The 114,672-nt window shown below is 73.0% G+C and carries 94 protein-coding genes, 1 pseudogene and 1 riboswitch (2 of these 96 running past the window's edge); of the genes and pseudogenes, 29 read left to right on the top strand and 66 right to left on the bottom strand.

Annotation, left to right across the window (positions count from 1 at the left end; all coding sequences use genetic code 11):
* Both AB0D01_RS00710 and AB0D01_RS00705 read right to left on the bottom strand, forming a co-directional pair.
* On the bottom strand, positions 1-124 hold the 5' end (the start) of the coding sequence (locus AB0D01_RS00710) for an FAD-binding oxidoreductase (protein ID WP_363052662.1). The gene continues 1,253 nt to the left of window position 1, outside the view; 124 of the gene's 1,377 nt are visible here — the first part of the coding sequence; the start codon lies at positions 122-124; its stop codon lies off the left edge, out of view.
* Positions 125-280: 156 nt separating this feature from the next.
* Complete coding sequence (locus AB0D01_RS00705; protein ID WP_363052660.1) at positions 281-1,270, bottom strand: DUF5937 family protein; 990 nt, start codon at positions 1,268-1,270, stop codon at positions 281-283.
* Positions 1,271-1,334: 64 nt separating this feature from the next.
* Between AB0D01_RS00705 and AB0D01_RS00700 the strand changes: the two genes are divergently transcribed.
* The 5 genes from AB0D01_RS00700 (at position 1,335) to AB0D01_RS00680 (ending at position 6,421) form a co-directional block, all read left to right on the top strand.
* Complete coding sequence (locus tag AB0D01_RS00700; protein ID WP_363052658.1) at positions 1,335-2,558, top strand: MFS transporter; 1,224 nt, start codon at positions 1,335-1,337, stop codon at positions 2,556-2,558.
* Positions 2,559-2,571: 13 nt separating this feature from the next.
* A complete protein-coding gene (locus AB0D01_RS00695) occupies positions 2,572-3,372 on the top strand; it encodes a siderophore-interacting protein (RefSeq protein ID WP_363052656.1) in 801 nt (266 codons plus the stop codon).
* Positions 3,373-3,516: 144 nt separating this feature from the next.
* Entirely contained in the window at positions 3,517-3,738 is a 222-nt protein-coding gene (locus AB0D01_RS00690) for a hypothetical protein (RefSeq protein WP_363052654.1), read from the top strand.
* Positions 3,735-4,904: a cytochrome P450 gene (locus tag AB0D01_RS00685; RefSeq protein ID WP_363052652.1), complete on the top strand. Its 1,170-nt coding sequence runs from the start codon at positions 3,735-3,737 to the stop codon at positions 4,902-4,904. Before AB0D01_RS00690 ends, AB0D01_RS00685 begins: the two co-directional genes overlap by 4 nt.
* A gap of 290 nt (positions 4,905-5,194) precedes the next feature.
* Positions 5,195-6,421, top strand: a complete 1,227-nt coding sequence (locus tag AB0D01_RS00680; RefSeq protein WP_363052650.1) for an amidohydrolase family protein — start codon at positions 5,195-5,197, stop codon at positions 6,419-6,421.
* Between the two features lie 9 nt (positions 6,422-6,430).
* On the opposite strand, the pseudogene AB0D01_RS00675 reads toward AB0D01_RS00680, so the two are convergent.
* Positions 6,431-6,601 (bottom strand): annotated as a pseudogene (locus AB0D01_RS00675) (transposase); the annotation flags it as partial.
* Positions 6,602-6,707: 106 nt separating this feature from the next.
* Here AB0D01_RS00675 and AB0D01_RS00670 point away from each other — a divergent pair.
* Positions 6,708-7,679 (top strand): DUF6615 family protein, encoded by a 972-nt coding sequence (locus tag AB0D01_RS00670; protein ID WP_363052648.1) that lies wholly within the window; start codon positions 6,708-6,710, stop codon positions 7,677-7,679.
* Between the two features lie 184 nt (positions 7,680-7,863).
* On the opposite strand, the gene AB0D01_RS00665 is transcribed toward AB0D01_RS00670, so the two are convergent.
* Entirely contained in the window at positions 7,864-9,195 is a 1,332-nt protein-coding gene (locus AB0D01_RS00665) for a TRAM domain-containing protein (RefSeq protein ID WP_363052646.1), read from the bottom strand.
* 110 nt (positions 9,196-9,305) lie between these two features.
* Positions 9,306-11,360, bottom strand: a complete 2,055-nt coding sequence (locus AB0D01_RS00660; protein ID WP_363052645.1) for an APC family permease — start codon at positions 11,358-11,360, stop codon at positions 9,306-9,308.
* Positions 11,361-11,570: 210 nt separating this feature from the next.
* Between AB0D01_RS00660 and AB0D01_RS00655 the strand changes: the two genes are divergently transcribed.
* A complete protein-coding gene (locus AB0D01_RS00655; RefSeq protein WP_363052643.1) occupies positions 11,571-12,239 on the top strand; it encodes a TrkA family potassium uptake protein in 669 nt (222 codons plus the stop codon).
* A complete protein-coding gene (locus AB0D01_RS00650; protein WP_363052641.1) occupies positions 12,236-12,898 on the top strand; it encodes a TrkA family potassium uptake protein in 663 nt (220 codons plus the stop codon). Before AB0D01_RS00655 ends, AB0D01_RS00650 begins: the two co-directional genes overlap by 4 nt.
* Positions 12,899-13,053: 155 nt before the next feature.
* Here AB0D01_RS00650 and AB0D01_RS00645 read toward each other — a convergent pair whose 3' ends face one another.
* The 7 genes from AB0D01_RS00645 to AB0D01_RS00615 form a co-directional block, all read right to left on the bottom strand.
* The gene (locus AB0D01_RS00645) at positions 13,054-13,890 is read right to left on the bottom strand and encodes a DUF3159 domain-containing protein (RefSeq protein WP_363052639.1); all 837 of its coding nucleotides are present in this window, start codon (positions 13,888-13,890) and stop codon (positions 13,054-13,056) included.
* A gap of 3 nt (positions 13,891-13,893) precedes the next feature.
* Positions 13,894-14,313 (bottom strand): OB-fold nucleic acid binding domain-containing protein, encoded by a 420-nt coding sequence (locus AB0D01_RS00640; RefSeq protein ID WP_125816976.1) that lies wholly within the window; start codon positions 14,311-14,313, stop codon positions 13,894-13,896.
* Positions 14,314-14,338: 25 nt separating this feature from the next.
* The gene (locus AB0D01_RS00635) at positions 14,339-15,025 is read right to left on the bottom strand and encodes a response regulator (protein ID WP_363052637.1); all 687 of its coding nucleotides are present in this window, start codon (positions 15,023-15,025) and stop codon (positions 14,339-14,341) included.
* Positions 15,022-17,664, bottom strand: coding sequence for a sensor histidine kinase KdpD (locus tag AB0D01_RS00630; RefSeq protein ID WP_363052635.1), 2,643 nt, complete (start codon positions 17,662-17,664; stop codon positions 15,022-15,024). The genes AB0D01_RS00635 and AB0D01_RS00630 overlap by 4 nt, the downstream gene beginning before the upstream one ends.
* A gap of 202 nt (positions 17,665-17,866) precedes the next feature.
* A complete protein-coding gene (locus AB0D01_RS00625; RefSeq protein WP_363052633.1) occupies positions 17,867-18,649 on the bottom strand; it encodes a DUF3710 domain-containing protein in 783 nt (260 codons plus the stop codon).
* 1 nt (position 18,650) lies between these two features.
* Complete coding sequence (dut, locus tag AB0D01_RS00620) at positions 18,651-19,187, bottom strand: dUTP diphosphatase (RefSeq protein WP_363052631.1); 537 nt, start codon at positions 19,185-19,187, stop codon at positions 18,651-18,653.
* Positions 19,187-19,771, bottom strand: coding sequence for a PaaI family thioesterase (locus AB0D01_RS00615; protein WP_363052629.1), 585 nt, complete (start codon positions 19,769-19,771; stop codon positions 19,187-19,189). Before AB0D01_RS00615 ends, dut begins: the two co-directional genes overlap by 1 nt.
* Positions 19,772-19,828: 57 nt before the next feature.
* On the opposite strand from AB0D01_RS00615, the gene AB0D01_RS00610 reads away from it, so the two are divergent.
* On the top strand, positions 19,829-20,299 hold the full coding sequence (locus AB0D01_RS00610; RefSeq protein ID WP_363052627.1) for a DUF3093 domain-containing protein: 471 nt from the start codon (positions 19,829-19,831) through the stop codon (positions 20,297-20,299).
* Positions 20,300-20,396: 97 nt separating this feature from the next.
* On the opposite strand, the gene AB0D01_RS00605 is transcribed toward AB0D01_RS00610, so the two are convergent.
* The 4 genes from AB0D01_RS00605 to AB0D01_RS00590 all read right to left on the bottom strand — a co-directional run bounded on the left by AB0D01_RS00605 (position 20,397) and on the right by AB0D01_RS00590 (position 23,944).
* A complete protein-coding gene (locus tag AB0D01_RS00605; protein WP_363052626.1) occupies positions 20,397-21,335 on the bottom strand; it encodes a hypothetical protein in 939 nt (312 codons plus the stop codon).
* A 10-nt stretch (positions 21,336-21,345) separates the two neighbouring features.
* A complete protein-coding gene (locus AB0D01_RS00600; RefSeq protein WP_363052624.1) occupies positions 21,346-21,642 on the bottom strand; it encodes a DUF4193 domain-containing protein in 297 nt (98 codons plus the stop codon).
* Positions 21,643-22,037: 395 nt separating this feature from the next.
* Positions 22,038-23,285 (bottom strand): HAMP domain-containing sensor histidine kinase, encoded by a 1,248-nt coding sequence (locus tag AB0D01_RS00595; RefSeq protein WP_363052622.1) that lies wholly within the window; start codon positions 23,283-23,285, stop codon positions 22,038-22,040.
* 5 nt (positions 23,286-23,290) lie between these two features.
* Entirely contained in the window at positions 23,291-23,944 is a 654-nt protein-coding gene (locus AB0D01_RS00590; RefSeq protein WP_030036265.1) for a response regulator transcription factor, read from the bottom strand.
* A 271-nt stretch (positions 23,945-24,215) separates the two neighbouring features.
* Here AB0D01_RS00590 and AB0D01_RS00585 point away from each other — a divergent pair, with 271 nt between their 5' ends.
* Positions 24,216-24,383 (top strand): hypothetical protein, encoded by a 168-nt coding sequence (locus tag AB0D01_RS00585; protein WP_363052620.1) that lies wholly within the window; start codon positions 24,216-24,218, stop codon positions 24,381-24,383.
* A gap of 192 nt (positions 24,384-24,575) precedes the next feature.
* On the opposite strand, the gene AB0D01_RS00580 is transcribed toward AB0D01_RS00585, so the two are convergent.
* Both AB0D01_RS00580 and AB0D01_RS00575 read right to left on the bottom strand, forming a co-directional pair.
* The gene (locus AB0D01_RS00580; protein WP_363053037.1) at positions 24,576-25,376 is read right to left on the bottom strand and encodes an inositol monophosphatase family protein; all 801 of its coding nucleotides are present in this window, start codon (positions 25,374-25,376) and stop codon (positions 24,576-24,578) included.
* Between the two features lie 29 nt (positions 25,377-25,405).
* A complete protein-coding gene (locus AB0D01_RS00575) occupies positions 25,406-26,566 on the bottom strand; it encodes a ferrochelatase (protein ID WP_363052618.1) in 1,161 nt (386 codons plus the stop codon).
* Positions 26,567-26,749: 183 nt separating this feature from the next.
* Here AB0D01_RS00575 and AB0D01_RS00570 point away from each other — a divergent pair, with 183 nt between their 5' ends.
* Together AB0D01_RS00570 and AB0D01_RS00565 are read left to right on the top strand one after the other, a co-directional pair.
* Positions 26,750-28,015 carry an MFS transporter gene (locus AB0D01_RS00570; protein ID WP_363052616.1) on the top strand — a complete coding sequence of 422 codons (1,266 nt, stop codon included), beginning with the start codon at positions 26,750-26,752 and terminating at the stop codon, positions 28,013-28,015.
* The gene (locus tag AB0D01_RS00565; RefSeq protein ID WP_363052614.1) at positions 27,957-29,294 is read left to right on the top strand and encodes a D-arabinono-1,4-lactone oxidase; all 1,338 of its coding nucleotides are present in this window, start codon (positions 27,957-27,959) and stop codon (positions 29,292-29,294) included. Before AB0D01_RS00570 ends, AB0D01_RS00565 begins: the two co-directional genes overlap by 59 nt.
* Before the next feature lie 7 nt (positions 29,295-29,301).
* Here AB0D01_RS00565 and AB0D01_RS00560 read toward each other — a convergent pair whose 3' ends face one another.
* Positions 29,302-30,204, bottom strand: coding sequence for a hypothetical protein (locus AB0D01_RS00560; protein WP_363052612.1), 903 nt, complete (start codon positions 30,202-30,204; stop codon positions 29,302-29,304).
* 532 nt (positions 30,205-30,736) lie between these two features.
* Between AB0D01_RS00560 and sepH the strand changes: the two genes are divergently transcribed.
* Positions 30,737-31,756 (top strand): septation protein SepH, encoded by a 1,020-nt coding sequence (gene sepH / locus AB0D01_RS00555; RefSeq protein WP_363052610.1) that lies wholly within the window; start codon positions 30,737-30,739, stop codon positions 31,754-31,756.
* A gap of 154 nt (positions 31,757-31,910) precedes the next feature.
* On the opposite strand, the gene AB0D01_RS00550 is transcribed toward sepH, so the two are convergent.
* On the bottom strand, positions 31,911-32,765 hold the full coding sequence (locus AB0D01_RS00550; RefSeq protein ID WP_363052608.1) for a sulfurtransferase: 855 nt from the start codon (positions 32,763-32,765) through the stop codon (positions 31,911-31,913).
* A 177-nt stretch (positions 32,766-32,942) separates the two neighbouring features.
* Here AB0D01_RS00550 and AB0D01_RS00545 point away from each other — a divergent pair, with 177 nt between their 5' ends.
* Positions 32,943-33,740, top strand: a complete 798-nt coding sequence (locus tag AB0D01_RS00545) for a VOC family protein (protein ID WP_363052606.1) — start codon at positions 32,943-32,945, stop codon at positions 33,738-33,740.
* On the opposite strand, the gene AB0D01_RS00540 is transcribed toward AB0D01_RS00545, so the two are convergent.
* Both AB0D01_RS00540 and AB0D01_RS00535 read right to left on the bottom strand, forming a co-directional pair.
* Positions 33,737-34,516: an SGNH/GDSL hydrolase family protein gene (locus tag AB0D01_RS00540; RefSeq protein ID WP_363052604.1), complete on the bottom strand. Its 780-nt coding sequence runs from the start codon at positions 34,514-34,516 to the stop codon at positions 33,737-33,739. The two genes, AB0D01_RS00545 and AB0D01_RS00540, sit on opposite strands and share 4 nt — an antisense overlap.
* Entirely contained in the window at positions 34,503-35,072 is a 570-nt protein-coding gene (locus tag AB0D01_RS00535; protein WP_363052602.1) for a PadR family transcriptional regulator, read from the bottom strand. The genes AB0D01_RS00540 and AB0D01_RS00535 overlap by 14 nt, the downstream gene beginning before the upstream one ends.
* Before the next feature lie 91 nt (positions 35,073-35,163).
* Between AB0D01_RS00535 and AB0D01_RS00530 the strand changes: the two genes are divergently transcribed.
* Positions 35,164-35,604: a nuclear transport factor 2 family protein gene (locus tag AB0D01_RS00530; protein WP_363052600.1), complete on the top strand. Its 441-nt coding sequence runs from the start codon at positions 35,164-35,166 to the stop codon at positions 35,602-35,604.
* 32 nt (positions 35,605-35,636) lie between these two features.
* Here AB0D01_RS00530 and AB0D01_RS00525 read toward each other — a convergent pair whose 3' ends face one another.
* Positions 35,637-36,320 carry a hypothetical protein gene (locus AB0D01_RS00525; RefSeq protein WP_363052598.1) on the bottom strand — a complete coding sequence of 228 codons (684 nt, stop codon included), beginning with the start codon at positions 36,318-36,320 and terminating at the stop codon, positions 35,637-35,639.
* 317 nt (positions 36,321-36,637) lie between these two features.
* Between AB0D01_RS00525 and AB0D01_RS00520 the strand changes: the two genes are divergently transcribed.
* Positions 36,638-37,852 carry a serine hydrolase domain-containing protein gene (locus tag AB0D01_RS00520; RefSeq protein WP_363052596.1) on the top strand — a complete coding sequence of 405 codons (1,215 nt, stop codon included), beginning with the start codon at positions 36,638-36,640 and terminating at the stop codon, positions 37,850-37,852.
* 28 nt (positions 37,853-37,880) lie between these two features.
* Here the strand turns inward: AB0D01_RS00520 and AB0D01_RS00515 are convergent, their stop codons facing one another.
* The 8 genes from AB0D01_RS00515 to AB0D01_RS00480 form a co-directional block, all read right to left on the bottom strand.
* Complete coding sequence (locus tag AB0D01_RS00515) at positions 37,881-38,129, bottom strand: DUF6406 domain-containing protein (protein WP_363052594.1); 249 nt, start codon at positions 38,127-38,129, stop codon at positions 37,881-37,883.
* Positions 38,130-38,133: 4 nt separating this feature from the next.
* Positions 38,134-39,633, bottom strand: coding sequence for a C2 family cysteine protease (locus AB0D01_RS00510; protein WP_363052592.1), 1,500 nt, complete (start codon positions 39,631-39,633; stop codon positions 38,134-38,136).
* Positions 39,634-40,136: 503 nt separating this feature from the next.
* Positions 40,137-42,944 (bottom strand): DUF87 domain-containing protein, encoded by a 2,808-nt coding sequence (locus tag AB0D01_RS00505; RefSeq protein WP_363052590.1) that lies wholly within the window; start codon positions 42,942-42,944, stop codon positions 40,137-40,139.
* A complete protein-coding gene (locus AB0D01_RS00500) occupies positions 42,941-44,074 on the bottom strand; it encodes a hypothetical protein (RefSeq protein WP_363052588.1) in 1,134 nt (377 codons plus the stop codon). Before AB0D01_RS00500 ends, AB0D01_RS00505 begins: the two co-directional genes overlap by 4 nt.
* A gap of 82 nt (positions 44,075-44,156) precedes the next feature.
* On the bottom strand, positions 44,157-44,807 hold the full coding sequence (locus tag AB0D01_RS00495; protein WP_363052586.1) for a thymidine kinase: 651 nt from the start codon (positions 44,805-44,807) through the stop codon (positions 44,157-44,159).
* A gap of 109 nt (positions 44,808-44,916) precedes the next feature.
* Positions 44,917-46,122, bottom strand: a complete 1,206-nt coding sequence (locus tag AB0D01_RS00490) for a nucleotide pyrophosphatase/phosphodiesterase family protein (RefSeq protein ID WP_363052584.1) — start codon at positions 46,120-46,122, stop codon at positions 44,917-44,919.
* Positions 46,122-46,727 (bottom strand): DUF5998 family protein, encoded by a 606-nt coding sequence (locus tag AB0D01_RS00485; RefSeq protein WP_363052582.1) that lies wholly within the window; start codon positions 46,725-46,727, stop codon positions 46,122-46,124. The genes AB0D01_RS00490 and AB0D01_RS00485 overlap by 1 nt, the downstream gene beginning before the upstream one ends.
* 38 nt (positions 46,728-46,765) lie before the next feature.
* Positions 46,766-49,576 carry a GNAT family N-acetyltransferase gene (locus AB0D01_RS00480; protein WP_363052580.1) on the bottom strand — a complete coding sequence of 937 codons (2,811 nt, stop codon included), beginning with the start codon at positions 49,574-49,576 and terminating at the stop codon, positions 46,766-46,768.
* Between the two features lie 210 nt (positions 49,577-49,786).
* Here AB0D01_RS00480 and AB0D01_RS00475 point away from each other — a divergent pair, with 210 nt between their 5' ends.
* Positions 49,787-50,068, top strand: a complete 282-nt coding sequence (locus AB0D01_RS00475; RefSeq protein ID WP_351815341.1) for an HPr family phosphocarrier protein — start codon at positions 49,787-49,789, stop codon at positions 50,066-50,068.
* Positions 50,069-50,388: 320 nt separating this feature from the next.
* Here AB0D01_RS00475 and AB0D01_RS00470 read toward each other — a convergent pair whose 3' ends face one another.
* The 4 genes from AB0D01_RS00470 to AB0D01_RS00455 form a co-directional block, all read right to left on the bottom strand.
* Positions 50,389-51,054, bottom strand: a complete 666-nt coding sequence (locus AB0D01_RS00470) for a GntR family transcriptional regulator (RefSeq protein ID WP_363052578.1) — start codon at positions 51,052-51,054, stop codon at positions 50,389-50,391.
* Positions 51,055-51,320: 266 nt separating this feature from the next.
* Positions 51,321-52,121: a M23 family metallopeptidase gene (locus AB0D01_RS00465; protein WP_363052576.1), complete on the bottom strand. Its 801-nt coding sequence runs from the start codon at positions 52,119-52,121 to the stop codon at positions 51,321-51,323.
* 13 nt (positions 52,122-52,134) lie between these two features.
* A riboswitch (cyclic di-AMP (ydaO/yuaA leader) is annotated at positions 52,135-52,291 on the bottom strand.
* A gap of 285 nt (positions 52,292-52,576) precedes the next feature.
* Positions 52,577-53,944 carry a pitrilysin family protein gene (locus tag AB0D01_RS00460; RefSeq protein WP_363053036.1) on the bottom strand — a complete coding sequence of 456 codons (1,368 nt, stop codon included), beginning with the start codon at positions 53,942-53,944 and terminating at the stop codon, positions 52,577-52,579.
* Between the two features lie 20 nt (positions 53,945-53,964).
* A complete protein-coding gene (locus AB0D01_RS00455; protein ID WP_363052574.1) occupies positions 53,965-55,320 on the bottom strand; it encodes a pitrilysin family protein in 1,356 nt (451 codons plus the stop codon).
* 249 nt (positions 55,321-55,569) lie between these two features.
* On the opposite strand from AB0D01_RS00455, the gene AB0D01_RS00450 reads away from it, so the two are divergent.
* Both AB0D01_RS00450 and AB0D01_RS00445 read left to right on the top strand, forming a co-directional pair.
* Positions 55,570-58,026 (top strand): DNA topoisomerase IV subunit A, encoded by a 2,457-nt coding sequence (locus AB0D01_RS00450; protein ID WP_363052572.1) that lies wholly within the window; start codon positions 55,570-55,572, stop codon positions 58,024-58,026.
* 115 nt (positions 58,027-58,141) lie between these two features.
* Complete coding sequence (locus AB0D01_RS00445; protein WP_363052570.1) at positions 58,142-60,331, top strand: restriction endonuclease; 2,190 nt, start codon at positions 58,142-58,144, stop codon at positions 60,329-60,331.
* Positions 60,332-60,360: 29 nt separating this feature from the next.
* Here the strand turns inward: AB0D01_RS00445 and AB0D01_RS00440 are convergent, their stop codons facing one another.
* Complete coding sequence (locus AB0D01_RS00440; RefSeq protein ID WP_363052568.1) at positions 60,361-61,515, bottom strand: GTP-binding protein; 1,155 nt, start codon at positions 61,513-61,515, stop codon at positions 60,361-60,363.
* Between the two features lie 14 nt (positions 61,516-61,529).
* Entirely contained in the window at positions 61,530-62,726 is a 1,197-nt protein-coding gene (locus AB0D01_RS00435) for a citrate synthase (RefSeq protein ID WP_363052566.1), read from the bottom strand.
* A 70-nt stretch (positions 62,727-62,796) separates the two neighbouring features.
* Here AB0D01_RS00435 and AB0D01_RS00430 point away from each other — a divergent pair, with 70 nt between their 5' ends.
* The 3 genes from AB0D01_RS00430 to AB0D01_RS00420 all read left to right on the top strand — a co-directional run bounded on the left by AB0D01_RS00430 (position 62,797) and on the right by AB0D01_RS00420 (position 66,531).
* Entirely contained in the window at positions 62,797-64,086 is a 1,290-nt protein-coding gene (locus AB0D01_RS00430) for a citrate synthase (protein ID WP_363052564.1), read from the top strand.
* Positions 64,087-64,219: 133 nt separating this feature from the next.
* On the top strand, positions 64,220-65,836 hold the full coding sequence (locus AB0D01_RS00425) for a sensor histidine kinase (RefSeq protein WP_363052562.1): 1,617 nt from the start codon (positions 64,220-64,222) through the stop codon (positions 65,834-65,836).
* Complete coding sequence (locus AB0D01_RS00420) at positions 65,833-66,531, top strand: response regulator (RefSeq protein ID WP_363052561.1); 699 nt, start codon at positions 65,833-65,835, stop codon at positions 66,529-66,531. Before AB0D01_RS00425 ends, AB0D01_RS00420 begins: the two co-directional genes overlap by 4 nt.
* A gap of 74 nt (positions 66,532-66,605) precedes the next feature.
* Here the strand turns inward: AB0D01_RS00420 and AB0D01_RS00415 are convergent, their stop codons facing one another.
* From AB0D01_RS00415 to AB0D01_RS00405, 3 genes are all read right to left on the bottom strand, one after another.
* The gene (locus tag AB0D01_RS00415) at positions 66,606-68,198 is read right to left on the bottom strand and encodes a cation acetate symporter (protein WP_363052559.1); all 1,593 of its coding nucleotides are present in this window, start codon (positions 68,196-68,198) and stop codon (positions 66,606-66,608) included.
* A complete protein-coding gene (locus AB0D01_RS00410) occupies positions 68,195-68,680 on the bottom strand; it encodes a DUF485 domain-containing protein (protein WP_363052557.1) in 486 nt (161 codons plus the stop codon). The genes AB0D01_RS00415 and AB0D01_RS00410 overlap by 4 nt, the downstream gene beginning before the upstream one ends.
* A 184-nt stretch (positions 68,681-68,864) precedes the next feature.
* Positions 68,865-70,985, bottom strand: coding sequence for a DNA topoisomerase IV subunit B (locus tag AB0D01_RS00405; protein WP_363052555.1), 2,121 nt, complete (start codon positions 70,983-70,985; stop codon positions 68,865-68,867).
* 447 nt (positions 70,986-71,432) lie between these two features.
* Here AB0D01_RS00405 and AB0D01_RS00400 point away from each other — a divergent pair, with 447 nt between their 5' ends.
* The gene (locus tag AB0D01_RS00400) at positions 71,433-71,666 is read left to right on the top strand and encodes a hypothetical protein (RefSeq protein WP_363052553.1); all 234 of its coding nucleotides are present in this window, start codon (positions 71,433-71,435) and stop codon (positions 71,664-71,666) included.
* Positions 71,667-71,861: 195 nt separating this feature from the next.
* Here AB0D01_RS00400 and AB0D01_RS00395 read toward each other — a convergent pair whose 3' ends face one another.
* The 7 genes from AB0D01_RS00395 to AB0D01_RS00365 form a co-directional block, all read right to left on the bottom strand.
* Entirely contained in the window at positions 71,862-72,716 is an 855-nt protein-coding gene (locus AB0D01_RS00395) for a serine protease (RefSeq protein ID WP_363052551.1), read from the bottom strand.
* A gap of 311 nt (positions 72,717-73,027) precedes the next feature.
* On the bottom strand, positions 73,028-74,605 hold the full coding sequence (locus tag AB0D01_RS00390; RefSeq protein ID WP_363052549.1) for an RNA polymerase sigma factor: 1,578 nt from the start codon (positions 74,603-74,605) through the stop codon (positions 73,028-73,030).
* A 359-nt stretch (positions 74,606-74,964) separates the two neighbouring features.
* Positions 74,965-75,906, bottom strand: a complete 942-nt coding sequence (locus tag AB0D01_RS00385; protein WP_363052547.1) for a FadR/GntR family transcriptional regulator — start codon at positions 75,904-75,906, stop codon at positions 74,965-74,967.
* A 147-nt stretch (positions 75,907-76,053) separates the two neighbouring features.
* Positions 76,054-78,066, bottom strand: a complete 2,013-nt coding sequence (locus tag AB0D01_RS00380) for an ATP-binding cassette domain-containing protein (protein WP_363052545.1) — start codon at positions 78,064-78,066, stop codon at positions 76,054-76,056.
* A gap of 161 nt (positions 78,067-78,227) precedes the next feature.
* Positions 78,228-78,974, bottom strand: coding sequence for an NUDIX domain-containing protein (locus AB0D01_RS00375; protein ID WP_363052543.1), 747 nt, complete (start codon positions 78,972-78,974; stop codon positions 78,228-78,230).
* Positions 78,975-79,145: 171 nt separating this feature from the next.
* A complete protein-coding gene (locus tag AB0D01_RS00370; protein WP_363052541.1) occupies positions 79,146-81,191 on the bottom strand; it encodes a glycogen debranching N-terminal domain-containing protein in 2,046 nt (681 codons plus the stop codon).
* A 440-nt stretch (positions 81,192-81,631) separates the two neighbouring features.
* A complete protein-coding gene (locus tag AB0D01_RS00365; protein ID WP_363052539.1) occupies positions 81,632-82,897 on the bottom strand; it encodes a DUF4192 domain-containing protein in 1,266 nt (421 codons plus the stop codon).
* Positions 82,898-83,047: 150 nt separating this feature from the next.
* On the opposite strand from AB0D01_RS00365, the gene AB0D01_RS00360 reads away from it, so the two are divergent.
* Positions 83,048-85,207: a RecQ family ATP-dependent DNA helicase gene (locus tag AB0D01_RS00360; protein WP_363052537.1), complete on the top strand. Its 2,160-nt coding sequence runs from the start codon at positions 83,048-83,050 to the stop codon at positions 85,205-85,207.
* A 215-nt stretch (positions 85,208-85,422) separates the two neighbouring features.
* The gene (locus AB0D01_RS00355) at positions 85,423-86,052 is read left to right on the top strand and encodes a hypothetical protein (RefSeq protein WP_363052536.1); all 630 of its coding nucleotides are present in this window, start codon (positions 85,423-85,425) and stop codon (positions 86,050-86,052) included.
* A gap of 287 nt (positions 86,053-86,339) precedes the next feature.
* Here AB0D01_RS00355 and AB0D01_RS00350 read toward each other — a convergent pair whose 3' ends face one another.
* From AB0D01_RS00350 to nrdR, 8 genes are all read right to left on the bottom strand, one after another.
* Positions 86,340-86,972, bottom strand: a complete 633-nt coding sequence (locus AB0D01_RS00350) for a hypothetical protein (RefSeq protein WP_363052534.1) — start codon at positions 86,970-86,972, stop codon at positions 86,340-86,342.
* Between the two features lie 59 nt (positions 86,973-87,031).
* Positions 87,032-87,742 carry a ribonuclease HII gene (locus AB0D01_RS00345; RefSeq protein ID WP_363052532.1) on the bottom strand — a complete coding sequence of 237 codons (711 nt, stop codon included), beginning with the start codon at positions 87,740-87,742 and terminating at the stop codon, positions 87,032-87,034.
* Positions 87,743-88,397: 655 nt separating this feature from the next.
* Complete coding sequence (locus AB0D01_RS00340) at positions 88,398-89,312, bottom strand: ADP-ribosylglycohydrolase family protein (protein ID WP_363052530.1); 915 nt, start codon at positions 89,310-89,312, stop codon at positions 88,398-88,400.
* An 11-nt stretch (positions 89,313-89,323) separates the two neighbouring features.
* Entirely contained in the window at positions 89,324-89,983 is a 660-nt protein-coding gene (locus tag AB0D01_RS00335) for a histidine phosphatase family protein (RefSeq protein WP_363052529.1), read from the bottom strand.
* 72 nt (positions 89,984-90,055) lie between these two features.
* Positions 90,056-90,661, bottom strand: a complete 606-nt coding sequence (locus AB0D01_RS00330) for a YdbC family protein (protein ID WP_363052527.1) — start codon at positions 90,659-90,661, stop codon at positions 90,056-90,058.
* A gap of 32 nt (positions 90,662-90,693) precedes the next feature.
* Positions 90,694-91,554, bottom strand: coding sequence for an arylamine N-acetyltransferase (locus AB0D01_RS00325; protein ID WP_363052525.1), 861 nt, complete (start codon positions 91,552-91,554; stop codon positions 90,694-90,696).
* A 236-nt stretch (positions 91,555-91,790) separates the two neighbouring features.
* On the bottom strand, positions 91,791-94,676 hold the full coding sequence (locus tag AB0D01_RS00320; protein ID WP_363052523.1) for a vitamin B12-dependent ribonucleotide reductase: 2,886 nt from the start codon (positions 94,674-94,676) through the stop codon (positions 91,791-91,793).
* Positions 94,677-94,807: 131 nt separating this feature from the next.
* Positions 94,808-95,323 (bottom strand): transcriptional regulator NrdR, encoded by a 516-nt coding sequence (gene nrdR / locus AB0D01_RS00315; RefSeq protein ID WP_363052522.1) that lies wholly within the window; start codon positions 95,321-95,323, stop codon positions 94,808-94,810.
* Between the two features lie 471 nt (positions 95,324-95,794).
* Between nrdR and lexA the strand changes: the two genes are divergently transcribed.
* Positions 95,795-96,586: a transcriptional repressor LexA gene (gene lexA, locus AB0D01_RS00310; RefSeq protein ID WP_363052520.1), complete on the top strand. Its 792-nt coding sequence runs from the start codon at positions 95,795-95,797 to the stop codon at positions 96,584-96,586.
* A 115-nt stretch (positions 96,587-96,701) separates the two neighbouring features.
* Here the strand turns inward: lexA and AB0D01_RS00305 are convergent, their stop codons facing one another.
* From AB0D01_RS00305 to AB0D01_RS00290, 4 genes are all read right to left on the bottom strand, one after another.
* A complete protein-coding gene (locus AB0D01_RS00305) occupies positions 96,702-98,672 on the bottom strand; it encodes an ATP-dependent DNA helicase (protein ID WP_363052518.1) in 1,971 nt (656 codons plus the stop codon).
* A gap of 144 nt (positions 98,673-98,816) precedes the next feature.
* The gene (locus tag AB0D01_RS00300; RefSeq protein WP_363052516.1) at positions 98,817-99,491 is read right to left on the bottom strand and encodes a GNAT family N-acetyltransferase; all 675 of its coding nucleotides are present in this window, start codon (positions 99,489-99,491) and stop codon (positions 98,817-98,819) included.
* Positions 99,492-99,521: 30 nt separating this feature from the next.
* On the bottom strand, positions 99,522-101,888 hold the full coding sequence (locus AB0D01_RS00295; RefSeq protein ID WP_363052514.1) for an IucA/IucC family protein: 2,367 nt from the start codon (positions 101,886-101,888) through the stop codon (positions 99,522-99,524).
* Between the two features lie 16 nt (positions 101,889-101,904).
* The gene (locus tag AB0D01_RS00290) at positions 101,905-103,230 is read right to left on the bottom strand and encodes a diaminobutyrate--2-oxoglutarate transaminase family protein (RefSeq protein WP_363052512.1); all 1,326 of its coding nucleotides are present in this window, start codon (positions 103,228-103,230) and stop codon (positions 101,905-101,907) included.
* A 576-nt stretch (positions 103,231-103,806) separates the two neighbouring features.
* Here AB0D01_RS00290 and AB0D01_RS00285 point away from each other — a divergent pair.
* Positions 103,807-104,991, top strand: a complete 1,185-nt coding sequence (locus AB0D01_RS00285; RefSeq protein ID WP_363052510.1) for a hypothetical protein — start codon at positions 103,807-103,809, stop codon at positions 104,989-104,991.
* 154 nt (positions 104,992-105,145) lie between these two features.
* On the opposite strand, the gene hflX is transcribed toward AB0D01_RS00285, so the two are convergent.
* The 6 genes from hflX to miaA all read right to left on the bottom strand — a co-directional run bounded on the left by hflX (position 105,146) and on the right by miaA (position 113,449).
* Entirely contained in the window at positions 105,146-106,651 is a 1,506-nt protein-coding gene (gene hflX / locus AB0D01_RS00280; protein WP_363052508.1) for a GTPase HflX, read from the bottom strand.
* A gap of 172 nt (positions 106,652-106,823) precedes the next feature.
* Positions 106,824-108,326, bottom strand: coding sequence for a M1 family metallopeptidase (locus tag AB0D01_RS00275; RefSeq protein WP_363052506.1), 1,503 nt, complete (start codon positions 108,324-108,326; stop codon positions 106,824-106,826).
* A 197-nt stretch (positions 108,327-108,523) separates the two neighbouring features.
* Positions 108,524-110,608: an HD domain-containing protein gene (locus tag AB0D01_RS00270; protein ID WP_363052504.1), complete on the bottom strand. Its 2,085-nt coding sequence runs from the start codon at positions 110,606-110,608 to the stop codon at positions 108,524-108,526.
* A 140-nt stretch (positions 110,609-110,748) separates the two neighbouring features.
* Complete coding sequence (gene dapF, locus AB0D01_RS00265) at positions 110,749-111,624, bottom strand: diaminopimelate epimerase (RefSeq protein ID WP_363052502.1); 876 nt, start codon at positions 111,622-111,624, stop codon at positions 110,749-110,751.
* A gap of 154 nt (positions 111,625-111,778) precedes the next feature.
* On the bottom strand, positions 111,779-112,339 hold the full coding sequence (locus AB0D01_RS00260) for a hypothetical protein (protein WP_363052500.1): 561 nt from the start codon (positions 112,337-112,339) through the stop codon (positions 111,779-111,781).
* Between the two features lie 171 nt (positions 112,340-112,510).
* Positions 112,511-113,449, bottom strand: a complete 939-nt coding sequence (gene miaA, locus AB0D01_RS00255) for a tRNA (adenosine(37)-N6)-dimethylallyltransferase MiaA (protein ID WP_363052499.1) — start codon at positions 113,447-113,449, stop codon at positions 112,511-112,513.
* Between the two features lie 175 nt (positions 113,450-113,624).
* On the opposite strand from miaA, the gene AB0D01_RS00250 reads away from it, so the two are divergent.
* Both AB0D01_RS00250 and AB0D01_RS00245 read left to right on the top strand, forming a co-directional pair.
* Positions 113,625-113,858, top strand: a complete 234-nt coding sequence (locus tag AB0D01_RS00250; RefSeq protein WP_363052497.1) for a hypothetical protein — start codon at positions 113,625-113,627, stop codon at positions 113,856-113,858.
* 23 nt (positions 113,859-113,881) lie between these two features.
* Positions 113,882-114,127, top strand: a complete 246-nt coding sequence (locus tag AB0D01_RS00245) for an antitoxin (protein WP_363052496.1) — start codon at positions 113,882-113,884, stop codon at positions 114,125-114,127.
* Positions 114,128-114,305: 178 nt separating this feature from the next.
* Here the strand turns inward: AB0D01_RS00245 and AB0D01_RS00240 are convergent, their stop codons facing one another.
* Positions 114,306-114,672, bottom strand: the 3' portion of a protein-coding gene (locus tag AB0D01_RS00240) for a class III extradiol dioxygenase subunit B-like domain-containing protein (RefSeq protein ID WP_363052494.1). It continues 353 nt past the right edge of the window; 367 of the gene's 720 nt are visible here — the last part of the coding sequence; its start codon lies off the right edge, out of view; it ends in the stop codon at positions 114,306-114,308.

Here is a 114,672-nt window from a genome sequence, read left to right as displayed (position 1 = left end):
GGGCGCGGCCGGTGTGGCGACCGGTGAAGTCGCTCTCGTAGGAGGCCTTCAGGGCGGGGTCCGTCAGCACGTGGGCGGCCCCGACCGCGGCGCTGAGGTGTCGTACGAGTCGTTCGCGATCCACGGTGTGCCGGCCTGTCTTCTCGGGACATCGGGTGACGGTGGTGCGGCGCGGGGCCAGGGTCTGTCGTCAAACTCCCGCCTGCCCCGCGGGCGACGACAGGAGTTCGACGACAGACCCTAGTCGAGCGTCGGCCCGCGCGGAGGGAACGGCCGCATCCTACGGGGCGGCGGCCAGGATGGACTCGGCGACGGAGGTGCGGGCGTAGAGCACGGAGCGGCCGGCGCGGTGGGCGCTGACCAGACCCGCCGCCCGCAGCGCGGTGAGGTACTGGGACACGCCGGCGGGGGAGATCCCCGTGCGGTGGGCCAGTTCGGTGGTGGAGGCGGGGGCCTCCAGTTCGGTGAGCAGCAGGGTCCGCGAGCGGCCGAGCACGGCGGCGATGGCCTCGGTCCGGGGGACGGGCCGGGCCTCCCACAGGGCGCCGACCCCCCGTGCGGGATAGGCGAGTTGGGGCGGATCGGGGATCCGTACGCGGGTCAGCAGGCGGGGCCCGGCGAACACGGTCGGCACCAGGAGCAGGCCCTCGCCGGCCGTCGTACGGGTCAGGGTGCGCTGCCGACGGACCAGCCGCAGCGCGTTGTCGTCCCAACTGACCGAGGCGTGCAGCTCGTTGAAGAGTCGGGCGGCGCCGTGTTCGGCGACCTGGCGGGCCCGGTGGAAGACGTCGGCGTCCAGGACGGTCCGCATCCGCGCCCAGTACGGGGCGATGGCCAGCTCCCAGTACGTCTCCACCTCCTGCGCCAGTCGCGGCAGTTGGGCACGCGGTTCGGCGTACAGCTGGCGCAGCCGGGGGCCGCGGGGCCGACCGTGCTTGGCCAGGTGGTCGAGGTCGTGGCGGATCTGCTCGGGGGGCCCGTCGGTGATGGCGGCCAACTCCACGGCCAGGGTGGGCGCGGGTCCGGCGGGGGCCGGGTTGAGGAAGTCGGGCAGGTAGCCGGAGGGCGGGATCAGCTCGGCGAGCCACCCCCGGTCCAGGCCGGCGGCCTCGATGCGCGGCCGCACCTGTTCGACCCAGGGTCGGTGTACGGGGTGCGCGGGATTTCCCAGCAGCCGGAAGCTGGTCACGACCTCCCACATCGGGGAGACGGCGAACCGCGTCTGTGCCAGGTCACGCGCCGAGAACGCCAGCTCCGCCAGGACGACCACCCCATGGATTCAAGCATTTCTTAATCAATGGCCATCAGCGTACTGCGACACGAGGATCCGGGACATGCTCTCCTCCTTCAGTGGGCTGTCCCGCACGGCCTGGATCATCTTCGCGGGCACGATCGTCAACCGCCTCGGCTTCATGGTCACCCCCTTCCTCGTGTACTACCTGGGCTCGCGCGGGATCAGCACCTCGCAAGTGCCGTACGTTCTGGGCGCGTTGGGCGCGGGCAATCTGATCGGCCCGCTGCTCGGCGGCTTCCTCGCCGACCGACGGGGGCGCCGTTCGACCATCGTGATCGGGCTGCTCGGGGTCGCCGTCTCGCACGGTCTGCTGTTCGTCGCCCCGAACCTGGTGACCCTCGTCCTGGCCGCCGCGCTCCTGAGCATCACCGGCAGCACGGTCGGCCCCGCCGCGTCCGCCCTCCTCGCCGACTCCGTCGAGCCGGAGCGGCGCCGGTCCGCGTTCTCGCTGATCCACTGGGCGGTGAACATCGGCACCGCCGGCGCGGGCATGCTCGGCGGCTTCCTCGCCACCCAGGGCTACTGGCTGCTGTTCACGGTGGACGCCGTCACCTCCCTCGCCTACGCCGTGATCGCCGCGATCATGCTGCCCGCCGGCGCCCCGGCCCCCGGCGCCGGCCCCTCGCGCGGCAAGGGCGGCTACGGCGTGGTCTTCCGGGACCCGCTGATGCGCGCCCTGCTCCCGCTGTTCGGGATCTCCGTGGCGATCTACTGCCTCATCGAGGCCGGCCTGCCCCTCGCGATCCGCGACGACGGGCTGCCGCCGACCACCCTCGGCCTGATGTTCGCCCTCAACGCGGCGCTGGTCGTCATCCTGCAACCCGTGGCCACCTCCGTCCTGAACGGCATCCCGCCGCTGCCCGTCTACGTGGCGGCGAGCATCCTGGTCGCCCTCGGCGTGGCCCTGACCGGCGTCGCCGACAGCGCCTGGGCCTACGCGGGCACCGTGGTCCTGTGGTCCGTCGGTGAGGCCTCCATCGGCGGCATCCACTCCGCGATCATCCAGAGCATCGCCCCCGAGGACGCCCGGGGCCGCTACCAGGGCGCCTTCCAGTGGTCGTGCGGCATCGCCCGCTTCACCGCCCTCACCGCGGGCACCGCCCTGTACGCCCACGCCGGCCCGCCGGTCCTGTGGTGGACCACCGCCGTCCTCGGCGTCACCGCCGCCCTCGCGGCCGGTTCCCTGGGCCCCGGCATCAGCCGTCGGCACGCGGCGATGGAGGCGGCCGCCGCCAAGGAACGCTCCGCCCCCACCGCGCACTGAGAGGACCGTCCCGATGCCGGAGACCGAGACCCGACCCCGCAGGTCGACCGTCCACACCGGACGCGTCCTGCGCACCGAGCGCGTCACCCCGCACATGATCCGCGTCGAACTGGGCGGCGACGGCCTGCACGCCTTCGAGGCCGGCCGCTACACCGACCACTACGTCAAGCTCCTCTTCCCGCCCGCGCACGTCCACTACGTCGACCCCACGGACCTCGCCGCCATCCGCCGCGACCTCCCGCGCGCGCAGTGGCCCCGGATGCGCACGTACACCGTGCGCGACTGGGACCCCGAGGCCGGCCGCCTGACGATCGACTTCGTGGTCCACGGCCCCACCGGGCTCGCCGGCCCCTGGGCCGCCGCCGCCCGCCCCGGCGACACCCTCCACTTCCTCGGCCCCGGCGGCGGCTACGCCCCCTCCCCCGAAGCCGACTGGCACCTCCTGGCCGGCGACGAGAGCGCCCTGCCCGCCATCGCCGCGGCCCTGGCCCACATGCCCGCCGACGCCACGGTCCGCACCTTCGTCGAGGTCGCCGGCCCGGGCGAGGAACAACCCCTGCCCACCACGACCCCCGTCACCTGGCTCCACCGCGGCCCGCGCCCCGTGGGCGACGCCCTGACCGAGGCCGTCACCACCGCCGCCTTCCCCCCGGGCACCCCGCAGGTCTTCCTCCACGGCGAGGCCCACTTCGTCCGCACCCTGCGCCGGCACCTGGCCACCACCCACCCCGAAGCGCCGACCCCCTCCATCTCCGGCTACTGGCGCCGCGGCGCGGACGAGGACACCTGGCAGGCCACGAAGTCCGCCTGGTAGCGCCCCCACCCGGGCGGGCGCACTTCGGTGTCCGCGGAGCATTGGTAGCGTGCACCGGAGTGTCGGTGGGCGAGGGACGGCCGGCGGCGCCGAGAGCCGGGACGCGCCGTCCACCACGCCCCACGGGAAGAAACGCCAGCGGAAATGATCGACACCCCCCTCACGGGCACGACCGTCCTGCCCCTGCGCCGCGCCGCCCACCGGATGGCACCGGGCCGCGGGGGACAACGCCCTTCGGGCACCCGGGCGATGGCGGCGCCACCGACCTCGTTCGCCCTCGGGGGCGCCGAGGGGCAAGCCGCCCTCATCGTCGCGAACGCCCGCGCACAGCGCCCTGCCCCCGCGACCGCGGGCGCGGCCTCGTGAGCGCCCCGCACCGGGACCCCCTGCGCGACCCCGCCTTCCTCGCCGACCCCTACCCCACGTACGACCGACTGCGCGCGGGTTGCCCGGTCCAACGGATCCCCACCGGCTCGGGCGGGCACCACGCGTACCTGATCACCGGTCACCCGGAGGCCCGCGAGGCCTTCACCGACCCCGCGCTGTCGAAGGACACGGCCCGCTTCTTCGCCGACCGGCCCTCCGACCGTGACCTGCATCCGGCGATCTCCCGCAACATGCTGGCGAGCGACCCGCCCGACCACACCCGCCACCGGCGCGTGGCCACCCGGCTGTTCACCACCGGCCGCGTCCGCGCGCTGCGCCCGCGGATCACCCGTATCGTCGACGCCCTCACGGCCGACTGGCGACCCGGTACGGACATCGACCTGGTGGCGGACCTCGCGGTTCCCCTCCCCGTCACCGTCGTCTGCGAACTCCTGGGCGTGCCCGAGGCCGACCGCGCCACCCTCGCCGCCCGGTCCCACGAGCTCTTCGACGCGACCGACACCGCCCTCGTCGACGCCGCCTCCCACCACATCGGAGACCACCTGACCCGGCTGGTCGCCGACTCTCCCGACCTCGCGTTCGTCCGCGACTGCGCCGCCGGCGGCCTCGACCGGGACGAGACCGTCTCCCTGGCGGCCCTGCTCCTGGTGGCCGGCCACGAGACCACGACCCACTTCATCGGCAACGCCGTCCTGGCCCTCCTCCGCCACCCGGAGGCCCTTGCCCGCCTGTCCCGTTCCCCGGACCTGATCCCCGCGGCCCTCGACGAACTCCTGCGCCACGACTCCCCGGTGAGCGTGGCCACCTTCCGCCACAGCACGCGGGACCTGCGGATCGGCGGCGTCGACATCCCGGCGGGCCACCCGGTCCTGATCGCCCCCGGCGCCGCGAACCGCGACCCCGCGACCTTCCCGGACCCCCACCGCCTGGACCTCGACCGCGACGCCTCCGCCCACCTCTCCTTCGGCCACGGCATCCACCGCTGCCCGGGCGCCCCCCTGGCCCGCGCCGAAGCGGAGATCGCCCTGCGCACCCTCCTGACCCGCTTCCCGAACACCCGCCTGACCGTCCCCCCGACCACCCTGCCCCGCCGCCCCACCCGCCTCACCCGAGGCCTGACCACCCTCCCCCTCACCCTGGCCTGAACCCGCCCCCGACCCGCCACCGCGTACCCACAGAACGGCCGCGGCGGCCCGAAGCGTATTCCAGTCATTTTCCGACCGAAACACCCAATTGCCGCTCTTATTGCTGTTTGCACTGTGGCGGTCGCCCCTCCCCCCGGAGACGATGCCCCTCTGTGTCGGCCCCTGATCTTCCACGCGGTCGACACGAGGAGAAACGGGGGTGGGACCTTGTCATACACAAAACGGACCGTTGCGCACCGGGGTGCGGCAGGAGGCCGACGCGACGCGCTGCGGAACCACCGGGAAGGCTCATGATGCACACCGTTGTCTCGGCGGAGCGTATGGTCGCGGGCCCCGGTGGGCGGGTGATCCTCAACGGGGCCGTGCACGTCCGGCAGGGCCTGATCGTGGCCGCCGGCCCGCGCGCGGAGGTCGACGCCCAGGTCGAACCCGCGGTTCCTCGCCTCCACTTCCCCGGTGGCACGTTGCTGCCGGGGCTCATCGACGCCCACGTCCACCTCGCGTTCGACGCCGGGTCGGATCCCGTGGGGACCCTGCGCACCGCCTCCGACGCCGATCTCTACGCGGCAATGGCGACGCGCGCGGAGCGCCTCCTCGCCACAGGGGTGACGACCGTACGGGACCTCGGCGACCGGGGCGGGCTGGCGGTCCGACTGAGGGACGAGATCGCGTCCGGCCGGCTGCCCGGCCCGCGCATCCTGTCCGCCGGAACGCCGCTGACCCCGCCCGGCGGGCACTGCTGGTTCCTCGGCGGAGAGGTCGAAGGCGAAGCCGCGATCCGCGACGCCGTCCGCCGCAACGCGGCGAACGGCGTCGACCTCATCAAGGTGATGGCCACCGGAGGCGGCCTCACCAAGGGCGGACCACCCGTCTGGCAGGCGCAGTTCACCCCGCGCGAGTTGAACATCGTCGTCGAGGAGGCACGCAGGGCCGGGCTGCCGGTGGCCGCCCACGCCCACGGCACGGAGGGCATAGCCGCCGCCGTGGCCGCCGGGGTCGACAGCATCGAGCACTGCACGTGGATGGCGAAGGACGGGTTCGACGTACGCGAGGACCTGGTGGCCGCCATCGCCGGCCAGGGCATCTCCGTCTGCCCCACGGCCAGCCCCGACTGGCGCGGCTTCGCGGAACGCTTCGGCTGGGAACGGGCCGAGGAGATGTTCGGGCGGATCCGGTGGATGGCGGAGAACGGCGTACGGCTCCTGCCCGGGACCGACGCCGGCGTCACCCGCGCCGTCTTCGACGGCTTCGTCTCCAGCCTGGAGTTCTTCGAACACATCGGAATGACACCGACCGAGATCATCGACCTGGCCACGGCGGGAGCGGCCGAAGCCCTGGGCATCGCCCACGACACCGGCCGACTCACCCCCGGCCACCGCGCCGACCTCCTCGTCGTCGACGGCGACCCCCTGACCGACCTGAACGCCCTGCGCAAGCCCCGCCTGACCCTGTCCGAAGGCCGCCCCTCCACCCCCGCGCCCGCACTCCCCGCCCCACCCGAAGCCCGGGACCGCTGAGAGCGTGTCCTATGTGGTGAGGCAGAGGAGACGGTTGTAGCAGCGGATGGCCACGGCGAGACCGAGAAGGGCCAGGTAGCTGCGGGGATGACGCTCGTAGCGGTGGTTGAGCCGGCGGTATCCAGTGAGCCCGGACATGGTCCGCTCGATCACCCACCGACGGCGCCCGAGCCGTTCTGATTTCGCGGACGCTGGCGTTGGGGTCCCGGCACGGGCGAGGGCCGTTCGCACCGGCCACCTCACACAACGCGCCACACTGATCACTCCACCATGAAAGAGTGCGGCCATGGCGATAGAGAGTCTCCGCGAGCTGTGCACAGCCATGGACACTGCAGCGAAAGCAACCTGGCAACGCATCGAGTTCGGGCGATTGCCGGGGCGTCGGTTCGACGAAGCGTCCGTCACAGACAACCTGCTCTTCACCCTCCAGAGTCAGGTTCCTGGGCTTCTGACCTACCAGAGCAACCAGGTGAAGGAGCGGGATTCCGGAGCCGACTGGGAGTGGTGGATCGGAGACGACCAGGCGGGGTGGATTTGCCTTCGCATCCAGGCCAAGCGCGTCTACGAGGACAACACCTACCGGATGCTGAAGCACCCTGGCGCAGGCGAAGACGCCTTCCAGTACGACACCTTGATCAAGGGCTGTGACCCCGATCAGGCCCGCTACGCGTTTCACGTCTTTTACAACGGCTGGCCCGAGGGCACCTTCGAGGAAGGTACGTACTGGGCGCCGCCGGCCCGGTGGAACGCATGCCCGGGGCTCAGTTCGTATAGGGACTGCAGACACGCCGAGCCTCGCCACTACGGCTGCTCCATCATCTCTTCCTTCTCCGTCAAGGAGCTCAGCGACAGCGACATCGCTGGACCCGCCGCGGCCAGGTTCCGCGTCCAGAAGTACCTTTCGGCGGCGGTTCCCTGGTCGTACGCCTTCGGCTTCCCACCCTGGGACCCCAAGCGAGAGGAGGAGCGCTGGCATCCCAGGCTGGACCGCGGTGACTGGGTCGACCGCGTTCACGGCACGCTCGAGGTACTCAGCCGGCGTGGTGGCGCCAGCGGAGCACGGGACGCCTCGGGACACCTCGGGAGCATCCCGATCGATCGAGACCAACGGACCTTCGAGCTTCCGCCGTATATCGAGGCGATGCGTAGCAGCACGCCAGGACGCTTTGAGCCGACCTCGGAGGATGAGGCGCCCGTCGCGCCTCAGACGGTGATCGTTGAGCGGAAGCCGAAGAAGCGGGCACGGAAGCGGAATTAAGGGGCGGCGGCTCACCGCAGAGGAAGCCCCAGCGCCCTGCCTCACGCACATGGTCAGCGCAACCCGACCAGCAAGGCAGAACGCCCGGCACCCCATCAGACGAGCATCACGGGCGTCATTTCAGCGTCAAAATATTGCCGGTAACGCCCACAGTGCACCTATCGCGCACCAGCAAACCCGCAGGTCAGGCGTCCTCGCGGATCGGTTCCAGGATCGCGACACACTCCACGTGGTGCGTCATCGGGAAGAGGTCGAAGACGCGGAGCGTGCGGGGCTTGTAGCCGGCTTCGGCGAAGTAGGCCAGGTCGCGGGCCAGGGCGGCCGGGTCGCAGGCGACGTAGGCGATGCGGCGGGCCGAGAGGCCGGCGATGTGGCGGACCGTCTGCTTGCCGGCGCCGGCGCGGGGCGGGTCGAGGACGACCAGGTCGCATTCGGTGATGCCGGTCTTGGGCAGGATCTGCTCGACCTTGCCCTGCTCGATGCGGACCCGGGGGAAGTCCGCCAGGTTGTGCCGGGCGTCCTCCACGGCGCGCTTCGTCGTCTCGATGCCGAGGACCGCGCCCGTCTCTCCGAGGCGTTCGGCCAGGGCGCCCGCGAAGATGCCGACGCCGCAGTAGAGGTCGAGGGCCATCTCGCCCTTGCGCGGCATCAGGCCCTGCATGACGGCCTTGATCAGGGTGTCGGCCGCCTGGGGGTGGACCTGCCAGAAGCCGCCCATGCCGACGCGGTACGTACGGCCGTCGGCACGCTCGCGCACGAAGGGGCGGCCGTGTACGCGGTGGACGCCGCCGTCCTTCTCCTCGACGCGCAGGACGGATACGGGCTTGTCCAGCTCCACCAGGGGCAGCCGGCCGCCGGGGCGCGGGGTGAGGACGACCTGGCGGTCGTTCGAGCCGGAGGCGGCGATGGCCTCCACGGTGGCCATCTGGGGCCAGTCCTGCTGCTCGATTCCGAGCTCCGAGACGCCGGGGGCGGCGATCATGCAGTGGTCGACGTGCTCGATGTCGTGCGAGCGGTGCTTGCGCAGGCCCGCGCGGCCGTCCTCGTCGATGGCGAACTGGACGCGGGTGCGCCACTGCGGGACCTGGCCCGCGGGGAGCTTGTCGCCCTCGGCCGGGATGACGGTGCCGTCCCAGCCGGCTTCCTCCGGGGTGAGGCCGGCGAGCCGCTTGAGCTGCTCGGCGACGACCTCGCCCTTGAGCCGGCGCTGCGCGCCCGGCTTGGCGTGCTGCCAGTCGCAGCCGCCGCACTTGCCGGGGCCGGCGTACGGGCAGGGGGCCTCGACGCGGTCCTTGGAGGCGTCCAGCACGGTGATCGCGTCGGCGCGCAGGAAGCGGGAGTCGCTCTCGCCCTCGGTGACCCTGGCGACGACCTTCTCGCCGGGCAGGGTGTGGCGGACGAACAGAACGCGGCCGTCCGACGTACGGGCGATGCAGTGGCCGCCGTGCGCGACGGGACCGACCTCGACCTCGTACTCCTCCCCGACCAGTGACTGCTTCTCGTTCTGCTCGGTCATGGTGGGGTGGCTCCAGGGATCAAGGGAGAAAAGGAAAACGGCCGGACGACCGACCCACCAGTTTACGTGGATCTCGTCCGGCCGTTCACCACCGACCTTCGAGCGGGCGCCTACTTCGCCGCCGGGTCCTTCGGTCGCGACCGCGGGGTGTCGACGGGGCCGCGGCGCACGGCGCCCGGGGCGTTCCAGTCCTGGCGCTTCTTGGCCCGCCGCTTGGCGAGCTCCGAGGACTCCAGCTGGTAGGGCACGGAGGTGACCATCACGCCGGGCGTGAACAGCAGGCGGCCCTTCAGGCGCAGCGCGCTCTGGTTGTGGAGCAGGTGCTCGTACCAGCGGCCGACGACGTACTCGGGGATGTAGACGCTGACGGCGTCGCGCGGGTTCTCGCTGCGCAGGCCCTTGACGTACTCCACCACCGGGCGGGTGATCTCGCGGTAGGGCGAGTCGAGGATCTTCAGCGGGACGTTGATCCCGCGCCGGTCCCACTCGGTGCGCAGGGCCTTGGTCTCGACCGGGTCGACGCTGATGCTGAGCGCTTCCAGGGTGTCCGAGCGGGTCAGCTTGGCGAAGGCCAGGGCGCGCAGGGTGGGCTTGTGGACCTTGGAGACCAGGACGATGGAGTGGACCCGGGAGGGGCGCACGCTGTCGTCGCTGGGGCCCTCGGCCGCCGCGATCTCGTCGGCCACCCGGTCGTAGTGCTTGCGGATCGCGGACATGGTGCCGTAGAAGATCAGCATGCCGAGGAGGGCGACCCAGGCGCCGTGCGTGAACTTGGTGGCCAGGACGACGACCAGGACCATGCCGGTGAAGAAGGCGCCGAAGGTGTTGATCGCCCGCGAGCGGTGCATGCGGCGGCGCGCGGCCGGGTCCCGCTCGGTGCGCAGGTGGCGGTTCCAGTGACGGACCATGCCGATCTGGCTGAGGGTGAAGGACACGAACACGCCGACGATGTAGAGCTGGATCAGCTTGGTGGAGTCGGCGTCGTAGATCCACACCAGCAGCATGGCGGCGCCCGCGAGGAGCACGATGCCGTTGGAGAAGGCGAGGCGGTCGCCGCGGGTGTGCAGCTGGCGCGGCAGGTAGCGGTCCTGGGCGAGGATCGAGCCCAGGAGCGGGAAGCCGTTGTAGGCGGTGTTGGCGGCCAGGAAGAGCACGAGCGCGGTGGCGATCGCGAGCACGATGAACAGGAAGCTGCCGTTGCCGAAGACGGCCTCGGCGACCTGGGAGATCACCGGGTGCTGGACGAAGCCGTCGCCGACGGGGACGCCGTTCTCCAGCAGGTTGGTCGAGGGGGCCTCGGCCATCTTGACGTCGGTGGCCATGGCCAGGCCGATGATCCCGCAGAACATCGTCACGGCGAGCCCGCCCATGAGGGCGAGGGTGGTGGCGGCGTTCTTGCTCTTGGGCTTGCGGAAGGCCGGTACGCCGTTGCTGATGGCCTCGACGCCGGTCAGGGCGGCGCAGCCGGAGGAGAAGGCGCGCAGCAGCAGGAAGACGAGGGCGAATCCGGCGAGCCCCTGGTGTTCGGCCTTGATCTCCAGACCGGCGGTGGGGGCCTCCATGGTGTCGCCCATGACCAGACCGCGCCAGGCGCCCCACGCGATCATGATGAAGACGGCGGCGACGAACACGTAGGTCGGGATGGCGAAGAGTTTCCCGGATTCCTTGACCCCGCGCAGATTCATGAGCGTGAGCAGCAGAATCATGACGATCGCCGAGAGCACCTTGTGCTCGATGACGAAATCGACGGCGGAGCCGAGATTCTCGACGCCGGAGGAGATGGACACGGCGACGGTGAGGACGTAGTCGACGAGCAGGGCGCTCGCGACGGTCAGTCCGGCCTTGGGGCCGAGGTTGGTGTTGGCCACCTCGTAGTCGCCGCCACCGCTGGGGTAGGCGTGGACGTTCTGCCGGTATGAGGCGACCACGGTGAACATCAGCACGACGACCGCGAGCGCGATCCAGGGGCTGAAGTGGTACGCCGACACACCCGCGATCGACAGGACCAGCAACACCTCGCCGGGGGCATATGCCACTGAGGAGAGGGGGTCGGATGCGAACACAGGAAGGGCGATCCGCTTGGGGAGCAGGGTTTCCCCGAGGCGGTCGCTGCGTAGCGCCCGGCCGATCAGGATCCGTTTGGGCACGTCGGTCAGTTTGGACACGCAGAGGATCGTAAGCGTTCGAAATCCGACTGACGAACCCCCCGCCCCTTGTCCGGGGCAATGAGCCTCCAATGAGGGCCCGCCGGAGCCCCAAAGGGGCACACTGGTGACCGCCCGTGTGTAGCTTGGGCCATGGTCTGAGACCCTGTTTAGCCAGAGCATGCAATGAGGCTGGAAACCAGCGAGCCGCTGACAGCCGGAAGGACGGCCGTGCACATCGTCATTATGGGCTGCGGAAGAGTGGGTTCCGCCCTCGCCCAGACCCTGGAGCAGCAGGGGCATACGGTCGCCGTGGTCGACCAGGACCCCACCGCATTCCGCCGGCTGGGGGCGGCGTTCGGCGGCCGCCGCGTCACCGGCGTCGGCTTCGACCAGGACACCCTGCGCGAGGCCGGCATCGAGGAGGCGGGAGCCTTCGCAGCCGTCAGCAGTGGTGACAATTCCAACATCATCGCCGCCCGCGTGGCGCGCGAGATGTTCGGTGTCGAGAACGTCGCCGCCCGCATCTACGACCCCAAGCGCGCCGAGGTCTACCAGCGCCTGGGCATCCCCACCGTCGCGACCGTACGGTGGACCGCCGACCAGATGCTGCGCCGGCTGCTGCCTTCCGGGGCCGAGCCCCTGTGGCGCGACCCGAGCGGTGGCGTCCAGCTCGCCGAGGTGCACACCTCCCCCGCCTGGATCGGCCACAAGGTCAGCCGGCTCCAGGAGGAGACGGGCGTGCGCGTGGCGTTCCTCACCCGTCTGGGCGAAGCCATGCTGCCGACGTCGGCGACCGTCCTCCAGGAGGGCGACCTCGTCCACGTGATGATGCGCACGGACGAGATCGACAAGGTCGAGGCGGCCTTCGCCGAGGGCCCCGAGGAGGCACACGCATGAGGGTCGCGATCGCCGGAGCCGGAGCCGTCGGCCGTTCCATCGCGGGCGAGCTGCTGGAGAACGGCCACGAGGTGCTCCTCGTGGACAAGGCGCCCACCGCCATCTCGGTGGAGCGCGTGCCGCAGGCGGAGTGGCTGCTGGCCGACGCCTGCGAGATCACCTCGCTCGACGAGGCGGCGCTCCAGCGCTGCAACGTGGTCATCGCCGCCACCGGTGACGACAAGGTCAACCTCGTCGTCTCCCTGCTCGCCAAGACCGAGTACGGGGTCCCCCGGGTCGTGGCGCGCGTCAACAACCCGAAGAACGAGTGGCTCTTCAACGAGTCCTGGGGCGTCGACGTCGCGGTCTCCACGCCGCGCCTGATGTCGGCCCTCGTCGAGGAGGCCGTCAGCGTCGGCGACCTGGTGCGCCTGCTGCGCTTCAGCCACGGCGACGCCAACCTCGTCGAGCTGACCCTGCCGGCCGACTCCTCGGTCGCGGGGACGCAGATCGGCGAGATCGCCTGGCCCGAGGACACCTCGCTCGTCACGATCATCCGCGGCAACCGGGTCCTGACCCCGCACGGTGAGGAGACCCTGGAGCCGGGCGACGAGCTGCTGTTCGTGGCCGCGCAGGCCCGTGAGGAGCAGCTGGAGGAACTCCTCCAGGCCCGTCACTGAGTCCGGACGGACGACGACGACGACGGATACGGACGGACGACGAAGGGGCGGGGCGGCCGATGAGCCGCCCCGCCCCTTCGTCTTCGCCCGCGGCGAGCGCGTCGGGCCCCGCGCGTCACGCCCGTGCGTCAGGCCCCCGCGTCACGCCCCGCGCGTCAGACCTTGCGGTGCCGGGCCTCGCCCTTGGGCGTTCCCTCGGGCCGCGCCGCCTGAGCCTTCTCCTTCGCCGCCTTCTCGGCGGCCTCCTCGGCCTCGTACTCCGCGATGACGTCGATCGGCGGCGGCGCCTTCGCGAGGAAGACCCAGGTGAAGTACACGGCGATCACCATCGGCGGCAGCTTCAGCGCGATCAGGACCCAGCCGAGCTGCGTCTCGTCGCCCCACCAGTACAGCGGGAAGAGGATCGCGTACTTCGCCAGGAAGACGAGCCCCCACGCGAGGCTGGCCTTGGTGTACGCCTTCTTGCGCCCGGGGTTGCGGGTGCGCCAGGAGAGGTTCTCCTTGAAGACCGGCCCCAGGATCACCCCCAGCAGCGGGAAGCCGACCAGCGCGGAGACGGTGAAGGCCACGCCGAGGCCCACGCCGTAGATCATCCCCGGCAGGTAGAAGCCCTTGGCGTTGCCCGTGAACAGGGCGAAGGCCACGCCCACGCCCACGCCGAACACCCCGCTGAAGGCGTGCTTGACGGTGTCCTTGCGCAGCAGGCGCACGAGCACCAGCAGGACCGCGACCACGCCCGCCGCGATGGCGGACATCTGCACGTTCTTGTTGATCGTGTAGATCATCACGAACAGCAGGCCGGGGAGCATCGTCTCCACCGTGCCGCGGATGCCCCCGAAGGCGTCGAAGAGGGCGGCCTGCGTGACGGCCTTCTGGTCGGCCCCGGGAGCCTGGTCGGCCCGGTCGGGCCCGTCCCCGGCCGCGGCCGCGGACCCGCCGCCGGCCGGCCCGGGCTGCTCGGGTGGTGTGGTCGGTCTGTCGAGTGACGTCACCGGTCAGTGCTCCTGTCCGAGCGGTCGGAGTTCGTACTTCGGGTTGAAGAGGACCCGGCGACCGTGACTCATCGAGATCCGCCCGGAGGCGATCATGCGCCGGCCGGGCTCGATTCCCACGATCGAGCGACGCCCGAGCCACACCACGTCCAGCGCGGCCGAGCCGTCGAACAGCTCGGCCTCCAGCGCGGGCACTCCCGCACGCGGCCGCAGGGTGACCGTACGCAGGGTCCCGGTCACCTTGACTATCTGGCGGTCGTGGCAGTCGCAGATCCGCGTGCACCCCGCGGCTTCTGCGTCCTCCTGCAGCTCCGCCGAATGCAGCTCCTCCTGGGAGGTGGAAAGCCGTTCGATCATCCGGCGGAACCGGCCCGCCGGCCGGGCCGGCTTCGCGGGCTTCTCGGGACGCGGTTCAGCACTCATAACAGGAAGCGTACCGGCGCCCCCACTACCTCTCGAAGCGGTATCCCATGCCCGGTTCGGTGATGAAGTGCCGGGGGTGCGAGGGGTCCGCCTCCAGCTTGCGGCGCAATTGCGCCATGTAGACCCGCAGGTAGTTGGTCTCCGTCCCGTACGAGGGTCCCCACACCTCCTGGAGGAGCTGCTTCTGGCTGACGAGCTTGCCGCCGTTGCGCACCAGCACCTCCAACAGGTGCCATTCGGTGGGCGTCAGGCGTACGTCGCGCCCCGCGCGGACGGCCTTCTTGGCGGCCAGGTCGACGCTGAAGCCCTCGGTCTCGACGATCACCTCGTCCCCGCCCGCGCCGGCGGTGGGCTCGGCGCGCCGGACGGCCGCCCGCAACCGGGCCAGCAGCTCGTCCATGCCGAAGGGCTTGGTGACGTAGTCGTCGGCGCCCGCGTCGAGGGCCTCGACCTTCTCGTCGGAGCTGTGCCGTGCGGAGAGGACCAGGATCGGCACCCGGGTCCAGCCGCGGAGCCCCTTGATCACCTCGACCCCGTCCATGTCGGGCAGGCCGAGGTCGAGGACGACCACGTCGGGGTGGCGCGCGGCGGCCATCTCCAGGGCTCCCGCCCCGTCGGACGCCGCGTCGACCTCGTACCTGCGCGCCTTGAGGTTGATCACGAGGGCTCGGACGATCTGGGGTTCGTCGTCCACCACGAGCACCCGGGTCATTGGGGTCCTGCTTTCTGTCGTGCGGGTCCGGCCGGCTCCACGTCCGGCCCGGGCTCCACGGGCTCCACCGTCTCTACGCGCGCCGCCGCTCCCCCGGTTCCCGGGGTCGCCCCGGGCCCTACGGGTCCCCCGGCCGCCGGGGCCGCCGCGCGCAGGGTCAGGACCATGGTCAGCCCGCCCCCGGGGGTGTCCTCCGCCGCGAGGGTGCCGCCCATGGCCTCGGCGAACCCCCGGGCCACGGCCAGCCCCAGCCCCACCCCCGCGCCGCGCGGGGCGTCCCCGTGGCGCTGGAAGGGGGCGAAGATCCGGTCCTTGGCCTCGTCCGGCACCCCGGGCCCCCGGTCGACGACGCGCACCTCGACCCGGTCCCCGAGGGCGCTGGCGGCCACGAGGACGGGCTCACCGGGCGGGCTGTACTTGACGGCGTTCTCCACCACGTTGGCCACGCCGCGCTCCAGCAGACCGGGGTCGACCGCCACCATGGGCAGGGTCTCGGGCACGTCCAGCACCACGCTGTCCTCCGGTACGCCGCCCAGCGCCATCGGCACCACCTCGTCGAGGTCGATCTCCCGGATCAGCGGGGTCACGGTGCCGGTCTGCAGCCGGGACATGTCCAGCAGGTTGCCCACCAGGTGGTCGAGCCGGTCGGCGCCGGCCTCGATGCCCTCCAGCAGTTCGGCCCGGTCCGCCTCGGACCACTCCACGTCGTCGGAGCGCAGCGAGCTGACGGAGGCCTTGATGGAGGCCAGGGGCGTACGCAGGTCGTGGCTGACGGCGGCCAGCAGCGCGGTGCGGATCCGGTTGCCCTCCGCCAGGCGGCGGGCCTCCTCCGCCTCCCCGACGAGGCGCTGGCGGTCCAGCACCACGGCGGCCTGGGCGGCGAAGGCGCCCAGCACCCGGCGGTCGCCGGCGGGCAGCACCCGCCCGGACAGGGCCAGGGCCATGTGGTCGCCGATCGGCATGTCGACGTCGGCGTCCTCGGGCCGGGCGGCCGGGCGCGGTCCGATGCTGCCGGCGGGCGTCCACGGCTCGGTGTCGCCGGCGCGCTCCAGCAGGGCCACCGACTCCATCGCGAAGGTCTCGCGCACCCGCTCCAGGAGCGCCCCGAGGGCCGTCTCCCCGCGCAGCACGCTCCCCGCCAGGAAGGAGAGGACCTCGGACTCGGCGCGCAGCCGCGCGGCCTGGTGGGTGCGCCGGGCGGCGAGGTCCACCACCGAGGCGACCGAGACCGCGACCCCGAAGAAGACCGCGATGGCCATGATGTTCTTGGGGTCGGAGATGGTGAACCGGTGCAGCGGCGGCGCGAAGAAGTAGTTCAGCAGCAGCGAGCCGAAGGCGGCCGAGGCGAGGGCCGGCCACAGTCCGCCGAGCAGCGCGGCGGCCACCGTCAGGGCCAGGAAGAGCAGCATGTCGTTGGCGAGGCCGGGGTCGGCGTCGATGTGCGTCAGCAGCAGGCACAGCAGGGCGGGGAGGACGACGCCCACCACCCAGCCGGCCACGATCCGCGGCCGGCCCAGTCGGGCGGTGGTGCGGACCACGGGCAGTCCGCGCCCCTTGGCCACCTGTTCGTGGGTGACGATGTGGACGTCGAGGTCGGGGCCGCAGTCGCGGGCGACGGTGGCGCCGACGCCGGGTCCCAGGACGTACTGCCAGGCCTTGCGCCGGCTGGATCCGAGCACGATCTGCGTGGCGTTGACCCCGCGGGCGAATTCCAGGAGGGCCTCGGGGACGTTGTCGCCGATCACATGGTGAAACGTTCCTCCGAGGTCTTCGACCAGGGTCCGCTGGAGCGCGAGCTCCTTCGGGGAGGCCGAGGTCAGACCGTCGCTGCGGGCGATGTAGACGGCGAGGATCTCGCTGCCGGAGCCCTTGGCCGCCATCCGGGAGGCCCGCCGGATCAGGGTGCGCCCTTCCGGACCCCCGGTGAGCCCCACCACGATCCGCTCGCGGGCCTGCCAGGTCGAGCTGATGCCGTGCTCGCCGCGGTACTGCTGGAGGTACTCGTCGACCCGGTCGGCCACCCACAGCAGCGCGAGCTCGCGCAGGGCGGTGAGGTTGCCCGGCCGGAAGTAGTTGGACAGGGCCGCGTCGACCTTGTCGGACCTGTATATGTTCCCGTGGGCCATCCGGCGGCGCAGGGCCTGCGGGGACATGTCCACGAGCTCGATCTGGTCGGCCCGCCGGACCACCTCGTCCGGCACGGTCTCCCGCTGCCGCACCCCGGTGATCGACTCGACCACGTCCCCGAGGGACTCCAGGTGCTGGATGTTCACGGTGGTGACCACATCGATCCCCGCCCGCAGCAGCTCCTCGACGTCCTGCCAGCGCTTGCCGTTGCGCGAGCCCGGGACGTTGGTGTGCGCCAGTTCGTCCACCAGGGCCACGGCGGGCCGGCGGGCCAGTACGGCGTCCACGTCCATCTCGGTGAAGACGGCGCCCCGGTGCGTCAGCTCCGTGCGCGGCACCTGCTCCAGGCCGTGCAGCATGACCTCGGTGCGCGGCCGCCCATGGTGCTCGACGAAGCCGACGACGCAGTCCCCGCCCCGCTCCACCCTGCGGTGGCCTTCCGAGAGCATGGCGTACGTCTTGCCCACACCGGGTGCCGCGCCGAGATAGATCCGTAGTCTGCCGCGTCCCATGCGCCCATTCTCCGGGACGTACCCGCGCTTCACGCACCGATGCGCGACGCCGGGCCGATCCCTGACGCAACCCTGACGCCGCCGGTCGCCCGGACGCGGACGCGCCGGTGGGCCCGCCCCGAAGGACGGGCCCACCGGCGTGGAACCTCGCCGCGCGCCGCGTGCGGCGCGCGCTCGTCGGACCCCGTGCCCCGAAGTCCGGTCAGCGGACCTCGGTGATCTCCGGGCCGCGCTCCAGCTGACCCATGCCACCGGAGAAGCGGGAGCTCTCCTGGTCCTCGGCCGTCTGCACGCCGTCCGGCACCATCTGGGCGTCGTTGGGCAGCTTCAAAACGATCGGGTCGCGCGGGGCCATCGGGCCGTCGCCGCGCACGACGACGGTGTCCCGGAAGATCTGCTCCAGCACGCCGGCCGACTCGGGGCGCACCGCGCCCTGGCCGGAGATGACGCCGCGCAGGAACCAGCGCGGTCCGTCGACGCCGACGAAGCGGACCAGCTGGGCACCGGTCTGCCCGTCGGGCAGCGGTACGGGGACCTGCGCGCGCAGCTCCCAGCCGAGCGTGCCGTCGACCTCGTCGATGATGCCGCCCTGCTGGGTGATGCCGGAGGCGATCTCGTCGCGGACCTCGCCCCAGATGCCCTCCTTCTTGGGGGCGGCGAAGGCCTGGAGCTGCACGGCACTGTCGCCGAGGACCACAGTGGCGGCCACGATCGCGTCGCCCGCGACCTCGACGCGCAGTTCCATGCCCTCGACGCCGGGCACGAGGATGCCGCCCAGGTCGACCCGGCCGTCGGCCGGGTTGCCGAGCACCTCGGAGACGTCCCACGGGCCGTCGGGGCGCGGCGCCGGAGGCAGGTTCAGCCGGCGCGGCCGGTCGCCGCCCGGCTCGTCGGTCCCGGACGGCTCATCGGCGCGCACGCCGTCGACCTGCTCGGCCGCGCCGCCGTCCTGGGCGGAGTCGTTCTTCTTGCGACGTCCGAACACGTCACTGTCCTTCCCGGTCGGTTACGACCGAAGCGTAGCCATTCCCACCCTGCTGACCAGCTCCGGATCCGGCCACGGCCGCATGACCGCCGGTGGAGCCGAAACCCCCCTCGGCCCGGGCCGAGCCGGGAAGTTCCGCCACCTCGTGGAAGCGCACCTTCTCGACCCGCTGGACAACCAGCTGGGCAATGCGGTCGAAACGCTCGAACCTGACGCTCTCGCGGGGGTCGAGATTGACCACGATCACCTTGATTTCCCCACGGTACCCGGCATCCACCGTCCCCGGGGCATTCACGAGCGCGAGCCCGCAGCGGGCGGCCAGACCGGAGCGCGGGTGCACGAAGGCGGCGTACCCGTCGGGCAGGGCGATGGAGACCCCGGTGGGCAGGACCGCCCGCTCTCCGGGTTCCAGCTCGGCGGCCACGGTGGTGACGAGGTCACAGCCCGCGTCGCCGGGGTGACCGTAGGAGGGCAGGGGCACCTCGGGGTCGACGCGGCGGATCAGTACGTCCACCGGTGCGTTGGGGTTCTGGGGCATCAGGGGTTCACCTCGAAGGCGCGTGCGCGCCTGACCTGGTCCGGGTCGGCCATCGCCGCCCGGATCTCCTCGGGACGGCCGTTGTCGATGAAGTGGTCGACCTTCACCTCGATGAAAAGGGCGTCGGCACGGACCGCGACCGGGCCCTCGGGGCCGCCTATCCGGCCCACCGCCGTGGAGTAGATCTTCCGTCCGGCGACGGCGGTGACCTCGGCCTCCAGGTACAGCACCGTGTCGACCGGCACGGGCCGCACGAAGTCCGTCTCCAGCCGGCCGGTCACCGCGATGACGCGCAGCAGCCAGTTCAGGGAACCCAGCGTCTCGTCGAGCGCGGTGGCCAGGACGCCGCCGTGGGCGAGGCCGGGCGCACCCTGATGAGCGGGCTTGACGGTGAACTCGGCGCTGACGCGGACGCCCTCGCCCGCGCGTGCTTCGAGGTGCAGCCCGTGGGGCTGGCCCTCGCCACAGCCGAAACAGTGCTCGTAGTGCGCGCCGAGGAGCTCCCCGGGTGCCGGGGCGTCGGGATGGCGTACCGGCGCGGTGGCGTTGGCCGGGGGCGTCAACGCTGTGTTTCGTCCACTCACAGCCGCTGACCTTACCCGCGCGGCTACCCACCGGTCGCCTCGTGGCAGGCTTGCCGTATGCAGCTCTCCTCCGCGCACCACGACGAACGCCTGTCCGCCCCTCGCTCCTGGTGGGGCATCTGCGCGCTCGTCGGGGTGGCGTGCGCGCTGATGCTGTTGCCGCTGGGCACCCTGCCGCTGTTGGTGGGGTTGGTCGGCGGCGCCGCGCTGACGGGGATGCTGGTGAGCTCGTACGGTTCCGCGCGCGTGCGCGTGGTGAACGGTTCGCTGGCCGCGGGCGACGCCCGCATCCCGGTGGCGGCGCTGGGCGAGCCCGAGGTGCTGGACCCGGAGGAGGCCCGCGCCTGGCGGACGTACAAGGCGGACACCCGCGCCTTCATGCTGATGCGCAGCTACGTCCCGACGGCGGTGCGCGTCGAGGTGACCGACCCGACGGACCCGACGCCCTACGTGTACGTCTCCACGCGCGAGCCCGAGGCCCTGGCCGGCGCGATCCGCGCGGCGAAGGGCGCCCCGACCGGCGCCTGAGCCGGCGGGCCGGGGTGACGCCCGATGTCGGCGCCGGGGTGACGCCCGATCGAGCCCCCGGGTGACGCCCCGGTGGCGGCGCCGGGCGGGCCCGGACTCAGAGCCGCGGGTCCCGCGGACCTTCGAGTGCGGCCCTGGTGGCCTCGGGAAGGGGCTGGGAGGGCTGCTCAAGGGGCGGCAGGGCCGCGAGGGACTCCCAGGGCACGGCGCGCTCGCGCAGGTCCGTACGGACCTTCTCGGCGAGTTTGCGGGTGTCGCGGCGGTTCATGACGGCCCCGACGGCGGCGCCCACCATGAACGGCATGAGGTTGGGCAGGTTGCGGAACATCCGCTTCATGATCTGTTGGCGCAGTTCGCGCTTCATCTGACCGCCGAGCGCCGCGTTGAGCGTCGTCGGTTTGGTCAGGTCGATGCCCCGCTCCTCGGTCCAGGCCGTGAGGTAGGCGAAGCTGCGGTCCTTCAGCGTGCCCGGAGGGCGCTGTCCGTAGACCTCGTGGAGTTCGGCGACGAGCTTCAGCTCGATCGCGGCGACGGCCGTGATCTCGGCGGCCAGCTCCGCCGGCATGGCGGGCGGCACGGGGAGCATCGCGGCGGCTCCGATGCCGGCGCCGACGGTGGACGTGGCGTTGGCCGCGCCGTAGATCAGTTTGTCCGCGAGCTGGTCCGCGTCCAGCCCGGGGAACTGCGCGCGCAGGGTCGCGAGGTCCCGCACGGGAACGCGCGGGGCGTTCTCGATGACGCGGTCGGCGATGTACAGGGCGGCGGCCTTCGCCGTATCGCCGCCCCTGCGCACACCGTTCCTCACCGCTTGCAGCCGACGCGCCCCGGGCCTGCCCCGGGACCCCTCCTCGGCCGTGAGGGCCGGTGGCACCGCCCGCGCGGTGTCGGAGGGCTCGACGGTCGTACCGGAGCCGAATGCGCCGGGAGCCGTGCGGCCAGGGCCCGTTTCCAGGCCCGTGGCTGCCGCCTCCGGCTGTCCGTCCGATCCTTCCGCCTTCCGGAAACGTCGCTTCCGGAAGGGCGTCGAACCTGTCACAGCCGAGCCCTCAGTCGCAGTCGCGACAGATCGGCTGACCGTTCTTCTCACGTGCCAGCTGGCTGCGGTGGTGCACCAGGAAGCAGCTCATGCAGGTGAACTCGTCCGCCTGCTTGGGGAGGACCCGGACGGCCAGTTCCTCGTTGGAGAGGTCCGCGCCGGGCAGTTCCAGGCTCTCGGCGCCGTCGAAGTCCTCGACGTCGACGCTGGAGGACGACTTCTCGCTCCGTCGAGCCTTCAGCTCTTCGATGCTGTCGTTGTCGACGTCGTCGTCGGTCTTGCGTGGGGTGTCGTAGTCCGTTGCCATTTTTTCGCTCTCCCCCTCTGGGATTTAGCGGTGTCTCAGCGCACGTAACGCGCGAGAGGCCGGACTTGTGCCCGACCTGAGGCGGAGATTTTGCCTCACATCAAGGTCTGTTACTCAATCGACACCCAGCCGCACGCCCGAAGGAGCCTGTAGCTGGGATGACGACCGGGACCGTACACGGTCCGGGGGCCGTCTTGCACAAACGCCACCCCGTGTATTTCCCGCCGTTCGGGGGGCCGGAAACCCGGACTTCCCGGGCTTTCCGGCCTTCCCGGGGTCACAGAACGCACATGACCCGACACTCGACAATGTGATCGATCACACAGGTACCGTCCACCGCAGCACCCGGCCATTCCGCCGACAGCGAACAGACCGGTGGGTCGGTCGGTGGGCGATCAGAGGGGCAACGTGACACGCATCACGAGGCCACCGCCCTCGCGGGGCGTCGCGAGGATGCGTCCGCCGTGTGCGCGCGCCACGGAGCGCGCGATCGACAGACCCAGCCCCACACCCTTGTCGCTGCCCGTTCGCTCCGTACGCAACCGTCTGAACGGCTCGAAGAGGTTGTCCACCTCGTACGCGGGAACCACGGGACCCGTGTTCGATACGAGGAGCACCGCCTGGCCGTGCTGGACCTCGGTGGTCACCTCCACCCAGCCGCCCTCCGGCACGTTGTACCGGACCGCGTTCTGCACCAGGTTGAGGGCGATCCGCTCCAGCAGCACGCCGTTGCCCTGCACCACGGCCAGAGCGCGTTCGCCGCGGATCTCCACGCCCTTGGCGAGCGCCTCCCCGCGGGCCTGGTCGAGGGCGCGCGAGGCCACCTCCGCCAGGTCCACCGGCTTGCGCTCGACGATCTGGTTCTCGCTGCGGGCCAGCAGCAGCAGGCCCTCCACGAGCTGTTCGCTGCGCTCGTTGGTGGCCAGCAGCGTCTTGCCCAGCTGTTGGAGCTCGACCGGGGCGCCGGGGTCCGAGAGGTGGACCTCCAGCAGCGTCCGGTTGATCGCGAGCGGGGTCCGCAACTCGTGCGAGGCGTTGGCCACGAAGCGTTGCTGCGCCGTGAAGGCCCGCTCCAGACGGTCGAGCATCTCGTCGAAGGTGTCGGCGAGCTCCTTGAGCTCGTCGTCCGGTCCGTCCAGCTCGATCCGTCGGGTGAGGTCGGAGCCGACCACCCGGCGCGCCGTGCGGGTGATCTTGCCCAGCGGCGAGAGCACCCGGCCGGCCATCGCGTACCCGAAGGCGAAGGCGATGACGCTGAGGCCCAGGAGGGCCATCAGCGACCGGCTGAGCAGGTCGTCCAGGGCGTGCCGGCGCTGTTCCAGGATGCACTGGCCGATGGCGTTGTTGAACTGGTCGAACGACTGGTCGATGCCCACCACGCCGGGACAGGTGCTGCTGGAGACCTTGACCTGCTGTCCCCCGACGATCTGGAACGGGAGCGCGTTGCCCTGGCGCAGGGCCTGCGCGGCCAGCAGGTAGATGATCGACAGCAGCAGGATCCCCGCGATGAGGAACATCCCGCCGTACAGCAGCGTGAGCCGTATGCGGATGGTCGGCCGCAGCCAAGGGAAGGGACCCTCGGGCGGGCCGGGGTCCCAGGTCGGTTTCGGTGGCGCCGTCGGTGGCGCCGGGGTCGCGGCCATCCTCGTCAGATCCGGTATCCGGAACCGGGCACGGTGACGATGACCGGCGGCTCGCCGAGCTTGCGGCGCAGGGTCATGACGGTCACGCGGACCACGTTGGTGAACGGGTCGGTGTTCTCGTCCCAGGCCTTCTCCAGGAGCTGCTCGGCGGAGACCACCGTCCCCTCGCTGCGCATCAGCACCTCCAGCACCGCGAACTCCTTCGGTGCGAGCTGTACCTCGCGGCCCTCGCGGAACACCTCGCGCCGGTTCGGGTCCAGCTTGATGCCTGCCCGCTCCAGGACCGGCGGCAGGGCGACGGTCGTACGCCGTCCGAGCGCCCGGACGCGGGCGGTCAGCTCGGTGAAGGCGAAGGGCTTGGGCAGGTAGTCGTCCGCGCCCAGCTCCAGGCCCTCGACCCGGTCGCTGACGTCGCCGGAGGCGGTCAGCATGAGGACCCGCGTGGGCATGCCCAGCTCGACGATCTTCCGGCAGACGTCGTCCCCGTGCACCAGCGGAAGGTCACGGTCGAGCACCACCACGTCGTAGTCGTTCACCCCGACGCGCTCCAGGGCCGCGGCGCCGTCGTACACGACGTCCACGGCCATGGCCTCCCGCCGCAGGCCGGTGGCCACCGCATCGGCGAGCAGCTGCTCGTCCTCGACGACGAGTACGCGCACGTCGTTTCCTTCCCTCGAGCCCAGAAGGGCACACGTGTATTGCGCGTCCATCCTGCCGGTTTCGGCCGTAAACCGGCTGTAAGGCGCCCCTGAGGGCCCTTCCGGCACGGATGTGCGGGGTGTTCGCGGGAGGAAGCGAGGATTCCCTCGCCTCACGAGGTTTCTGGGACCCGGGTGCCGGGGAGGACGACAGAACACCCCGGCCACTCCCTGACGGCGGACAGCCACGTGCTCGCCCGCCGCCGACCCACGAAGAGGGGGCGCACCCACCATGGACGCATTTACCGCGGGTCTCCTGCAGCGCATCAAGACCACGCAGTCGGACCTCAGCAAGGCCCGTGAGACGGGCGACGACCACCTCGCCGATGTGGAACAGGCCGAGCTGGAGGACCTCCAGCGGCTCGCCGCCGAACACGGCGTACCGGTCTCCGCGGCCTGAACCGGCCGCGTCCGCACGACAGTTCACCCCGACCCCCGACCCCCGCGGCGCCCAGGCGGTTCCGCACGACCCGAGCACGCGCACGGACCGGACCCCGGTCGCCCCACGGGCGGCCGGGGTCCGTCGTTCCCCGGCGCGGGGAGCGCGGGAGTGCGCGGGCGCGGGCGCGGGCGTACGGAACCCCGCGCGCCGTCAGTCGTGCCAGGCCCCGGCGTCCTCCAGCAGCGGCTGGAGCGAGGCGAAGACCGCCGGCGTGGCGGCCAGGGTCAGCTCCCCCGAGGCCGGCAGGCCCGGTCGGCCTCCGGTGAGGGCGCCCGCCTCACGGGCGATCAGGTCGCCCGCCGCCAGGTCCCAGGGGTTGAGCCCCCGCTCGTAGTAGCCGTCCAGGCGCCCGGCTGCGACGTCGCACAGGTCCAGCGCCGCCGAGCCGCCGCGCCGGATGTCCCGGACCAGGGGGATGATCCCCGCGACGACCCGGGCCTGGTGGGCGCGACGGGCCTGCACGTAGGCGAAGCCGGTGCCCAGGAGCGCCCGGTCCAGCGGCGCGGCCGGCCGGCAGGCCAGCCGGTTCTCGCCGGACCAGGCCCCGCCGCCGAGCACCGCGCGGTACGTCTCCCCGCGCATCGGGGCCGCCACCACGCCGACCACCGTCTCGCCCCGGTACTCGGCGGCGATGGACACGCCCCAGCTCGGCAGCCCGTAGAGGTAGTTGACGGTGCCGTCGAGGGGGTCGACGATCCAGCGGATCCCGCTGGTGCCGGGGACGTCGGCGCCCTCCTCGCCGAGCAGCCCGTCGTCGGGGCGGCGGGCGGCGAGGACGCCGGTGATCAGCTTCTCCGCGGCGAGGTCCATCTCGGTCACCACGTCGACGGCGCTCGACTTGGTGGCGGCCACCGACAGGTCGGCGGGCCGTCCGTCGCGCAGGAGTTCACCGGCCCGCCGGGCGGCCTCCAGCCCCACGTCGAGGAGTTCGGCCTTCAGGTCTTCGGTCAGCGTGTCTTCGGTCGTCACGGTCGCGCAGCCTACGCGTACGGGCTGTCGACCCCGGCCGCCGCGGGACGCGGCGCCCGGGTCGGGCAGCAACCCACGGCGCACCGGTCGGGGCTCGCTCCGAGCAGACCGAGGGCGCAGCGCCGCGCGTCCTCGCCGCGTTCGGCGGCGGCCCGTTCCAGCAGCAGGTCGCGTACCGCCTCGGCGAAGCGCGGGTCCGCGCCGACGGTGGCGGAGCGGGCGATGGGCAGGCCCAGCTCGGCGGCCTTCGCGGTGGCCTCGGTGTCGAGGTCGTAGAGGACCTCCATGTGGTCGGAGACGAAGCCGATCGGGACCATGACGGCGGCCGGGGCGCCGGCGCCGTGCAGGGCTTCCAGGTGGTCGCAGATGTCGGGCTCCAGCCACGGGATGTGCGGGGCGCCGCTGCGCGACTGGTAGACGAGCTCCCAGGGGCGCTCGACGCCCGTCTCCGCGCGGACGGCGTCGGCGATGACCCGGGCGACGTCCAGGTGCTGGCGGACGTACGCGCCGCCCTCGCCGTGCTCGGCGGCGGGCCCGGAGGTGTCGGCGGCGGCCGTCGGGATGGAGTGGGTGGTGAAGACCAGGTGGGCGCCGTCGCGGACCGCGTCGGGGAGGCCGGCCAGCGAGGCGAGCACTCCGTCGATCATGGGCTGGACGAAGCCGGGGTGGTTGAAGTAGTGGCGCAGCTTGTCGACGCGGGGCAGCTCGGCCACGCCTTCCGCCTCCAGGGCGGCCAGCGCGTCGGCGAGGTTCTCCCGGTACTGGCGGCAGCCCGAGTAGGAGGCGTAGGCGCTGGTGGCGAGGACCGCGATGCGGCGGCGGCCGTCGGCGGCCATCTCGCGCAGGGTGTCGGTGAGGTACGGGGCCCAGTTCCGGTTGCCCCAGTAGACGGGCAGGTCCAGCCCGTGCTCGGCGAAGTCCTTGCGCAGCGCGTCGAGGAGTTCGCGGTTCTGCCCGTTGATGGGGCTGACGCCGCCGAAGCCGAAGTAGTGCTGCCCGACCTCCTTGAGCCGCTCGCGCGGGATGCCGCGCCCGCGCGTGACGTTCTCCAGGAACGGCACGACGTCGTCGGGTCCCTCGGGGCCGCCGAAGGACAGCAGCAGGAGGGCGTCGTAGGGGGCGGCGAGGCCGTGGGCCGCAACCGCTTCGGGGGCACGGAGCTGGTCTGACATGTCTCGAATCCTGCCACCAGGCGTTCGCCCGGGAGAACCGCCCGGTCCGCATCGCGGACGCGTCGAAAGGTAAGGTGACCCTAAGTTCTTGTTCCGCCGCCTGTTCCGAACGGCCGGCCCCGTGCGGCTGTCGGCCGGCGGTCGTAATCTGTTCGGGCCACCGACGTCCCTTACGGAGACACCTTGCCCAGTCCCTACCGCGCGATATTCGCGGCCCCCGGAACCACGGCGTTCAGCGCCGCCGGCCTCATAGGACGGCTGCCGATCTCCATGGTGGGCGTCGGCATCCTCACGATGATCTCCGAGATCACCGGCCGCTACGCCATGGCCAGCGCGCTGACCGGCACCCTCGCCCTCGCCGCCGCCTTCATCGGCCCCCAGGTCTCCCGCCTGGTCGACCAGTACGGCCAGCGCCGGGTCCTGCGCCCCGCCACGCTGATCTCGGTCGCCGCCGTCGCGGTCCTGCTCGTGGCCGCCGCGCGGGGCTGGCCCGACTGGACCCTCTTCGTGTGCGCCGCCGTCGCCGGCTGCGTGCCCAGCGTCGGCTCCATGGTCCGCGCCCGCTGGACCGTGATCTACCGGGACTCCCCGCGCGAGCTGCACACCGCGTACTCCTTCGAGTCCGTGGTCGACGAGGTCTGCTTCATCTTCGGCCCGATCCTGGCCATCGGACTCTCCACCACCTGGTTCCCCGAGGCCGGCCCGCTCATCGCCGCCGTCTGCCTGATGGTCGGCGTCTGGCTGCTCACGGCCCAGCGCTCGACCGAACCGGCCCCGCACCCGCGCGTCGAGGGAGGCGACCGCACCTCGGCGCTGCGCTCCCCCGGCCTCCAGGTGCTGACCGCCACCTTCGTGGCCACGGGCGCGATCTTCGGCTCCATCGACGTGTCCACCCTGGCCTTCGCCGAGGAGCAGGGCAGCAAGTCCTCGGCCAGCTTCATCCTGGCGATCTGGGCGGCGGGGTCCTGTATCGCCGGAATCGTCTTCGGCCTGCTGCACCTCAAGGGTCGGGCCGAACCCCGTTGGGTACTGGGCATCTGTGCGATGGCCGTGAGTATGATCCCCCTCCTACTGGCCGGGAACCTTCCGTTTCTGGCCGTGGCGCTCTTCGTCTCGGGCCTCGCCATCGCTCCCACGATGATCACCACGATGGCCCTGATCGAGGCGCACGTACCACGCGCGAAGCTGACCGAGGGCATGACCTGGATCAGCACCGGCCTCGCGGTCGGCGTCGCGCTCGGCTCCTCGGTGACCGGACTGGTCATCGACGCCGCCGGCGCGAGCCGCGGGTACGTCGTCTCCCTCTCGGCGGGGGCGGCCGCGGCGGCGGTGGCGTTCGCGGGATACCGCCGGCTGACGAGGCCGGCGCTAGGGGAGGAGACAGCGGGCGATGGTGCGGACAGCGAGAGCACGGACAGCGGGGACGACCGGGCCGGCCACGTGGCGTAACTGGGCGGGGAACGTCTCGTCCACCCCCGCGCGCGTGGTCGCCCCGCGCACGGTGGACGAGCTCCGGGAGGAGGTCCGCCGGGCCGCCTCGGACGGACTGCGGGTCAAGGCGGTCGGCACCGGGCACTCCTTCACGGCGGCCGCGGCCACCGACGGGGTGCTGGTGCGCCCCCAGGCGCTCACCGGGATCCTGTCGCTCGACCGGGCCGCCGGCACCGTGACGGTGGCGGCCGGCACGGTCCTGGAGGACCTCAACCGGGCCCTGGCGCGCGAGGGCCTCTCGCTCGCCAACATGGGCGACATCATGGAGCAGACGGTCTCCGGCGCGACCTCGACGGGCACCCACGGCACCGGCCGCGACTCGGCCTCCATAGCCGCCCAGATCCGCGCCCTGGAGCTGGTCACCGCCGACGGATCCCTGCTGACCTGTTCGGAGAAGGAGAACCCCGAGGTCTTCGCCTCGGCCCGGCTCGGCATCGGGGCCCTGGGCATCGTCACCTCGCTGACCTTCGCGGTGGAGCCGATCTTCCTCCTCACCGCCCGCGAGGAGCCGATGCCCTTCGAGCGGGTGCTCGCGGAGTTCGACCGGCACGTCGCGGAGAACGAGCACTTCGAGTTCTACTGGTTCCCGCACACCGGCAACTGCAACACCAAGCGCAACAACCGCAGCCAGGGCCCCGCCGCCCCGCCCGGCGCCGTCAGCGCCTGGATCGAGGACGAGCTGCTGTCCAACGGCCTCTTCCAGGCCGTCAACTCGGTCGGGCGGGCCTTCCCGGCGACCGTCCCCTCCATCGCCCGGATCGCCAGCCGCGCCCTGTCCGCGCGCACCTACACCGACATCCCCTACAAGGTGTTCACCAGCCCGCGCCGGGTGCGGTTCGTGGAGATGGAGTACGCCCTTCCGCGCGAGCACGTGGTCGAGGCGCTGCGGGAACTGAGGGCGGCCGTGGACCGTTCCTCCCTGCGGATCAGCTTCCCGGTGGAGGTGCGGACGGCCCCGGCCGACGACATCACGCTGTCCACGGCCTCGGGCCGGGAGACGGCGTACATCGCGGTGCACATGTACCGGGGCACCCCGTACCAGGCCTACTTCACCGCCGCCGAGCGGATCTTCACCGCCCACGGCGGCCGGCCGCACTGGGGCAAGGTGCACACCCGGGACGCGGCCTACCTCGCCGAGGCCTACCCGCGCTTCGGTGAGTTCACCGCGCTGCGCGACCGCCTCGACCCGGACCGGGTGTTCGGCAACGACTACCTGCGGCGGGTCCTGGGGAGCTGAGCCCGGGTCAGGGCGCGGCCGGGGAACCGTTCGCGCCGGTACCGGAGCCGGACCCCGTGCCGGAGCCGGAGCCGGCGCCCTGGCCGCCGCCGGTCCCCGCGCCGGTCGAGCCCCCGGTGGCCGGATCGGGCTTCGGGGTCTGCTTCGAGGGCGACGGGTCCGGCGAGGGCTTCGCCGGGTCCGGGGTGTTCGAGGCTCCCGTGTCCGGCGAGGGGGATCCGCCTCCGCCGGTACCCCCGGTGCCGCCCGTGCCTCCGGTGCCTTCGCCGGAGTGCGGGTGCGAGGGGCTCGGGGAGGGGCCGGGCCGCGTGCCCGCGCCGTCCTCGCCCCCGCGTCCGCCCTCCTTGCCGCCCTCGCGGGACCCGTCCCGGCCGTCCTCGCGCGGGGAGGGGCGGTGGTCGGGGGCCTTGCGGGTGCCGCCCGACAAGAGGGTGTCGCCGCCGCTGCTGACCGAGGTGCCGGCGACGGCCTCGTAGGTCCCGAGCCCGCCGATGGCCACGGCGAAGGCCGCCGCGGAGGCCACCGCCGTCCGCTTCCAGCCCCGTACGCGGGTCCCGTGCACGGTGGCCGCCCCGAACTCCCCCGAGGGCGGCGGGCCCTCGACCCCGTCCGGGACCGGCTCCGGGACCGCCGGCTTCCCCGCCCGGCGGGACCGGGGGCGGGCGCCCTCGCGCAACTGGTCGCCGGTGCGCCGGAAGACGTGCTGGATGACGGGCCCGCCCGCGGTGGCGACCACGCTCACCACGCCGGCGCCCAGGATGGTTCCGTAGACGCCGAGCTTCGAGGCGAGCAGGGCCGCCGCGACGGTGGCGAGGGAGCTGCCCGCGACCTGGGCCACGCTCAGATCGAGCCCCCGGCCCCCGGATTCGGCGCTCTCGGCTTCCTGTCCCGTCTTGCGAACCTTCGTCATCCCCGGTGCGTCCCGCCTCTCGCGCTTCTCCTCTTCCTGGAGTTACTGACCGCCGAGCGAAACGGATGGTTCCGGATCTGGGGATTCTGTGAAGCAGGACACCCGAATTCGGACGCGTGCGCAGGTCGGCCCGGACGCGGGCCCGATTCCGGGCACGCCAACTCCCGCCGCCCGGGACAAGTTCGGCGGCGCGGCGGTCCACCCAGGTGGCCCGAATGGAGTACTGTGGCGAGCCCTGGGGCCGTCCTTCCTTACGGATGTCCGGACTCGGGAGAGGGGGCCGACTGATGGAGAAACGGCGCTCAAGACCGGTGATGCCGCGGTATCGCACGGGCTCCTGCTGCGCACAGTAACCAACCGGTCACTGTGCGTGCCCAACAGGTAACCGTGCCATAACGTCGATCAAGGGCGCATGCCCGACACGCCGGTTTAACTCGGCAAGGTTGTGGCAGGCTGCACCCGGGCAGGCCACACTCGACTAGCGGAAGCAGCGACGCACGTGACGTCGGCAGGCACCACCCGGGAGGTCCCCATGCCCGAACTGCGTGTCGTGGCCGTCTCGAATGACGGAACACGACTGGTGCTCAAGGCTGCGGACAGCACGGAGTACACGCTTCCGATCGACGAGCGGCTGCGGGCTGCCGTGCGCAATGACCGCGCGCGCCTGAACCAGATCGAGATCGAGGTGGAGAGCCACCTCCGCCCGCGCGACATCCAGGCCCGCATACGAGCCGGTGCCTCCGCCGAGGAGGTCGCGCAGCTTGCCGGCATCCCCGTCGACCGGGTGCGCCGCTTCGAGGGTCCGGTGCTGGCCGAGCGCGCCTTCATGGCGGAGCGGGCCCGCAAGACCCCCGTACGCCGCCCCGGCGAGAACACCGGACCCCAGCTGGGCGAGGCCGTGCAGGAGCGCCTCACCCTGCGCGGGGCCGACAAGGACTCCGTCCAGTGGGACTCCTGGCGCCGCGACGACGGCACCTGGGAGGTGCTGCTCGTCTACCGGGTCGCCACCGAACCCCACTCCGCGAGCTGGACGTACGACCCGCCGCGCCGGCTGGTCGTCGCCGTGGACGACGAGGCGCGCTCGCTGATCGGCGAGTCCGACGACCTGCCCTCGACCCCCGAGCCGAGCTTCCCCTTCGTCCCGAGGATCGCCCGACTGCCGCGCGACCGGCCGCTGGACCGGACGCTCGACCGCCCCATGGAACGCCCCGTCGCCCCGGCCCCGCCGGAGCCCGAGGAAGAACGGGACACGCTGACCAGCCTGCTGGAGGCCGTGCCGAGCTTCCGCGGGGACCTGGTGGTGCCGGACCGCTCCGATCCACCCGCCGACGAGGCGGAGAGCGAGGAGCCGCCCGCCGCGGCGGCCTCGGCCGGGGCCGGATCGGCGTACGCCGACGTGCTGATGCCGCGCACGGTCGCGGGCCACCGCGACCGGCTCACCGGGACGACGGACCGCCAGGCCGAGGCCGACGGGGTCCGTCCGGGGCGCCGTGCGGCGGTGCCCAGCTGGGACGAGATCGTCTTCGGGACCCGGCGCAAGAAGCAGGAGTAGCAGGAGTAGCAGCGGGCGGACCGGCGGGACGGAGCGACGGGCTCCGGGCCCGTCGGGGTGCCGCCCCGTCGGGATACCGGCCCGTCGGGGTGCGCTCGGGCCGCGACGGGCCCGGACGCGCGATGCCTCCGGGCCCGCCGAACCGCCGCGCGGCTCAGGCCTCCCGCGGCGAGCCGTCCGGGTTCGGTCCCGTGGCCACGGGGCGGCTCGGGTCCGAGGACCAGTGCGACCAGCTGCCCGCGTACAGGGCCGCCGGGATCCCCGCCACCTCCAGCGCCAGCACCTCGTGCGCTCCGGAGACGCCGGAGCCGCAGTAGACCCCGACCGGAGTCTCCTCGGAGGCGCCCAGTGCGGCGAAGCGGTCGCGCAGCCGCTCGGCCGGCAGGAAGCGGCCGTCCGCGTCCACGTTCTCCGTGGTCGGAGCCGACACCGCGCCCGGGATGTGACCGCCGACGGGGTCGATCGGCTCGACCTCGCCCCGGTAGCGCTCCCCAGCGCGGGCGTCCAGCAGGAGCCCCGTACGGGCCAGATCGGCCGCCTCGTCCGCGTCGAGGAGCCCGAGCGCCCCGGGGTTTGGCTTGAAATCGCCTTCGGCGGGGGTCGGCGTGTCGGCCGATACCGGACCGTCCGCCGCCGTCCACGCGGCCAGGCCACCGTCCAGTACGCGCACCGCCGTGTGACCCGTCCAGCGCAGCAGCCACCAGGCGCGCGCGGCGGCCCAGCCCTGACCGCCGTCGTACACGACCACCGGCTCGTCGGCGCGGACGCCGGCCCGGCGCATCACCGCGCCGAACGCCTCCGGGTCGGGCAGCGGGTGGCGGCCGCCCGACCCGGGCGGACCTGCCAGTTCGCGGTCGAGGTCGACGTACACGGCGCCGGGCAGGTGGCCCGCCTCGTAGGCGGGGCGCTGGTCGGGCCCGCCCAGCTGCCAGCGGACGTCCAGGAGCACCGGCGGCCGGGGGCCCGCCAGCTCGGTCATCAGTGCGGAGGCCGAGAGAATCGCAGTCATGGGGCCCATCTTCCTCCCCACTTCCGAGCCCGCGTAACAAGGCCGACATCGACCGGCCGCAGTGATTCGGTCATCTCTCCCCCGAGCCCCGCGATCCGGCCGGTCGGGGCGCGGCGCACGCCGCGGAGTGGAAGCATCTGCGGGGGAATTCGGGCCACGACGGAGGAGACGGCTGACATGACGGAGGCAGCGGGGATCGTGCGTCGCCCGGCCGGCGCACCGTGTTGGGTGAGCCTGATGGTGCACGGTCTGGGAAGCACCGAGGACTTCTACGCCGACCTGTTCGGCTGGGAGTACGAGCCGGGCCCCGCCCAGCTCGGCCCCTACGTACGGGCGTTCCTCGACGGCCGGGAGGTGGCCGGCATCGGCGAGATGCCGCCGGACCGGCACCTGCCGGTCTCCTGGACCACGTACTTCGCCACGGACGACGCGGACGTGTCGGCCGAGGCGATCCGCTCCTGCGGCGGGACCGTCGCGGTGGGCCCGCTGGACGCGGGCGTGGTGGGTCGGGTGGCGATCTGCTCCGACCCGCTGGGCGCGATCTTCGGGATCTGGCAGACGGGACCGCGTCGGGAGACGCACCGCTACGGGGCGGCGGGCAGCCCGGTCTGGAACGAGCTGGTCACGCAGGACACCACCACGGTCGGCAAGTTCTACCAGCACGTCTTCGGGCACGAGGCGGTGACGCACCCCGGCGCCGGGGCCGACTTCGACTACGTGACGCTGCGGTTGGAGGGGCGCCCGGTGGCCGCGGTGCACGGCGTGGGCCGGGCGCTGCCGCACGACCGGGGCCCGCACTGGATGACGTACTTCGAGGTGGCGGACCCCGACGCGGCCGCCGCCCGGGTGGGCGCGCTGGGCGGGCGCGTCGTGACGCCGCCCCACGACGGGCAGGGCGGCCGGCAGGCCACCGTGGCCGACCCGGAGGGCGCGGCGTTCACGGTGATCCGCTCCGCCCCCTCCGATCGACCCTAGCGGGGTGTGAGGGGTTCCAGGTGGGGGCGCTTGGCGGTGCGGCCGTCGCCCGAGGAGGCGCCGCGCAGCCGGCGGGCCAGCCAGGGGCCGAGGAAGCCGGCCAGCCAGCGGGCCTCGCCCACGGCGCTCCGCAGCACGGTGGGGGTCGGTCGGGGCGGCAGGGGGCGGGTCCAGGCGTCGTCGCTGCCGGGCAGCTCCACGGCGTGGGCGAGGGCGGCGGCGATCCGGTCGTGGCCCAGCGGGGCGGCGTGCAGCCGGTCGACGCTCCACAGGCGGGGGTCGGTGGAGACGGCCGCCCCGCCGGTCTCGGCGACGGCCACCCCGTGACGGGCGGCCGCGGCGCGGATGTGCGCGTTGAGGGCGACGACCCGGGGTGCGAGGGGCCGGGCCAGGGGCGCGATCCTCGCCACGTCGGGGAAGGTCACGGTCACCACGCGGGCCCCGGAGGCGGTCAGCGCGGCGAACATCTCCTCCAGTTCGCCGGCCACCCGGGCGGCGTCGAAGCCGGGCCGCAGCAGGTCGTTGACGCCGGCGACGACGGTGGCGATGTCGGGGCGCAGGGCGAGCGCGGGGGCGAGTTGCCCTGCGCGGACCTGGTGGGCGAGTCGACCCCGGACGGCGAGGTTGGCGTAGAGGAGCGAGGGGTTGACGACCGCCAGCCGTTCGGCGAACCGGTCGGCGAAGCCGCGCAGGCCGATGGTGTCGTCCCCGTCGCCGACCCCCTCGGTCTGGCTGTCGCCCAGGGCGACGTAGCGCAGGTACTCACCGCTGTGCATGGGCTCGCTGCCTTTCCCTGAGGACGCCGGCGGCGCGCACGCACCAGTCCCGGTGACCTTCTTCGAAGGCGAGGCCGCGCAGGCAGGTGAGGTACCCGCCGATGCGCTCGCCCCGCAGGAGGTACGCGTCCTCGTCCAGCGGACCGCGCAGGGTGCGCAGCAGCCGGGTGAGGATCTCGATCTTGGCCTCGGCGGCGGTGGCCCGTTCCTCCAGCTGCGCGATGACCTCGGCGGTGCCGATGCGGTCGGCGCTCTGCACCTTGACCAGGAGGTCGTCGCGGATGAAGGAGGGCTTGGAGGGGGCCTCGGCGAACCGTTCCAGCTCGGCGTGGCCGGCCTCGGTGACGCGGAAGACGCGCTTGTTGGGGCGCCCCTCCTGGACCACCTCGCGGCCCGTGACGAGGCCGTCCTTCTCCAGTTTGGCCAGCTCGGCGTAGAGCTGTTGGGGGACGGCGTGCCAGAAGTTCGCGACGCCGATGTCGAAGCCCTTCGCCAACTGGTAGCCGCTGTACTCGCCGTCGAGCAGCGCGGCCAGTACCGCGTGTCGCAGGGCCATCGCGGGTCGCCCCCTTCCCTTCCGTCGCTGTCCTCGGCATCATACTCAAAAAACTTACTAGTCATATTGTTGAGTAGGGGAAGGGATCGCCGTGCAGCCGAACACCGAACCGGGACCGAAGACCGCGGAACGCTTCCGGGAGGCCGTGGAGAAGCGGGACCGGGCCGGGCTGGAGGAGCTGTTCGCGCCCGACGTCCGCCTCTACAGCCCGGTGAAGTTCGTCCCCTTCGAGGGCAAGGAGATGGTCCTCGGCCTCTTCGGGGTGCTGCTGCGGGTCTTCGAGGACCTGCGCTACCTGGGCCGCCTGGAGGGCGAGGCCGAGACGAGCGCGGACGGCGAGTCGGCTCCGTCGGTGATCCTGCCCTTCCGGGCCACGGTGGACGGGCGGCAGATCCACGGGATCGACCTGCTCCAGTTCGACGAGGCGGGTCGGATCAAGGAGTTCACGGTGATGGTCCGCCCCCAGTCCGCCGTGCACGCCCTGGGCCAAGCCGTCCTGGCCGGACTGGTCGCCGACGGCCTGGCGCCCTGACCCCGGGCGCGGGCCCGGGCCCGTGCGCGGGCCTACCGGCCCAGGGCCAACCGGACGGTGATCCCGTGGCGCACGCGCAGTCGGCGCAGCTCCCACGCCGACAGCGCGGTCACCGACACGGGCGGCCCGACCAGGAAGAGCACCCGCACCCACGCCGGGGCGGCCACGGGGGGCGCGTCGAAGAGCTGCACCACGCACATCGACCACACCAACACCGGCGATATCAGCGGCGGGAGCACCTCGTGGACGTCCGCCGCCCGGAAGGTGTGGTGGACGCAGAGCACGGCCGAGGCGAGCGCGAACGGCAGCAGGACCAGCACGACCAGCCCGGCCAGCGGCCCGAGCAGCACGGAGCCGAACATGAGGTTCAGCCACAGCAGCAGCGCCGTGGCGAACAGTGCCCCGAGGGAGGTCATGGGTCCGCTCAGCCTCGGCCGGTAGAAGGCGGGACCCGGCGGCCGGGCTCCCATCACGAAGGCGGTCAGCGCGATCGGCCCGAGGACGAGCAGCATGCCCGCGCTCACCACGAGTTCGACGATCTTCCCCTCCACCACCGCCCCGGCGGACTCGCGCAACGGGTACGCGAAGACCAGCCAGAGGGTGGCCAGGACGCCGATCGCCGTACGGGCGATCTGCGCCGACTCGATGGCCGGGTCCCGGAGCCGGTCCGGCCGGATCGGCCGGTGGATGCGCGCGGCGAGGACGAAGGGCATCATCGCGACGCCCTTCCACCCCGGGCGGCGCCGCCTGGCCGGCCCCAGGGACGGTGCGACCCGTCCGCGTACGCGTGTGCTCACTGGATCCGCTCCCCCGAGTCGTTGATGATCACCGCATGATAGGGCCGCGCCGCAACCCGGGTTGACGGTGGGTCAACTGTGATGGGGAGGACCGGGGTCCCGGTCGCGGGGGCGGGCCGGACCCGGGTCCCTCGTGCCCGCGCCCGATGCCCGGCACCAGCTCCGCTTCCTAGGGTCGAAGGCGTGCCGCCGGATCACCGCGGCGCCCCTCCCCCTCCCTTCAGGAGCGTCCTTCCATGACCGATCGCCCTTCCGTCCGCCCGCTCCCCTGCGCCCCGTCGGCCGGCCGACGGGCCCTCACGGTGGTCGCGACCGCCGTCGCCGCGCTGAGCCTGGCGACGGCCCTGCCCGCGACTGCGTCCGCCTCACCGGCCGAGCCCGAACCCACGGCGCGCGGCGCGCGGTACGACGTACGCGGGGACCTGCGGCGGCTCGTGACCGAGGACGGCTTCCCGGCCGCCCTGGCCTCCACGCTCGGCCGCGACGGGCGCGTGCGCCACGAGGCCGCCGGAGTCGCCGACCTGCGCACCCGGGCCAAGGCGCCGGCCGACGGGCGGATACGGGTGGGCAGCAACACCAAGACCTTCACGGCGACGGTGGTCCTGCAACTCGTCGGCGAGGGGAAGATCGCGCTGGACTCCCCGGTGGAGACCTACCTGCCGAACCTGCTGCGGGGCGACGGCATCGACGGGCGCGCCATCACCGTCCGCCAGCTCCTCCAGCACACCAGCGGACTGCCCAACTACACCGACCACCTGCGGGAAGCGGTCTTCGGCGAGAAGCGGCACACCTACTACCAGCCGCGCGAGCTGGTCGACATCGCGCTCGCCCACAAGGCGCTGTTCGCGCCGGGGACGAGCTGGGCGTACAACAACACCAACTACGTCCTCGCCGGCCTGATCATCGAGAAGGTCACCGGGCGCCCGCTGGCCGAGCAGATCACCCAGCGGGTCATCGAGCGGATCGGGCTGCGGAACACCTACTTCCCCGGCGTCGGCGAGCAGACCCTGCGCGGGGCCCACCCGCGCGGCTACCACGCGCCCGGGCCCGGGGTCCCGTTGGAGGACATCACGGAGATCGACCCGTCGTGGGGCTGGTCGGCGGGCCAAATGGTCTCCACCCCGGGCGACCTGAACCGCTTCTTCTCCACCCTGATCGGGGGCGGACTCCTGAAGCCCGCGCAGCTCGCGGAGATGCGCCGCACCGTCGAGATCGACACCCGCGGCTGGCGCCCCGGCACCCGGTACGGCCTGGGCCTGACGAGCACCCCGCTGAGCTGCGGCGGCCTGGTGTGGGGCCACGGGGGCAACCTCCCGGGCTACCACTCCTTCCCGGGCGCCACCGAGGACGGCCGCGCGGCGACGATCGCGCTCACGGCCAACATGCCGCCCAGCCTGGAGGCCATGGACCGCGCGGACGCCCTGATCGACAAGGCCCTGTGCGCGAAGTGACCACCCGTCGCCGGAACGCCGGTCGATGCTAGACGACCTTGCGGAGGTACACCCGGTAGTCGCCGTCGGGATCCTCGACCCGGTCGAGCCGCCACAGCTCACCCCGCACGGGGAACGTGTCCCCGAGGCTCAGGGTGTACCGGCGCTCCTCACCGTCATCGACACCGAGGCGAACCGTCAGAGGGAGCCCGGGGCGAGCGTCCACGTCGATCACTCCGAAGGCCCCCAGGGGGGAATCGGTCAGTACGCCCGGGCCGATCTTGATCTCAGTAGGCATTGACTCACTCCAAAGTGCTGTATACCGGACGGATGTTGTCCCTGAACTGCTTCAAGGTCAAAGGTTCGGGGTGGAATCGATTCCATGGATTCCACAGGTGGATCTTCCCCTGGCCGTCCACTTCGGTCACCTCGTACGCGTGGGCCGGGTGCAGATCGTTCTCCAGTGGGCCCCCGTGATCCAACTTGGATTGCGTACCGACCAGCACGGGTTTGCCCTCGGCGAGCCGCTCCTTCAGGTCACTCATAAGCTGTTTGTCCGGGCTGCGCCCGTCATGGTCGAACTCATTGGGGAATTCGCACATGACAGCCGGCCTACCGGTGAGTTGGGTGAGCAATTCCGCCCGCAGACTGGGCCCGCTTCCCCGGTTGAGCCGAACGTAGCCCTCGGGAACATCCGGTACCTTCCTCACCTTCTGGATCTCGGCCCACCGGTCGCGGCGTTCCTGATCCCACACCTGATCGCTTCCCGCGATCGCCTTCTCCATGACCGGCCCCCACACCGCTTCCGTGGCCCCGGACTTCGCGAAGGCGGGCTGGTGGGAAGCCTCGTCGAACACCGGCACATCGGGTGTCACGATCAGATCGATCTTGCGGCCGGTGGGCTCGAACCGGTCACGGGAATAGTTGAACCTCGCTTCGTGCAAGGAAACCCCGTAGTTGCCGTCGGGCATCTCCGTCACACATGCGCGGATCGCGTCGGGGTGATGCGTCGCGACCGCGCCGAGCGTGGCGATGATCCCACAGTCGCCGATCCTGCCTTGCGTGATCTGGTCTCGCGCGGGGTCTCCGTCGAAGAGCGGCATCCTGGTTCCGTCGGAGCGGTCGAGCGGGTTGCCGTAACGGTCCGGTACCTCGTCCGCGCGTTTCAGCGGGTCCTGGAACTCCGGGTGATCAACCGTATACACCGGCTGCTCAGAGCGATCCGTATCCCGCTTTCGCGAGCCCGTGAACTGCTTCAACCGGTCGAAGACGCCGTGCTCGACGAGCTCGTCCTCGGGAGCGGGTGCTGCGGACGGCCGCTCCGGCTCGTCGGGCACGGGGGCGTCCGTGGACCCACCAGCGGCCGAGAGGTCGTCCGCTTCGGCGGCGGGCGGGTCCGGGGCCTCGTCGGGGTCGTGGCGCTCCAGCTCGGACGGGGTGTCCCGGGCTTCCGGGGCATGGGTGGCCCCGTCGTCGGTGGCGGCATCATCCGGGTCGGGGGCCTCGGTGCCGTCCCCGGCGGGGATGGGCTCCTCCGGGGCCTCTGGGGCCTCCGGGGCTCCCTCGGACTCGGGACCGGCCTGGGGCGGGGCCTCCGTCTCCGCCGGCGCGGGGTCGGGGGCCTCGTCCGGATCGGCCGGACCCTCCGGGCGTGCCAGGGGCTCCTCCGGAGAAGAAGCCTCGGGGTTCGGAGCCTCGTCCGGAGACGGGGTCTCGGGGGTCGGGGCCTCATTCGGAGACGGGGTCTCGGGATTCGGGGCCGACTCCCCAGACGGGGTCTCCGGATCCGGAGCCTCGTCCAAAGACGGAACCTCGGAATCCTGAGCCGACTCCCCAGACGGGGCCTCTGGGGCCTCCGGGGCTCCCTCGGACTCGGGACCGGCCTGGGGCGGGGCCTCCGTCTCCGCCGGCGCGGGGTCGGGGGCCTCGTCCGGATCGGCCGGACCCTCCGGGCGTGCCAGGGGCTCCTCCGGAGAAGAAGCCTCGGGATCCGGAGCCTCGTCCGAAGACGGAGCCTCCGGGCTCGGGGCCGACTCCTCAGACAGGGTCTCGGGGGTCGGGGCCTCGTCCGGAGACGGGGCCTCGGAATCCTGAGTCGACTCAGGAGACGGGGTCGCGGGATCCGGAGCCTCGTCCGGAGACGGGGCCTCAGGGGTCGGGGCCGACTCCGAAGGCGGGGATTCAGGCGTCGGGGCCGCCTCTGGGGGTGGGGCGGCGTCCGTCGGTGGTGTGGGGTCCGGGGCGTCCGTGGTTTCCGGAGGCGGTGCGGCTTCCGGGAGTGGGGGACGTTCCGTGGGGCGGTCGGTCATCGGGGGGCGCCCTCCGGGAGGGTGTGCGTGCGGTAGAGGCGGACCCAGGGCAGGGTGTTGCGCTGCCAGGCCGCGCGCGCGACGTGGATGAAGACGCAGGCCCGGTAGTCCTCCGCCGCGGCGGGGTCGGCGCGGCGGGGGGCCGGGAGCGGGACCGCGTCGGCCACCTCCGTGACCCACTCGGCCGTCTCGCGCCACCAGGCGGCCTGTTCGCCGCTCGACTTCGGGTACGTCGCCACGCGTTCCTTCAGCTTCGTGCCGTGCTCGGGCCACACCGCCGTGGCGGCCCGGGTGCGGAACTCGCAGCGGTGACGGCAGCCGGCGCAGTCGGGGAAGGGGGCCAGCGCGGCGTCGACCTCCTCGTGGGCGGCCGCGAACCCGCGGAACCGCGCGCCGAGTTCCGCGTCCGTGGCCAGGGGGGCTCGTGCGACGCCGGCCTCCGCGGCGGCCAGCGCGCGCACGTCCGGGGCCTTCAGCAGCGCCGGGCGGTCGATCCGGTCGTGGTAGGCGAAGGCCTGGAACGGCTCCAGGGCGGCGGCGTAGCGCTCCTGGTCGGGCGAGAACCTCATCGTCGCGCCGACGAGTCGGCGGTCCTCCTCGGCCGGCAGCCGGTGCATGACCTTGAGGTTGGTGTTCTTGTACGCGTCCTCGACGAGCTTGCCCGGGACCTGCTCGACGATGACGACGCCCTCGCCGTACTTGCGGTTCTCCGCCAGGGTGTTGGCGAAGGCCTGGGCGGCCCGCGCCTGGGCGTTGCCCTCCTTCGCGTCCCCGCCCTGCGGGGCCGGCCGTCCCAGCAGCCGGTGCGCCTCCTCGATCACGGTGACGTGGCTGAGGGAGCCGCCGGAGCGGTTGGCCTTGTAGTACTCGGTCATGGTCTGGAGGAGCATCGCGGTGACGAGGGACTGTTCCTTCTCGTTGTCCCCGACCCCGGCGAGCTCGACGACCACCGGGCGTCGCAGCAGTTCCTCGATCGGATAGGAACGGGCGACGTCCAGCGTGGTGCCGCAGGCCCCCTCGGCGAGGGATTCGGCGCGCAACCGGGCCGCCGCGACGATGTTGTCCCGCACCTCGCCCGAGTAGTCGAGCTGCTCGCACACCTTGCGCATCTCCGTGATGAAGTCGCGCAGCGTGGGCCAGTCCGCCGTGCTCACGGGCCCGGCGACGTCGGTGGGGGTGATGCCCTTGCGGGCGTACGTGGCGCGCAGGGCCCGGTTGTAGATGCCGGGCAGCGGGTCCCAGAGGCCGAAGGCCGCGTCGAAGCAGGCCATGAGGCCGGCGACGTGCGTGCCGACGCGTACGCCCTGCGGCACCTCGAAGGGGTTCAGGCGCAGCGGGGCGGTGGACTCGTCGCCGACGGTGAGGACCAGGAGGTCCTCGAAGCCGGGGCGGGTGGCGAGCCAGCGGTAGTCGTCCAGGGTGGAGTTGACCGGCTCGATCACGAGGAACGGCGTGCGGTGGTCGCGCCACAGCTGCTCGCAGAACGCGAGGGTGGTGTTGGTCTTGCCGGAGCCGGTGGTGCCCACGATGAGCGCGTGTCGCGTGAGGTCGTCGAGGCCGATGCCGAGCGGGCCGGCGGGGGTGTCGTGGACGAGCTGCCGGCCGAGGGTGACGGCGGGGCCGGCGCTGCGGTATTCGGTCTCGCCGGCCATGCCGGGGCGGCGTACGGGGAAGCCCGTCATGTGTCCGCTGACGGCCAGGGGCAGCCGGAAGGCCGCGCCGGCCTCGCGGGTGTCGACGAGTTCGGCGAGCAGCCGCAGCGGCGGGGAGAGCGGTTCGGGCAGCCGCCAGCTGTGGTCGCCGCCCCAGCGCGCGAGTTCGAGGGTGGTCAGCTGCCGCCAGGCGGCCGGCAGTTCTCCGTGCGCGGGCCAGGCCACGGTGTGCGCGGGGCCGGTGAGGGTCTCGGTGAGCGCGCCGCCCTCGCGGGCCTGCTCGCGCGGGGAGACGGTGGCTCCGACGAGCTCGGCCAGGGACTCCGGCAGCGGCGCCGGCGAGGCGAGTGCGACGCGCATGCGGTAGACGCGGTCGGTGTAGCGGCGTGCGGCGTCGGAGTAGACGCGGGCGGCGTCCACGGCGAAGGAGTCGGCGGCGAGCTGGGTCCCGGGGGACCAGAGGCCGTCGGGGAGTTGGCCGGGGGTGCCCAGGCGCCCGTACTGGGTGGCGATGCGCTGGACGAGCGGTCCGAAGTCGGCGGGGACGACGTACGGCTCCAGGCCGACGGTCAACACGACGGGGTGCGGGTGCGTCGCCAGGGCCTGCCACAGCGCGTCCCAGGGCGGGGCGGCGGCGGTGAACGGCTGCGGGGCGAGGTAGTAGGCCACTCCGGCGTCGGGCCGGTTGGGCAGCCCGCTGTGGTAGCGCTTGCGGATCTCCGCGACGCCCGCCACGGCGTCGGGCGTGAAGGGGGTCAGCAGGCGCGCCGTCTCGTCGGGGTCCTCGACGGGCGAGGCGTGGACGTGGCGGGGCAGCGCCGCCATCCGGTCGCGGAGCGCGCGGGCGGCGGCCACGGCGAGCTCCGCGGTGGGGGCCGCGACCCGGCCGAGCAGGGCGCAGGAGATGCGCCGCCCGACCGGGTCACTGAGGTAGCGCAGCTCGATCCGCTCGCCGTGCGCGGTGTTCCACTGCCCCGCCAGCCAGGCGGCCTCGGCGGCCACGGCCTTGGCGCGGCGTTCCGCTTCCGGCAGGTCGGCGTACTCCTGGGTTTCCGTCAGGTCGGCCGCGGCGTCGATGCGCACGGCCGACCACGCCCAGGTGGTGGTGCCGTCCGAGACGGTCAGGACGCCGGCCGGGTCGGCTGCGCTCAATTCCCGCCCCACGCGGTGCCGTGCGGCGGGGTGCCCGGGGCGGGCGGTGCGGGCGGGGTCGGCGGGGTGCCGGGGGCGTACGGGGCGTAGCCGGGCGGGACGGCGCCCGCGGCGGGCGGCACCGGGTGCGGCTGCCCGACCGCGGGCGGCGCCGGGTGCGGGTGGCCCCCGGTCGGCGGCGCGGGCGGGGCGGAGGGCCCGGCCGGCGGAGCGGACGCGGGACCCGGAACGGGCCCGGCCCCGAAGCCCGGCCCCGCCGGCGGCACCGGCGCGGTCCCCGGCATCGGCGCGGCACCCGGCCCGTGCCCCGGCGCCGTACCCGGACCCGGCTCGGTCGCGTTGGCACCGGACTGGATGGGCGGCTCCTGCCCGAAGGCCGTCGCCAGGGGCACCTCGACGCCCTCGACGGCCGCCTCCACGCCCTCGCGGGCCGCGGAGTGCACGGCCTCGCGCATGGCGCGGGCCCGCTCGGTGCGCAGCATCTGGTTGATGTCACCGGCGCGGTTGAACATGCCGCCGATGATGTCCTTGACGAAGTGGCCGATGATCACGGCGCCGCTGCGGCTGCGCCACATCGTCCACCCGACGTAGAGGCTGGTGCCGTAGCCGAAGACCGTCACGTAGGCGACGTAGCGACCGCTCCTGATGACGAGGCGGTTGTTCACGACCTCCGGGAGGAGGTCGCTGCGGATCCGCACCGGCACGGCGGAGACGGGTATCCGGCGGCGGGCGAGCGCCGCGTAGATCGCCGCGTACGCGGAGGAGGACGCGGCGTGCTTGTCCTCCAGGAGGGACTTCCACTCCGAGATCGGCTCGTTGATGCGCGAGGCGAGGAGGACGACCCAGAAGACGATGAACGAGAAGATCCAGCCGAGTCCGAGCTCGTCCCCCGAGTCGAAGGGACCGGAGCTGGAGAAGAGCGCGGGCAGCAAGCCGAAGATCATGAAGGCCATGAAGGAGGCCACGGTGGCCTGGAACCAGAGCTGGAAGACGGTGCGGAAGGCCACCGACTCGTCGAAGTTCAGCTCGACGTTCTCGTACTTCAGCGTCTGGTTGCGGTAGGACGCGTTCGGCCCCGTCGCCCCCATCGCCGCCCAGCGGCCGGCGCCGCCGCCCTGTGTACCGTCCATGCGGACCATCCCCCGTGTCGAAACCGGTTGATCACCCTAGCCCACGGGTCCGACGACGAAGACGGCGGCCTCCGATGGACCGTCAGGAGTGGTTCACGGGAAGGACGTCCGGGGAGAGCGAGGCGGCGTGCGCGGTCTCGGAGGTCATGTGACGGCGGTGGTGGCGCCTGCACAGCACCTCGTAGCCGATCTCCTCCGCCGGGCGGTTCACGTCCCCGACGACGACCTGCTCACCCTCGACCACCATGACGCCGCCCACCGTGCGGGCGTTGTGCGTGGCGCGCGCCCCGCACCAGCACAGGGCCTCCACCTGGAGCTGTTCGAGGCGGTCGGCCAGCTCGATCAGCCGCTGCGAGCCGGGGAACAGCTTGGTGCGGAAGTCGGTCGTGATGCCGAAGGCGAAGACGTCCATGTCCAGCTCGTCCACGATCCGGGCCAACTGGTCGATCTGGGCCGGCGCGAGGAACTGCGCCTCGTCCACGATCACGTAGTCCGCCTTGCCGCCCCGCGACAACTCCCCCACCAGGTACGCGTACACGTCCATGGTGTCGGTGACCTCGACCGCGTCCGTCACCAGGCCCAGGCGCGAGGAGAGCTTGCCCTCGCCCGCCCGGTCCTGGCGGGTGAAGATCACGCCGACCAGGCCCCGCGCGGAGCGGTTGTGGGTGATCTGTAGAGCCAACGTGCTCTTTCCGCAGTCCATGGTTCCGGAGAAGAACACCAGCTCGGGCATGGGAAGTACGGACCTTTCGGGGGCGCGGTACGCGGGGCGGGAACGGGAGGAGCGGGCGGAACGGGAGGAACGGGAGGAGGGAACGGGGCGGTCGGGGGTCCGGCGCCGGTCAGGTGCGGACTTCGAGCAGCGGGACCAGCTGCTCGGCGGGGGTCATCGACCCGTGCATGCCGGCGAGGGCCGACTCGTTCGGCTCGTTGCGGGAGGCGGTGATCGCCACGTCCGCCTGGGCCGCCGCGATCACGTCGCCGATCCGGCCGAGCACCCGCTCGTCGCATTCGCCCGGCGCGCCGAACCAGCCCAGCTCCAGGGCCTCTTCGCGGCTCGCGACCCAGAACCGGTCGCCGAGGACCTCGCGCCACACGGTCAGGACGTCGGCCTCGGCGCCCGGCACCGCGTAGACGTGCCGGGCCCGGCCCTCGCCGCCGAGCAGGGCCACGCCCGCGCCCAGCTCCCAGTCCTCGTCGAAGTCGATCCGGGAGTCCTCGTCGAAGGGGACGTCGACCATGCCGTGGTCGGCCGTCACGTACAGGGCCGTGCGCGGCGGGAGTTGCTCGGCGAGCCGCTGCACGAGCCGGTCCACGTACATGAGCTGGCCGCGCCAGGCGTCCGAGTCGACGCCGTGCCGGTGGCCGGCCCCGTCGAGTTCGCTGTAGTACGTGTACACGAGCGAGCGCTCGCCGGCGGCGAGCTGGATCGCCGCGAGGTCCATCCGCTCCTCGCCGGTCATCCGGCCGTGGAAGGTCCCGCCGCTGAGGGCGATCTTCGTGAGCGGGGTGGTCTGGAAGGCGGGCGAGGAGACCTGGGCGGTGTGCACCCCGGCCGCGTCGGCGAGCTGGAAGACGGTCGGGTACGGCTGCCAGGGCTTCGGCTGGGTCCACGGCTGCCAGCGGAGCTGGTTCATCAGCTCGCCGGAGGCCGGGTTGCGCACGGCGTAGCCGGGCAGACCGTGCCGGGCCGGGGGCAGACCGGTGCCGACGGAGGCCAGCGAGGTCGCCGTGGTCGCCGGGAAGCCGGAGGTGATCGGGCGACCGGTGCCGCCGCGCGAGCCGGCGAGCAGCGAGGTCAGGTACGGGGCCTCGTCGGGGTGGGCCTTGATCTGCTCCCAGCCCATGCCGTCGACCAGGAACACGCAGTTGCGGTCCGCCGGGGTCAGCTCGGCGATGCCGGCCGTGAGACCGGGTACGCCCTGACCGGCCGCCAGGGTCGGCAGCAGGTCGGCGAGCGAGCCGGTCCCGTAGTGCGGGACCGGGGCGCCGGCGAGGTCGAGGAGTTCCGGTTCGTCCTGCCAGTTCGGCGGCGCGGAGTACGACATCAGCGGGTGGGGCCCGAGGTGGCGGCGGTGGCTTCGGAGAGGGCCTGCGCGAAGACCAGCGTCTGGCGGACCGTCTCGGGGCCGTCGCCGGCCTCGCTGACGCGCAGGCTCAGGTCGTCGGCGGTGGAGTTGCCGGTGTAGCCGTGGTCGGAGTCACAGTTCGGGTCGCCGCAGGCGGCGGGCTCCAGGTCGATGCGCGAGACCGCGCCCCAGCCGATGGTGAGGACGACCTCGCGGGGCAGCCGGCCCGGCGTGTAGGACTCCGGGTTCGCCACGACGCGGCTGAGCACCACGGAGGAGATGCTGGAGAGCTTGACCGACTCGGTCGAGGTCGTCGCGTACGGCGACGGGGAGCCGGCGTCGGCGGCCTGCTCGTCGGTGTGGCTCACGATGAAGCGGTTGCCGGTCAGGACCAGGACGGTGACGTGCCGGCGCACCTCGTTGGAGTCGAAGGTGGTCTCCTGGTGGACCAGGTACGACGAGATCGGCTCGCCGCCCACCGCGGCCTCCACCGCCTCGGCCACGAGGGCCGGGTAGTAGCCGCTGCGCTCGATCGCCGCGCGCAGCCCCTGGGTCGTCGTACCGGATTTCGCCATGGGGTCCATCCTAAGGCCCGTACGGGGTCCCCCGACCTGCCCCGTGCTCAGTAGCTGGGGAGGGTGCGCGGGCCGAGGTCGGTCCGGGCGGGCGGGTGGGCGATGCGCACGGTGGCGCTGAGCACGGAGAGGCCTTCCGTGGCGACGACGACGGGCTCCAGGGAGATCCCGGTCACCTCGGGGTGGTCGTCGACGAGGCGGGACAACCGCAGCAGCAGTTCTTCCAGGGCCGGGGTGTCGACGGGGTCGCTGCCGCGCCACCCGAACAGCAGCGGCGCGGTGCGGATGGAGCGGATCAGGGCGGCCGCGTCGCGGTCGGTGGCGGGGACGAGGCGGTGCGCGGTGTCGCCGAGCAGTTCGGAGGCGACCCCGGCGAGGCCGAAGGAGAGGACGGCGCCGGCCGCGGGGTCCATGACGGCCCGGACGACGGTGTCCACCCCGCGCGGCACCATCGCCTGGACCACCGGGAGCAGCTCGGCCGGGGTGCCGAGGGCCTCGGTGAGTTCCTCGTAGGACCGCCGCAGGTCGGCTTCGGTGGCCAGGTCCAGGCGTACGCCGCCCAGGTCGGCGCGGTGGCGCAGGTGCGGGGCGGTGGTCTTGAGGGCGACCGGGTACCCGAGGACGCGTGCCGCGCGGACGGCGGCGTCGGGGCTCGGGGCGGGCAGGGTGGCGCGGACGCGGATGCCGTAGCGGGCGAGCAGCTCGCGGGCGTCGGCGTCGTCCAGGGTGAGGACGGCCCCCTCCTCGACCCCGGCCAGGAGGGCGGCGAGCCCGGCGGCGGCGCCGGCCTCGTCGATGTCCTCGTACTCGGGGACCTGGCCGGCCTCGGCGGTGGCGCGGCGCCAGGCCCCGTAGCGGACGGCCTCGGCGAGGGCCTTCACGGCCCGCTCGGCGGCGGGGTAGGCGGGGATCCGCCCGGCGGGGGCGCGGTCGGTCGGGGGTTCGGGCTCGGGGGACGCGGGCTCGGGGGCCTGCGGCGTCGGGGCGGGACTCGGGGCGGGGCGTGCCGGCGCGGGTGCTCCGACGGCGGACAGGGCCTCGACCAGGGCGGCGAGTTCCACGTGCACGACGGCCACCGGCTTGCCCGGGACCTCGGCCACGGCCTGGCGCAGGGCCTCGGCCAGGTCGTCCGCGAGGGCGCGCTCGCCGACCCAGGGGATGGCGGTGACGACGACCGCGTCGCAGTCCGGCGAGGCCAGGGCCGCCGAGAGGGCGGCGCGGAAGTCGGCCGGGGAGGCGGCGGTGGTCAGGTCGAGCGGGGGCAGCGGGCGCAGCCCCTCCGTCAGGCAGGCGTCGTAGGTGAGGACGCCGAGGGACTCGGAGTTGCCGAGGATCGCCACGCGCGGGCCCGCCGGCAGGGGTTGCCCGGCCAGCAGCAGGCCGACGTCGACCAGCTGCGTCACGGTGTCGACGCGGATGACGCCGGCCTGGCGCAGCAGTTCGGAGACGGTGGCCTCGGGGAGGCGGGTGCCGGGGACGACGTGGCCGGCCGGGGTGTGCCGGCCGCCGCGGGCGACGACCACGGGCTTGACGGCGCCGGTGCGGCGCGCGAGGCGGGTGAACTTGCGGGGGTTGCCGAGGGTCTCCAGGTACATGAGGGCCACGTCGGTGGCCTCGTCGTCGTACCAGTACTGGAGGATGTCGTTTCCGGAGACGTCGGCCCGGTTGCCGGCGGAGACGAAGGACGACAGTCCCTCGCCGCGTCTGAGCAGGCCCGACAGGAGGGCGATGCCGATGGCGCCGGACTGGGTGAACAGGCCGATGCGGCCGCGCGCGGTGGTGGGGACCGGGGCGAGGGAGGCGTTCAGCTCCACGTCCGGGGCGGTGTTGATCACCCCGAAGGCGTTGGGTCCGATGAGCCGCATACCGTACGAGCGGACCTGGCGTACGAGTCGACGCTGGCGCTCCAGTCCGGCGGGGCCGCTCTCCCCGTATCCGGCGGACAGGACGACGAGGCCCTGCACCCCGTGTTCCCCGCAGGCGGCGACCGCGTCGGGGACCCGGTCGGCGGGGACGGCGATCACGGCGAGGTCGACGGGGGACGCGATGTCGGCGAGCGTGCGGTAGGCCCGTACGCCGTCGAGGAGGTCGCCCTCCATGCCGGGGGCGCGGGCCTCGTTGACGGCGTAGAGGTGGCCGTGGAAGCCGCCGTCGCGCAGGTTGCGCAGGGCGGCGGAGCCGACGCCGGAGCCGGAGCGGCTGACGCCGATCACCGCGACGGATCCGGGGGCGAGCAGCCGCTGCACGGAGCGGGCCTCGGCGCGCTGCTCGCGGGCGCGCTGGACGGCGAGGGACTCGGCGGTGGGTTCGAGGTCGAGGGTGAGGTGGACGGAGCCGTCCTCGAAGCTGCGCTTCTGCTGGTAGCCGACGTCCGTGAACACCTTGATCATCTTGGTGTTGGCGGGCAGCACCTCGGCGGCGAAGCGACGGATGCCCCGCTCGCGCGCGACGGCGCCGATGTGTTCGAGGAGGGCGGAGGCGACCCCGCGGCCCTGGTGGGCGTCCTGGACGAGGAAGGCGACCTCGGCCTCGTCGGCGGGGGCGGAGGCGGGTCGACCGTCGGGGCCGATGCGGTCGAAGCGGACCGTGCCGATGAACTCGCCGCCGATGGTCGCGGCGAGCCCCACCCGGTCCACGTGGTCGTGGTGCGTGAAGCGGTGCACGTCGCGGTCGGAGAGCCGGGGGTAGGGGGCGAAGAAGCGGTAGTACTTCGACTCGTCCGAGACCTGCTCGTAGAAGCTGACCAGCCGCCCCGCGTCCTCGGTGGTGATGGGGCGGATCCGGGCCGTGCCGCCGTCGCGCAGCACGACGTCCGCTTCCCAGTGGGCCGGGTACGAGGGGTCCGACGGCATGGTCATGGGGTCACCCTAAGGGGCGGGGCGACCGTGTGTACGAGTACGACGGGCGGGGCCCGGTCGGCGCGCGCGGCGAACCCGGCCACCCGGGGCGAACCAGGGCAAGCTGGGGAGGGTCGAACGGCGGTGGATCCGGGCCGAAGGTCGGTCCGAGCATTCCGGGTGTCGTGAGAGACTGGTCTAGACAACCGTAAGAACCTGAAGGGCATCACCATGGCAGAGCGCCGCGTCAACGTCGGCTGGGCCGAGGGCCTGCACGCTCGTCCCGCCTCGATCTTCGTCCGGGCGACGACCGCTTCCGGCGTCCCGGTGACCATCGCGAAGGCGGGCGGCGACCCCGTCAACGCCGCTTCCATGCTGGCGGTCCTGGGCCTGGGCGCCCAGGGCGGCGAGGAGATCGTCCTCGCTTCCGAGGCCGAGGGCGCGGACGCGGCCCTGGACCGTCTCGCGAAGCTGGTCGCCGAGGGCCTTGAGGAGCTCCCGGAGACCGTCTGACCCTTCGGGTCCGGTGGTCCGCCACCACGAGCACGAAGGCCGCAGCCCCCGCCGTGACGGCGGGGGCTGCGGCTTTCGTGTTCCACGACCGCGCGCGGGGGCGCCCCGGTCCGAGGCTCCGGACGAACCGGTGCGGGATTTCGTGAATGACGGAATCCGGGGATCCCGGATTACCGAGGCGCGGCAGCGCGAGAACACGAGAGCGCGGAAACGCGGAAAGCACGGAAGGCGGAAGGTGGAAATACCTGCCGCCCCTTCCCGAAATTCCGGACCGTCGAATTCGACGGGAATCCCGCTCCGCCCTTTGTATACGGCCCGCGTTAATTCCCACCGCTCGCCGTGTTTACGGCACGTTGCGAAGTCCTCACCCGCGGCCGGTGCGCCCGCACCACCGTGGCGGCGTGCTGCGCGGTCAGGGCGCGGGCCCGTTCCGCGTCGCCGCGCGCCACGGCGTCCACGATCGCCCCGTGCTCGGCCCAGGAGTCCACGGGCCTGGCCGGGGCCTCCACCGCGTACATCCAGGCGATCTTGTGCCGGGTCTGGGTCAGCAGGGCGATCAGCCCGGGGCTGCCCGAGGCCTGGGCCAGCGTCTCGTGGAACCAGCCGCCCAGGGCCCGCAGGTCCTCGCCCTGGCCCTGCCTGGCCCGCTCCTGACCCAGCCTGACCAGTCCGCGCAGCACCTTCAGGTGGCCCTCGGTGCGCCGCCGGGCCGCCCGGGAGGCCGCCAGCGGCTCCAGCAGCACGCGCAGCTCCAGGAGGTCGGCCGCCTCCTGTTCGGTCGGCTCGGCCACGCAGGCGCCCGCGTGGCGGCGCGTGGTGACGAAGCCCTCGGACTCCAGGGTGCGCAGCGCCTCGCGGACCGGGACGCGGGAGACCCCGTAGCGGCGGGCGAGCACCTCCTCGGTGAGCCGGCCGCCGGGCGCGAAGAAACCGGAGACGATGTCGTCGCGGATCGCTGTGCATACCGCGTGCGCAGGAATACGCAAGGCCGGACCTCCGCTGCATTTCGACGACCGGCACCCTCGCCGGGATCGTGACCGTGCTGCGACTCTATTGCAATGCGCGAGGATTTCCGAGGCGGGCCGGAAATTCGAAAAACATTCCGCGGGACCGGGGGACGGGACCGGGACACGGATCGGCCACCGGCTGCGGGAATCGGCCACCGGTTGCGGGGAACGCGGACCGGGAACGCGGAAGGCCCCGGCTCGATGAGCCGGGGCCTTCCGTCAGGTGCGTGGGTGCGCGGTGCGGGTCAGATGCCGACGCCGTGGTTGCGCAGGTACGTCAGCGGGTTGATGTCCGAGCCGTACGAGGCGCCCGTACGGGCCTCGAAGTGCAGGTGCGCGCCGCTGGAGTTGCCCGTGTTGCCGGACAGGCCGATGACCGTGCCGGCGCCGACCTGCTGGCCGACGGAGACGCTCAGCGAGAACATGTGCCCGTACTGGGTGTAGGTGCCGTCGTTGTGGCGGATGACGACGTTGTTGCCGTACGCGCCGCCCCAGCCGGCCTCGACGACCGTGCCGGCGCCCACGGCGTGCACGGAGGTGCCCTGGCCGACGGCGAAGTCGATGCCGGTGTGGCTGCCGGAGGACCACATGCCGCCGCCCGCGCCGTACGAGGTGGTGACCGCGGCGTTGACCGGGGCGACGAAGGCGTTGGAGCGCTTGCGCTCCTCCTCCTTGGCCTTGGCCTCGGCGGCCTCGCGCTCGGCCTTGGCCTTGGCCTCGGCGACCTCGGCGACGCGCTTGGCCTCGGCGGCCCGCTGCTTGGCCTCGGCCTCGGCCTGCGCCTGGGCGGCGACGGCCTCGGCGGCGACCTGCTGGGACTCGGCCTGGACCTCGAGGTCGTCCTGGAGACCGTCGGCGACGACGATCGCGTTCTGGCCGGTGTCCTCCATGGACGGGGCGGAGTTGTCCGCGGCGAAGGCCGGGGCCGCGATGCTGCCGACCACACCCGTGGTGGCGAGGGCGGCCACACCGGCGATGCCGGCGGTCTTGCGGCTCAGACGGCTGGAACCACGGTGCTTACCGGCTGCACGACTGCCAATCGCCATGAAGGGGGTGATCCTTTCCTTCCTTCTCGCCTACCGGGTTAGCTGACGGGTTCGGAGCAGGAAGGTCTCCTACGGGCCCCCTCTTGCGAGGCGGTCCGATTCACCCCAGGGACTGATGGGTCCCCGGCTCCCCAGGCTCGCGCCTGACGGGGACTCGGCGATCGCTGCCCGGTGCCGCGGGGGTGCGGCGCGTATCAACTGACGGACAGCACGGCCGACGCTAGGCGGATCATCAGCCAATCGCCAAACAGACGAGCCTTTTTGTTGCGTACGCCACACCGCATACACGCAACCACGCCACCAAACGGACAAAAAAGCCCCCGCCGGGGGCTCCGGCGGGGGCTCTTTGTCACACGGCTGGTGTACGACCCGAAATCACGGTCGAATCGGACTCGACGCGCCCCGGGAAACGCCGCGTTGGCGTCTCCCGGCGGCCTCGCGGGACCGCCGCCGGATCAGTTGGTGACGACGGTGACGGCGCCGATCCCGAGGGCCCGCACGGGCTCCTCGATCTGCGCCGCGTCGCCCACGAGGACGGTGACCAGGCGGTCCACCGGGAAGGCGCTCACGACCGCGGAAGTGGCCTCCGCCGTACCGGTTTCGGCCAGCCGCGCGTACAGCCGGGCCTGGTAGTCGTCCGGCAGCTCCTGCTCGACCTGGTCGGCGAGGGTGCCGGCGACGGAGGCCGCCGTCTCGAACTTCAGCGGGGCCACGCCCACCAGGTTCTGCACCGCCACGTCCCGCTCGGCGTCGGTCAGGCCGCCCTCGGCGAGGGTGCGCAGCACCTGCCACAGGTCCGCCAGCGCCGGGCCGGTGTTGGGGGTGTCGACGGAGCCGCTGATGGCCAGCATCGAGGCGCCCTTGCCGTCGGCGGTGGAGCGCAGCACCTGGCCGAAGGCGCGCACGCCGTAGGTGTAGCCCTTCTCCTCGCGCAGCACCTTGTCCAGGCGGGAGGTGAGGGTGCCGCCCAGGCAGTACGTGCCGAGCACCTGCGGGGCCCACACGATGTCGTGGCGGTCCGGCCCGATGCGGCCGATCAGCAGCTGCGTCTGGACCGCTCCGGGCCGGTCGACGATGACGACGCGGCCCGTGTCGTCGGCGGTCACGGGCGGCACCGGGAGGGGCTCGGCCGTGTCGCCGGTCCAGGTGCCCAGGGTGTCGGCCAGCACGGCGTCGAGGTCGATGCCGGTCAGGTCGCCGACGACCACCGCGGTGGCGGTGGCGGGGCGCACGTGGGCCTCGTAGAAGGCGCGTACGGCCCCGGAGTCGATCCGCGCGACCGTCTCCTCGGTGCCCTGGCGGGGGCGGGACATGCGCAGGGAGGCCGGGAAGAGCTGCCGGGAGAGCTCCTTGGCGGCCCGCCGCTGCGGGTTGGCCAGCTCGTGCGGGATCTCGTCGAGCCGGTTGCGCACCAGGCGGTCGACCTCGCCGTCGGCGAAGGCGGGCGCGGCGAGGGCCTCGGTGAGCAGGCCGAGGGCCTTGGCCAGGCGGGAGGCCGGGACCTCCAACGAGACGCGCAGGCCCGGGTGGTCGGCGTGCGCGTCGAGGGTGGCCCCGCAGCGCTCCAGCTCGGCCGCGAACTCCTCCGCGCTGTGCTTGTCGGTGCCCTCGGACAGCGCCCGGGCCATGATCGTGGCCAGGCCGTCGAGGCCGGCCGGCTCGGCGTCGAGCGGCGCGGCGAGGTTGACCTCGACCGCGACGACCTGCTGGCCGGGGCGGTGGCAGCGCAGCAGCGTCAGGCCGTTGGCCAGGGTGGAGCGCTCCGGGGCCGGGAAGGCCCAGGGCCTGGCCTCGCCGGCCTCCGGGCGCGGGTGGAAGGTCATGGTCACGGCTGCGGTGTCGCTCACTGGTCCGCCCCCTCGTTCTCGTGCTCGTCCTCGTCGGACTCGTCGTTCGCGGATCCGGCCGCCGGCTCGTAGACGAGCACCGCGCGGTTGTCGGGGCGCAGTCGGGCGGCGGCCACGGCCTGCACCTCCTCCGCGGTGACGTCCAGGACCCGCCCGACGGCGGTCAGCGCCAGCTGCGGGTCGCCGAACAGCACCGCGAAGCGGCACAGTTCGTCGGCCCGGCCGGCCACCGTGCTCAGCCGGTCCAGCCACTCGCGCTCCAGCTGTGCCTGGGCGCGCTCCATCTCCTCGGCGGTGGGGCCCTCCTCGGCGAAGCGGGCGAGCTCCTCGTCCACGGCCGCCTCGATGGCGGGCACCTCGACGCCGCTGGAGGTCTTCACGTCCAGCCAGCCCAGCGAGGGCGCGCCGGCGAGGCGAAGCATGCCGAAACCGGCCGCGACGGCGCTCTGGTCGCGGCGTACGAGGCGGTTGTGCAGGCGGGAGGACTCGCCACCGCCCAGGATCGTCAGCGCGACGTCGGCGGCGTCGCAGTCGCGGGTGCCGTCGTGCGGCAGCCGGTAGGCGGCCATCAGCGCGCGCGCCGGGACCTCCTCGACGATCTCCTCGCGCAGCTGCCCGCCCATGACCTCGGGCAGCGAACCGTCGCGCGGCGGCTGCTTGCCGTCGTGCGCGGGGATGCTGCCGAAGTACTTCTCGACCCAGGCCAGGGTCTGCTCGGGGTCGATGTCGCCGACCACCGACAGGACGGCGTTGTTGGGGGCGTAGTACGTACGGAAGAAGTTGCGCGCGTCCTCCAGGGACGCGGCGTCCAGGTCGGCCATGGAGCCGATCGGGGTGTGGTGGTACGGGTGGCCCTCGGGGTAGGCGAGGGCGGTGAGCCGCTCGAAGGCGGTGCCGTACGGGACGTTGTCGTAGCGCTGGCGGCGCTCGTTCTTGACGACGTCGCGCTGGTTCTCCATGGACTCCTCGTCCAGCGCGGCCAGCAGCGAACCCATGCGGTCCGCCTCCAGCCACAGGGCGAGCTCCAGCTGGTGGGCCGGCATGGTCTCGAAGTAGTTGGTGCGTTCGAAGCTGGTCGTGCCGTTGAGGGAGCCTCCGGCCCCCTGGACGAGCTCGAAGTGCCCGTTGCCCGGTACGCTCGCCGAACCCTGGAACATCAGGTGCTCGAAGAGGTGAGCCAGACCGGTCCGCCCCTTGACTTCGTGGCGCGAGCCGACGTCGTACCAGAGGCAGACGGCGGCGACCGGGGTGAGGTGGTCCTCGGACAGCACCACGCGCAGGCCGTTCGCCAGCCGGTGCTCGGTCGCTGTCAGGCCGCCGGAGCCCGCCTGAGCCGTTGCCGTGTGACCCATGGGCATGTGGTCCCTTCGCTCGCGATGCAGAGATTTCGTATCGACCTGCCACTGTATGCAAGCGCGCCGACCACCGGAGAAGTTCCCGGGCTCCCGCCTGGGTCGGAGTCGGCGTTGTCGGCGCCTAGGGCCACAATGGTCCGCGTCGCCCCCGTTCGGACGGCCCGTTCGGACAGACCGTCCGGACAGAGCGTCCGGATCGTACGAACCCCCGTACACCCCGATTCTTGGTTAAGGAGCCGCGCAGCGATGGCCCGCCGCAGCACGAAGACCCCGCCGCCGGAGGATTTCGAGGAGAAGATCCTCGACATCGACGTCGTCGACGAAATGCAGGGCTCCTTCCTCGAGTACGCGTACTCGGTGATCTACTCCCGCGCCCTGCCCGACGCCCGCGACGGCATGAAGCCGGTGCACCGGCGCATCGTCTACCAGATGAACGAGATGGGCCTGCGCCCCGACCGCGGCTACGTGAAGTGCGCGCGCGTCGTCGGCGAGGTGATGGGCAAGCTGCACCCGCACGGTGACGCGTCGATCTACGACGCCCTCGTGCGCATGGCCCAGCCCTTCTCGATGCGGCTGCCCCTGGTCGACGGCCACGGCAACTTCGGTTCGCTCGGCAACGACGACCCGCCGGCCGCCATGCGTTACACCGAGTGCCGGATGGCCGACGCCACGTCGTTGATGACGGAGTCGATCGACGAGGACACCGTCGACTTCACCGCCAACTACGACGGCCAGGAGCGCGAGCCCGTCGCGCTGCCCGCCGCCTACCCGAACCTCCTCGTCAACGGCGCCTCCGGCATCGCGGTGGGCATGGCCACCAACATGGCCCCGCACAACCTGGGCGAGGTCATCGCGGCGGCCCGCCACCTGATCCGTCACCCGGAGGCGGACCTGGAGGCGCTGATGCGCTTCGTCCCGGGTCCCGACCTGCCGACCGGCGGTCGCATCGTCGGTCTGTCCGGGATCAAGGACGCCTACGAGAACGGTCGAGGCACCTTCAAGATCCGTGCCACCGTGGCCGTCGAGGACGTGACCCCGCGCCGCAAGGGCCTGGTCGTCACCGAACTGCCCTTCACGGTCGGCCCCGAGAAGGTCATCGGGAAGATCAAGGACCTGGTCGGTTCGAAGAAGCTCCAGGGCATCGCGGACGTCAAGGACCTCACCGACCGCTCGCACGGCCTGCGCCTGGTCATCGAGATCAAGAACGGTTTCCACCCGGAGGCCGTCATGGAGCAGCTCTACAAGCTGACGCCGATGGAGGAGTCCTTCGGCATCAACAACGTGGCGCTGGTCGACGGGCAGCCGCTGACCCTCGGCCTCAAGGAACTGCTGGAGGTCTACCTCGACCACCGCTTCGAGGTCGTGCGCCGGCGCAGCGAGTTCCGTCGGGGCAAGCGCCGCGACCGGCTGCACCTGGTCGAGGGCCTGCTCGTGGCCCTGCTCGACATCGACGAGGTCATCCGGATCATCCGCGACAGCGACAACTCCGCGCAGGCCAAGGAGCGCCTGATGGAGCGCTTCTCGCTGAGCGAGATCCAGACCCAGTACATCCTGGACACGCCGCTGCGCCGACTGACCCGCTTCGACCGGATCGAGCTGGAGTCCGAGCGCGACCGCCTCACCGGCGAGATCGACGAGCTGACGGGCATCCTCGACTCCGACGGCGAGCTGCGCAAGCTGGTCTCCTCGGAACTGGCCTCGGTCGCGAAGAAGTTCGGCACCCCGCGCCGCACGGTGCTGCTGGAGTCGGCGGGCACCTCGGTCGCGGCGGTTCCGCTGGAGGTCGCGGACGACCCGTGCCGGGTGCTGCTGTCCTCCACGGGCCTGCTGGCCCGCACCGCGAACGGCGAGCCGCTGCCGCAGGAGGAGGGCGCGGGCCGCGCGAAGCACGACGTGATCGTCTCCCAGGTGGCGGCGACGGCCCGGGCGGACGTGGGCGTGGTGACCTCGTACGGCCGGCTGCTGCGGCTGTCGGTGATCGACCTGCCGCAGCTGCCGGACACCCACGCCGCGCCGAACCTGGCGGGCGGGGCGCCCGTCTCGGAGTTCGTCTCCGGACTGGAGGCCGACGAGACGGTGATCTGCCTGATCTCCCTCGACGAGTCCTCGCAGGGGTTGGCCCTCGGCACCGAGCAGGGCGTGGTCAAGCGGGTCGTGCCGGACTACCCGGCGAACAAGGACGAGCTGGAGGTCATCACCCTCAAGGAGGGCGACCGGATCGTCGGCGCGGTCGAACTGCGCACGGGCGAGGAGGACCTGGTCTTCATCACCGACGACGCGCAGCTGCTGCGCTACCCGGCCGGACAGGTACGGCCGCAGGGCCGTCCGGCGGGCGGCATGGCGGGCATCAAGCTCGCCGGCAACTCCAAGGTGATCCACTTCTCGGCCGTGGACCCGGCGCGCGACGCCCTGGTGTTCAGCGTGGCGGGCTCGCACGGGACGCTCGACGACTCCGTGCGTTCCGGGAAGCTGACGCCGTTCGACCAGTACCCGCGCAAGGGCCGCGCGACGGGCGGCGTGCGCTGCCAGCGCTTCCTGAAGGGCGAGGACGTCCTGGTGCTGGCCTGGGCCGGGAACGCCCCGGTGCTGGCCGCCGCCGCGAGCGGCGCCCCGGCCGCGCTGCCGGCCGTGGACCCGCGCCGGGACGGCTCGGGCACGGCTCTGCCGGCCTCGGTGGAGCACCTGGCGGGGTCCGCGCTGTAGCGCGGTGGGCGCGGTGGGACGCCGACCCGCCGCCGGTCTTCGCCGGCGGCGGGTCGCGCACCCCGTGTGACGACTAGTGTTTTCCCGGTACGCGCGGGTGGGGGGAGCACAACGGATGAGTCGTCGGCCGAGCGGGATGATCGGGGCCTGGGCCGAGGCCCAGCGGCAGGAGCAGCGGGCCCGGCTGCTGCAGCAGCGCGAGGCCGAACGCCGTGAGCGGGCCCACGAGCGGGAGCTGGCCCGCGGGCGCAGGGAGCAGCAGGCCGCCTACCGCCAGTACCGCGACGCCGAGGCGGCGCGCCGTACCGAGGAGCTCGACGCGGAGGTGGCGGCCCTCCAGGGGCTGCTGGCGGCGGGCTGTCGGGCGCCCGCGTTCCGGATGGCCGCCATGGTGCGGGACGAACGGCTCGAACCCTTCGCCCCGGGCCCGCTCGGGCAGCCGGTGCCGATGCCGCAGCTGCGCCAGTTCCAGCAGCAGGGCGGCGGATGGGCGCTCGGCCCCGGCCGCCGGGCGCAGGCCGAACGCGAGGCGCACGACCACTACACCCGGGCCTGGCAGGCCGCGCACGCCGCCGAGCAGGAGCGGCTGCGGCAACTTGCGGCCTACCGCGCGCAGTACGACCGGTGGGCGGCGGAGCGGCTCGCGGAGATCCGCGGGCACAACGGCGGGCTCGCCGAACTGGCGGACGCCCTGCGCGCCGGCGACGCGGACGCGGTGGTGGAGTACTTCTCGGCGGCCCTGTACGCCTCCACGGCCTGGCACCGGGACCTGCCGCGCCAAGTGTCGGCGGCCTACGACCGGGGCCCGCGCCAGCTCGTCCTGGACTGGGAGCTGCCCCGCTTCGGGGTGGTACCGGAGACGAAGTCCGTGCGCTACATGCCGAGTACGGACCAGGACCGGGAGACGGCCCGGCCGGCCACGCAGCGCCGCGCCCTGTACCGGGACGTGTTGGCCCAGTGCGTGCTGTTGGTGCTGCGCGAGCTGTACGCGGCGGACGAGTTCGGGGCGCTGGACTCGGTGGTGGTCAACGGGTTCGTGGACGACCACGATCCGGTGACGGGCCAGGAGGCCCGCATCGTCCTGGCCACCGTGCAGGCCACCCGGGCGGCCTTCTCGGGGCTGCGGCTGGAGCAGGTCAGCGCGGTGGACTGCCTGACCGACGGGCTGCGCGGGCAGCTGTCGGCGCGCCCGGAGCAGCCGACGGCCGTACGGGCGGGGCGCCGGCCCGACGAGGTCGCGGGCGCGGACGCCGTCGTGAGCCACGGCGGGCACGCGGGCGACGGCGAGGACGAGCCGGACCTCTTCGCGATGGACCCGATCGCCTTCGAGAACCTGGTGGCGGAGCTGTTCCGGGCGATGGGCATGGAGGCGGTGACCACGCGGAGGTCGGGCGACGGCGGCGTGGACGTCGAGGCGCTGGACCCGGCCCCGATCCGGGGCGGGCGGATCGTGGTGCAGGTCAAGCGGTACCGCAACACCGTTCCGCCGACGGCGGTACGGGACCTGTACGGCACGGTCCAGGACGCGGGGGCGAACAAGGGGGTGCTGGTCACCACCTCGTCCTTCGGACCGGGGTCGTACACCTTCGCCAACGGGAAGCCGCTGGAGTTGGTTCCCGGGGTGGACCTGGTGGAGCTGCTGCACCGGTACGGGCTGCGCGGACGGCTGGGCGGAACCCCGGCGTCCGGCCCGTCCTCGGCTTCGGCTTCGGCTTCGGCTTCGGCCGCGACCCTTCCGAACCAGCGCGCGCACGCGCCGACGCTGGTCGCCGTGCCCCTCGCGGCCGCGCCGGTACCCGCACCCGCGGAGCCCGTGCCCGCCGACCACAACGTGCTGGGCATGGCCTGGTCCGGTTCGGTGGCGCTGGACGTGTGCGCGCTGGTCTGCGAGGGCGGCCGGGTGCTGAGCGAGGACCATTTCGTGTTCTTCAACAATCCCGCCACCCCGGACGGTTCGGTCCGTTCCCGTCCGCACTCCGCACCCGACAGGGCCGCCGTGCAGGTCGGCTTCGACGCGTTGCCGCGGCGAGCCGACCGTCTGGTGCTGGTGGCCGCGATCGACCCGGAGGTCGATCCGGACGCCGACCTCGCGGGGTTCACCGACGCCCGGATCCGCCTGCTGGACGCCGACGGGCGGGAGATCGACCGCCTGGAGGTCTCCGACGGGCGGGCGGGCGAGACGGCCCTGGTCCTCGGCTCGTTCCGGCGCCGCCCGAACGGCGACTGGAAGTTCGTCGTCGGTGGCAAGGGGTACCGGGGCGGGCTGGAGGACCTGCTGCGCGAGCACGGCGTCGACGTGGCCTGAGGCCGCCCGGGCCCGCACCCGGCGACGGGTCAAAGCCCCTCGGGATCCTCCCGCCCGTAGGAGCCCTCCCCGGGCTCCACCGGCTCCGCCTCGGCCCCGGGCGGCGGCTTCGGCACGTACCGCAGCACGCCCCACATGCTCTCCGGGGGCAGCTCGCGCGGGGCCGGCTCGCGGCAGGCCTCCAGTTCGCGCAGCAGGCCCGGCCCGTCCGTGCCGGAGCCGATCAGGACCAACTGGGTGCGGCGCGGCTCCCCCCGCCCCCAGGGGCCGGGGGCGAAGCACAGGAAGCGGCCGACCGCGTGGACCTCGTAGCGCTCCTCGTGGCCCGGTACGCCGAACCAGACGAAGCCCTTGATCCGGTAGAGGCCGGCCGGTCGGCGGTCGAGGAAGTCGATGAACCGGCGCGGGGAGAGGGCCTGTCCGGAGGTGAACTCGACGCTCTCGTACAGCGCGTGGGCGTGCGTGTCGTGCCCGTCGTGCGTGTCGTGGGCGTCGTGGGCGTGCTCCGCCCGGTCTTCCGCGAGGAGGTCCTCGAAGGAGAGTTGGCCCCGGGTCTCGGTCCAGGGCCGCCGGTCGAAGAGGAGCTCGGGATCGATCCGTCCGTGGTCGGCGCCGATCAGCGGGGTGCCCGGGGCGCGGAGCCGGGCGAGTTCGCCCTCGATCCGGGAACGTTCGGCGGCGTCCACGCGGTCGGTCTTGTTGAGCACCACCAGGTCGGCGACGGCGAGGTGGCGGTCGGTCTCGGGGTGTCGGGCGCGGGTCGCGTCGAACTCGGCCGCGTCCACGACCTGGACCAGCCCGCCGTAGCGGATCGCCGGGTTCTCGTTGGCCACGAGCATCCGGACCATCTCCTGCGGTTCGGCGAGCCCGCTGGCCTCGATGACGATCACGTCGATCCGGTGGACGGGCGCCGCGAGCCTCTCCAGGTAGGCGTCCAGCTCGCTGCCGTCGACCGCGCAGCACAGGCAACCCCCGCCGAGGGAGACCATCGAGTCGCCGACCTGGCCCGCCACCGACATCGCGTCGATCTCGATCGACCCGAAGTCGTTGACGACCACCCCGACCCGGGTGCCCTCCCGGTGGGTGAGGAGGTGGTTGAGGAGCGTGGTCTTGCCCGATCCGAGGAAGCCGGAGAGGACGACGACGGGCACGGTCCGCTCGGGCTGCTGCTGCCTGCTGTTCACCCGGTCGATCGTAGTCAGATCGGAGCGGGGACCGGTCGGGGCGGCGTCGGGCCGGTGTAGCGCGCGGCCGGACGGATGATCTTGGTGTCGGCGGCCTGTTCGAGGACGTTCGCGCTCCAGCCGACGACGCGGGCGGCGCAGAACGTCGGGGTGAACATCTCGCGCGGCAGCCCGCACAGCTCCATGACCACGCCCGCGTAGAACTCCACGTTGGTGTGCAGCTCCCGGCCCGGCTTGAGCTCGGCGAGGATCTCCTCGACCTGCCGCTCCACCTCCACCGCGAGCTCCACGAGGGGCCCGCCGAACCCGAGGGCGATCTCCTTCAGCATCCGCGAGCGCGGGTCCTCCGTGCGGTACACGGGGTGCCCGAAGCCCATGATCCGGTCCCCCGCGAGCGCCCTCTCCCGGATCCACGGCCCGATGCGGTCGGCCGTGCCGATGGCGTCGAGCGTGTCCAGCGCGCGGCTGGGCGCCCCGCCGTGCAGCGGGCCGGAGAGCGCGCCGATCGCCCCGGTCAGGCAGGCGGCGACGTCGGCGCCGGTGGAGGCGATCACGCGGGCGGTGAAGGTGGAGGCGTTGAAGCCGTGGTCGACGGTGGAGATCAGGTACCGCTCGACGGCGCGCGCCCGCACCCGATCCGGCTCGGTGCCGGTCAGCATCCACAGGTGGTTGGCGGCGTACGGGAGGTCGTCGCGCGGCTCGACCGGCTCCAGTCCCCGCCCGAGCCGGTACAGGGCGGCCAGCAGGGTGGGTACGGCGGCGCAGGCGGCGAGGGCGTCCGCGGCGCGGTCGGCCGGGGTGAGGTCGTACACCGGACGGAAGCCGGCGTGGGCCCCCAACAGGGAGAGCGCGGTGCGCAGCCCGGCGAGCGGCCCGGACCGCGCGGTGGCGCGGGCCAGGGCGGGCAGCGCCTCGCGCACCTCGGCGGGCAGGTGCCGCAGCCGGGTCGTCTCGGCGGTGAAGGCGGCGCGCTCGGCGGCGTCCGCGGGCAGGGCGCCGCGGAACATCAGGTGCCAGACGTCCTCGAAGGTGCGCGTGGCGGCCAGGTCGACGGCCGAGTACCCGCGGTAGTGGTAGAAGCCCTCGCGCCCCCGGACGTCGCCGAGGGCCGTCTCGGTGACCACGACGCCCGCGAGACCGCGGGGTACGTCGACGGGGGCGGTGGGCGTGGTGGGAGTGGCGCCGGTGGGGATGAGGGAGGTGGTGTTCATGGATCGACCATCCATGCTTGACTCAATCCTTGTCAATGTTGATTGAATCAATATATGTAGGGTGTGCGTCATGACTGATCAGCCGCCCACCGGCACCCCGTCAGGCGCTCGCGACGCGCGACGGCTCACCACCCGGGAGGCGGCCCTCCTCCTCGGGGTGAAGCCCTCGACCGTGTACGCGTACGTCAGCCGCGGGCAGCTCACCAGCCGCCGCGACCCCGTCGGCCGGGGCAGCAGTTTCGACGCGGCGGAGGTGGAGGCCCTGGCCCGGCGCAGTCGGCGCGAGGCCGCCGCGCCCGCCGGCGCGGCCGGGGAGCTCGCCGTACGCACCTCGCTGACCCTCATCGAGGCCGACCGGTACTTCTTCCGGGGCGTCGACGCCGTGGAACTCGCCGCGCGGTACTCGTACGAGGAGGTCGCCGAGTGGCTGTGGACGGGAACGGCCTCGCCCGGGGCCAGGTTCGCCGCGCCCCCGGAGACCCTGGCCGCCGCCCGTCGTGCGGTCGCCGCCCTCCCGGCGCACAGCGGCCCGATCGACCGGCTCCGGGTCGCCGTGGCCGCGGCGGCGGTGGCGGACCCGCTGCGCTTCGACCTGTCCGAGGACGCCGTCCTGGGCTCCGCGCGCAGCCTGGTCCCGACCCTGGTCGGGTCCCTGCCGGTGCGCTCCCCCGCCTCCGACGCCCCTGAAGGCGGCGGCGACACGGGCGGCGACGGCCGGCTGGCCCGGGAGCTCTGGGCGCGGCTGACCCCGCGGGAGCCGGACCGGGAGGCCCTGGACACCCTCGACCTGGCCCTGGCCCTCCTCGTCGACCACGACCTGGCCGCCTCCACCCTCGCCGTTCGGGTCGCGGCCTCCGCCCGGGCCCACCCGTACGCGGCGGTCTCCGCCGGGCTCGGCGCCCTCGAAGGCCCCCTGCACGGGGCGGCGGGCCGGCTCGCGCACCGGATGCTCGCGGAGGTGCTGGAGCGGGGCGGCGCCGCGCCGGTGGTCGCGGAGCACCTGCGCGCCGGCCGCCGCGTCCCCGGACTCGGCCACCGGCTCTACCGGGGCGAGGACCCCCGGGCACGGGCCCTGTTCACGCGCCTGGAGGCCGTGCCCGGGGCCGCGCCGGCGGCGGACGCGGCCCGCGACGTCGCGACGGTGATGGCCCGGCACGGGCTGCACCCCAACGTGGACCTGGCGCTCGCGGTGCTGACGCTGTCCTGCGGGATGTCGGCGGAGGCCGGGGAGACGGTGTTCGCGGTGGCGCGGACGGCCGGCTGGATCGCGCACGCCCTGGAGGAGTACCGGGAACGGCCCCTGCGCATGCGCCCCAGCGGCCACTACGTGGGCCCCCGCCCTCCCCGCCCCCTGCCCTGACCCGACGGCGCTCCGGCGAGCGGGCGGGGGCCCGGCCGTGACCGCGCGTGGGCGGCGGCCCGGACCCCTCCCCGGCACGTCGGGTGAAGCCGGGCATTCCGCTGCCGCCGTCCGCGACCTACGGTTACTGCTCATGCGGTACCTCCCCACGAGCACTCGGCGCCTCGGCCTGCCCCGGCGGGCCGTCTCGCAGATCCTGCTCACCCAGCTGGCCCTCGCCGCCGGGGTCCTCGCGCTGGCCACGGGGCTGTTCCTGGCCCCGCTGAGCGCCCAGCTCGACGACCAGGCCATGCGGCGCGCGCTCGCCATCGCCCAGAGCACGGCATCCGACCCGAACGTGGCCGCGGACCTCCTGACGACGCCCCCCGCGGCGGACAGCCCCGTCCAGGCCGCCGCCGAGCGGGTGCGCCGCGCGACCGGCGCCGAGTACGTGGTCGTCCTGGACCTGAACGGCATCCGCCGCTCCCACCCCAGCCCCGACCGGATCGGCCGGCCCGTCTCCACGGACCCCGCCGACGCCCTGGCCGGCCGCGAGGTGATGGAGATCGACGAGGGCACCCTGGGCCGCTCCGCACGCGGCAAGGTCCCCCTCGTCGCCCCCGACGGGGAGATCGTCGGCGCGGTGTCCGTCGGCATCGCCTACGAAGGCGTCCGCGACCGGCTGCTGGCCGCCATCCCCAGCCTCCTCGCCTACGCCGGCGGAGCCCTCGCCGTCGGCGCCCTCGCCGCCTACCTGCTCTCCCGCCGGATCCAGCGGCAGACCCGGGACCTGGCCTTCTCCGATATCGCGAGCCTCCTCGCGGAGCGCGAGGCGATGCTCCACTCCATCCGCGAGGGAGTGATCGCCCTCGACGGGAACGACCGGGTCCGGCTCGTCAACGACGAGGCCGCCCGACTGCTGGGCCTGCCCCCGGACACCGCGCACACCCTCGCCGGGCGCCCCCTGGACGAGGTCCTCGACCCCGGCCGCACCAGCGACGTCCTGGCCGGCCGCGTCACCGGCCGCGACCTTCTCACGGTCCAGGGCCCGCGCGTCCTGGTCGCCAACCGGATGCCCACCGCCGACGGCGGCGCCGTCGCCACCCTGCGCGACCGCACCGAGGTCGAGCACCTGGGCCGCGAGCTGGACTCCACGAGGGGCCTGATCGACGCCCTGCGCGCCCAGGACCACGAGCACGCCAACCGCCTCCACACCCTGCTGGGCCTCCTCGAACTGGGCCTGCACGAGGAAGCCGTCGCCTTCGTGACGGAGGTCGTGGGCGTGCACCGCAGCACCGCCGAGCAGGTCACCGAGAAGGTCCAGGACCCCCTGCTGGCAGCACTCCTGGTGGGCAAGGCCACCGTCGCCGCCGAACGCGGCGTCCCCCTGCGCCTCGCTCCCGCGGCGCTGCTGCCCGATCGCCTCGTCGACCCGGGCGGCCTCGTGACGATCCTCGGCAACCTCGTCGACAACGCCCTCGACGCGGCCGTGGGCTCGGCCTCGCCCCTGGTCGAGGTCGACATCCGCGCGCAGGGCCGCACGGCCGTGGTGACCGTGCGCGACAGCGGCCCCGGCATCCCCGCCGGGCGCCGCGAGGAGATCTTCACCGAGGGCTGGTCGACCAAGCAGCCCAAGGCCCACCGCGAGCGCGGCCTCGGCCTCGCCCTCGTACGCCGTCTCGCGGAGCGGCAGGGCGGCAGCGCCCGGGCCGGCGAAGCAGAGGACGGAGGGGCGGAGTTCTCCGTCGTACTTCCGGAGGCCCTGCGGTGAACGAGACCCCGATCCACGTATTGGTCGTCGACGACGACGTGCGTGTCGCCCTGATCAACGCGGCCTACGTCGCGAAGGTTCCCGGGTTCCGGGTCTGCGGACAGGCCCATTCGGCGGCCGAGGCACTGGAGTTCCTCACCGACCGCCCCGTCGACCTGCTCCTGCTCGACCACTACCTCCCCGACGAGAACGGACTCGACCTCGTCCGCCGCCTGCGCCAACAGGGCCACCACACCGATGTGATCATGGTCACGGCCGCCCGCGACCTGGCCACCGTCCAGGCCGCCATGCGCCTGGGCGCCCTCCAGTACCTGGTCAAACCGTTCACCTTCGCCGGACTGCGCGCCAAACTGGAGGCCTACGCCGCCCTGCGACGCTCCCTCTCCGGCGGCGGGGAGGCCGAACAGGACGAGGTGGACCGCATCTTCGGTGCCCTCGCCGCCGCCGGCGCCCCGAACGAACTGCCCAAGGGCCACTCCCCCACCACCGCCGAACTCGTCCGCCAGGTCCTGCGCACCGCCGAGGGGCCCCTGTCCACCCAGCAGGTCGCCGACCGCGCCGGCATCAGCCGCCAGACCGCGCAGCGCTACCTCAAGCTCCTCGACCGGGCGGGCAGGGTCACCCTGGCCCTGCGCTACGGGGAGACCGGCCGCCCCGAACACCGCTACGCCTGGCGCCCGTCCACCGGTACGTGAGACACCGGGGCCACACGGGCGCGGCCCTGAACCCGGGCGGGGCCCCGGACCCGAGTGGCCCCGCCCGCTTCGGCTCAGACCGCCCCGGCCCCGGTCAGGGAGCGGACCTCCGTCTGCGCGTGCCGTCGTTCGTCGGCCTCCTCACCGGAGGTGACGGTGCCCAGCCAGCCCGCGAGGAAGCCGAGCGGGATAGAGACGATCCCGGGGTTCTGGAGCGGGAAGTACTGGAAGTCCACGCCGGGGAAGAGCGATTCGGGGCTCCCCGAGACCACCGGCGAGAGCACCACCAGCAGGACCGCCGGAACCAGTCCCCCGTACACCGCCCAGACGGCCCCCCGCGTGGTGAAACCCCGCCAGAACAGCGAGTACAGCAGCGCCGGCAGGTTCGCCGAGGCGGCCACCGCGAAGGCGAGCCCCACCAGGAAGGCCACGTTCATGTCCTGGGCGAGCAGCCCGAGGGCGATCGCCACGGCCCCGATGCCGACGGCGGCGGTCCGGGCCACGGCCACCTCGCTGCGCTGACGGGCATGCCGGCGCTTGAGGGAGGCGTAGAGGTCGTGCGCGACGGAGGCCGAGGAGGCGAGGGTGATCCCGGCGACCACCGCGAGGATCGTCGCGAAGGCGATGGCGGCGACCAGGGCGAAGAGCACCGCGCCACCGGTGGATCCGGCGCCGCCGCCGAGTTGGGCCGCGAGCAGCGGGACCGCGGTGTTCCCGGAGGCGTTGGAGGCCTTCACCTCGTCCGGCCCGACCAGCGCGGCCGCGCCGAAGCCGAGCACGATGGTCATCAGGTAGAAGCCGCCGATCAGGCCGATGGCCCACACCACCGAGCGGCGTGCCGCCCGGGCCGTCGGCACCGTGTAGAAGCGCGACAGGATGTGCGGCAGCCCGGCCGTGCCCAGGACGAGGGCGAGCCCGAGGCTCATGAAGTCGATCCTGTCCGTCCAGCTGCCGCCGTACCGCAGTCCGGGACCGAGGAACCGGGCCCCGTGCCCGCTGCGTTCGGCGGCCGAGGAGAGCAGGTGGTCGAGGTTCCCGTGGAAGCGCAGCAGGACCAGCACGGTCAGCGCGACCGCGCCCCCCATCAGCAGGACGGCCTTGACGATCTGGATCCAGGTGGTGGCCCGCATGCCGCCGAAGGACACGTAGACGACCATCAGCGCGCCGACCCCGATGACGGTCAGGGTCCGGGCGCCGGGGCCGGAGTCCCCGAGCAGCAGCCCCACGAGGCTGCCCGCGCCCACCATCTGCGCGACCAGGTACAGCACGGAGACCACCACCGAGGAGGTCCCGGCGGCGATCCGCACCGGGCGTTCCCGCATCCGGGCGGCGACGACGTCGGAGAGGGTGAAGCGCCCGCAGTTGCGGACCAGTTCGGCGACCAGGAACAGCACGATGAGCCAGGCGACGAGGAAGCCGACCGAGTACAGCAGGCCGTCGTATCCGAAGAGGGCGATGAGGCCGGAGATGCCCAGGAAGGAGGCGGCGGACATGTAGTCGCCGGCGATGGCGAAACCGTTCTCCATGGGGGAGAACAGCCGTCCTCCCGCGTAGAACTCCTCGGCCGAGCCGTGCCGGTTGCGGCTGACCCAGGTCGTGATGCCGAGGGTGACGGCGATGAAGAGGCTGAAGAGGACCAGAGCCAGCATCCGGTGCTCGGTGGTCATCGGCCCTCACCCCGCCGGCGACCGCGCTCCTGGCCGCGCTCCTGCTCGAAGACGGTCCAGCGCAGGTCGAGGGCGGCCCGGTCCCGGCGCAACCGCGCGTGCCGGGCGTACGCCCAGGTCAGCAGGAAGGTGCTGAGGAACTGTCCCAGACCGGCGAGGAGGGCCACGTTGACGGCGCCGAACACGGGCCGGGACATCAACCCGGGCGCCGCCGTCGCCGCGATCACGTAGGCGACGTACCACAGGAGGAAGCCGACGGTCGCGGGAACGACGAACCCTCGGTACCGGGCGCGGACCTCCTGGAAGGCGGCGCTGCGCTGTACCTCCAGGTAGATGTCGGAGGCGTCGGGCGCGGTCCGCCCCTCGGCGGCGGGTCCGACCGGGACCGGCTCGTCGCCCTCGCCCCAGCCCACGGCCAGAGCGTCGTACCAGGGGTCGTCCAGCCGGATCGTTCCGGCATCACGACCGTCGTGCTTGTCCACCGAACTCTCCTTGTCCGCCGCCGCATTGGCCGCGTGCCCACAAGGATGTGCGGAATGGCTGGATTCCGGACTGGTGTCCCGGTGCTCTTCACTCCTTCAGGTGATGGAGGGAAGAGCACCGGTGTGCCGTGCGCGGGAATCGGCTCCGGGCGCGTCCGACGCTCCCGGAGCCGACCGGTACGGATCAGGCGTCGATGCGCGAGCGGTCCAGGGTGGCCGCGGAGCCGGTGATGAACTCCTTGCGCGGGGCCACCTCGTTGCCCATGAGCAGGTCGAAGACCTGCTCCGCGGAGTCCAGGTCGCCGATGTTGATCCGCCGCAGGGTGCGGAAGCGGGGGTCCATCGTGGTCTCCGCGAGCTGGTCGGCGTCCATCTCGCCGAGGCCCTTGTACCGCTGGATCGAGTCCTTGTAGCGGATGTTCTTGCGCTGGTACTCCAGGAGCGTGCGGCGCAGTTCGCTGTCCGAGTACGTGTAGACGTACTTGTCCTGGCCGCGCTTCGGCTGGACCAGCTCGATGCGGTGCAGGGGCGGCACGGCCGCGAAGACCCGGCCCGCCTCCACCATCGGCCGCATGTAGCGCTGGAAGAGCGTGAGCAGCAGGCAGCGGATGTGGGCGCCGTCGACGTCGGCGTCGACGAGCAGGACGATCTTGCCGTAGCGGGCGGCGTCGAGGTCGAAGGTGCGGCCCGAGCCGGCTCCTATGACCTGGATGATCGCGCCGCACTCGGCGTTCTTGAGCATGTCCGAGACGGAGGACTTCTGGACGTTGAGGATCTTGCCCCGGATGGGCAGCAGCGCCTGGAACTCCGAGTTCCGCGCGAGCTTGGCCGTACCGAGGGCCGAGTCGCCCTCGACGATGAAGAGCTCGCTGCGGTCCACGTCGTCACTGCGGCAGTCGGCCAGCTTGGCCGGCAGCGACGAGGACTCCAGCGCGGTCTTGCGGCGCTGGGCCTCCTTGTGCTGGCGGGCCGCGATGCGGGTCCGGGCGGCCGCGACGATCTTCTCCATCACGGCGCGGGCCTGCTGCTTGTCGTCCCGCTTGGTCGAGGTCAGGAACGCCTTCAGCTCCTTGGCGACCACCGCGGCGACGATGCGGGTCGCGGCCGAGGTGCCGAGCACCTCCTTGGTCTGGCCCTCGAACTGCGGCTCGGCGAGCCGGACGGTCACGACGGCCGTGAGGCCCTCCATCGCGTCGTCCTTGACCACGTCGTCCTCGGCCACGCGCAGCAGCTTCGCCGAGCGCAGGACCTCGTTCACGGTCTTGGCGACCGAGCGCTCGAAGCCGGAGACGTGGGTGCCGCCCTTGGGGGTGGCGATGATGTTCACGAAGGACTTGAGGTTGGTCTCGTAGCCCGTGCCCCAGCGCAGGGCGATGTCCACGCCCAGCTCGCGGGTGACCTCGGTGGGGGTCATGTGGCCGCGGTCGTCCAGGACCGGGACGGTCTCCTTGAAGGTCCCGGAGCCGGTCAGGCGCAGCACGTCGCAGACGGCCTTGTCCTGGGCGAGGTACTCGCAGAACTCGCTGATGCCCCCGTCGAAGCGGAAGGTCTCCTCGGTCTTGCCCGCGCCGTCGATGGCCCGCTCGTCGCGGACCACGATGGTCAGGCCGGGGACGAGGAAGGCGGTCTGGCGGGCGCGCTGGTAGAGCGTCTCCAGGTTGAGGCGGGCGTCCTTGAGGAAGATCTGCCGGTCGGCCCAGTAGCGGACCCGGGTGCCGGTCTTGCCCTTGGCGATCCGCTTGACCTTGCGCAGGCCGTTCCCCGGGTCGAAGGGGCTCTCGGCGCCCTGCTCGGTGAAGAGGCCGGGAACGCCGCGCCGGAAGCTGATGGCGTGCGTCGAGCTGCCCCGGTCGACCTCGACGTCGAGGCGGGCCGACAGGGCGTTGACCACGGAGGCTCCGACGCCGTGCAGGCCGCCGGAGGCCGCGTAGGAGCCCCCGCCGAACTTGCCGCCGGCGTGAAGCTTGGTCATGACGACCTCGACCCCGGAGAGACCGGTCTTGGGCTCGACGTCGACCGGGATGCCCCGGCCGTTGTCGCGGACCTCGACCGAGGCGTCCTCGTGGAGGACGACCTCGATGTGGTCGCAGTAGCCGCCCAGGGCCTCGTCGACGGAATTGTCGATGATCTCCCAGAGGCAGTGCATCAGGCCTCGGCTGTCGGTGGACCCGATATACATGCCGGGGCGCTTGCGGACGGCCTCGAGGCCTTCGAGGACGAGCAGGTGCCGCGCGGTGTAGTTGGAGCCGTCCCGGTCTGCTCCGGACAGCAGCGCGCTGGAAGGCACGGACGTGTCGGCGGTCACGCAGTTCGCTCCTCGCTGAATTTCTTTTCTGGCCCGGTCGGGCGCAGGGGTGGCTCGGTTGCCGGTCGAAGGGTACCGAGGCCTGGTAGAGCCGATGCAACGCCACCCTCGTGGGTTCCACAGCCTAGTCCAGATCCGCACGGGTGTTCGATCCCCCGTCAGGGTGAAGCAAACATCACGTTCCCTTCCAGGCATGAACCATTTAGGGTTCGGGCACGTCCTCATGAACAACCGGCACTCACGCCGGGGAGGACGGGAACTGCTACAAGCGAACGACTGACAACGCGAAACCGTAAAGCAACGCAATACGGCTCCTTCGCCGCCAACCGGCAACAGCCGGCCAGCTTCGGAAGGAAGTTTCGAGGAAAAGCCGCGAGCGGGAACGTTTTCGGCCTGGTTGGATGTTGACCCTGGTACGACAGCTCGTCGAGCTAGAGAAGAGGCGACGTGACTACTGTTCTGACCCCCGCGACCCCGCTGACGGCCGCTGACCGATGCGACCGTTGCGGCGCCCAGGCATATCTGCGCGTCGTCCTCCTGAGCGGTGGTGAACTGCTCTTCTGCGCCCACCACGGGCGTAAGTTCGAGCCGGAACTCAAGAAGATCGCCGCGGAAATACAGGATGAGACCGAGCGGCTCACCGCTCCGGCCGCCAACACGGCCGACCACGAGGACCGCTGACACAAGGCCTGACCTCGCATCCGACGAGCAAGGACCGGCCCGGCCGGTCGACGGGCGGCGCCCCTGTAACCCAGGGACGTCGCCCGTCCTCATATCCGGGGCACTTCCCGCACCGGGTGCACCGCTCGACCCCCGCACCCCCTTGCCGGGCCGTACGGGGCGCCTGGAGCCCCTCCGGGCGCCCCGTACGGTGTCCTACACCCCGTCCTGGCGCGAGCCGCTCTCAGGGCCGCTCACGAAGGCGACCAACGGCGCGATCCGCGTGTACACCCCCGGGCTGTCCGCGCGCCCGCAGCCCCGCCCCCAGGACACCAGCCCGATCAACCGGCCCCGAGCCACCAGCGGCCCCCCGCTGTCCCCCTGACAGGCGTCCTTGCCGCCCCCCTGGTCGCCGGCGCACACCATGGACTCCGCGAGGTAGCGGCCGTCCGCGCCCCCCGGGTACGCCCGCAGGCAGGACTCGTCGTCCAGCACCGTCACGCGCGCCGCCCGCAGCCCGTACGCGTAGTCCCCGAAGCCGCTCGTGTCGCCCCAGCCGTAGACGTCCGCGTCCGTACCGGCCGCGTACGCCTCGTCACCGGCCGTCGCCATCGGCAGGACGTGGGCCGCCGGCACGGCCTCGGCCAGCTCCAGCACCGCCAGGTCCCCCGCGTTGCTGCGGGCGTCGTAGTCCGGATTGACCCGGGCCGCGCTGACCGCGATCTCGCGGCCCTCGTCGCCGTGCAGTTCCGTACGGCCGGTGATCACCCGCAGGTCGGTGAGGGACTCGACGGGGCCGCCCAACACCTGGCGGCCCAGGCAGTGGGCGGCCGTCACGACCGTGGTCGGGGCTACGAGGACCCCGCCGCAGAACTGCCCGTCGCGGATACCCCCGAACCGGTCACGGCTGGCGAGGGCCACCACCCAGGGGCTGTCCGCCACCTTCACCGGCTTGCCACCTATGACGACGCCGTCGGCGGCGGCCCCGGGGGCCGGGGCCAGCGGAGTCGCGGCGGCGCCCGCCACCAGGGCCAGGGCGCCCACCAGGGCACGGGGCAGGGAAAGACGCATAGGGTCTCCTGACGCTGAGTGTGTACGACTCCACCCAGAGTGGAATGACCCGTGGCCGTGCGCACCCGCGCGAACGGCGGCGCACCCGCACGAGCGACGTGCGCGCGTGCCCCGGCGGACGTGCGCGCCCCGACCGGCGTACGTACCGCCGACGGGTGCGCCCCTCCCGAAGGAACGCACCGCACCGCACCGCGCCGTGTCGTCCCGTCCCGTCGCCTCCGCCCCGCCCCGCCCCGGACGCACGTCGGCCGGACCCCCTCAGGGGCCCGGCCGAACGGTGTGTGCGGGCGCGAGCGGTGTCGGCTCCCCGATCAGTCGAGGTAGTCGCGCAGCACCTGCGAACGCGACGGGTGGCGCAGCTTCGACATGGTCTTGGACTCGATCTGGCGGATGCGCTCGCGGGTGACCCCGTAGACCTTGCCGATCTCGTCCAGCGTCTTGGGCTGGCCGTCGGTGAGGCCGAAGCGCATCGAGACCACGCCCGCCTCGCGCTCGGAGAGCGTGTCGAGGACCGAGTGCAGCTGCTCCTGGAGGAGCGTGAAGGACACCGCGTCCGCCGGGACGACGGCCTCGGAGTCCTCGATGAGGTCACCGAACTCGCTGTCGCCGTCCTCGCCGAGCGGCGTGTGCAGGGAGATCGGCTCGCGGCCGTACTTCTGGACCTCGATGACCTTCTCGGGGGTCATGTCGAGTTCCTTGGCCAGCTCCTCCGGGGTGGGCTCGCGGCCCAGGTCCTGGAGCATCTGCCGCTGGACGCGGGCCAGCTTGTTGATCACTTCGACCATGTGCACCGGGATGCGGATGGTGCGGGCCTGGTCGGCCATGGCCCGGGTGATCGCCTGCCGGATCCACCAGGTCGCGTACGTGGAGAACTTGTAGCCCTTGGTGTAGTCGAACTTCTCCACGGCGCGGATCAGACCCAGGTTGCCCTCCTGGATCAGGTCCAGGAAGAGCATGCCGCGGCCGGTGTAGCGCTTGGCCAGCGAGACCACGAGGCGGAGGTTGGCCTCCAGAAGGTGGTTCTTGGCGCGGCGACCGTCCTCGGCGATGATCTCCAGCTCGCGCTTGAGCTTGGGCGCGAGCTTGTCGGAGTTCGCGAGCTTGTCCTCGGCGAAGAGTCCGGCCTCGATGCGCTTGGCGAGCTCGACCTCCTGCTCGGCGTTGAGGAGGGGGACCTTGCCGATCTGCTTGAGGTAGTCCTTGACGGGGTCGGCGGTGGCTCCCGCCACGACCACCTGTTGGGCGGGGGCGTCGTCCTCGTCGTCGGAGATGACGAAGCCCTTGTTGCCCTCGCCCTCCTCCTCTTCCTCGCCCTCGGCCTTCGCCGCGTCGGGACCCTCGTCGGGGGTCTCGTCGTCGCCCTCGTCCGCGTCCTTCTTGGCGGCGGTCTTCTTGGCCGCCGTCTTCTTCGCGGTCGTCTTCTTCGCGGCGGTCTTCTTGGCCGTCGCCTTCTTCGCCACCGTCTTCTTCGCGACGGGTTCGGCGGCGTCCGTCTCGGCGAGGCCGTCCACGGGCTCGGGGGTCGCCGTCCCGTTCTCCCCGGTCGGGGGAGCGTCGGCCGCGGTCGGCGCGGCCGCGGGCTTCGCCGCGACGGTCCGGGTCGTCGTCGTCCGCTTGGCGGGGCTCTTCGCCGCGACGCTCTTGCGGGGGGTGCGCTTGGGCGATTCCGCGGCACTGACCATCAGCGTCACACCCTCTTCCTCGAGGATCTGGTTGAGGCTGCGCAGAACATTCTTCCACTGGGTCGCAGGAATCTGGTCAGCCTCGAAGGCCCGACGCACGTCATCGCCGGCGATCTGCCCCTCGGCCTTGCCCCGCTCGATGAGCGCCATCACAGACTCGGAATCGGCGATCTCCGGCGGGAGCGTACGGGATGTGCTGGCCGACACGAACAACCTCTCGGAACGATGGGAACGGCTTCCGACCCCGGCCTGGTGCTGGACCGGAGCCGACGACCACCGACTGGGGATGGGCCGGGGGCGCGGGCAGGGGCCGGGGAGCTGTCCAGCATCCCCAAGGGCTGCTGTCTTCCCTCCGTCGGCCATCACTGCTTAGGTCATCGCGTGACGTCGCGGAGCGTTACGCCCAATCTTTCGTGGCCCGAATCACATCCGCCCCGCGCACACGCCGGTACCACGGGCGTACGCGCCCCGCCCGGGGCGCGCGGCGGCCCCGCACGCCGGAGTCGCCGGGCCCGTACTCGGGCCCGGCGACAGTGGTGCACCCCGCGCCCCCGCGCGTCGGCGGGTCAGTGCTCGCGCGGGGCGGGGACCACGCGCTCGACCTCCGGATGCACCGTCAGCAGCTGGCGCATGGCGTTCTCGGCCCCCGTGGCGTCCCCCGCGGCGAGGGCCTCGACCATGCGCGCGTGGTGCGCGACGCAGGTCTCGCTGGGGCGGTCGCAGGCGGTGACGGGGCCGCCGGACACCTGGAGCGCGGCGGAGACGATGCCGGAGAGGTGCTCCAGCATGCGGTTGCCGGCGATCTGGATCAGGAGGGCGTGGAACTCGTTGTCGGCGCGGGTGAAGGTGATGGCGTCGCCCTGGCCGAGGGCGTGGCCCATGATCTCGACCATGTCGGCGAGGCGCTGCTGGATGTCCGGGCGGTCGTGGCCGGCGGCCAGGCGGGCGGCCAGCGGCTCGATCGTCCAGCGGAGCTCGTTGAGCTCGCGGCGCTGGTCGTCGCGCTGGGGTCCGAAGGCCCGCCATTCGATGATGTCGGGGTCGAGCAGGTTCCAGTCGGCCACCGGCCGCACGCGCGTGCCCACGTTGGGGCGGGCGCTGACGAGGCCCTTGGCCTCCAGGACCCTCAGCGACTCGCGTACGACGGTGCGGGAGACCTCGAAGCGCTGGCCGATCTCCTCCGGGACCAGGGGGCGGTCCGCGCCGAGGTCGCCGGAGACGATCATCTGGCCGAGCTGCTGGACGAGTTGGCCGTGCAGTCCGCGGCCGCGGCTGCCCGCCGCGCGGCGGCCGACACGGCTCAACTCGACGTCGGCGCCGTCCCAGTGGGGCGGGCCGACGCGGTCGGACCCGGATGCCTCCGGGTAGGGGTAGCGGTCGAGTTCGCCCGAGCCGGCGAGGCCGGTGTCGGCATGGCGGGCGGCGGTCATCATGGTGTGCGCAAGGGTACTCACGAATCCTTTGTCGGTCGTGCCTCCATGACCCTTGAGGTCTTTGGTGAAAAGCACACGAAAGGGTGATCGGTGCCACCTACGCAATTGACGACTTATCGTAAAGAACCGGGCCTTTTGCGAGGAGTTGCGGTCCCCTTCGCATGATGGGGTGCGATCCGGACTTCCCCGATCCCCCGGGCGTCAACTCCCGCACCGGATCGATCACCAACGGACGCGACCGCGCAATCCTGTGAACCCATAGGCGCACAACAGGACCATAAGCGACAACACCAGTGCCGTTCCCACGGGTTGGGCCATCACTCGAAGGGCCCCCACGACGAGCCGGTCCGCCTCGGGCGGCCACGGCGTCCAACTCAGTCCGCGCAGTCGGGAGGCGAGGCCGTCCATCGGGTACGCGGACGGCCCTTCGAGCGCCTTGCGCACCAGCGGCGCCACCATCACCGGCACGGCGAGCACCGCGGCCAGTCCGGCCGAGACGGAGCGGAACGCGCCGGAGGCCAGGACCCCGGCCCAGGCGGAACCGACGAGCAGTCCGGCCCAACCGAACACCGGGGAGACCACGTTCGCCGGAGCGCCCAGGGGGCCCGCGGCGTCGAACACGAGGCGGAGGGCGGCCGCGTCGGCCGCGACGACCAGCGCTCCGAGGGTCAGGGCGAGGGCGGCGCAGACACCGAGCTTGGCGAGGAGCAGCCCCAATCGTCGCGGCACGGTGCCGCGGGCCGCCGCGAGGGCGGGGTAGCGGTACTCCTCGCCGAAGGCGAGGGCGCCGAGGAACCCGGCGCCGAGGGCGGCGGGCGGCAGGGGCGACAGCTCCGGCCAGGCGGCGAGGATGCGGGTCCGCGGGGCGTGACCGGCGCGGGCGAGCAGCAGGGCGGTGACGACGGACACGACGACGACGAGGGCGGCCGTCAGGTAGGGGGCCGCGGTGCCGAAGACGCGCAGCAGTTCGTAGCGCACCGGCCGCAGCGGGCCACGGACGCGGCGCACCGGGGGAAGGGCCCGCGAGGCCGCACCCGAGGGCTCGCCCCCCGAGGCCGCCCCTGCGGGGTGGGCTTCGCAGGAGGCTTCGGGCCGGGAGTCGGCACGGCCTTCGCCCCGCCCGTCGGCCCGGACCTCGGGCCGGTCCTCGGTACCGGCCTCGGCGGCGCGCTGTGCGTCGGGATGGGACCCGTCGGGGAGCGGGGGGTGACCGGGGATCGCGAAGGCCTCCGGGAGCGTGCCGGGCGGGACCGCGGGAGAGGGAGTGGTCGCCCGCGCGTGGGCGGCGACCTCGATACGGGCCTCCGTCCGCACCGCGACGCCGGTACGGGTGCGGGCCTGCGGGACGGGCGGGACCGGGGCTCCGGCGTCGCCGGTCTCGTCGGCGATCTGGTGGACGAGGACCCCGTTGCGGAAGGCCGCCTCGCCGATCTCGGCGCAGTCGCTTCCGTACACGGACAGGCGGTTGCCGCTCTCCTCGACGATCTCCACGGCCCGCTGGGCGGCCCGGGCCTCGCGGCCCAGCACGTCGGCGAGCCGCGCCGCGTGCGGGGTGCGCACCGCGACCCGCGGGCGCAGTCGGGTGCGCGCGAAGTCCGCGACGTCCTGGTCGGCGACGAGGCGGCCCGAGGCGATCGAGACGACCCGGTCGGCGTTGCGGGCCGCCTCCTTGGCGTCGTCGGTGGTGTAGAGCACCGCTCCGCCGAGGGCGGCGTGCCGGCGCAGGAGTCCGTAGAGCCAGGCCCGTTCGCGGGCGGGGAGCCCGGCGGCGGGTTCGTCGAGCAGGAGGGTGCAGGGGTCGGCGAGCAGGGCGACCGCCAGACCGAGACGGCGGTCCATGCCGGCCGAGAGGGAGCCGAGCCGCTGGTCGCGCAGTCCGGCGATGCCGACGACCTCCATCAGCACGTCCGCCCGGGAGGCGGGCACACCGACCGCGGCGCAGAGCATCCGCAGTTGGTTGCGGACGGTCCGGGAGGGGTGCCCGGGGACGTCACCCAGGAGCACTCCGACCTCGCGGGCGGGATGCGGGACCCGGTGCAGCGGGCGACCCCGGAAGTAGGTGACGCCCCGACCCGGTTCGAGTTCGAGCATGAGCCGCAGCGCGGTGGTCTTGCCCGAACCCGGTTCTCCGAGCAGGGCTGTCACACATCCCGGGCGGGCCTCGAAGGTGAGGTCGTCCACGAGGGGGGAGTGGTTTCGACGGGGGGAGCTGGTGAGTCCGATGGCCTGGAGCATCGCTTCTCTCGCGGGGGGTGAGACCGCTCTGCGGCAGGGTGAGTACCGCAAGAAAGATAACGCGATATGTCCGATTTTCGACGCACTCTGCCCGTGTGGGTCGGGTGCGTGTCGGCCGGCATGCCACCGGACCCCGGGGCGGTGGCCCCGCCCCGGGTGGCTCAGACCTCCGGCCGCAGCATCGGGGGGTTGAGCAGGGTCGCGCCGCCGGCGCGGAACAGCTGGGCGGGTCGGCCGCCCTGACGGGTCGTGGTGCCTCCGGCCGGAACCAGGAAGCCGGGGGTCCCGGTGACCTTGCGGTGGAAGTTGCGCGGGTCGAGCGCCACGCCCCACACGGCCTCGTAGACCCGGCGCAGCTCCCCGACGGTGAACTCGGGCGGACAGAAGGCGGTGGCCAGGGAGGAGTACTCGATCTTCGAGCGGGCCCGCTCCACCCCGTCGGCGAGAATCCGCGCGTGGTCGAAGGCGAGCCCGGCGGAAGGCTGGTCCGGGGTTTCGAGGAGTTCGTCGACGGGGGCCCAGCGGGCGCCGTTGGCGTCCCCGCCGGCGCGCGGTGCGGGCAGGTCGGGGGCGAGGACCAGGTGAGCGACGCTGACCACCCGCATCCGGGGGTCCCGCCGCGGGTCACCGTAGGTGGCGAGCTGTTCGAGGTGGGCGCCCTTGTCGACGCCGGGCACGGCCGCGTCGTGCGCGCACAGGCCGGTCTCCTCGGCGAGTTCCCGGGCCGCTGCCGCCCCGAGGTCCTCGTCTCCGCGGACGAAGCCGCCGGGCAGTGCCCATCGTCCCTGGAACGGTTGCTCACCGCGTCTGACGGCCAGCGCGCAGAGCGCGTGGCGCCGTACGGTGAGCACGACCAGGTCGACGGTGACGGCGAAGGGCGGGAAGGCCGACGGGTCGTAGGGAGACATGCGCCGATCATAGTCGTCTTCCTGACGATAAACAGAGCTTTCGCGATCCCGGAGACGGTGATCCGGAACCCGACGCGCAGCCTGCCGAGCACGCCCGCCCCTCCCGCGCGGCCGCCCCGGCGGCCTCCCGACCCGACCCGGCCCGGACGGGCGGGGTCCGGACGGGTCGTCTCAACCTCCCAGTTGGAGCCCATCGGCCGCCTCCTCCACCATGCCGACGCCGAGCCGGCTGATCCGGACGGTGAACGGCTCCCCCGCCACCCGCAGGTCCGACAGGCGCAGGGCGCCGAGGGGGGCACCCGCCGGCGGTGACACGGCGACCGCCCCGGCCGGGGCGTCGGGACGGATCCCCGCGAGGGCGACGAGCGCGTGGATCCCGGCGGCGGCCGCCACCGCCGCCGGTCGACAGGCCGCCGGGTGGGGCAGGGGGGCACTGTCGGCGGTGCGCTGCCGGCCCGCGTACATCTCGGGCAGCCGGTGGTCGAACGCCTCGGCCGCGTCGAGCAGTCCGCGGAGCAGCCCCGCGGCCTCCTTCTCGAAGCCGGCCTGGATCAACCCGGCCACCGCGACGGCGCTCTCGTGGGCGCGGACGGCGCCGGACCGGTGGCCGAAGGGGTTGTGTCCCGGCTCTCTGAGGGCCATGCTCCGCAGCCCCCAGCCGCAGTCCATGCCCGGGGAGCCGAGGAGACGGGCGAGTTGCTCCGTGCGGACGGGGTCCAGCAGACCGGCAGCGAGCCGGCCCCCGCCCAGCAGACCGGTGTCCAGCAGGTGCGCGGCGGCTCCGGTGAGTCGGGGCAGCGGACGCCCGTCGGGGTGCAGGGCGGCGGCGGGGCGTCCGCCGTCCGGGCCGTCGATCCAGAACCGGGCCCGGAACCCCTGCGCCAATGCGGCGGCCCACTCCCGCCACTCCGCGGCTCCGGGCCGCCCGCACCGTTCGAGCAGGTCGGCGCCGAGCAGCGCGGCCCGGTGGGCGTGGGCCTGGGTCTCGACGCGTCGGGGCCCGGGGTCGGGATCCGCGAGGAACCCGTCGGCCCCGAGCGCCCCGCGCAACCAGTCCAGGCAGCGTTCGGCGGCGGGCAGCAGCCGGGCCACCTCGTCCTGGGCCAGCCCCCACAGCCGGGCCTCGGCGAGCACCGTCGGAAAGGCGAGGGTGGCTTCGGTTCCGGTGCAGCCGGGCGGCAGCTGCGCCCCCGCGGCGCGCAGCGGGCCCGGGATCTTCCCCGCGTCGGGCCCGCACCCCTCTCTCTGGGTCCGGGCGAGCGTGCGCAGGGTGGCGGCGGCCAAGCCGGTGCCGAGCGGCAGCGCCATCCGGGCGGCCCACAGCGACTCCGCCGGCGCCAGACCCAGTCTCCACGGCGCTCCCGCGGCCGCGAAGGCGTCGCCCGGCTGGTCGGGGTCCCGCAGGAGCAGGGCGCGCAGGTCGTCGAGGCTGGTGCGGAACCAGGCGTCGGCCCTGGGGTCGTCCCCTTCGGCCCGTGCGTCGGCGAGCGGGTTCGCGACCCGCCCGGCGGGCGCCCGTACGGTGCGGTCCCGGGAGGTGCGCAGCTCGATGGTCCGGGATTCGCCGGGGCCCAGCGGGATTTCCCAGCGCAGGAGTCCGGCGGAGGCGAGGCAGTCGTCGGGCGGGGGGTCGGCGACCGTGACGGTGAAGGTGTCCGCGGCGTTCCAGCGCAGGCCGCCCGCGTGTACGGCGGCGGGGAGCTCCGGCCCGGCCCGGCCCGCCGCCACCGCCGCCAGTTCGGCGAGGTCGGTGCCGAGAGCGACCTCCACGGGCAGGCGCAGCGGTCGCGCGGCGAAGCTGCGCAGGGTGATGTGCTCGGTGCCGTCGGCGTGACGGACCCGTTCGATGCCGATGTCGGGGTCGGGCCCGGCCTCGACACCGGTGCGGACGGTGGCGGTGAAGGAGGCCCGGTCGGCGGCGAGGCCGCGTCCCTGCACGGAGACGGGATCTCGGCCTCCGACGCGCAGGACGCAGCGGGAGAGCAGCCGCCTCCCGGACCGGTAGATCCCGTCGACGCCCCGGCCGGTGAGCTGCCCGTGTTCGGGCGAGATCACCAGGCCGGGCGCGGCGACGCAGATGACGGAGGCGTGTACGGGCGGCAGTTCGGGCCGGCTCGGGGGCGCCGTGCCCGCCGCGGGGTGTCCGGGGGGCGCCTCGCCCGCGCGGCCGGACCCGGGCCCGGTGCCCGACCCGGGCGCCGCGGCCGGTACGGGCACACGGCCGGTCCACGTCGGCCCGTCCCGCCCGTCGGGTTGCCGGGCCGCCCGGTGAGGCCCGGCGGCGCGGCCCGGGGCGGGGTCCGCGTCGTCCGGCGGACCGGCCGGGTCCCCCTGGGGCCCGGCCCCGACCGGCGGGGCGGCCCCGGGAGGGGGTGGGGTGAGCGTGGCGGGAGCCGCCGGCGGAGCGGCACCCGCCGGGTCGGTTTCGGGTACGGGGGGAGCCATGTGTCGCCCTGTCTGCGCGCCGGCCGGTTCGGCTGGGCGACGGCGTGGCCGGGCTCCCGTCACCCTCCAGGGGAACGCCCCCGCCCCCGCCCGGGTCACGGGCCCCGGTGGCGGCTGCCGGGGCGGCGCGGTGCTCCGGTGCCGTGTGCTCGTCCGCGAGGCGTGCCACCACCGGCGAACCGGGCAGCCGCTCCTCGCCGTCCGTCGGGCGCTCACTGCTCGTTCCCCTCGCTGCGGCGGGGCGTGCGGCGGCGTCGGTCCGAGGTCCTGCGCCCGGGCGGGCGAGTGGTGCCTGCGGGCCGGCGGCGGCTCCGCTCGCGGCGCCCGCGTTCCTCGCGCAGGCACCGGCGCAGGCCCTCGGGGTCGATGCCCTCGTTGCAGGCGTGGTGCAGCAGTTGCGCGAAGCGGTAGTCGGCGTCGGCCCGGAGCGCCAGGGAGAGGGCGATCCGGGCGGTCGGCTCGTCCCCTCCGGCCCAGGACACCCAGCCCGCGAGGGTGAGCGGGGCCGCCGCGTGTTCCCCGTAGGCCCCGACGCAGCGCCGGGCGAGGGCCCGCCACAGCCGCAGGGCGGGCGCCGCCTCGTCCGCCTCCATCCACTCGGCGGCGATGTCGCGGATCTCGCGGTCCTGCAGTCCGAGGATCAGCGCGGCGGCCTCGTCGTGTCCGAGCAGCGCGTCGTCCCAGTCGTCGGCGCACGGTCCTCCTTCGACCGGCGGGGCGAGGGTCATGCGGCGCATCAGGGCCCTGGCCAGGGCGAGGGTCTCGGCGCCGACCTCCTCGCGGGTCGCCCCGTCGAGGATCTTCGGCACCAGTGCCGTGGCGGCCCGTTCCAGGGCCTCCTCCTGTTCGGCGGCCCAGGGGCCCCGCAGGGGCGCGAGCCGGTCCTCGATGTCCTTGAGGGATCCCCGTACGCGCAGTCCGGCGAAGGTGGCCGTGGCCGCCATCACGGAGGTTCCGGGCTGCGCCAGGGGGGTGCCCTCGGCCGGGCAGCAGTCGGTGCCGCCGCAGGTGTAGGACCAGTAGCGGCCTGCCGAGATGCACAGGGCCTCCAGGACGGGCACGTCCAGCGCGCCGCAGGCGAGCCGCAGCCGTTGGGCGAACGGCCTCAGCCTGGTCATCACCCGCTGCGGGCTCTCCCCGTCCCGGGGGTCCTGGCACAGGAAGAGCACGATCCCGTCGGGCTTGCCCCCACGCCGCTCACTGCCCCGGATGAGGCAGTCGGCGACCTGTCGGGCGGTGTCCTCCCATTCGGCGGGCGCGGTGGGGATGCCCACGCGCAGCCTGCCGCCGAAGCGTCCGGCCTCTCCCTGGACGGTGACCATGACCAGGGAGTCCGTCGGGTGGAAGCCGAGCATGTAGGGCAGCGCGTCGGCCAGTTCGGCCGGGCTGCGCAGGGTGATCTGGGGGTTGGAGGGGCAGTCGGTCGGGCTCGTGGCCGGGCGGCCGGCGGCCCCGTCTGATGCGTGGTTCGTCGTCATGCCTCGACGTTCCCGTGTCCGGGACGATCACGAAACCCCTGTGGATAACTCCGCGGGGACCCTCGCACGCGCTCCTCGTCCGGCCTTCGACATCCACAGGTGCCAGGGCGCCATTGGCGCGATGTCGGAGGCATCGGGTTGCATGGAGGCATGAACGCAGACCTGAGGTCCTCGGCCGACTCCGTCCTCGCCCGGCTCGTGGGTGATCCCACGGGCACCGCGCGGCTGCGCGAGGACCAGTGGCGGGCGATCGAGGCCCTCGTCGCCCACAAGCGGCGTGCGCTGGTCGTCCAGCGGACGGGGTGGGGCAAGTCCGCGGTCTACTTCGTGGCCACGTCCCTGTTGCGGGCGAGCGGCGCCGGCCCGACCGTCATCGTCTCCCCCCTGCTCGCGCTGATGCGCAATCAGGTGGAGGCCGCGGCCCGCGCCGGAATCCGCGCCCGCACCATCAATTCGGCCAATCCGGAGGAGTGGGAGGGCATCCAGGCGGAGGTCGCGGCGGGGGAAGTGGACGTCCTGCTGGTCAGCCCGGAGCGCCTCAACAACCCCGACTTCCGCGACCAGGTGCTCCCCAAGCTGTCCGCCGCCACCGGCCTCCTGGTGGTCGACGAGGCCCACTGCATCTCCGACTGGGGCCACGACTTCCGCCCGGACTACCGCCGCCTGCGCACCATGCTGGCCGACCTCCCCCCGGGCGTCCCCGTGCTGGCCACCACCGCCACCGCCAACGCCCGAGTGACGGCCGACGTCGCCGAACAGCTCGGCACGGGAGCCGGTACGGACGCCCTGGTGCTGCGCGGCCCGCTGGACCGCGAGAGCCTGAGCCTGGCCGTCCTCACCCTGCCCGACGCCGCGCACCGGCTGGCCTGGCTCGCCGACCACCTGGCCGACCTGCCCGGGTCCGGGATCATCTACACCCTGACGGTGGCCGCCGCCGAGGAGGTCACCGCCTACCTGCGCCACCGGGGCCACACGGTGGCCTCGTACACCGGGAAGACCGAGAACGCCGACCGCGAGCAGGCGGAGAACGACCTCCAGGCCAACCGGGTCAAGGCGCTCGTGGCCACCAGCGCCCTCGGCATGGGCTTCGACAAGCCCGACCTGGGCTTCGTGGTCCACCTCGGCTCCCCCTCCTCCCCCATCGCCTACTACCAGCAGGTGGGACGCGCCGGGCGTGGCGTGGAGCACGCCGAGGTGCTCCTGCTGCCCGGCCGGGAGGACGAGGCGATCTGGCAGTACTTCGCCTCCGTCGCCTTCCCGCCGGAAGAGCAGGTGCGCCGCACCCTGGACGTCCTGGCCCAGGCCGGCCGGCCGCTGTCGCTGCCCGCCCTGGAGCCCCTCGTCGACCTGCGCCGCACCCGACTGGAGACGATGCTGAAGGTGCTGGACGTGGACGGCGCCGTCCACCGGGTGAAGGGCGGCTGGACGTCCACGGGCGAGCCCTGGGTGTACGACGCCGAGCGCTACGCGTGGGTCGCCCGCCAGCGGGCCGCCGAACAGCAGGCCATGCGCGACTACGCGGCGGCCGGAACCTGCCGCATGGAGTTCCTGCGCCGCCAGCTCGACGACGAGGAAGCCGCGCCCTGCGGCCGTTGCGACAACTGCGCCGGGGCGCGTTTCACCGCGGACGTCTCCACCGCGGCCCTGGACACCGCCCGCGGTGAACTGGGGCGCCCGGGCGTGGAACTGGAACCGCGTCGGATGTGGCCGACGGGGCTCGCGGCGGTCGGTGTCGACCTCAAGGGCCGCATCCCCGCCGGCGAACAGGCCTCGACGGGGCGGGCCCTGGGCCGGCTCTCCGACATCGGTTGGGGCAACCGGCTCCGTCCGATGCTCGCGGCCCAGGCACCCGACCAGCCCGTTCCGGACGATGTCGCGCAGGCCGTCGTCGCCGTGCTGGCCGACTGGGCCCGGGGACCGGGCGGTTGGGCCTCCGGAGCGGCGGACGCGCCGGCCCGCCCCGTGGGCGTGGTCGCGCTGCCCTCGCGGAGCCGCCCCCTGCTGGTCTCCTCCCTGGCGGCGCGGATCGCGGAGGTCGGACGGATGCCCCTGCTCGGGTCACTCGAGTACACCGACCGGGTACCGGAGTTCGGGCTGCCGTCCTCGAACAGCGCCCAGCGCGTACGCGGACTCCATCAGGCCCTGACCGTCCCCGCCGAGTTGGCCGCCGCCCTGACCTCGGCCGCGGGTCCCGTGCTCCTCGTCGACGACCGCGCCGAGAGCGGCTGGACCCTCGCGGTGTCCGCGCGGCTCCTGCGCCGGGCGGGCGCACAGGGGGTGTTTCCGCTGGTACTCGCACTCCAGCCGTAGCGGAATGCGTCGTCTCCGGCGTGGCGGGGCAAGGATATGAACGGCATACCGGCGAATTCCGGTCTGCGGCCTCAAATGCTCATTGCCCCACCCTCGCGGGCCACGCGAGAATCGGAGTGCTCCCGCTCGGCTCGTCGGCACTCCCCAGGGCCGCGCCGCAGCGCGCCCACAGCCCAGCCGTGCCCGCTCGCGGGCGTGTACCCGAAGGGAGGACCGTGACCTTCGGATTCGCCCCGCCCTCGACCACCACGCTGACGACGGCCACCGGCAGCGTCAGCCGGCACGGCAGACTGCTCGAACCCGCCGAGTGGACGGCTGCGGGGATCCCCCTGCTGACCAATCCGCGCGACGTCGTCAGCGCTCTGCACTCCCTGCACGCCCCGGTGCCGTCGACCGCCGTCCTGGCGGTGCTCGGCCCGGAGGAACGGATCGTCGCGAGCGCCTCCTTCGTCCAGCGGTCGACCTCGGTCGACGGGTGGGAGTCCCGCAACGCGCTGCTGTCGCGACTGCGCCGCGTCATCCCGCACGACCTGAGGCGACGGACCCCCGTCCGGACCGCGGTGCTGCTGTACTGCCGCGACGGCGACGAGCGGTGGACGGAGGAGGACGGGGCCTGGATGTGGGGGCTGCGGGACGCCTGCACCCTGCACGGCCTGCGCTGCGGCGCCTACGTCACCCTGACGCGCGGCGGGTGGCAGGTCCTCGGTGACGGTCGTGGCGGGCGCAGCCCGGGCGCGGGGTCGCGGACCGAACACCTCGGATCCACGGTCATGGAGCCGGCGCCGCTGACCCTGCGGACCGGTGGCGGCGCGGCGGAGGCGCTGCGCCGGACCGCCGCCCGCTGAGCCGTGCCGGAGCCGTCTCGTGGGTGGCGGCGGCCGCCCGACGGCGGGTGCCCGACCCGTGCTCGCGGGGGCGCGGCCACGAACGTCCGCTCACGCGTGTGCGGGGGCGTACGAACGCGGCGGCGCCCGGCGAAACCGTGCCGCCCGGCGCCCTGAGGGGCGGCTCGGCGGCGCGGACGGCCCTCGCCGCCGCACTCCCGGCGGGGTGTACGGCCGGTCGGGCCTCGGACTTCAGCGGGGCCGGCCGTCGGCCCGCCCCGCCCCTCGCCCGTGTGGGGTACGGAGCGTCAGACGCCCGTGCCCAGCACGGAGTTGATCTGCGCGACGTCACCGCAGACGATCAGCAGCGCACCCGCCTTGGAGAGGGCGACGGGCAGGGCCTCGGCGATCGCCCCGGCCGGTCCGCCGTTGGCCGCGAAGACCACGACGGGACGGCCCGTGGCGCGCTGCACCTGCGCGGCGTCCGCGTAGAAGACGTCGTCCTTGGCATCGTGCTGGGCCCAGTAGCGGCCCTCGCCGAAGGACAGCTCGTGAGCGGCCCACGGGTGCGGGTCGCCGGTGGTGATCACCAGGACGTCACCGGGCGCGCGCCCGGTGTCGAGCAGCAGGTCCACGGCCTCCTCGGCCGCGTCCAGGGCGCCCTCGGCGGAGGCCGGGATCACCTGGAGCTGCGGCACGGCCGCCGAGACGGACGGCGCGGCGGGGGCTGCGGGAACGGGTCCGGCGGTGGCCTGCGCCGCGCGCTGCGCGGGCGGGCCGGGACGGACGGGACCGGGGCGTCCGGGCCGGGGTACGGCGGCGGGACGCGGACCAGGTACGGGGCGGGGGGTCTGCGCGGTGCGGCTCGCGGCCGGCGTGACGCGGGGACCCTGGGCACTCTCGTGAATCTGAGGCTCCTCGATGGCGGGGGTGAGAGGCATGAGTTGATATCTATCAAACACCGGTACGAAACGTACCGGTGGGTGGCACGTGGGTGCGATCAGAAATCGAAGCCGAGTTGGCCTCCGTTTTCCAGTTCCATCGCCTCCTCGCTCCGGCGCACCTTCTTCAGGTGACGCCACTGCGGCAGCGCGTCGAGGTAGGACCACGAGAGCCGGTGGTACACGGTGGGGCCGCGCAGTTCGAGTGCGGCCCGGTGCACGGGCGAGGGGTAGCCGGCGTTGGCCGCGAAGGCGAAGTCCGCGGTTCCGTCTCCCGGTTGACCCAGTTCGGCCATCATCCGGTCGCGCCGGACCTTGGCGATCACGGAGGCCGCGGCCACGGCGACGCAGGACTGGTCGCCCTTGATCACCGTCCTGACCTGCCACGGCGCGCCGAGGTAGTCGTGCTTGCCGTCGAGGATCACCGCGTCGGGCCGCACCGGCAGCGCCTCCAGCGCGCGTACCGCCGCGAGTCGCAGCGCGGCCGTCATCCCCAGCTCGTCGATCTCCTCCGGGGACGCGTGTCCGAGGGCGTGGGCGGTGACCCAGTCCTCGAGGACCTCCAGCAGCGCGTCGCGGCGCTTGGGTGTGAGCAGTTTGGAGTCGGTGAGCCCCGCGGGCGGCCGGCGCAGACCGGTGATCGCCGCGCATACGGTGACGGGACCGGCCCAAGCCCCTCGTCCGACCTCGTCGACCCCGGCGATGACCTTGGCGCCGGTGGTTGCACGGAGCGAGCGCTCGACGGTGTGGGTGGGTGCTTCGTACGGCATGGCGCCAGCAAGGTTACGCCGCCCGGAGCCGCCTGCACACCCCGGGCCACCCTCGACGCGGCGGGGATGTGCGCACGGCCCGCGTACGCCGCCCTCCACGGGCGCTCGACGGCGGCTCGCGCACCGCTCGCGACCGCCCTTCCGGACCACTCGTACGCCGCTCCCGCGCCGCTCGTACGCCCCACCCATCACCCGTGCGGGACGGTGCGCGCGGGGCTCGTACAGCGAGCTGGGAGACCAGCGCCCGGCCGCTCGGCACGACGGGCCCATCGGCAGACAATTCACGGCCGCACATTCCCGCTCGGGTCATCGGCGCCACCGGGAGGACGGCCTGGAACGCTGCACCCCCCACACCGACAGGCACACCAGCCCTTACCAGAAAAGGCCATACGGGGTCACGAGCCAGCCCGCACCTCGCCCCACGGAGTCACCACAGGAGGCCGGGCAAAGCCTCTCGATCTGCATGGAATCGCATTCGCGAAGGACTGCGGCGATGGTCGCGACGGCGAGTGAGCGCATCGCGAACGCCATCTCGGACCCTGCCGAAGGCTGCTCACGAACCCGGTCCACGGTCGGGTCCGCCCCTCACCCGTTCGAGTCGGGCGAGGGGCGCGGCAGCGCGTGCCGTCGGGCCCGCGGAAGGCCCCCTCGACACCTACGCGGCCGGTCCCGGCAGCCAGGCGGGAAGGTCCTCGGTACGGGCCAGCCAGGCCTGCGGCAGCGCCTTCTCGCCCCGCGCGCCCAGGATCCCGCCGACGATCGCGCACGTGGTGTCCACGTCACCGCCGACCTGTGCGGTGGTCCAGAACGCCCGCTCGTAGTCGTCCAGGCTCCGCGCGGCCGACCACAGCGCGAAGGGCACCGTGTCGTGCGCGCTGGTGCGTCGGCCGCAGCCCAGGACGGCCGCGACGGTGGTCGCGTCGTCGTAGTCGAGCATGCCGCGCGCGCGGCGCAGGCCGGCGCCCACGGCGCTGCGCGGAACCAGTGCGATCACCGCGTCCAGCAGGTCGCCGGCGCCGGGCGTCCCGGCCGGGGAGGCCGCCAGCGCGGCGGCGGCGGCGACCGCCATGGCCCCGCAGACCGCCTCGCGGTGCTGGTGGGTGGTGTAGGCGGAGATCTCCGCCTGGTGGGTGGCCTGCTCGGGGTCGTCCGCGTACCAGGCGCCCAGCGGCGCGATCCGCATGGCGGCGCCGTTGCCCCACGAGCCCTGCCCGTTGAACAGTTCGGCGGCCAGCGTGCGCCAGTCCTCGCCCTCGCGGACGAGCCGCAGCATGCGGTTCACGGCGGGCCCGTAGCCCCGGTCGAAGTCGTGGTGGTCGGCGAACGAACGCGCCAGCGCGTCCTGGTCGATGCGGCCGTGCGTGGCGAGGACGGCCAGCACCGAGCAGGCCATCTCGGTGTCGTCGGTCCACTGCCAGGTCTCGTCGCCTGCCGGCAGTTCGCGCCGCTTGAGCATCGGGTAGTTGACGGGGACGAAGTACTGGGAGCCCAGGGCGTCACCCAGTGCCAGCCCTCTGAGGCTGGACATCGCGCGCGCGTAGCGCGTTTCGGGAGCGGAATCAGCGGTCATCCCGGGCCACTCTAGCCGTCCAGGTCATAAGGCTCGGGTGTGGTCCACCGCTCAAATGGGCGGTCCATCCGGTAGCGGCCGTCCGGTCCGAGCATCAGCACCCGGAATTCGCCGTTGCCCGGATTGGACAGGGCCTCGAACTCGGCCACCGACCAGTGGAACCAGCGCATGCAGAACAGTCGCATCGTCAGCCCGTGCGTCACCAGTAGGACGTTCTCGGGGTGGTCCGGTGCCTCGAAGCTGCGGTAGAGGCTCTCCAGGAAGGACCCGACCCGGTCGTGGACGTCGGCGCCGGACTCCCCCTGCGCGAACCGGTAGAAGAAGTGCCCGTACGCGTCCCGGTAGGCCTTCTGCAGCCGTACGTCGTCCCGGTCCTGCCAGTTCCCCCAGTCCTGTTCGCGCAGTCTGGGTTCCTCGCGCATCCGCACCCGCGCGGGGTCCAGGCGCAGCTCGCGGAAGGTCTGGAGCGTCCGCCGGTAGGGGGAGACGTAGGCGCTGATGTGCTCGTCGCCGAAGAGTTCGCGCAGCCGGACGCCCGCCTCGGCGGCCTGTTCGTGGCCGCGTCGGGTCAGCCGCAGGGCGTGGTCGGGCTCCCGCTCGTACACCGTGTCGTCGACGTTGCCTTCTGATTCCCCGTGCCGGACAAGGACGATGCGCCGTGGTCGTACCATCCCACGACCCTATTCGGCCATCGGGGCGCGCACGCACCGGGCACGCCGATCAGCCGGCCGTTCGTCCTACGGTCATACCGTCCAGCCCGGTTCCAGGTCCACGACGTCCCCGGTCAGGGCCTCGACGTCGGCCTCGGTCTGGGCGCGCAGCGACAGCCGCTCCACCCGCTCCTCCCGGTACTTGCCGTGCTCCGCGGCGGAGCGCCACATCGACAGGACGAGGAACTCGCGGCCGGGGGCCTCCCCGAAGAGGCCGCGGACCATCCCGGGGGAGCCGGCCATGGCCGGATTCCACACCTTCTCCTGCATCAGGGCGAAATGTTCCAGGCGCCCCTCCCGGACCCGGGCATGGGCGACACGGACCACGTCGGCGTCGTGGAAACGCGGCTCGAAGCCGGTCTTCACGTCGAAGCGGTGATCGAAGAGCGTGATGCGCGTGCCGGCGTAGGTGCCGTTCTGCGCGGCCGCCAGGCGGTCGTGGGAGCGCGCCATGAACGAGTCGTAGAAGGCGCGGCTCTCCCAGAAGCCGAAGACGTGCGCGACCCCCGGCCGGCCCCGGCTCCAGCCGCCGCCCTGGCCCCGGAACCCGGGTTCGCCGAGGAGCCCCGCCCATTTGCGCTGCCCGCGCTCGAACGCGCGTCGGTCCGTCACCGTGCAGCTAATCCACTTGACCAGCACCGCGCCATCGTACGGGCCGGGCGCGGGTCCGGTCAGTCCCCGGAGCGGTGGATCCGTACCAGTTCCGCCGCATCTCGCTCGGGCAGCCGGAGACCGAACTCCCGGTCGAGCAGGTCGAGCAGTCCGTCGTCGGGGACGGGTTCCCGCTCGACGCGCCCGTCCGGGTGGAGGCGCGACAGCTCCCGGTCCACGAGCGCCAACCGGACGGAGGCGCCCGGGTACTGGACGACGGTCCGCCCGACGAAGGAGGAGTTCGGGTGGGAGGAGCTGTAGTGGTTGAGCAGGACGTAGTCGACGGGGTGGTAGCGCTGCGGGGAGAAGGCGTAGAGGTCGCGCCAGACCCCTCCCCGCAGGGCGCGCAGGACGAGGATCCCGTCGGCCTCCTCGTGCACGGCGAACGTCCACGCGCCCTGGCGCACTTCGGCTCCGGGCCGCCCGAGCGGGACGGGCTCGTGCGGGCCCTGCCAGCCGAAGCCGGCGTCGCAGAGCCAGGGTTCGCCGTCCACGGTGACGACGAGGACGGCGTGCGTCACCGCGAGCAGCGCCTCTCCCCGGCTGCGGTTGCGGGCACCGCGCCCGGAGACCTCGAACCCGATCCGCTCCAGGGCGGCGGCCAGCAACGAGTTCTGCTCGTAGCAGTAGCCGCCGCGGCGGCGGTGTACGAGCTTGTCCTCGATGGCCTTGATGTCCAGGTCGACGGGGCGGCCGAGCAGGACGTCCAGGTTCTCGAAGACGACGGAGTCGATGTGCGCGCGGTGCACTGCCTTCAACGTGTCGAGGTCAGGGCGGAGTTCCCCGCCCTCCCCCACCGGTCCGCGGTACCCGATCCGTGCCAGGTACGCCGCCAGGTCCAGCTCCGCGCCGCTCCACATGGTCCGCTCCCCCGTCGTCACGCCCGCTCCCCGGGCCGGCCCCTCATGATCTCCGCGCCGGCTCCCGGCGCCAAGCGGCCCGCGCGAGTGGCGGTCACAGGCGCCGTCGTATCGGTCGCGCGGTCTTCGAGGGCGATCGGCTCGTCATCGACGAGCGGAAGGGGGTGCCGACCATCGGTCGACACCCCCTTCGAGCCACCGCTCAGGCGGCTCGGCTACATCTGCTCGTCGTCACGGCAGATGCGGTTCCGGCAGGCTCAGCTGCAGCCGCTGGTGGAGCCGCAGCCCTCGCAGATGTAGCAGGAGCCGGCGCGCTGCATCTTGGTGCCGCAGGAGAAGCACAGCGGGGCGTCGGCGGAGACGCCCATCTGCATCTCGACCAGCTCGGCGTTGCTGTGCGCCGTCTTCGGGGCCGGGACCGGGACGACCGCCACCGGCTTGGCCGCGACGACCGCCGCGACGGGCGCCGACTGGGCGAGGGTCTCGGTGTCGAGCTCCTCTTCCAGCGGCTCGTAGGAGCCGGTGTCGAGGTGACGCTGACGCTCCTCGGCGGAGTGGATGCCGAGGGCGGAGCGGGTCTCGAAGGGGAGGAAGTCCAGCGCCACGCGGCGGAAGATGTAGTCGACGATCGACTGCGCCATCCGCACGTCCGGGTCGTCCGTCATGCCGGCCGGCTCGAAGCGCATGTTGGTGAACTTCGCGACGTACGTCTCCAGCGGGACGCCGTACTGCAGACCGACCGAGACGGCGATGGAGAAGGCGTCCATCATGCCCGCGAGGGTCGAGCCCTGCTTGGACATCTTCAGGAAGACCTCGCCGAGGCCGTCGTCCGGGTAGGAGTTCGCCGTCATGTAGCCCTCGGCGCCACCGACGGTGAAGGAGGTGGTGATCCCCGGGCGGCCCTTGGGCAGGCGCTTGCGGACCGGACGGTACTCGATGACCTTCTCGACGGCCGTGCGGATCGTCTCCTCGGCCTTCTCGGTGATCTCGGTCTTCTCCTCCTCCTTCTTCTTGGCGGAGAGGGGCTGACCGACCTTGCAGTTGTCGCGGTAGATCGCGAGCGCCTTGACGCCCATCTTCCACGCCTCGAAGTAGATCTCCTCGATCTCCTCGACGGTCGCCGTCTCCGGCATGTTGACCGTCTTCGAGATCGCACCGGAGATCCAGGGCTGGATCGCGGCCATCATGCGGACGTGGCCCATCGCGGAGATGGAGCGCTCGCCCATCGCGCAGTCGAAGACCTCGTAGTGCTCGGTCTTCAGGGCGGGGGCGCCGACCACGTTGCCGTGCTCGGCGATGTGGGAGACGATCGCCTCGATCTGCTCCTCGGCGTAGCCCAGGCGGCGCAGGGCCTGCGGGACGGTGCCGTTGACGATCTGCATCGAGCCGCCGCCGACGAGCTTCTTGAACTTGACCAGGGCCAGGTCCGGCTCGACGCCCGTGGTGTCGCAGGACATCGCGAGACCGATGGTGCCGGTCGGCGCGAGCACGGAGGCCTGGGAGTTGCGGAAGCCGTTCTTCTCGCCGAGGTGCACGACGTCCTGCCAGGCCTCGGTGGCCGCGGCCCAGATCACGTTGTCGAGGTCGTCGGTGCGCGGCGCGAGGGCATTGGCGTCGGCGTGCTGCTTCATGACGCGCTTGTGCGACTCGGCGTTGCGGGCGTAGCCGTCGTACGGGCCGACGATGGCGGCCAGCTCGGCGGAACGCTTGTAGGCGGTGCCGGTCATCAGCGAGGTGATGGAGGCGGCGAGGGTGCGGCCGCCGTCCGAGTCGTACGCGTGACCGGTGGCCATCAGCAGGGCGCCGAGGTTGGCGTAGCCGATGCCGAGCTGGCGGAAGGCGCGGGTGTTCTCGCCGATCTTCTGCGTCGGGAAGTCCGCGAAGCAGATCGAGATGTCCATCGCGGTGATGACGAGCTCGACGACCTTGGAGAAGCGCTCGGCGTCGAAGGACTGGCTGCCCTTGCCGTCGTCGTTCAGGAACTTCATCAGGTTGAGCGAGGCGAGGTTGCAGGACGTGTTGTCCAGGTGCATGTACTCGCTGCACGGGTTGGACGCGGTGATGCGGCCGGACTCGGGGCAGGTGTGCCAGTTGTTGATCACACCGTCGTACTGGATGCCCGGGTCGGCACAGGCCCACGCGGCCTCGGCCAGCTTGCGGAACAGCGCCTTGGCGTCGACCGTCTCGATGACCTCGCCGGTCATGCGGGCGCGCAGACCGAAGTCGGTGCCGTTCTCGACGGCCGTCATGAACTCGTCGTTCACGCGGACCGAGTTGTTGGCGTTCTGGTACTGGACGGACGTGATGTCGTCGCCGCCCAGGTCCATGTCGAAGCCCGCGTCACGCAGCGCGCGGATCTTCTCCTCCTCCTTCACCTTGGTGGCGATGAAGTCCTCGACGTCCGGGTGGTCCACGTCCAGGACGACCATCTTGGCCGCGCGGCGGGTCGCGCCACCCGACTTGATCGTTCCTGCGGACGCGTCGGCGCCGCGCATGAAGGAGACCGGGCCGGAGGCGTTGCCGCCGGAGGAGAGGAGCTCCTTGGAGGAGCGGATGCGGGAGAGGTTCAGGCCGGCGCCGGAGCCGCCCTTGAAGATCATGCCCTCTTCCTTGTACCAGTCGAGGATCGACTCCATGGAGTCGTCGACGGCCAGGATGAAGCAGGCGGAGACCTGCTGCGGCTGGGGCGTGCCGACGTTGAACCACACCGGCGAGTTGAAGCTGAAGATCTGGTGCAGGAGCGCGTACGTCAGCTCGTGCTCGAAGATCTCGGAGTCCGCGGGGGAGGCGAAGTAACCGTGGTCGTCGCCGGCCTTGGTGTACGTCTTCACGATCCGGTCGATGAGCTGCTTCAGACCGGTCTCGCGCTGCGGGGTGCCGACCGCGCCGCGGAAGTACTTGCTGGTGACGATGTTGACCGCGTTCACCGACCAGAAGTCGGGGAACTCGACGCCACGCTGCTCGAAGTTCACCGAGCCGTCGCGCCAGTTGGTCATGACGACGTCACGGAGCTCCCAGCTCACCTCGTCGTACGGGTGCACGCCCGGGGTGGTGTGGATGCGCTCGATACGCAGGCCGCCCTTGGCGGCCTTGGTCCCCTTGGTACGGGAACCTCGCGCCGAGCCGCTCGCCGTCTCTGTCATGCCGCCTCCCATATCGGGCGAAAACGCCCTAAAGTGCCAGCGTTATTCCACGGGCACGGTGTGTGTCTTGTATCTACGGATCTCGCCCTGACGACTACCGGTGACGGCCGCGCTGCACTGCGGCCGTCCGGTCAGTCGGCGGCGGAGGCGGGCACGGGGACGACCGAAGGGGTCCCTCCGTGCTCGCACTCGTGGGAATGAGGCCGCGGCTCGCGCAATTCGGCGATGGCGGTCTCGAAGTCTTCAAGGGTGTCGAACGCTTTGTAAACGGATGCGAACCGCAGGTACGCGACGAGGTCGAGCTCCTGCAACGGGCCGAGTATGGCCAGACCCACGTCATGGGTGGTCAGCTCGGCGCTCCCGGTGGCGCGCACCGCCTCCTCGACCCGCTGGCCGAGCTTGGCGAGGGCGTCCTCGGTGACCGGTCGCCCCTGGCACGCCTTGCGGACGCCGGAGATGACCTTGGTGCGACTGAAGGGTTCGGTCACGCCGCTGCGCTTGATGACCATCAGCGAGGCCGTCTCCACCGTCGTGAAGCGACGGGAGCAGTCGGGGCACTGACGGCGCCGGCGGATCGACGTGCCGTCGTCCGTGGTCCGGCTGTCGACGACGCGACTGTCGGGGTGCCTGCAGAAGGGGCAGTGCACGGTTCCCTCACCCTTCGTTTGGCACGACCGAATCACCCCACGGAGCCCCTGAACGGCTGAGGAGAATCTCCGCCGGGGGCTCGTGGAGCAGCCACCAGCATATGCGATGTCGGAGACCTCGGCAGACCCGACGACCACAACTTCTGGGTGGCAGCGCTCATCCAACCACTAGATCTTGGGTTGGACGGGATTTTCGCCACTCCGCGTGTCGCGGCGCCCGACGGGCGGTCACGGGCCTCGGGAGTGCCACACTGGGCGTCCCGGGCCGGGCGGCGATCCAACCCGGAAGGGTACCGTAAACAGCACGGGCGAAGCCGAACCGCCGTTCGGGCGACCACCTGTCCATACACCCACCGCTCTAACCCAGGTGGGCGATCCGCGATTTTTCACTCGAACGTGTGTTTGGCGCAACCTTTCGAAAGCTACTACCGTTGTCCAGCCAGGGAGAACATTTCGAGAGGGGCCGCCGACGTGACCACCACCGCAGACAGTGCCACCATCACTGCCCAGAACCGCTCCCAGAGCCGACTCGAGCCGGTGCATGCCATGAATGACGCAGGTCAGAATCCGGAGGCGGACTCCGTACGCCCCGCGCGCTCGCTGCCAGGTCGACCTCCAGGCATCCGCGCCGACAGCTCCGGGCTCACGGACCGGCAGCGGCGGGTCATCGAGGTCATCCGGGACTCCGTGCAGCGGCGGGGTTACCCGCCGTCCATGCGGGAGATCGGCCAGGCCGTCGGCCTCTCCAGCACCTCGTCCGTCGCGCACCAGCTCATGGCCCTGGAGCGCAAGGGCTTCCTGCGCCGCGACCCGCACCGCCCCCGGGCCTACGAGGTGCGCGGCTCCGACCAGCCCAGCTCGCAGCCGACCGACACCACCGGCAAGCCGGCGGCCTCCTACGTCCCGCTCGTGGGCCGGATCGCGGCCGGCGGCCCGATCCTCGCCGAGGAGTCCGTGGAGGACGTCTTCCCGCTCCCCCGGCAGCTGGTCGGTGACGGCGAGCTGTTCGTCCTGAAGGTCGTCGGCGACTCGATGATCGAAGCGGCCATCTGCGACGGCGACTGGGTCACCGTCCGGCGCCAGCCCGTCGCGGAGAACGGCGACATCGTCGCCGCGATGCTGGACGGCGAGGCCACGGTCAAGCGCTTCAAGCGCGAGGACGGGCATGTATGGCTGCTCCCGCACAACGCCGCCTACCAGCCGATCCCCGGCGACGACGCCACCATCCTCGGCAAGGTCGTCGCGGTCCTGCGCCGGGTCTGACCCGTCGCCCCTCAGCCAGCTCCGGGACCCACTGCGCCGGTCCCGGAGCTGTTCCATGTCCGGGACCGGGTACGGACGGCGGGGCCCACCGCGGCGGGCCCGTCGCGGCTCCCCGCTACTTGCCGTCCGCCTTGGCCGAGGCGTCGATCGCGGCCAGGGAGCGGCGCACCTGGTTGCGGTCCGTGGTGTACCAGAAGTCGGGCAGGGTGGCCTTCAGGAAGCTCCCGTAGCGGGCCGTGGCCAGCCTGGGGTCCAGTACGGCCACGACGCCCCGGTCGCCGGAGGCGCGGACGAGCCGGCCCGCGCCCTGGGCCATGAGCAGGGCCGCGTGGGTGGCGGCGACCGCCATGAACCCGTTGCCGCCGTGTTCCTCCACCGACTTCTGCCGCGCGCTCATGAGCGGGTCGTCGGGGCGCGGGAACGGGATCCGGTCCATGATCACGAGCTGGCAGCTGGGGCCCGGGACGTCCACGCCCTGCCAGAGGGAGAGCGTCCCGAACAGGCAGGTCCGCGGATCCCCGGCGAAGGTCTTGATCAGCTCGCCCAGGGTTTCCTCGCCCTGGAGCAGGATCGGGTTGTCGAGCCGGCCCCGGAGCTCCTCGGCCGCCGCCTTGGCGCCGCGCATGGAGGAGAAGAGGCCGAGGGTGCGACCGCCGGCGGCTTCGATCAGCTCCGCGAGCTCGTCCATCATGTCGCCGCGGGTTCCCTCGCGGCCGGGGGTGGCCAGGTGCTTGGCGACGTAGAGGATCCCCTGCCGGGGGTAGTCGAAGGGGGAGCCGACGTCGAGGCCGCGCCACACGGGAACGCCCTCTCCTTCGACGCCCTCGGCGGACAGGCCGAGGGAGGCGGCGACGCCGTTGAAGTCGCCGCCGAGCTTGAGGGTGGCCGAGGTGAGGACCACGGACCGGTCCTCGAACAGCTTCTCGCGCAGCAGCCCGGACACGGAGAGCGGGGCGACCCTCAGCGTGGCCCCGAACCGGTCGTGGCGCTCGTACCAGACGACGTCGTACTCGGAGCCGTTCGTGATGCGCTCCGCCACGGCGTGGACGTTCTCCACGGCCGCCAGCGCCTGCTTGCGCACGGCGTCCTCGTCGTGGACGGACTTGTCGCGGGTGGCCCCGATCGCGGAGATCACGTTGCGGGCGGCGTCCCGCAGGGCCATCAGCGCGTACCCGAGGTCTTCGGGGATCTCTTCGAGGCGGCCGGGCAGCGCCAGCTCCATGACCCGCTCGAAGGTCTCGGAGGCGGTCTGGAGGGAGTCCGCCGTCTTCTCGTCGACCAGTTTCGCGGCCCGCTTCACGGCCCGGTTGACCTGGCCGGGGGTCAGCTCGCCGGTGGCGACGCCGGTCACGCGCGAGACCAGTTCGTGGGCCTCGTCGACGATCAGCACCTCGTGCTGGGGCAGGACGGGGGCGCCCTCGATGGCGTCGATGGCGAGCAGCGCGTGGTTGGTGACGACGACGTCGGCGAGCTTGGCCCGCTCGCGGGCGGCCTCCGCGAAGCACTCGGCCCCGTACGCGCACTTGGTGGCGCCGAGGCACTCCCGGGAGGACACCGAGATCTGGCCCCAGGCCCGGTCCGAGACGCCGGGCGTGAGGTCGTCGCGGTCGCCGGTCTCCGTCTCGTCCGCCCAGTCGCGCAGCCGCAGGAGGTCCTGGCCGAGCTTGCTGGAGGGGGCGGCCGCCTCGAACTGGTCGAAGAGCCCCTCCTCCTCGTCCTGCGGGGCGCCTTCGTGGAGGCGGTGCAGGCAGAGGTAGTTCGACCTCCCCTTGAGCATCGCGAACTGGGGGCGGCGGCGCAGCTGCGGGTGCAGCGCCTCGACCGTGCGCGGCAGGTCGCGCTCGACCAGCTGGCGCTGGAGGGCGAGCGTCGCGGTGGCCACGACGACGCGCTCACCGTGGGCGAGGGCGGGCACCAGGTAGCCGAGGGACTTGCCGGTGCCGGTGCCGGCCTGGATCAGCCGGTGGGAGTTCTCGTCGATGGCTTCGGCGACGGCTTCGGCCATGGCCACCTGGCCGGGCCGCTCCGTACCGCCGACGGCGGATACGGCGGCGTGCAGCAGGTCGGGGAGGGAGGGCTTCGTCATAGCAGGACCAACCCTACGGGGCGCCGGTGACAGTGGCGGACCGTCCGGGCGAAGCGACCACGATCGGGAACTTTCCTGCGCGACGCAGAGTTTTCCCCGTGTGAAGCGCTCACGTCCACCGCGTGGGCGGGAGCGGGGCGGCGATCAGAGGAGGTTGCGCAGCGCCCGGTCCCGAATCATCAGGGCGGCGCGCTTCTCGGGGAGGTCGAGTTCCGCGGCGTAGCGGAATCCGGCGGTCAGGAAGGCTGATACGGAGGGGGTGTTGCGGATGTCCGGTTCGGCGATGACACGGGCGCAGCGGGGCCGGTTGTCGAGGACGAGGTCGGCGACGGCGCGCAGGAGCGTGCCGCCGAGACCCCGGCCGCGGTTCGCGCCGTCTCCGATGAGCAGGTGGATACCGGTGTCGTCGGGGCGTGCCGGGTAGTGCAGGGCGATCGGGTCGTGGGCGGCCCGGTAGATCTCCCAGTAGCTCATCGGGGTGCCGTCGAGGAGACCCAGGCAGGGGATGCTCCGTCCGTCGCCGTCCAGTTGGGTCCGCAGGTGGGCGGCGGTGACGGCGGCGGGCCCGCCGAGGTCCCAGTAGGCGGCCACCTCGGGGTCGTTCATCCAGCGGACGAGGAGGTCCAGGTCACGGTCGGGCCGTACGGGCTGCAGCCGGAAGGCTCCGGCCGGGGTGGCGACGGTGCCCCAGCCGACCGGCGAGTCGAGGAGGTCCGCCTCGGCGAGCAGGGGCAGCAGGTCGGGGGTGAGGCGGGGCCCGGTGGTCCCGTGGCGGGTGGCACCGGGGACGAAGTCGGTGGTGGTGTCGGTGGGGGGCATCGGGCTCTTCTCCGGATCCTTGGCAGCGCGTCAATCGTGAAGGGGGTTGGCGATGGTGACGTAGACGGACTGGGTGGCGACCGGGCCGACCAGCTCGTCGAGTCCGCCCAGGCGGGTGAGCAGGTTCGCTTTGCAGCGCAGGGTGGGTGAGTCGAGGAGTCGGGCGGGGACGGGGCCGAGGGCCGCGGCCTTGCCGAGGAAACGGCGGAAGGCGGCGAGGAGGACTCGTTCGTCGGCGAGGCTCTGGGATCCGAAGGCCCCGATCAGGCCGAGCACGTTGTTGATGCCGAGGTAGTAGGTGAAGCGTTCGTCGGTGACGGCGTCGGGGACGAAGGTGTCGCTGGCGGCCCCGATGCCGGGGAGGCGCTGTTCCAGTTCCTCGCGCCGGGAGTCGCGGAAGTAGTAGCCCTGGTTGTCGCGGAAGCGACCTCCGACGGGCCAGCCCGCCGGGTCGAGGAGCACCAGGGTGTTCTGTTGGTGCGCTTCGAGGGCGATGCCGGCGAGCGCGTCGAAGGCGAGGACCGGCAGGACGACGTGGTCGAGGTAGCGCAGGAACCACTCGGCGGCCACGGCGGAGGTGGGCCGGCCGGTGGTGCGGGACAGCCGGGCGACGGTGTCGGCGAGGAGGGAACGCATCGTGGTCCGGCCGGGCCACGGCCGGAGGGAGGTGAGTGCGGCGAGGCAGACGGCGTGGTCGTTCGAGCGGAAGGGGTTGTGACGCAGCAGGGTGTCGAGGCCGGGCACGGGGGTGCCGTCGGGGGCGTCGACGGCGACCCAGGCGGGGTCGCGCACGATGTCGAAGCCGGGGTGGAGGGCCTGCCACTGTTCCGCGAGGCCTGTGCGGAGCAGGCGGTGGACCTCGACGCCGCGGTGGAGTTCCTTGCGGAGGTTCTCGCGGCGGCTGTTGGTGATGCGCAGGCCCAGGGAGAGCTTGAGCATGGCCGGCGCGTCGGGGTGGTGGACGGTGCGGAGGGAGGAGGTGGGGTACCAGGGCGAGCCGTGGGGTCCCAGGTCGGTGAGGACTCCGGCGTCGCGGAGGGCGGCGACGGCGGGGCGTCGAAGGAGGTCGCGTGCCTGCCAGGGGTGCAGGGGAAGGGGGGTGGCTCCGGCGGGCAGCGGGAGTCCGGGAGCGAGCCGGGCAAGGAGTTGCGCGGCGGAGACGGGGCGGCCTCGTTCGGTCCAGGCGGAGTCGGTGGCGAGGGCGGTGGGGGCGACCGCGACCCAGTGCAGGGGGAAGGAGCCGTGGAGTTCGGGTGAGTAGTGGCGTACGTCGGCTTCGGAGAGTCCTTCGCGGCTCTTGGGATCGGGCTGGAGGGGGTGGCCGAGGAGGAGGGACTGTTCGGCGCTGAGGAAGCGGTCGCCGGCGACGGGGGCGGGTGCGGTGGGGCGGGTGCGCCGGTCCGCGATGAACTCGGTGGTGCGGCGGACGGAGTCGGCGACGCGGCCGACGAGGTCGGCTCCGCCCCGGCCGGTGCCTTCGCGGGCGATGAGGGACGCGAGGGTGACGGCGTCGACGGCCGGCGCGTGGGTGGGGGCGCCTTCGAGTCGGGCGGGGGCGAAGCGGTGCCAGCCCGTCGGGGACCAGTGGCGGACCGGGACCAGCAGGGTGGCCCCGGATGCGGGGAGGGGGATGCGGAGCAGCGTTCCGACGGGCCCGTCGGGGCGGCCGATGCCGCTTTCGCGGACCCAGCACCGCAGCAGGTTCTCCACCGTGGCGGCCTCGGCGGCCACGGCGGGGTCGATGTGGTCCAGCAGGTCGGGCAGTGCGGCCGGTTCGGGGCCTACCGGGCCCACCCCGCCCACGCGGGGCCTGGGGGTGCCGTCCTTCTGCCGGGGGACGCTGCCCGGCGGGACGGTCTCGGCCGGGCGGGGTGCGGGCGCGGGGTGGGACCGGCCGTCGCCCGGTTCCGCAGCGGGCTCGGGCAGCTCCCGGGACAGTCCGGTGCGGGGCCTGTGCCCCGGGGCGGGCGGCGGGGACAGCGGCGCCGGCCCGGTCTGCGGGGAGCGCGGGGCCTCCCCCGGTGCGGGCGGGAGCGGCGCGGGGAGTGCCTCCGGGACGGCGGGATGGGGGGCCGCCGCGGCCGGGCCCGGCCCGGCGGGTCGCTCCGGCACGGGCGGCGGGCTCGGGGCGACGGTGCGCGGGGTGCCGGGGCCCGGCGTGGCGGTTCCCGCGTCGGCCGGGTGTGGGGTGGCCGGGCTCAGGGTGGTCGGGCTCAGGGTGCCGGGGCGCGGGGGGACCGGGGCGGTGGCGTGCCCGGGCACGGAGGAGGGCGCCGCCGGTCGGGCCTCCCCGGAGGGGGAGGCCGCCGGGCCCGGCTCGGGGTGGGGGTGGGGGGCGGAGGGGGTGGTTCTGTCGGGGGTGGTGGGGGTGGGGCGGGGGGCGGAGGGGTCGGGCATCGGGGAGGTCCTTCGCTCAGTGGGGCCGGCGGACTGCGGCGGGGACGGCGTCGGCGAGGCGGTCCAGAACGGCGGCAGCCTGTTCGTCGGTGATGGTCAGCGGCGGCAACAGGCGCAGGACGGCGGCGTGCCGGCCCCCGAGTTCCACGATCAGCCCGCGGTCCAGGCATTCCCGGCGAACGGCGGCGGCGAGGCCGGGTGCGGCGGCTCCGGTGTCGGGGTCGATCAGTTCGAGGCCGATCATCAGGCCGCGGCCGCGGACCTCGCCGACGCACGGCTGGTCGGCGGCCAGGCCGCGCAGGGCCGTCAGCATCCTCGCGCCGAGGGTCGCCGCCCGTTCGGCGAGGCCGTTGCGGCGGACGTAGGCCAGGGTGGCGGTGCCGGCGGCCATGGCGAGCTGGTTGCCGCGGAAGGTGCCGGCGTGGGCGCCGGGGGCCCACAGGTCCAGCTCGGCGCGGTAGACGATCACGGCGAGCGGCAGGCTGCCGCCGATGGCCTTGGACAGGACCATGACGTCGGGCACCACCCCGGCGTGGTCGACGCCCCAGAAGGCGCCGGTCCGGCCGACGCCCGTCTGTACCTCGTCGGCGATCAGGGGGATGCCCCGCCGGGTGGTGATCTCGCGCATCCGGCGCAGCCAGGCGTCCGGGGCGGGGATGACGCCGCCTTCGCCCTGGACGGGTTCGAGGATCATGCCGGCCGGAGGCGCCACCCCTCCCTTGGGGTCGTCCAGCAGGTTCTCGGTCCAGGCCGCGGCCAGCCGGGCGCCCTCCTCGCCGCCGACCCCGAAGGGGCAGTGGCGGTCCTGCGGGTACGGGAGCCGTGTCACCCGTACGTCGGTGGCCCCGCCGGAGGCGGCCAGGGCGCCGCTCGTCATGCCGTGGTAGGCGCCGGTGAAGGCGAGCAGCCCGTCGCGTCCGGTGGCGGCGCGGACCAGGGTGAGGGCGGCTTCGACGGCGTCGGTTCCGGCGGGGCCGCAGAACTGGACGCGGGCGTCGGCGGCGAGGGCGGGGGGCAGGTTGGCGAACAGTTCGGTGGTGAAGGCGTCCTTGACCGGGGTCGCCAGGTCCAGGACGTGCAGCGGGGCGCCCGAGTCGAGGACCTTGCGGACGGCTTCGAGGACGACGGGGTGGTTGTGGCCGAGGGCCAGGGTGCCGGCTCCGGAGAGGCAGTCGAGGTAGCGCCGGCCGTCGGCGCCCTCGATGGTCAACCCCCGGGCGCGTACGGGGACGATGGGCAGCGAGCGGGCGTACGTCCGTGCCGCGGACTCCCGTTGGGCCTGGCGGCGCAGGATGCTTTCCGCTGAGGCGGGTTCGCGTCCGCGGCCCCCCTGCGGCGGCACGTGCGCCGGCGCGGCGTCCGCCCCGGGAACGGGCGCGGCGGGGCGTGAGGGGGCAGAAGAGGAGGCGGCCGGGGGTGAGGGGGTAGGGGCGGCCTCCGGGCTCGGGCCCTGTTCCCGCCCGGATTCCGGCCCGGTTTCCCGCTCCGGGCCGGATGCGGCGCCGGGTCCCGCTTCCGGTTCGGGGTCCCGCTTCCGCTCCGCCGGCGGTGGGATGTGCGCCGCGGCTGCGGACGGCTCGGTCAAGGCCACGACTGTCGGTCCTCCCGCACGTCTTCATCTTCCGGATTGCGCCTCGAACATGAACGCTCCTGCGCCGTCCCCCGTACGTACCAACGACGGGGGCGGCGGTGGATCACGGGTCGGCCGAAGATCCTTGCCCGCGGCGGGATCCGCGGGTGGGTCCGCGGGGGCGTTCCCGGCCGGCCCGCCGGGGGCTCGGCCGGTCGTGGCGGGGAACCGCGGACCCGGGGGTGGCCGTCCTATCCGGCGGCGGCATAGTGGGGTGCTGCACACCGCCACGGGCGACACCGTCTCGAAACCGCCTCAACACCTCGAAGCACCAGGGGGACTTACGACATGCGACCGAACCGACCGGTCACCGCGATCCTGTGCGCGTCCGCGCTCGCGCTGACCGCCGCGGCCTGCGGACCCGGCGACGGCGAGGCCGGCAAGGGCGGCGATTCCAAGCCGACCGTGGCCGCGCCCCTGCCGTCCGGCGCCGCTGACGGCGTCCAGATCCCGCAGGAGCTCAAGGACAAGCTCAAGCAGCACGGCTTCGACCTGGAGAAGTGGAAGGGGGGTGCGTGGAAGAACTGGAAGAAGGAGGACTGGCTCCGCGAGGCGGGCGACTACGTCAACCCGATCATCGAGGGCCTGTGGGACCCGGACCGCATGCGTGACGCCGAGCAGCCGCAGCGTCCGGCGGTGGACCCGGACGCGGGCAAGGACCAGGGCGTCACGGACCCGACTCCCGCTCCGGTCGCGGCCAAGCCCGCCGTCGCCCCGTACCACTCCAGCGTTCCGGCGTCCGGGAAGGTCTTCTTCGACGGCCCCGAGGGCTCGATGGTGTGCTCGGCGACCGTGGTGAAGGACCCGGCGCGTCCGGGGAAGTCGAACATGGTGTGGACCGCGGGGCACTGTGTGCACGCGGGCAAGGCCGGCGGTTGGTACCGCAACATCGCCTTCGTCCCCTCGTACAACAACGCGGGCAAGCAGGCCGCGGACCTGAAGGGTGCCCCGCGCGAGCAGGTGGCCCCGTACGGTGTGTGGTGGAGCGACTGGGCGCAGACGTCGGACCAGTGGATCGCGACGGGTGGTCCGACGGGTGGCGCGGGTGCCCCGTACGACTTCGCGGTGTTGCACGTGACGCCGGAGAAGGGCAGCACGAAGTCGCTGGAGGAGACGGTCGGTACGGCGCTGCCGGTGGAGTTCAACGCACCGGCGGTGGCGAAGATCTCCGGGATCACGGCGACGGGTTACCCGGCGGCGGCCCCGTTCGACGGTCAGAGGGCGTTCCAGTGCGCGGACAAGCCGGGCCGGTTGGCGCTGAGCCAGGCCGATCCGGTGATGTACCGCATCGGGTGCACGATGACGGGTGGTTCGTCGGGTGGCGGTTGGGTCGCGGCGGGTGCCGACGGCAAGCCGGCGCTGGTGTCGAACACGTCGATCGGCCCGGCGAAGGCGGGTTGGTTGGCCGGTCCCCGGCTGGGTCCGGAGGCCAAGGGCATCTACGACGCGGTGAGCGCCAAGTTCAAGCGGTAGCAGTAGCGGTAGCAGCAGTACCGGTGGTCGTGGCGCCGGGGCCCGGTCCCCGGCGTCGCGGCGGTGCGGATGCGTGACGAAGGCCCCCCGCGGTCGCGGGGGGCCTTCGTCGTGTCGGTCGCGGCGCCGGGCCGTGTGGCCGGCCTCGGCTCCGTCAGTGCTTGGCGGGCACGTACGGCGCCAGGTCGGCGGCCAGTTCCGCGTGGACGCGCGCCTTGAGCAGGGTGCCCTCCGGGGTGTGCTCCTCGGAGATCACCTCGCCCTCGGCGTGGGCCCGGGCGATGAGCGCGCCGTGGGTGTAGGGCACGAGGGCCTCCACTTCGACGGCGGGTCGCGGGAGCTCGCTGTCGATGAGCGCCAGCAGTTCCTCGATGCCCTGGCCGGTGCGTGCCGAGACGGCGATGGAGTGCCGTTCGATGCGCAGCAGGCGCTGGAGGACGAGGGGGTCGGCGGCGTCGGCCTTGTTGATCACGACGATCTCGGGCACGTTGACCGCGCCGACTTCGCGGATGACCTCGCGTACGGCGGCCAGCTGCTCCTCCGGTGCCGGGTGCGAGCCGTCGACGATGTGGAGGATGAGGTCGGAGTCGCCGACTTCCTCCATCGTGGAGCGGAACGCCTCGACGAGGTGGTGGGGCAGGTGTCGGACGAATCCGACGGTGTCGGCCAGGGTGTAGACGCGGCCGGAGGGGGTTTCGGCGCGGCGGACGGTGGGGTCGAGGGTGGCGAAGAGCGCGTTCTCGACCAGGACGCCCGCGCCGGTGAGGCGGTTGAGCAGGGAGGACTTGCCGGCGTTGGTGTAGCCGGCGATGGCGACCGAGGGCACCTTGTTGCGACGTCGTTCCTGCCGCTTGATGTCGCGGCCGGTCTTCATCTCGGCGATCTCGCGGCGCATCTTCGCCATCTTCTCGCGGATGCGGCGCCGGTCGGTCTCGATCTTGGTTTCACCGGGGCCTCGGGTGGCCATGCCGCCACCGCCGCCGCCGCCCATCTGCCGGGACAGCGACTGGCCCCATCCGCGCAGGCGCGGCAGCATGTACTGCATCTGCGCGAGGGCGACCTGGGCCTTGCCCTCTCGGGACTTCGCGTGCTGGGCGAAGATGTCGAGGATGAGCGCGGTGCGGTCGACGACCTTGACCTTGACCACGTCTTCGAGCGCGATGAGCTGGCCGGGGCTGAGCTCGCCGTCGCAGACGACGGTGTCGGCGCCGCTCTCGAGGACGATGTCGCGCAGTTCGCGGGCCTTGCCGGAGCCGATGAAGGTGGCCGGGTCGGGCTTGTCGCGTCGCTGCATGACTCCGTCGAGCACGAGGGCGCCGGCCGTCTCGGCGAGGGCGGCGAGCTCCGCGAGGGAGTTCTCCGCGTCCTGGACGGTGCCGGAGGTCCAGACACCGACGAGGACCACGCGCTCCAGGCGGAGCTGGCGGTACTCGACTTCGGTGACGTCCTCGAGTTCGGTGGAGAGGCCGGCGACGCGGCGCAGGGCCGCGCGCTCGGAGCGGTCGAGCTGGTCGCCGTCCCGCTCGCCGTCGATCTCGTGGCTCCAGGCGACGTCCTCTTCCATCAGGGCATCGGCCCGAAGGCTCTCGGTGAAGCTCTGCTGGTCGCGCACGTTCTGCGCGTCCTGCGGGTCCTGGGAAGGGGAAGAAGAGGAGGTCATTGGATCCTTAACGTCGATTCGATGGGGTCGCGCCGGCCAGGGCCAAAGGTACCGCCGGGCGTGACATAACGCTGACACGTCCAACGCGTCGCCCGGTCCGGAGATTCCCCGGACCGCCCCGGCGGCCTCGTCGATGGTGTCATGCCCGTTCCTCGCCCGTCATACCGTTTTCCTACGACTTCCCGGCGGCCGGGGCCGGGACGGGGGCCGGGGCCGGGGTCGCGGCGCGGGTCTTGGCGGGGGCGCTCCATTCGGGGTGTCCGGGCATCTCGGGGGTGGTGGCGCCGTACAGCCAGGGGTCGAGGAAGGCCTTGAGGTCGCGTCCGGCCTCCTGGGAGGCGAGGCGTACGAAGTCGTCGGTGCCGGCGACGCCGTCCTTGTGCTCGGCGACCCAGCGTCGCTGGACGCGTTCGAAGGCCGGGGTGCCGATCTCCTGGCGGAGGGCGTAGAGGATCAGGGCGGAGCCGTCGTAGACGACGGGGCGGAAGAGTCCGATCTTCTCGCCGGGGGCGGCGGGCTTCGGGGCGGCCGGGGGGCCGCCGGCGGCGCGCCACTGGTCGGAGCGCTGGTAGGCCTCGCGCATGCGGCGTTCGAGGGGGTACTTGCCGACGCCGTCGGCGTAGAGGGCTTCGTACCAGGTGGCGTGTCCCTCGTTGAGCCACAGGTCGGACCAGGTGCGGGGGCTGACGCTGTCGCCGAACCACTGGTGGGCGAGTTCGTGGACCATGACGGATTCGACGTACCAGTCGGGGTAGCCCTCCTCGGTGAACAGTGCGTGTTCGAAGAGGGACAGGGTCTGCGTCTCCAGCTCGAAGCCGGTCCTGGCGCGGGCGATGAGCACGCCGTAGTTCTCGAAGGGGTAGCGGCCGATCCGGTCCTCCATCCACGTGACGTGGCCGGCGGTCTTCTTCAGCCAGGGTTCCAGCTTCTCGCGGTCGACCTCGGGGACGACGTCGCGCAGGGGCAGGCCGTGGGGGCCGGTGCGGTGGAGGACGGCGGAGCGTCCCACGGAGACCTGGGCGAGTTCGGTGGCCATGGGGTGGAGGGTGCGGTAGGTCCACTCGGTGGCGCCGCCGGCGCGGGCGGCGGGCAGGGCGCCGGGGACGCCGTTGGCGACGGCGGTGAGTCCGGCGGGGGTGGTGATGCGGAAGGTGAACCAGGCCTTGTCGGCGGGGTGGTCGTTGCAGGGGAAGACGCGGTGGGCGGCGTCGGCCTGGTTGGCCATGGCGAGGCCGTCCTCGGTGACGACCCAGCCGCCGTCGCTCGCCCGGCCGCGGGGGTCGCTGGTGTGCCGGACGGTGATGCGCAGCGGTGTGCTCGCGGCGACGGGGTGGGCGGGGGTCAGTACGAGGTCCTCCCCGACGCTCTCAAAGCGGGCGTTCTCCCCGTTGATCTCGGCGGAGGCGACGGTGCCGTGGGTGAAGTCGAGGTTGACGCGCTCCAGCGGCGCGGTGCTGCGGGCCTCGATGACGGTGACGGCGTCGAGGGGGCTGCGGTTGTCCTTGTACGTGAGGGAGAGGTCGTACGAGAGGACGTCGTAGCCGGGGTTGCCGAGCTCGGGGAACAGCGGGTCGCCGATGCCCAGGGGCTTCGGTGGGGGCAGCACGGCGGCGACGAGGGTCAGGGAGGCCGCGGCGAGCAGGGCTGCGCGCAGGCGCGGGGAGGTGAGCTGCATCCACCACCGCTTATCAGCGTCGGGGTCGGGCTGGTGCGCGGCGCGCGACGGGGCCACCCGAACGGGGAGCTCCGGCCCTGCGCCGTGCCTCCGCACGCCCCCGGCTCACGCCCCGCGCCCCCTGGCCTCCCCCCGCGCCCCGCGTGCTCGCTCCCCCGCGCCCCGGCCCCGCGCCCCGACCCTGGGGGGCGGCAGTGCTAGGCCCTGCTGACGTCGTACACGCCGGGTACGTCCCGCATGGCCCGCATCAGCGCGGGCAGTCCGGCGGCGTCGGGCAGTTGCAGGGTGTAGCTGTGTCGGACGCGCTGTTCGACGGGTGGTTCGACGGTGGCGGAGACCACTTCGACCCCCTCGCGGGCGATCGCCTCGGTCAGGTCGGCCAGCAGGTGCGGGCGGCCGAACGATTCGGCGAGCAGGGTGACGCGGCAGTCCGCGGTGGCCCGCCAGTGCACGGCGACCGAGGTGCGGCCCAGGGAGCGCATCTGTGCCACGGCGGGGCAGTGGACGCGGTGGACGGTGACGGCGCCGCCGCGTACGACGAACCCTGCGACCGCGTCGGGCGGTACGGGGGTGCAGCAGCCGGCGAGGCGTACGTGGGCGTCGGGGAGGTCGGCCACGGCGTTGCCGCCGTCGCCGCGGGCTCCGACGACGGACAGGGGTGCCCGGGGGGCCGCCGTGGCGGGTCCGGCGCCGCCGGGGTGGTTCTGGAGCCAGGTGGCGATGGCGATCCGTGCGGCGGGGGTGCGGGCGTGGTCCAGCCAGTCGGGGGCGGGCCCGGAGGACGCGTCCTGGGCGAGGAGGAGCTGGACGGTGTCCCCGTCGGAGAGCGGGGAGGACAGGGAGGTGAGGCGCCCGTTGACCCGGGCGCCGATACAGCCGTGGGCCGCCGCGCCGTGCATCGCGTAGGCGGCGTCGATACAGCTGGCGCCGCCGGGGAGGCTGATCGTGCCGAGGGCGCTGCCGCCTTCCGCGCGGAACACGGTGATCTCGCGGTCCTGGGCGAGTTCGGCACGCAGGACCGTCCAGAAGGTGTCGGGGTCGGGTGCGGACTGTTGCCAGTCGAGGAGGCGGGAGAGCCAGCCGGGGCGGGTGGGGTCGACGCGTTCCTCGTCGCTGTCGGGGGTCTCGGCGGTGGCGTAGGGGTTGCCGAGGGCGACGACGCCGGCTTCGGCGACGCGGTGCATCTGCCGGGTGCGGACGATGACTTCGGCGACGTAGCCCTCGGGGACGGCGACGGCGGTGTGCAGGGACTGGTAGAGGTTGAACTTGGGGGCGGCGATGAAGTCCTTGAACTCCGAGACGACCGGGGTGAAGCAGGTGTGGAGTTCGCCGAGGACGGCGTAGCAGTCGGCGTTCTCGCCGACGAGGACGAGGATGCGGCCGAAGTCGGAGCCGCGCAGTTCGCCTCGGGTGCGGGAGATGCGGTGGACGGAGACGAAGTGGCGGGGTCGTACCTGGACCTCGGCGGCGATGCCGGCCTCGCGCAGGACGGTGCGCACGGAGTCGGCGATGGCGGGCAGCGGGTCGCTCTCTCCGGCGTGGGAGGCGATGAGGGCCCGGGTGTGTTCGTACTCCTCGGGGTGGAGGATCGCGAAGACGAGGTCTTCGAGTTCGGTCTTGAGGGCCTGGACGCCGAGGCGTTCGGCGAGGGGAATGAGGACGTCGCGGGTGACCTTGGCGATGCGGGCCTGTTTCTCGGGGCGCATCACGCCGAGGGTGCGCATGTTGTGCAGTCGGTCGGCGAGTTTGATGGACATGACGCGGACGTCGTTGCCGGTGGCGACGAGCATCTTGCGGAAGGTCTCGGGTTCGGCGGCGGCGCCGTAGTCGATCTTCTCGACCTTGGTGACCCCGTCGACGATGAAGGCGACCTCGTCGCCGAATTCGGCGCGGACCTGATCGAGGGTCACGTCGGTGTCCTCGACCGTGTCGTGCAGCAGGGACGCCGTCAAGGTGGTTGTCTCGGCGCCGAGTTCGGCGAGGATCAGGGTGACCGCGAGTGGATGTGTGATGTACGGCTCACCACTTTTTCGCATCTGACCGCGGTGCGAGGTCTCGGCGAGGAGGTAGGCGCGGCGCAGAAGGGACAGATCGGCGTCCGGATGGTGGGCCCGATGCGCTTCTGCTACGTGTCCGATGGCGTCGGGGAGACGGTCCCGGGACGTCGGCCCGAGCAGGGCCGCCCGCCCGAGCCTGCGCAGATCGAGCCGACTCCGGCCACGTCTGCGCAGCTCAGCGCGCACTTCAGCGTGTGCTTCGGGGTTCGTGGCCTCTGCACTCATGGGCACCTCCGGCGGCTTCGACCGGCGGTGGTGGGCATGGGGTGAGCCCTCAGGGCCGGTGCCTGATGTTACCGACCCCACCACGTGGCGCAGTCCACCTCTCGCTCAGCGTGAAACGGATCACCCATGAGAGGGAACCTTCAGGCGAAAGCCGTTTCGGTGAGCCAGTCGGCGTCGAACTCCCCGGTGGCCACGATCACGGCCGGTCCGGTCATGTCGATGCGGCCGTCGGGGTGCTCGGTGATGGTGAGGGTGCCGCCGGGCAGGTCGACGGTGTAGGTGGCCGGTTCGCCGGTGACGGCGGGGTCGACGCCGTCGCGGCGGATGGTGGCCACGGCGACGGCGCACGCGCCGGTGCCGCAGGAGCGGGTCTCTCCGGAGCCGCGTTCGTGGACGCGCATGGCGACGTGGCGGGGGCCCCGGTCGACGACGAACTCGACGTTGACCCCGGTGGGGTAGGCGGAGGCCGGGCTGAAGGGCGGCGGGTCGTACAGGTTGCCGGCCTGGTCGAGGCTGTCGACGAAGGCGACGGCGTGGGGGTTGCCCATGTTCACGTTGCGGGCGGGCCAGGTGTGCTCGCCGACGGAGACGGTGACGTCGCCCTCGGGGAGTTCGGCGCGGCCCATGGAGACGGTGACGTCGCCGGTCTTGTCGAGGTGGACGTGCTTGACTCCGCCGCGGGTGGCGACGGCGAGGTCGCCGGGCTCGACGTGGCCGGCGTACTGGAGGTAGCGGGCGAAGACGCGTACGCCGTTGCCGCACATCTCGGCGATGGAGCCGTCGCTGTTGCGGTAGTCCATGAACCATTCGGCCTCGGCGGCCATGGCGGCGGCGTCGGGGTGGGCGGCGGAGCGCACCACGTGCAGCACACCGTCGGCCCCGATGCCCGCACGCCGGTCGCACAGCGTGGCGACGGCGGTCGCGGGCAGGTCGATGGCGTTGTCGGGGTCGGGGACGATCACGAAGTCGTTCTCGGTCCCGTGGCCCTTGAGGAAGGAGAGGGTGGTGTGCGTCACGGGCCCATCCTACCGAGCGGCCGGCGGCGACGACCGGGCGGCACCGCCCGGACCTGCGGGATCGGCCGCACCAGGGAAGTACGCGGGGCGCCCGGGGCACGTGGGGCACCGGGGCGGTATGCGGCCCACAGGCGGTACGCCGGGCCGCGCGCGGTCAGCGCAGCCGGGCCACGCGGTAGACGGCGAGCGCGACGACGGCCAGCGCGACGAGCGCGTACAGCGCGAGCATCCGCCAGTCGGCGCGGCGGCCGCTGCCGCGCGGCGGGAGCCCCGGCCAGGTGTAGCCGACGCGGCGGGCGGCCATCATGCCCCAACCGCCCGCGCAGCAGCTGATGAGGAAGCCCAGCATGGCGACCACGGCTCCGCCGTCGCCGAACTCGAAGGCGAGGGGGAAGCCGAACATCAGGGATCCCGCGACGCCGAGCAGGACGATGGGGGCGATCTGCCAGATGCGCAGGCGGCGCTGGGGGCGCAGTTCGACCTCGACGGCGGGGCCGGAGGCGTCCTCGGCGCCGGATTCGGGCGCGTCGGGGCCGTCGGGGGTCAGCCGGGCGGGGTCGGCGGGCAGGCCGAGGGTGTCGGGGACGTCGGCCGCCCCGGCGGTCGTGGACCGGGAGGACGGGACGTCGGCCGCCCCGGCGGCACCCGTGGCCCTGCGCGCGGGCGCGTCGGCGTCGGGGGACGCGCCTCGCTCCGCGGGCCCGCGGTGGAGCATCGGGTCCGCTCCCTGTCTGGTGTCGTCCCGCCCGGTGTCTCGACGAGGGCCGGCCTCCATCGCCACGCGCCCTCCCCACTCGGACTTCGTACGCCGCTGTTCAGAAGTTTGATGATGGCACGGCCGCGGGCCCGCGACGGGCGCGCGGGGCGTCCCGATGCCATCACGTGATCAGGCTGTAACCGCTCGTTCGACCAACGAGCGGGCGAGTCCGGGGAGTTCCCCTCGGTCGGCGACGGCTCCGCTGAGCCAGTGGACGCGGGGGTCGCGGCGGAACCACGAGTCCTGACGGCGTGCGAAGCGCTTCGTGGCGCGGACGGTTTCGGCCTTGGCCTCCTCCTGCGTGCACTCCCCCGCGAGGGCCGCCAGTACCTGCTGGTAGCCCAGGGCGCGGGAGGCGGTGACGCCGTCGCGCAGGCCCGCGGCCTCCAGGGCGCGGACCTCGTCGACGAGCCCGGCTTCCCACATGCGGTCCACGCGCAGCGCGATGCGCTCGTCGAGTTCGGGGCGGGCCACGTCGACGCCGATCTGGACGGTGTCGTAGACGGACTCGTGGCCGGGGAGGTTGGCGGTGAAGGGCTGCCCGGTGATCTCGATGACCTCCAGGGCGCGCACGATGCGGCGGCCGTTGCTCGGCAGGATCGCGGCGGCGGCGGCCGGGTCGGCGGCGGCGAGGCGGGCGTGCAGGGCTCCGGGGCCGCGCAGCGTGACCTCCGCCTCCAGGCGGGCGCGGACCTCGGGGTCGGTGCCGGGGAACTCCATGGCGTCGAGGGCGCCGCGGACGTAGAGGCCCGATCCGCCGACGAGGACCGGGGTGCGGCCCTCGGCGAGCAGCTTGTCGATCTCGGCGCGGGCCAGGCGCTGGTACTCGGCGACGCTGGCGGTCTCGGTGACGTCCCAGATGTCGAGGAGGTGATGGGGGACGCCGCCGCGTTCCTCGGTCGTCAGTTTCGCGGTGCCGATGTCCATCCCCCGGTACAGCTGCATGGAGTCGGCGTTGACGACCTCGCCGTCGAAGTGGCGGGCCAGGGCGACGCCCAGGTCGGACTTTCCGGCCGCGGTGGGACCGACGACGGCGATGACCCGCGGGGCGGGGGGTGCATTCCTCACGGACACAGTCTCGCAAACCGAACGGCAGGTACTCGATCGGGTTACGTGACGGGGTACGGCGGGGGTCGTTGCCCTGAAGAGGTTCCGGCCCGGCGTACGCCTGGCGTGCACCTGGTTCCGGCCGTTCGGGCCGCAGCGGAACTTCACCCCCGCGAGTAACGTTAGGTGAGTAGACATGGGCGTTTTTGACTGGTTTCTTCGCCGTAAGGACGAGGTGGCGACCGAGGCGGTCGAGGCCGAGGCCGGCGCGGCGCGGGCCGAGGTCACGGAGGACGTCCCGGCCGAGGAGGCCGGGGAGACTTCCGCGGCTGTGACGGAGGTTCCCGCGGCGGAGGCCGTGGAGATCCCGAAGCAGCAGTCGGCCGAGGTCGCCGCGGAGAGCGGGGCCGGCGAGGGCGCCCGTACGTAGCTACTGCCACTGGAGGATGCCCCATGGGCCTGCTGGACAATCTGAAGGCCAAGCTCGCTCCTGCCAAGGAGAAGGTCGAGGGCCTCGCGCAGCAGCACGAGGGCAAGATCGGCGAGGGCCTGGACAAGGTCGCGAAGGCCGTGGACTCCAAGACCCATGGCAAGTACAGCGACCGGATCACGACCGGGACGGACAAGGCGAAGGACGCCCTGGGCAAGATCGCGCACAAGGACACCCCCGGCGGGCCGACGCCGCCGGCCGCCTCCTAGGCGCGTACGGGAGCACCGCTCACGGGAAACACGACGGCGAAGGGGCGCGGGACCGAGGGTCCGGCGCCCCTTCGGCGCGTCCGGCGCCCGTGGGCCCGGGCGGCCGGACCCGGGCCGGCCGCGGGACGGCCCCGGGACGGCCCCGGGGCGGCCCGGAGCTGACCCGGGCCGCCCCGGGTCAGGACCAGGTGGCGACGAAGTACCCGACGCCGTACGGGGCGTCCTCGTAGAGGAGTCGGCCCGCGAGGCCCGCGCCCTCGGCGGCGCCGGCGAGGACCTGCCAGGGGGCGCGCCCGGCGGCCTGGAGTTCGGCGGCGAGCGTCGGGTCGAGGGCGGCGAGGGCCGCGGTGTCGGCGGCGCCGAGGGCGCGGCCGACGCCCGCGTCGAACGCGGCGGCGCGTTCGTCGAGGTAGCCGGGGGCCTTGAGGGTGCGGCAGGCGCTGCCGTCGCCCATGACGAGCAGGGCGACGCGCGCGTCGCGGTCGGCGAGTTCACGGCCGGCGGCGAGGCACGCGGCGGTGTCCCGGGGCCGTGCGATCCCGAGG

Origin of the sequence: Streptomyces sp. NPDC048606, from assembly GCF_040650855.1 — a bacterium.
Lineage (GTDB): Bacteria > Actinomycetota > Actinomycetes > Streptomycetales > Streptomycetaceae > Streptomyces.
This window is presented reverse-complemented; position numbering and strand designations above follow the sequence as displayed.

What these genes read in the sequence shown, in the direction of transcription:
- AB0D01_RS00700 (WP_363052658.1), top strand. Translation starts at nt 1,335, where the DNA reads ATGCTCTCCTCCTTCAGTGGGCTGTCCCGCACGGCCTGGATCATCTTC.
- AB0D01_RS00695 (WP_363052656.1), top strand. Translation starts at nt 2,572, where the DNA reads ATGCCGGAGACCGAGACCCGACCCCGCAGGTCGACCGTCCACACCGGA.
- AB0D01_RS00690 (WP_363052654.1), top strand. Translation starts at nt 3,517, where the DNA reads ATGATCGACACCCCCCTCACGGGCACGACCGTCCTGCCCCTGCGCCGC.
- AB0D01_RS00680 (WP_363052650.1), top strand. Translation starts at nt 5,195, where the DNA reads ATGATGCACACCGTTGTCTCGGCGGAGCGTATGGTCGCGGGCCCCGGT.
- AB0D01_RS00670 (WP_363052648.1), top strand. Translation starts at nt 6,708, where the DNA reads ATGGCGATAGAGAGTCTCCGCGAGCTGTGCACAGCCATGGACACTGCA.
- AB0D01_RS00665 (WP_363052646.1), bottom strand. Translation starts at nt 9,195, where the DNA reads ATGACCGAGCAGAACGAGAAGCAGTCACTGGTCGGGGAGGAGTACGAG.
- AB0D01_RS00650 (WP_363052641.1), top strand. Translation starts at nt 12,236, where the DNA reads ATGAGGGTCGCGATCGCCGGAGCCGGAGCCGTCGGCCGTTCCATCGCG.
- AB0D01_RS00640 (WP_125816976.1), bottom strand. Translation starts at nt 14,313, where the DNA reads ATGAGTGCTGAACCGCGTCCCGAGAAGCCCGCGAAGCCGGCCCGGCCG.
- AB0D01_RS00635 (WP_363052637.1), bottom strand. Translation starts at nt 15,025, where the DNA reads ATGACCCGGGTGCTCGTGGTGGACGACGAACCCCAGATCGTCCGAGCC.
- AB0D01_RS00630 (WP_363052635.1), bottom strand. Translation starts at nt 17,664, where the DNA reads ATGGGACGCGGCAGACTACGGATCTATCTCGGCGCGGCACCCGGTGTG.
- dut (WP_363052631.1), bottom strand. Translation starts at nt 19,187, where the DNA reads ATGCCCCAGAACCCCAACGCACCGGTGGACGTACTGATCCGCCGCGTC.
- AB0D01_RS00610 (WP_363052627.1), top strand. Translation starts at nt 19,829, where the DNA reads ATGCAGCTCTCCTCCGCGCACCACGACGAACGCCTGTCCGCCCCTCGC.
- AB0D01_RS00600 (WP_363052624.1), bottom strand. Translation starts at nt 21,642, where the DNA reads ATGGCAACGGACTACGACACCCCACGCAAGACCGACGACGACGTCGAC.
- AB0D01_RS00595 (WP_363052622.1), bottom strand. Translation starts at nt 23,285, where the DNA reads ATGGCCGCGACCCCGGCGCCACCGACGGCGCCACCGAAACCGACCTGG.
- AB0D01_RS00585 (WP_363052620.1), top strand. Translation starts at nt 24,216, where the DNA reads ATGGACGCATTTACCGCGGGTCTCCTGCAGCGCATCAAGACCACGCAG.
- AB0D01_RS00575 (WP_363052618.1), bottom strand. Translation starts at nt 26,566, where the DNA reads ATGTCAGACCAGCTCCGTGCCCCCGAAGCGGTTGCGGCCCACGGCCTC.
- AB0D01_RS00565 (WP_363052614.1), top strand. Translation starts at nt 27,957, where the DNA reads ATGGTGCGGACAGCGAGAGCACGGACAGCGGGGACGACCGGGCCGGCC.
- AB0D01_RS00560 (WP_363052612.1), bottom strand. Translation starts at nt 30,204, where the DNA reads ATGACGAAGGTTCGCAAGACGGGACAGGAAGCCGAGAGCGCCGAATCC.
- sepH (WP_363052610.1), top strand. Translation starts at nt 30,737, where the DNA reads ATGCCCGAACTGCGTGTCGTGGCCGTCTCGAATGACGGAACACGACTG.
- AB0D01_RS00550 (WP_363052608.1), bottom strand. Translation starts at nt 32,765, where the DNA reads ATGACTGCGATTCTCTCGGCCTCCGCACTGATGACCGAGCTGGCGGGC.
- AB0D01_RS00545 (WP_363052606.1), top strand. Translation starts at nt 32,943, where the DNA reads ATGACGGAGGCAGCGGGGATCGTGCGTCGCCCGGCCGGCGCACCGTGT.
- AB0D01_RS00540 (WP_363052604.1), bottom strand. Translation starts at nt 34,516, where the DNA reads ATGCACAGCGGTGAGTACCTGCGCTACGTCGCCCTGGGCGACAGCCAG.
- AB0D01_RS00535 (WP_363052602.1), bottom strand. Translation starts at nt 35,072, where the DNA reads ATGGCCCTGCGACACGCGGTACTGGCCGCGCTGCTCGACGGCGAGTAC.
- AB0D01_RS00525 (WP_363052598.1), bottom strand. Translation starts at nt 36,320, where the DNA reads ATGATGCCCTTCGTCCTCGCCGCGCGCATCCACCGGCCGATCCGGCCG.
- AB0D01_RS00520 (WP_363052596.1), top strand. Translation starts at nt 36,638, where the DNA reads ATGACCGATCGCCCTTCCGTCCGCCCGCTCCCCTGCGCCCCGTCGGCC.
- AB0D01_RS00515 (WP_363052594.1), bottom strand. Translation starts at nt 38,129, where the DNA reads ATGCCTACTGAGATCAAGATCGGCCCGGGCGTACTGACCGATTCCCCC.
- AB0D01_RS00500 (WP_363052588.1), bottom strand. Translation starts at nt 44,074, where the DNA reads ATGGACGGTACACAGGGCGGCGGCGCCGGCCGCTGGGCGGCGATGGGG.
- AB0D01_RS00495 (WP_363052586.1), bottom strand. Translation starts at nt 44,807, where the DNA reads ATGCCCGAGCTGGTGTTCTTCTCCGGAACCATGGACTGCGGAAAGAGC.
- AB0D01_RS00490 (WP_363052584.1), bottom strand. Translation starts at nt 46,122, where the DNA reads ATGTCGTACTCCGCGCCGCCGAACTGGCAGGACGAACCGGAACTCCTC.
- AB0D01_RS00485 (WP_363052582.1), bottom strand. Translation starts at nt 46,727, where the DNA reads ATGGACCCCATGGCGAAATCCGGTACGACGACCCAGGGGCTGCGCGCG.
- AB0D01_RS00480 (WP_363052580.1), bottom strand. Translation starts at nt 49,576, where the DNA reads ATGACCATGCCGTCGGACCCCTCGTACCCGGCCCACTGGGAAGCGGAC.
- AB0D01_RS00475 (WP_351815341.1), top strand. Translation starts at nt 49,787, where the DNA reads ATGGCAGAGCGCCGCGTCAACGTCGGCTGGGCCGAGGGCCTGCACGCT.
- AB0D01_RS00465 (WP_363052576.1), bottom strand. Translation starts at nt 52,121, where the DNA reads ATGGCGATTGGCAGTCGTGCAGCCGGTAAGCACCGTGGTTCCAGCCGT.
- AB0D01_RS00460 (WP_363053036.1), bottom strand. Translation starts at nt 53,944, where the DNA reads ATGACCTTCCACCCGCGCCCGGAGGCCGGCGAGGCCAGGCCCTGGGCC.
- AB0D01_RS00455 (WP_363052574.1), bottom strand. Translation starts at nt 55,320, where the DNA reads ATGGGTCACACGGCAACGGCTCAGGCGGGCTCCGGCGGCCTGACAGCG.
- AB0D01_RS00450 (WP_363052572.1), top strand. Translation starts at nt 55,570, where the DNA reads ATGGCCCGCCGCAGCACGAAGACCCCGCCGCCGGAGGATTTCGAGGAG.
- AB0D01_RS00445 (WP_363052570.1), top strand. Translation starts at nt 58,142, where the DNA reads ATGAGTCGTCGGCCGAGCGGGATGATCGGGGCCTGGGCCGAGGCCCAG.
- AB0D01_RS00435 (WP_363052566.1), bottom strand. Translation starts at nt 62,726, where the DNA reads ATGAACACCACCTCCCTCATCCCCACCGGCGCCACTCCCACCACGCCC.
- AB0D01_RS00430 (WP_363052564.1), top strand. Translation starts at nt 62,797, where the DNA reads ATGACTGATCAGCCGCCCACCGGCACCCCGTCAGGCGCTCGCGACGCG.
- AB0D01_RS00425 (WP_363052562.1), top strand. Translation starts at nt 64,220, where the DNA reads ATGCGGTACCTCCCCACGAGCACTCGGCGCCTCGGCCTGCCCCGGCGG.
- AB0D01_RS00415 (WP_363052559.1), bottom strand. Translation starts at nt 68,198, where the DNA reads ATGACCACCGAGCACCGGATGCTGGCTCTGGTCCTCTTCAGCCTCTTC.
- AB0D01_RS00395 (WP_363052551.1), bottom strand. Translation starts at nt 72,716, where the DNA reads ATGCGTCTTTCCCTGCCCCGTGCCCTGGTGGGCGCCCTGGCCCTGGTG.
- AB0D01_RS00380 (WP_363052545.1), bottom strand. Translation starts at nt 78,066, where the DNA reads ATGCTCCAGGCCATCGGACTCACCAGCTCCCCCCGTCGAAACCACTCC.
- AB0D01_RS00375 (WP_363052543.1), bottom strand. Translation starts at nt 78,974, where the DNA reads ATGTCTCCCTACGACCCGTCGGCCTTCCCGCCCTTCGCCGTCACCGTC.
- AB0D01_RS00365 (WP_363052539.1), bottom strand. Translation starts at nt 82,897, where the DNA reads ATGACGACGAACCACGCATCAGACGGGGCCGCCGGCCGCCCGGCCACG.
- AB0D01_RS00360 (WP_363052537.1), top strand. Translation starts at nt 83,048, where the DNA reads ATGAACGCAGACCTGAGGTCCTCGGCCGACTCCGTCCTCGCCCGGCTC.
- AB0D01_RS00350 (WP_363052534.1), bottom strand. Translation starts at nt 86,972, where the DNA reads ATGCCTCTCACCCCCGCCATCGAGGAGCCTCAGATTCACGAGAGTGCC.
- AB0D01_RS00345 (WP_363052532.1), bottom strand. Translation starts at nt 87,742, where the DNA reads ATGCCGTACGAAGCACCCACCCACACCGTCGAGCGCTCGCTCCGTGCA.
- AB0D01_RS00340 (WP_363052530.1), bottom strand. Translation starts at nt 89,312, where the DNA reads ATGACCGCTGATTCCGCTCCCGAAACGCGCTACGCGCGCGCGATGTCC.
- AB0D01_RS00335 (WP_363052529.1), bottom strand. Translation starts at nt 89,983, where the DNA reads ATGGTACGACCACGGCGCATCGTCCTTGTCCGGCACGGGGAATCAGAA.
- AB0D01_RS00320 (WP_363052523.1), bottom strand. Translation starts at nt 94,676, where the DNA reads ATGACAGAGACGGCGAGCGGCTCGGCGCGAGGTTCCCGTACCAAGGGG.
- AB0D01_RS00305 (WP_363052518.1), bottom strand. Translation starts at nt 98,672, where the DNA reads ATGACGAAGCCCTCCCTCCCCGACCTGCTGCACGCCGCCGTATCCGCC.
- AB0D01_RS00300 (WP_363052516.1), bottom strand. Translation starts at nt 99,491, where the DNA reads ATGCCCCCCACCGACACCACCACCGACTTCGTCCCCGGTGCCACCCGC.
- AB0D01_RS00295 (WP_363052514.1), bottom strand. Translation starts at nt 101,888, where the DNA reads ATGCCCGACCCCTCCGCCCCCCGCCCCACCCCCACCACCCCCGACAGA.
- AB0D01_RS00285 (WP_363052510.1), top strand. Translation starts at nt 103,807, where the DNA reads ATGCGACCGAACCGACCGGTCACCGCGATCCTGTGCGCGTCCGCGCTC.
- hflX (WP_363052508.1), bottom strand. Translation starts at nt 106,651, where the DNA reads ATGACCTCCTCTTCTTCCCCTTCCCAGGACCCGCAGGACGCGCAGAAC.
- AB0D01_RS00275 (WP_363052506.1), bottom strand. Translation starts at nt 108,326, where the DNA reads ATGCAGCTCACCTCCCCGCGCCTGCGCGCAGCCCTGCTCGCCGCGGCC.
- AB0D01_RS00270 (WP_363052504.1), bottom strand. Translation starts at nt 110,608, where the DNA reads ATGAGTGCAGAGGCCACGAACCCCGAAGCACACGCTGAAGTGCGCGCT.
- AB0D01_RS00260 (WP_363052500.1), bottom strand. Translation starts at nt 112,339, where the DNA reads ATGCTCCACCGCGGGCCCGCGGAGCGAGGCGCGTCCCCCGACGCCGAC.
- AB0D01_RS00250 (WP_363052497.1), top strand. Translation starts at nt 113,625, where the DNA reads ATGGGCGTTTTTGACTGGTTTCTTCGCCGTAAGGACGAGGTGGCGACC.
- AB0D01_RS00245 (WP_363052496.1), top strand. Translation starts at nt 113,882, where the DNA reads ATGGGCCTGCTGGACAATCTGAAGGCCAAGCTCGCTCCTGCCAAGGAG.